This is a genomic window from Plebeiibacterium sediminum (assembly GCF_026013605.1).
GTDB classification, from domain to species: domain Bacteria; phylum Bacteroidota; class Bacteroidia; order Bacteroidales; family Marinilabiliaceae; genus Saccharicrinis; species Saccharicrinis sediminus.
The window spans coordinates 1-114,355 of record NZ_JAPDPJ010000010.1 but is presented as its reverse complement, the minus strand read 5'-3'; the positions used below and the strand labels follow the sequence as shown (position 1 = coordinate 114,355).

Below are 114,355 nucleotides of genomic sequence, written 5' to 3'. Positions count from 1 at the left end.
GGGGATTGATTTTCAAAAAAGATAAAAATCTGTCCCAATGCGTGATTTTTAAATTATGACTAACTAATTTAGAAAACGTTTAGGACAGCTCTGAGATTATTTAAAAGCTCAAGTAAACAGTCTCCTAAAAAACCGTCAAATTCTATTGGAGAAGTTCGCAAATACGCCTTTTGTTCCTTATGGTAGCTTAGCCAATAACAAAAAAGATGAAGAATTTCTGAACAAGCTTAATAAAGAAATTGAAAGCAGTTTGTTAGATCCTGAATATTCTATAGAAAACCTGGCAAACGCTTTATCAATGAGCAGATCTAATTTACAACGTAAAATTAAAGGAATTTCAGGGATGACACCCAATGATTATTTGAGAGTTTGTAAGCTTAAGAAAGCTGCGAAATTAATTATTGAAGGAGAATATAGAATTAATGAGATATGCTTTTTAGTTGGATTTAACAATCCCTCATATTTCGCTAAATGCTTCCATAAACAATTTGGTAAATTACCTAGCGAGTTCACAAAGGACAATGCATAAAAAAAGGAGCATCATTATGATGCTCCTTATATTATAAACTAATTACTATGAGTAATTAGGCTTTTTTCACTTTTTTATAACCATAAACAGCGCTAGCACCTAATTCTTCTTCAATACGAAGAAGTTGGTTATATTTAGCCATACGGTCAGAACGGCTTAATGAACCTGTTTTGATTTGTCCACTGTTAGTAGCTACAGCAATATCAGCAATTGTAGCATCTTCAGTTTCACCTGAACGGTGAGAAGTTACTGAAGTATAACCAGCTCTGTGAGCCATTTCAATTGCATTTAAAGTTTCTGTTAAAGTACCAATTTGGTTTACTTTAATAAGGATAGAGTTAGCAGCTCCTAATTCAATACCTTTTTTCAAGTAATCAACATTAGTTACAAATAGGTCATCACCTACTAACTGGCATTTGTCACCAATTTTAGCATTTAATGCAACCCATCCGTCCCAGTCGTTCTCATCCATACCATCTTCGATAGAATCGATAGGATACTTAGCAACAAGATCAGCTAAATAAGCAGCTTGCTCTTCAGAATTTCTTTTAACACCGTTTGGCTCAAAAATGCTGTAATCATATACACCTTCTTTGTAGAATTCAGAAGAAGCACAGTCCATAGCGATAGAAACATCACCACCGTCTTCTGCACGACCTGGCTTATATCCAGCGTTTTTGATAGCTGTTAAAATACAATCAATAGCCTCTTCAGTACCACCTAACATTGGAGCGAAACCACCTTCGTCACCAACAGCAGTAGAAAGACCTTTTCCTTTTAATACCTTAGCTAATGCATGGAATACTTCAGCACCCATACGTAAACCTTCTCTAAAAGTAGGAGCTCCAATAGGACGAATCATGAACTCTTGGAAAGCAATAGTAGCATCTGAGTGAGAACCACCATTGATAATATTCATCATTGGAACAGGTAAAGTACAAGCATTAGTTCCACCGATATAACGGTATAATGGCATTTCAAGGTACTCAGCAGCAGCTTTTGCTGTAGCTAATGATACACCTAAAATAGCGTTAGCACCTAACTTACTCTTAGTTTTAGTACCATCCATTTCAAGCATTTTAGTATCAACACCAACTTGATCTAATACGCTAAAACCAACTAATTCAGGAGCAATAACATCGTTAACATTAGCAACGGCTTTTTGTACACCTTTTCCTAAATAACGACTTTTATCACCATCTCTTAGCTCTAGTGCTTCGTGCTCACCAGTAGATGCTCCAGAAGGTACAGCAGCACGACCTACAACACCACATTCTAAAGTTACCTCTACTTCAACAGTAGGATTTCCACGTGAGTCAAGAATCTCACGAGCATGAACATTTGAAATTTGTCCCATAATTTGACTTATTTAAAAATTGAGTTTACAATTCTGAAAAAAAAAGGATAACGGCACGAGGCAATTATCCTTTTATGTTTTAAGATAGCATATAATAACTATTTATATAACTACTCTTTAGATTCACTTTCAGTTGAATTTTCTGTTGATTCTACATCTGCAGCAGCAGATTCAGTTGTAGCAGTAGCTTTTTTACGTCTTGTACGACGTGATTTCTTATCTGCTTGAGGCTTGCTAGCCGACAACATGTTTTCATTATAATCAACTAATTCGATATAACACATTTCTGCGTTATCACCTAAACGATTACCAAGCTTTAAAATACGAGTATAACCACCTGGTCTTTCTCCTACTTTTCCAGCAACTTCTCTGAATAGTTCAGATACAGCAAATTTGTTATTTAGGTATCCAAAAACAATTCTTCTTTGTTGTGTAGAATCATCTTTAGATTTAGTAATAAGAGGCTCAACGTACATGCGCAATGCTTTGGCTTTGGCTACTGTAGTTTTAATTCTTTTGTGAAGAATTAAAGACGCAGCCATATTCGATAACATAGCTTTACGGTGAGAGCTCTTTCTTCCTAAATGATTGAACTTTTTTCTATGTCTCATCGCAATTATTCCTTGTCTAATTTATACTTAGTAATATCCATACCAAAATTTAAGTTCATCACTTGTAAAAGGTCATCAAGCTCTGTTAATGATTTCTTACCAAAGTTACGGAACTTCAATAGATCGTTACGATTAAATTGAACTAGCTCACCTAATGTTTCCACATCAGCAGCTTTTAAACAATTTAATGCTCTAACTGAAAGATCCATGTCAACCAATTTAGTTTTTAACAACTGGCGCATGTGAAGAACTTCTTCATCGAATTCTTCATTTCCAAATTTCTCATCTGAATCTAATGTAATTCTCTCATCTGAGAACAACATAAAGTGATAGATAAGAATTTTAGCAGCTTCTTTTAAAGCATCTTTTGGATGAATAGAACCGTCTGTTTCTATTTCAATAATTAATTTCTCGTAGTCAGTTTTTTGCTCTACACGATAGTTTTCTATCGAATATTTTACATTTCTGACTGGAGTATATATAGAGTCAATCGCAATAACACCGAACTCAGATTCTGCTGAATGATTTTCTTCAGAAGGAACATAACCCCTACCTTTATTAATGGTTAATTCCATTTTAAGGTTAACATCAGGGTTCATTAAACAAATACGTTGATCAGGATTTAAAACTTCAAAGCCAGTCATGAAGTTATTCAATTCTCCAGCTTTTAATTCTTCCTTACCCGACACGTTGATAGTAACTTTCTCACTATCTACCTCTTCTACAATTTGTTTAAATCTAATTTGCTTAAGATTAAGAATTATGTCGGTTGTATCGTTAATTACTCCTGGAATAGTTGAAAACTCATGATCTACTCCTTCAATCTTAACAGATGTAATTGCGAAACCTTCTAATGAGGATAACAAAATTCTTCTTAAGGCATTTCCAACTGTAATACCATATCCTGGTTCTAACGGACGAAATTCGAAGCGACCGAATTGATTGTCCGCTTCAAGCATGATTACTTTATCAGGTTTTTGGAATGCTAATATTGCCATAAGAATATATTATTTAGAATACAATTCAACAATTAATTGTTCTTTAATATTTTCAGGAATATCTTCTCTTGATGGTACATTTAAAAATTTACCAGTTTTTGTGTCACCATCCCACTCTAACCAAGAAAAGTTATGCACTGAAGATGCTGCCAAAGAATCAGTAATTGTTTCCAGAGATTTAGATTTCTCACGAACACCAATAATTTGATCAGCTTTTACTGAATATGATGGAATATTTACAACTTGTCCATCAACAGTAATATGCTTATGAGATACAAGCTGACGTGCTGCTGCTCTTGAAGGAGCAATTCCCATACGATATACTACGTTATCTAAACGGCACTCTAACAAGCCAAGTAATACTTCACCAGTAATACCTTTAGCACGTGATGCTTTTTTAAACAAGTTACTAAATTGCTTTTCTAATACACCGTATGTGTATTTAGCTTTTTGTTTTTCTTTCAATTGAAGACCATATTCTGAAGTCTTCTTTCTACGGTTGTTACCGTGTTGTCCTGGAGGATAGTTTTTTCTTTCGAAACTTTTATCCGAACCATAAATTGCCTCACCGAATTTACGGGCAATTTTCGTTTTAGGTCCAATGTATCTAGCCATTCTTCTAAATTTTTGTTTTTAAATTTTTGTTTTTAAATTATGAATATGAAGGCCGCGAGATTATAGAGAGGAGGTTCTATTATAATCATTCATAATTCAAAATCCAAAGACTCAATTTATGGTTAATAACTAGTAAATAATTATACTCTTCGTCTTTTTGGAGGACGACATCCATTGTGTGGCATAGGAGTAATATCTACAATCTCTGTAACCTCAATACCAGCAGCGTGGATTGAACGAATTGCAGATTCACGACCATTACCTGGTCCTTTCACATACACCTTTACTTTTCTTAAACCAAGATCAAAAGCTACTTTACCACAGTCTGTAGCTGCCATTTGAGCTGCATAAGGAGTATTCTTTTTAGAACCTCTAAAACCCATTTTACCAGCACTAGACCAAGAAATAACCTGACCATTTTTATTTGTTAAAGAAACAATAATGTTATTGAAAGATGAGTGAATATGAGCTTCTCCTTGAGCCTCAACTTTAACGACTCTTTTCTTTTGACTCGCTGTCTTCTTTGCCATATCTCAATTATTATTTAGTTGCTTTTTTCTTGTTAGCAACAGTTTTTTTCTTCCCTTTACGTGTACGTGCATTGTTTTTAGTCTTCTGACCACGTAATGGTAAACCGATACGATGACGAATTCCTCTATAACAACCGATATCCATCAAACGTTTAATATTCAACTGAACTTCTGATCGAAGTTCACCTTCGATTTTATATTGTTCAGAGATAATTTCACGAATCTTTGCTATTTGTTCGTCTGTCCAATCGCTAACTTTGATGTTAACATCAATCCCTGCCTCGCCAAGGATTTTTTGAGCTACACTACGCCCAATTCCGTAAATATAAGTTAATGAAACCTCACCTCTCTTATTGGTAGGGATATCAACTCCAGCAATTCTAGCCATAATTATTTATTCTTTATCCTTGACGTTGTTTAAACTTGGGATTCTTCTTGTTAATCACGTATAAGCGCCCTTTGCGTTTTACAATTTTGCAATCAGCACTTCTCTTCTTAACAGATGCTCTAACCTTCATTGTATTATAGAATTAATTTTTGTATCTATAAGAAATTCTTCCTTTAGTAAGATCATATGGAGACATCTCCACTTTAACCTTATCTCCAGGTAAAATTTTAATATAGTGCATTCTCATTTTACCTGAGATATGCGCTGTAATCACATGCCCATTTTCAAGCTCTACTCTAAACATAGCATTTGATAGGGCTTCTATTATCGTTCCGTCTTGTTCTATTGAGGCTTGTTTAGCCATAACTAATTACCTTTTTAATTTTCAGACTGCAAAGTTAATACTTCTTCTACAAATTTAAAACTAGAAAGTATATCTGCTGCATTTTTTTGTACTGCTATAGTATGTTCAAAATGAGCGGAAACCTTTTTATCCATGGTTCTGATAGTCCATCCGTCGTTTTCCTGTACAATATTTCTTTTTCCTAAATTAATCATTGGCTCTATGGCAATGACCATTCCTGGTTTTAATAATGTACCATTCCCTCTTCTACCATAATTAGGTACTTCAGGCGACTCGTGCATATTTCTTCCTACACCATGTCCTACCATTTCTCTTACAACAGTATATCCTCTTTCTTCACAATATTGTTGAACAGCGTTGCCAATATCGCCAATTCTGTTTCCCGCAATTGCTTTTTCAATACCCTTGTATAAAGATTCCTTAGTTGCTTTAAGTAATGCTTTGATTTCAGGATTAACGTTACCTACTTCAAAAGTATAGGCTGAATCACCATAAAACTCATTCATTAAAACACCACAATCCACAGAAACAACGTCACCGTCTTCTAATGGAGTGGAATTAGGAATACCATGTACTACTTGATCATTTACAGAAGTACATAGAGTATTAGGAAACCCCTGATATCCTAAGAAACCAGGGATTCCGCCATTATCTCTAATAAATTCTTCGGCAAGTTTATCTAATTGTAAAGTTGTTACACCTGGCTTTATTGCTTTAGCAATCTCACCTAGTGTTTTACCTACAAGCATATTACTTGCTCGAAGTAATTCTATCTCTTCGTCTGTTTTAAGATATATCATTATCGAACGACTCTCTTTTAATAAACAGCAGGACCGCCTCCAGTTCTACCTTTGATTCTTCCGGATTTCATCAATCCATCATAATGTCTCATCAACAAGTGGCTCTCAATTTGTTGTAAGGTATCTAAAACAACACCCACCAAAATCAATAAAGATGTACCACCATAGAACTGAGCAAACATTCTATCTACTCCTGCCATAGAAGCAAAAGCTGGTAGAATTGCTACAATAGCTAAAAATACCGATCCTGGTAATGTAATTTTTGACATTACAGAATCTAAAAACTCTATAGTTTTTTTACCCGGTTTAACACCTGGGATAAATCCACCATTACGTTTCATATCTTCAGCCATCTGAGTTGGATTTATTGTAATTGCTGTATAAAAATATGTGAATGCAATAATTAAAAATGCGAATACTGCATTATAACCCCAACCGGTATAATCTGAAAACATAGCAGTAAACCAGTTGTTCGCGCTATCACCTCCTACATATCCAGCTAATGTTAATGGTACAAACATAATTGCCTGAGCAAAGATGATTGGCATTACACCTGCAGCGTTTACTTTTAAAGGTATGTATTGACGAACACCACCATATTGTTTGTTACCCACAATACGCTTCGCATATTGAACAGGAATACGGCGGGTTCCTTGTACTAACAAAATTGTACCTGCAAATACAAAAAATAGAACCACGATCTCAATCAACAACATCACTAAACCACCACCTTCTTCAAAACGAGATACAAATTCAGCTACCACAGCAAAAGGAAGACGTGCAATGATACCAATCATAATAATTAATGAAATACCATTACCTATTCCTTTCTCAGTAATTCTTTCTCCTAACCACATTACAAACATTGTTCCCGCAGTAAGTATCATTATTGATGTAATTTTAAACATCAATCCTGGTGAAGAAATTGCTACTTCTGGTAAGTTAGCTAAATATGCCGGTGATTGAAACAATAAGATTATAACAGTTAGATATCTGGTTATTTGGTTAATCTTACGTCTACCACTTTCTCCTTCACGTTGTAACCTTTGAAAATAAGGAACAGCGATACCTAAAAGTTGAATTACGATAGATGCAGATATGTAAGGCATAATACCTAAACCAAATACGGATGCATTAGAAAATGCACCTCCGGAAAACATATCTAATAATCCCATAACTCCTTGTGAAGTTTGGGCTTTAAGTTCTGTTAATTGAGTAGGATTAATCCCAGGCAATACAATAAATGAACCTAAACGGTATACTAATACCAATCCAATAGTTGTAATGATGCGGGACTTTAAATCCTCAATCTTAAAAATGTTGCGAATTGTTTCGATCAGTTTCATTGATTTACAGTTTAACAACGGTACCTTGAGCAGCTTCAATAGCGCTCACCGCTGATTTAGAAAAGGCATGAGCTTTCACTTCAATTTTGGCAGTAATATTTCCATTACCAAGTATTTTAACCCGGTCATTCTTATTAATGAAACCAGCTTCTTGAAGTGTTTCAATATCAATTACAGTAAGGTTCTTCTTTTCAGCTAACTCCTGTAGATTTGCAATATTAATTGCTTTATATTCTACACGGTTGATGTTTTTAAAACCGAATTTAGGAACACGTCTCTGTAATGGCATTTGACCACCTTCGAAACCAATTTTCTTAGAATAACCAGATCTGGACTTGGCACCTTTATGACCACGAGTAGATGTACCACCACGGCCTGAACCCTGTCCACGACCAATTCTCTTTCTTGTTTTGGTCGAACCTTCAGCAGGTTTTAAATTACTTAAGTCCATATCTAAGTTTTCTTAAATCGTTATAAATTATTTTTCTATGCTAACAAGGTGTCTCACCTTTTCAACCATACCAAGAATTTGAGGGGTTGCCTCAAATTCATTAGTTGCATTTATTTTTGTTAGACCAAGAGCCGCCAAAGTTTTCTTTTGACGTGCAGTTGAGCCAATTTTGCTCTTTACTTGTGTTACTTTTATCTTAGCCATTTTTGTTCTTCTTAACCGTTAAATACTTTGTCTAACGTAACACCTCTATGCTTAGCCACAGTTTGAGCGTCTCTTAATTCCTTAAGTGCATTAATAGTAGCTTTTACAAGGTTGTGAGGGTTTGATGAACCTTTTGATTTAGCCAAAACGTCAGTTACACCAACACTTTCAAGTACAGCGCGCATCGCACCACCGGCTTTAACTCCGGTACCGTGAGAAGCAGGCTTCATGAAAACACTTGCACCACCAAACTTGCAATATTGCTCGTGAGGAATTGTTCCATTAAGAACTGGTACTTTAACAAGGTTTTTCTTTGCAGCTTCTACACCTTTTGCAATTGCGGTTGTTACTTCGTTAGCTTTACCTAACCCCCAACCTACGATGCCATTTTCGTTACCAACTACAACAATAGCAGAAAAACTAAAAGTTCTACCACCTTTGGTTACCTTAGTTACACGATTAATGGCAACTAACCTATCCTTTAATTCAAGGTCGTTATTACTTCTTACTTTTTGATTATCTCCTGCCATAGTTATTAAAATTTAAGACCTGCTTCACGAGCAGAGTCAGCTAATTGTTTAACTCTTCCATGGTATAAAAATCCATTACGATCGAATACCACAGATTCTATTCCGGCACCTTTTGCTTTTTCAGCAATTAATTTACCTACTGATGCAGCTTGCTCAGTTTTAGTTCCCTTTTGTGAGGCAACTTCTTTTTCAAGAGATGAGGCTGATAGAAGCGTTTTTCCGTTAATATCATCGATAATTTGAACAGAAATTTGTTTGTTGCTTCTGAAAACCGACATTCTTGGCCTCTCAGCAGTACCCGAAATCTTACCTCGGATACTTCTTTTTATTCTAAGTCTTCTTTCTACTTTAGAAAAAGCCATAATTTTAATTTTTAATCAGATTAAACTTTTGCAGATTTACCAGCTTTACGTCTGATTTGCTCTCCAACAAACTTCACACCTTTACCTTTGTATGGCTCAGGCTTACGAAGTGAACGGATTTTTGCACAAACTTGTCCAAGCAATTGCTTATCTGCAGACTCTAATGTAATAATCGGATTACTCTTTCTGTCGGTTACAGCTTCAACTTTAATCTCGGCTGGCAACTCCATATGTATTGGGTGAGAGTAACCTAAAGCTAACTCAAGAAGTTGTCCTTGGTTTGTAGCTCTATAACCTACACCAACCAATTCTAATTTCTTCACAAAGCCTTGTGAAACTCCTTCAACCATATTATTAATTAGCGAACGATATAAACCGTGCTGAGAGCGGTGTTCTTTAGAATCAGATGGTCTGTTAACCAATACTTGATCTTCATTCACCTCTACTTCTAATTCAGGATTAACTTGCTGAGCAAGTTCTCCTTTAGGGCCTTTTACGGTAACAAGGTTTTCTTTAACTGTTACTGTAACTCCGGCTGGTATTGAGATGGGCTGTTTTCCTATCCTTGACATAATACTTTCTCCTTTATTAACTTACGTAACATAAAACCTCACCACCTATTTGAGCTTGTCTAGCTTCTTTATCGGTCATAACACCTTTAGAAGTAGATAGGATGGCAACTCCCAATCCATTTAAAACTCTAGGCATATCCTTATAACCAGCATACTGACGTAGACCTGGTGTACTCACTCGCTTTAATTGTTTGATTGCTGATTTTTTAGACTCAGCATCATACTTAAGAGCGATTTTAATAATTCCTTGCTTGTTGTCATCAACAAATTTGAAATTAAGAATATAACCCTTGTCATAAAGAACTCGGGTCATTTCTTTTTTCAGATTTGATGCAGGAATTTCAACAACTTTGTGTTTTGCCATAATGGCATTTCTGATTCTTGTCAGAAAATCTGCTATTGGATCTGTCATTTTAAAAAAAGTTTAAATTAATCCCGCAAACGGGACAATATTTATACTTGAAACCTAATTTTCTACCAGCTGGCTTTTTTTACTCCAGGGATTAAACCTGAAGAAGCCATTTCACGAAACTGAATCCTAGAAAGACCAAATTGTCTCATGTATCCTTTAGGACGACCTGTAATTTTGCAACGATTGTGCAAACGTACAGGGGAAGCATTTTTAGGTAATTTCTGTAATCCTTCGTAATCACCTGCTTCTTTCAGCGCCGCTCTTTTTGCAGCATATTTGGCAACAAGCTTGGCTCTTTTTACTTCACGAGCCTTCATTGATTCCTTGGCCATATTTACTCTTTTTATTATTTTTTAAATGGTAAACCAAATGCTTTTAATAAAGCAAATGCTTCTTCATCGGTATTTCCAGAGGTCACAAAGGTAATATTCATACCCAAAATTTTACTAACATTGTCAATATTTATTTCAGGAAAAATAATTTGCTCCTCAATACCTAAGGTATAGTTACCACGTCCATCAAGCTTACTGTTGATTCCTTTGAAGTCGCGAATCCTTGGCAAAGACACACGAATCAATCTTTCCAGGAACTCATACATGTTGTCTTTTCTTAAAGTTACTCTAACACCGATAGGCATTTTTTTACGTAACTTAAAGTTAGAAACATCTTTCTTAGAAAGACAAGGAACAGCTTTTTGACCGGTAATAGCGGTAAGCTCATTAATTGCAATATCAACCATTTTTTTATCAGCAACTGCTTGACCAATACCTTGGTTGATAACAATCTTCTCTAATTTTGGAACTTGCATTACTGATTTGTATTCAAATTCCTTCATCAATGTAGGAACAACTTGTTCTCTGTACATTGTTTTTAAACTAGGTGTATAGCTCATTACTTGATCTCCTCCCCTGATTTTTTAGCGAACCTTACTAACTTTCCGTCTTTACCGGCACGTCTACCGATACGAGTAGCTTCACCAGTTGAAGGATCCTTAAGGTTTAAGTTAGAGATGTGGATCGGAGCCTCTTGCTTCACAATACCTCCCTGAGGATTGTCAGCATTTGGCTTAGCATGTTTTGATACCATGTTAATTCCTTCCACGATAGCTCTATTCTTACCTACAAGAACTTCAAGAACTTTACCTTCTTGTCCTTTATATTCTCCGGCATTTACAATTACTGTATCGCCTTTTTTAATATGTAATTTACCCATTGCTATCTCTTATTAAAATTTATAGCACCTCAGGAGCCAATGATACGATTTTCATATAACCGTCACGTAATTCTCTGGCTACTGGGCCGAAGATACGAGTACCACGCATTTCGCCTGCTTGATTTAAAAGCACACATGCGTTTTCATCAAAACGGATATAAGAACCATCGGCTCTTCTGATCTCTTTTTTTGTACGAACAACTACTGCCTTTGTAACAGTACCTTTCTTCATGTCTGTAGAAGGGATGGCACTCTTAACAGTTACAACGATACGATCACCAATTGTGGCGTATCTTTTTTTAGTACCCCCAAGCACTCTAATACAAAGTACTTCTTTGGCACCACTATTATCGGCAACAGCCAATCTGGATTCTTGTTGTATCATGATTACTTAGCTCTTTCGATAATTTCTACAAATCTCCAACGTTTCGTTTTGCTTAACGGACGAGTTTCCATAATTTTTACGGTATCGCCTTCGTTGCAGGTGTTATTCTCGTCATGTGCGTGAAACTTCTTAGTTTTTTTCACGAACTTTCCGTAGATAGGGTGCTTTTCACGGATTTCTACTGCTACTACAATAGACTTATCCATTTTATCGCTAGCCACAACACCGATACGTTCTTTTCTTAAATTTCTTTTTTCCATCACTAAACTATTTTTCGGTTAACTGCTTTTGACGCAAAATAGTTTGCAATCTCGCAATATTTCTACGTAAGCCTCTTATCTGCAATGGATTTTCCAATGGAGATATGCTATGATTGAGTTCTAAACGGATAAGTTCAGCTCTTTCGGTCTCGATTCTTTCGATGATCTCGCTGATCGCCATTTCTTTAATTTCCGAAGTCTTCATTCCTTACTCAAATTATTTAGATTCAACATAGTCTCGTCTTACAACGAATTTAGTAGTAACAGGCAATTTTTGAGCCGCTAAACGCAATGCTTCTTTTGCTGTTTCGAATGGTACTCCATCACATTCAATAATGATTCTACCTGGAGTAACTGGAGCCACAAATCCTTCAGGGCTACCTTTACCTTTACCCATACGTACCTCTGCAGGCTTCTTGGTAATTGGCTTATCAGGAAACACTCTAATCCAAATTTGTCCTTGACGTTGCATATAACGTGTTACAGCAATACGAGCCGCCTCAATCTGACGTCCTGTAAGCCATTTTGTTTGCAACGACTTTATTCCAAAAGATCCGAATGCAAGTTGCGCGCCACGTTGAGCCTCGCCCTTCATTCTCCCTTTCTGAATTCTTCTGTATTTAATTTTCTTTGGTTGTAACATCTTTCTAACTCATTTACATTAGCTGATGACTACTTTCTTCTCTTCTTAAAGTTCCCACCTTTACGTTGTGGTTTATCTTGCGTAGCAAAATTTGGTGAAAGATCTGGTTTACCATAAATCTCTCCTTTACAAATCCAAACTTTAATACCTAACAAACCTGTTTTGGTAAGAGCTTCAGCTTGAGCGTAATCAATATTTGCACGGAATGTGTGTAGAGGAGTTCTTCCTTCTTTATACATTTCCGCTCTGGCCATTTCTGCACCGTTTAAACGACCTGAAATTTGAATTTTGATACCTTCTGCTCCCATTCTCATGGTAGAAGCAATAGCCATCTTAACTGCACGACGGAAAGCAATACGTCCTTCTAATTGACGTGCAATGTTGTTAGCTACTATAATAGCATCTAATTCTGGTCTCTTAACTTCAAAAATGTTGATTTGAACCTCTTTATCAGTGATTTTCTTCAACTCTTCTTTTAGTTTGTCAACCTCTTGGCCACCTTTACCAATAATGATTCCCGGACGAGCTGTGTGAACAGTAATCGTTATCAGTTTTAGTGTACGTTCAATAACAATTCTCGAAATACTAGCTTTAGCTAAACGAGCGTTTAGATATTTACGGATTTTAGTATCTTCTAAGATTTTATCTCCGTAATTTTTTCCGCCAAACCAATTAGAATCCCATCCTCTGATGATTCCTAATCTGTTACTTATTGGATTTACTTTTTGTCCCATTTAACTAACTTTTAATTTCTTGTTGGTTATCAACGTTGCTATCAATATAAATGGTTACATGGTTCGATCTTTTTCTGATACGGTGAGCACGCCCTTGTGGAGCTGGTCTCAACCTTTTTAAAATTCTCGCTGAATCTACATTGATTGATTTTACATACAGATTAGCATCTTCCATGCGTACCCCTTCATTCTTCTCCTTCCAGTTTGCAATTGCAGAAAGAAGTAATTTCTCTACCCTACGAGAAGCTTCCTTAGAAGAAAACTTCAACATATCTAAGGCTAAATTAACTTCTTTACCTCTGATCATATCTGCAACCAGGCGCATTTTACGTGGAGAAGTAGGCACATTACGAAGTGAAGCAAAACTTACTTGCTTTTTTGCTTCCTTAGTTTTTTCTGCTCTGAGTCTTTTTCTTGCACCCATTTTTTAAATCTCTTTAATAATTTAAATTACAGTTAGGTTAACGTTTCTTATTACCACCGTGACCTCTATAGGTACGTGTTGGTGAAAACTCTCCTAACTTGTGACCTACCATATTTTCGGTCACATAAACAGGAATAAATTTATTTCCGTTGTGCACTGCGATAGTATGTCCAACAAAATCTGGAGATATCATCGATGCTCTTGCCCAAGTTTTAATTACAGATTTTTTACCTGAATCGTTCATGTCGAAAATCTTCTTTTCAAGTTTGTAATCTATAAATGGGCCTTTTTTTAATGATCTGCTCATAAGTTCTTCTGATTAACGTTATTTTTTACGCTTTTCAATAATGTACTTACTAGAAGCTTTCTTCTTATCACGAGTTTTGAAGCCTTTAGCTAATACACCTGTACGTGATCTTGGATGACCTCCAGACTGTCTTCCTTCACCACCACCCATTGGGTGATCGACTGGGTTCATGGCAACACCACGAACTCGTGGACGACGTCCTAACCAACGTGAACGACCAGCTTTTCCTGATCTTTCTAACGCGTGGTCTGAATTACCTACCGCACCAATAGTAGCGCGACAAGTTGTAAGGATCATTCTAGTTTCACCTGACGGTAACTTAATAACGGCATACTTACCTTCACGAGCAGCCAATTGAGCAAATGTTCCGGCACTACGAGCCATAATTCCACCCTGTCCTGGGCGCAACTCAATGTTGTGAATGATCGTTCCTAATGGGATCTCTTTAAGGGTTAATGTATTACCAAGATCTGGGCTTACGCCTGTTCCTGATTCAACAGTTTGACCGACTTCTAATCCGTTAGGAGCGAGAATGTAACGTTTTTCGCCATCAGCATACACTAATAATGCGATACGTGCACTACGGTTTGGGTCATATTGAATTGACTCAACAGTAGCAGCAACACCGTCTTTATTTCTCTTGAAATCGATTACCCTGTAACGTCTCTTATGTCCGCCACCAATGTAGCGCATGGTCATCTTACCTGTGTTGTTACGACCTCCGCTTTTTTTGATAGGCTCCAGTAAGGACTTCTCTGGTGTACTTGAGGTAATCGTATCAAATGCACCAATAATTTTGTGTCTCTGCCCCGGTGTTGTGGGCTTTAGCTTTCTTACTGCCATTTTAATTAAATATTGCTATAAAAATCAATCTTATCTCCTTCTACCAAAGTAACAATTGCCTTTTTGTAAGCAGCAGTTTTACCTACCTGCACACCACTTTTTGTATAACGGCTTTTTACTTTACCGGCATAATTCATGGTGTTTACTCTTTCAACAGTTACGTTGTACATTTCCTCAACCGCTTTCTTAATTTGTATCTTGTTAGCGTTTTTGTTAACTACAAATCCAAAGCAATTTAGTTTTTCACCTTGCTCGTTGAGTTTTTCAGTAACTATTGGCTTAATTAATATTTGCATTTTAAAATCTCCTTAAGCTTTAAATTAAAGATTACCTAATCCTTCAACTGAACTTTCAACTAGAACTAACGCTCCGGCTTTCATAATACTATAAGTATTCAATTCAGCTAATGTTACAACTTCCGATTTAGGAATATTTCTTGAAGCCAAGTAAACATTCTTATCAGCATCTTTTAATACTACTAATGAACGTTTTCCTTCAACTTGAAGACTCTTACGGATTTGCGCAAACTCTTTTGTTTTTGGAGCTTCCATGTTGAAATCTTCAACAACGATAATGCTACCAGTTCTTGCTTTATAAGATAAAGCAGACTTACGAGCAAGCTCTTTTAATTTGCGGTTTAATTTAAATCCATAATTACGAGGACGAGGACCAAAAACGCGACCACCACCACGGAATACAGGCGACTTAATGCTACCTGCACGAGCAGTACCGGTTCCTTTTTGCTTCTTGATCTTACGTGTACTACCTGCGATCTCAGCTCTTTCTTTTGATTTATGGGTTCCTTGACGTTGATTTGCAAGGAACTGTTTTACATCAAGATAAATAGCATGATCGTTAGGCTCAATACCGAAAACTGAATCTGCTAATTCAACAGTTTTTCCGGTCTCTTCTCCTGTTATGCTTAATACTTTTAGTTCCATTACATTTCAACAATTACATATGAACCTTTTGCTCCTGGAACAGACCCTTTCACAATGATAAGGTTGTTTTCAGGAATCACTTTTAATACTCTAAGGCTTTCAACCATCACTCTGTTTCCACCGGTTCTTCCAGCCATTCTCATCCCTTTAAATACGCGAGCAGGGTAAGAAGCAGCACCTACAGAACCTGGAGCTCTTAAACGGTTGTGCTGTCCGTGAGTTGAACCACCAACACCGCCAAATCCGTGACGTTTTACTACACCTTGAAATCCTTTACCTTTAGAGATACCTGTAACGTCAACGAAAATATCTTCAGAAAAGATATCAACAGTTACTTCATCTCCTAAGTTAAATTCTTGTTCGAATCCTTTGAATTCAACAACACTTCTTTTTGGAGCTACACCAGCTTTTTTAAAGTGGCCTAACTCAGGCTTAGATGTGTTTTTTTCTTTCTTGTCTTCGAACGCCAGCTGTACAGCCTCATATCCGTCAGTTTCCACAGTTTTAACCTGTGTAACCACACATGGGCCAGCTTCGATAACAGTGCATGGAATGTTTTTTCCATCGGCACTGAAAACGGAAGTCATTCCGATTTTTTTTCCAATAATACCTGGCATTGTTACAAAAATTAAATATTAAATAATCGATTCATACAGCCTGAAGTTTCGGCCAACAGGCTGCATGAACTTATTTTCTTTTGTCTCACACTTTGATTTCAACTTCAACTCCACTTGGTAACTCAAGCTTCATTAAAGCATCGATTGTTTTAGCTGTAGAGCTATAGATATCGATTAAACGCTTATATGAAGATAGTTGAAATTGCTCTCTCGACTTTTTGTTTACGAATGTTGAACGTAACACTGTAAATACTCTTTTGTGAGTAGGAAGAGGAATAGGACCGCTAACTACAGCACCAGTCGTTTTTACTGTCTTAACGATTTTCTCAGCTGATTTATCAACTAAGTTGTGATCGTAAGATTTTAATTTGATTCTTATCTTTTGACTCATCTTGAGATCTTATTATAATAATTCTACTTTTCCTTCAGCTTCTTTCACTACTTCAATTGCAATGGCTTTAGAAACTTCTTCGAAGTGTGAGAACACCATTGATGAAGTTGCACGACCAGATGAAATAGTACGTAAAACTGTTACATAACCGAACATCTCGGCAAGAGGCACTTTAGCTTTTACAACACGAGCACCAGCTTTAGACTCCATTCCTTCTACCTGACCACGACGCTTGTTAAAGTCACCAATGATATCTCCCATGTATTCTTCAGGAGTAACAACTTCAACTTTCATGATTGGTTCAAGAAGAACAGGACGAGCTTTCATTGCTGCATTTTTAAATGCCTGACGACCTGCGATCTCAAATGACAACTGGTCAGAATCCACAGGGTGGAAAGATCCATCTTTAAGTACTACTCTAAGACTGTCAACAACGAAACCAGCTAATACACCGTTTGACATTGCATCAGTAAAACCTTTCTCAACTGAAGGAATATATTCTTTAGGAACGTTACCTCCTTTTACTTCGTTGATGAACTCAAGTCCTTCTTTACCGTCTTCTCTAGGTCCAACAGTAACAACAACATCAGCAAATTTACCACGACCACCAGACTGCTTTTTGAATACCTCACGGTGCTCAACTGTTTGTTTGATAGCTTCTTTGTAAGTTACCTGAGGACGTCCTTGGTTACACTCAACTTTAAATTCACGTTTTAAACGGTCGATAATAATCTCAAGGTGAAGCTCACCCATACCGCTAATTACTGTTTGACCACTATCTTCGTCAGTTTGAACACGGAATGTTGGATCTTCTTCAGCTAATTTAGCTAAAGCCACACCCATTTTGTCCATATCCTTTTGAGATTTTGGCTCAACAGCAATACCGATTACTGGTTCTGGGAAATCCATTGACTCTAATGTAATAGGATTTTTCTCATCACATAGAGTATCACCAGTACGAATATCTTTAAAACCTACTCCAGCACAAATATCACCAGCTTCGATAACATCCTGAGGAATCTGCTTGTTAGATTTCATTTGGTATAAACGAGAGATACGCTCTTTTTTACCTGTACGAGTATTTAATGCATATGAACCTGCATCAATTTTACCAGAATAAACACGCATAAATGCTAAACGACCTACGAATGGGTCAGTAGCAATTTTAAATGCTAATGCAGCAAGTGGTGCATTTGCATCATGTGGTCTTGATTCTGCCTCACCAGTATCCGGATTAGTACCTGTAATTTCAGGAATATCACTAGGTGAAGGTAAAAATGCAATAACAGAATCCAATAAACGTTGAACACCTTTATTTTTGAAGGCAGAACCACACATCATTGGAGTAATTGTTTGATTAATGGTTGCAGTACGAATAACAGCAATCATTTCCTCTTTTGTGATAGATTCTGGATCTTCAAAATAACGCTCCATTAATTCCTCATCACACTCAGCTACTGCTTCAACTAATTTATCTCTCCACTCTTGGGCTTCAGCTTTTAACTCTTCACGGATTTCTCTTAATTCATAACGAGAACCCATTTGAGCATCATCAAACCAAACAACCTCTTTATTTTCGATTAGGTCAATAACACCTTCAAAATTATCTTCAGCTCCAATAGGAATCTGAATAGGCATTGGATTTGCACCTAACATTTCTCTTACCTGACGTACTACTTCATAGAAGTTAGCACCTGAACGGTCCATTTTGTTTACGAAACCAATACGAGGCACACCATATTTATCAGCTTGTCTCCATACAGTTTCTGATTGTGGTTCAACACCACTAACAGCACAGAATAAGGCAACAGTACCATCTAACACCCTTAAAGAACGCTCTACCTCTACAGTAAAGTCAACGTGTCCTGGGGTATCGATAATGTTAATCTTATACGATTCATTGTTATAGTTCCAGTTGGTGGTTACAGCTGCAGAAGTAATAGTAATACCTCTCTCCTGCTCTTGCTCCATCCAGTCCATGGTTGCAGCACCATCGTGTACCTCACCAATTTTATGAGTAATACCAGTATAAAACAGAATACGCTCTGTAGTAGTGGTTTTACCCGCATCGATATGCGCCATGATACCGATATTTCTGGTGTATTTTAAATTTCCCATTTTATTTATTCCTTAAAGATTAGATGATTAGAATCTAAAGTGAGCGAATGCTCTGTTAGCCTCTGCCATCCTGTGCATATCTTCTTTTTTCTTGAAGGCTCCACCTTCATTGTTATAAGCCGCAACAATTTCAGCAGATAGTTTTTCTGCCATTGATTTACCACTTCTTTTACGAGCAAAAAGAATTAAGTTTTTCATAGCTATCGAAGCTTTTCTAGATGGACGAATTTCCATTGGAACCTGGAAAGTAGCACCACCAACTCTTCTACTTTTTACCTCTACAGAAGGAGTAATATTTTCTAAACCTTTTTTCCACATCTCTAATGCTGACTTTCCTTCTTTTTCAGCTTTATCAGCCATGCGGTCTAATGCATCGTAAAAAATACCGTATGCAGTAGATTTTTTACCGTCAATCATTAGATTGTTAATGAACTGTGTCACCAAAGTATCGTTGAACTTTGGATCTGGAAGCAATATTCGCTTCTTTGGTTTACCTTTTCTCATCTTTTCCTTGTTTATTAGTTTTTTATTGGCTGTAAAATTTGTGTCTTCAAAAGTCTTATCAACTTTTTACTCAACCGTTACTATTCAACTACCAATAAACAAAACAATCATTCAATTCTTACTTTTTCTTACCTGCAACTGGTGCAGCACCTGGCTTCGGACGTTTTGCACCATATTTAGAACGACGTTGAGTACGTCCTTCAACTCCTGATGCATCTAAAGCTCCACGTACAAGGTGATAACGAACACCTGGAAGATCTTTTACCCTTCCACCGCGAACAAGAACAATAGAGTGCTCCTGAAGGTTATGTCCTTCTCCTGGAATGTAGGCATTCACCTCTTTTCCATTAGTTAATCGAACCCTTGCAACCTTTCTCATGGCCGAGTTCGGTTTCTTTGGTGTAGTAGTGTACACCCTCACACAAACACCTCTACGCTGAGGACAAGCATCTAGCGCTCTAGATTTACTTTTCTCAACTAACTGGGTGCGTCCTTTACGAACTAACTGTTGAATCGTTGGCATATAACTAAAATTGTTTAAATAAAATTCTTTATAAAATGCTTATAACACGCCTCTTTCCAAATATTAAACACCCTGATTTTCAGCGCATTTTAATATATTTAGACAAAAAAGCGATGCAAAAGTACTAATTTTCAATGAATAAACACCAATTCTTTAGGTATTTTTTTTAGAAAAAGATTGTTAAAGAAATATAATCTAAAAACAATTGACTGAATGAGATATGAGGATTTGAAGAAAAAAAATTGAAAATGTTCCAAAACATCTGTTCTTTCAAATTCATTACACACAAAAACTTCATTCTTTGGGTGTTATTCATTTTTACTATATTTGCGCCGATTTATGCTCAACTTTCTTTATTTGAGCATCATAATCAATTAAAAACCTGTATTGATTTATATGTATTATCTCCCCTTGTTTCCAAGGATTCCAAGGGCTAAGCAGACCGACATATAATATTATACTAATTTTATAAAAAAATGAAAGCATTTGTTTTTCCTGGGCAAGGTGCCCAATTTGTAGGTATGGGAAAAGACCTGTACGAAAATTCAACAGAAGCGAAAGAACTTTTTGAAAAGGCAAACGAAATTTTAGGTTTTAGAATCACAGACTTAATGTTTGAAGGTACTGATGAAGATTTAAAACAAACTAAAGTTACTCAGCCTGCTATATTTTTACATTCTGTATTATTAGCAAAATCAATGGGTGATGATTTTAAACCAGAAATGGTAGCTGGCCACTCATTAGGTGAATTCAGTGCATTAGTTGCTGCAGGAGCTATGTCATTTGAAGATGGCTTAAAATTAGTTTCGCAACGTGCATTAGCAATGCAAAAAGCATGTGAGGCAGAACCATCAACTATGGCTGCTATTGTTGGCATGGAAGATGCAATTGTTGAAGAAGTTTGCGAAAGCATTGATGAAGTAGTTGTTGCTGCTAACTATAACTGTCCTGGACAATTGGTAATTTCAGGTTCATTTGCAGGTATCGATAAAGCTTGCGAAATCTTAACTGAAAAAGGAGCAAAAAGAGCATTAAAACTTCCTGTAGGAGGAGCATTCCACTCTCCACTTATGGAACCTGCTCGCACAGAACTTGCTGCTGCTATTGAAGCAACAGAATTCAACACTCCTGCTTGTCCGGTTTATCAAAATGTAAGCGCTACTCCATTTACTGATCCTGCACAAATTAAAGAAAACTTAGTAGCACAATTAACTGCTCCGGTAAAATGGACTCAGACAGTTCAAAACATGATTGCTGATGGAGCTACTTTATTTACCGAAGTTGGTCCTGGTAAAGTATTACAAGGATTGGTTAAAAAAGTTGATCGTAAGATGGAAGTTGCTGGAGTAAGCAGCTTATAATCTTTCAAAATATTTTTTAGTGAAAACCGAAAGTCTAAAGCTTTCGGTTTTTTTATGCTATTCGGTTTCTAGGATAGCTCCTTCCATCAAAGTATATTATATTTACACTTCCATATTTTTTAAAGGTAATTACTCTCATGCAAATTGATATCAATTGCGATTTAGGCGAAGGTATTGGTAACGACGAAGCCATCATGCCATTTATAAGCTCAGCAAATATAGCCTGTGGTTTTCATGCAGGTAATGATATCATCATGGAAAAGACCATTCAGCTGGCGCTGCAACATGAGGTTGCTATTGGTGCACATCCGGGTTATAATGACAAACCGAACTTTGGAAGAAAAAATATAAGCCTGTCGTACAAGGAAGTTAAAGACCTTACCAAAGAACAGATCAACATTCTCAACCAAAAAGTTTTACAGGCAGGCGCTACTTTACACCACGTAAAACCACATGGTGCATTATACAATCAGGCCTCACGCAATATTGACATCGCAAAAGCAATTGCCGAAGCAATAGCTTCCGTTAACAAAGATCTTATTTATGTTGGCCTGGCTAATTCAAAAATGGAAATGGCTGCAAAAGAATTTAATCTGAAATTCAGAGCTGAAGCCTTTACTGACAGAGCATATACAAACCTGGGGTTATTAGTTCCCAGAAAGGAACCTGGTGCTGTTATAACAAATGTAGAATATAGCAAAGAAAGAGCCCTGAAAATAGCCCAGCACAAAACGATTCAAACAATTGATCAAAAAGAAATCATCATCAACGCTCAATCACTTTGCATCCATGGCGATAATCCTCATGCTATTGCTGTAGCAAAAAATATATACGAATACCTCATTCAAAATAATATTAAGATTACTGCTCATGTTTAATATTTATCCATCGGGAGATTCAGCATTCTTATTAAAGTTTGGGAATGAAATATCGGAAGACATTCATTTACGTATTCGTGCATATTTAATACTTCTCTCAAAAAAAAGAATTAAAGGAATAACCGAGGTTGTCCCTTCATATTGTGATATACTTGTTCATTATAATCCGCTAATTATAAACTATCCCAAATTAATCAGTAAACTCAAAAAAGTATATCTGCAAACAGGTGATCTGAAACTTCCTGAACCCAAAACAGTACGCATACCTGTAGTATATGGAGGAGAATACGGACCAGACATAAATGAAGTTAGCAAACACACTGGACGGGACATGGAAGAAATAATTAACTTACACACTAATAATAAATACCTCGTATATATGCTTGGATTCACTCCGGGTTTTTGCTACCTGGGAGGAATGAATACAAAACTGGCTACTCCGAGAAAAGACAAACCATCTGAAAAAATTGCTCCCGGATCGGTTGGTATTGCAGGCTCACAAACGGGCATATATCCAATTGAAAGTCCGGGAGGATGGCAAATCATCGGAAGAACACCGCTTCATCTTTTTGATCCCTCTTCAGATAATCCCTTTTTAATTGAAGCGGGTAACTATATAGAATTTTATCCTATCACTGAAAATGAATTCAACAGCTACCTTTAAAATTATAAATCCTGGATTATACACCACGATTCAGGACCTGGGACGTTTTGGTTACCAACAATATGGTATGCCAGTTTCCGGAGCTATGGATACGTATTCTCTCAGACTTGCCAATAAATTAGCAGGCAACGATGCTCATGCAGCTTGCATGGAAACTACCTTTCTACCACCTCATTTCGAAATCATCAGCGATACCATTATGGCAATAACCGGAGGCCAAACTGAACTAACCATTAATAATATATCAAAACCGATCCATTGCAATCATCATCTTAAAGCAGGAGCCATGATACAAATGGGTCCTGTTACTAAAGGAAGTCGTGTTTATATTGCATTTGCAGGGGGTATAGATGTTCCTGTTATCATGAATAGTCGCTCAACATATGCCAGAGCTAATGTTGGTGGATTTAATGGACGTAAACTTTTAGCTGGAGATGAAGTTTTCACACTAAAAAAGAGCATAAAATTCAAACATCGCTCTATTCCAAATGAACTATTACTTGATTATAATCCGGAACAGGAGATAAGGGTTATTGGAGGTAGTGAAATGAATAGATTCAGTTTCGAGGGAATAAAAACTTTTCTGACCTCATCATATACCATTTCAAATAAAAGTGACAGGATGGGGTATCGACTTGATGGACCTGAAATTAAACACAAACAGGGAGCTGATATTATTTCATCAGGCATATGTAACGGTGCCATTCAGGTTCCGGGAGATGGCAAACCCATCGTTATGCTTGCAGACAGACAAACAGTTGGTGGATACACTAAGATTGCCAATGTAATTACTGCAGACCTTCCCTTATTTGGACAATTAAAACCATCGGATGAAATTTATTTTACACATGTAAAACTCGACTACGCACATAAAATCTTAAAAGAACGAGAAAAATTATTCAGGCACTTATAACATAAAAGCCGCAACTTAACAGCCACGGCTTTTAACCTCCCATTCTATACTAAAAGATTATACTTGCAAAAACACTACTAAAACAAAACTACATCTATCCATCTTTGAATACATTATATTCAATCACACAATTAAAATCTCAGTTATTGCAGTAAATAATCTCAAGCATCACTACTAAGTAAAAATTATTTGAGTATGCTCACCTCCACACATAGCATAAAACTCGCCCACAGTAAGCACTGCACTAACATCCTCATACAAATCTTCCTTTGTCAATTTAAACATATCCATGGCCAATTTACAGGCATAAATCTCTCCACCTCCAGCTGTAATCATCTCTAAAAATTCGTCAACAGGAGGAATATCCAACTCATCCATTTGTTTCCTCATCATTGACGACACGCCACCTTCAACGCCAGGTATAGCGCCTAACCATGTAGGAAATGCAAGTCCTCCGGGCATTCGCATGGCAGGATTTCCAACTGTGGCTGTATGTAATTTATTCATATACTTTTTTGTTATTGCATCCAGGCCAAAAAAAGTAAAAAACAGTTTAGCCTCGATCCCTTCCATCACAGCACCATTAGCCAAAACTAACGTTGCATATACATCTTCAATTGCTCCCTTAGCACATATAATGCATACTTTCTTTAAAGGTTGTTCTTCTTTCACCATCATCTCAATTCTTTACGTTAGCTCAAAACTTACACACAACTTGCTGGTTTAGGAATACCTGCAATTTTAGATGAATACTTTAGCGGTCCTCCCGGAAACAGCTGATACAAGCCTTTAATATCAACAATACCAGACTTTCCAACTTTACGAATAGTCAATACTTCTCCCTCCTTAAATTTTTCACGTAGATAGTCCAGTACTTCAAAGTGTTTATCCGATAACTCTATCCCTATTTCCTCTGCAAGAGCAGAAGCAACATCTTTATCCCATTGAGAAGGATCTGTCATATATCCCTCATCATTAACATCAATAGTTTTATTAGCAATTACCTTTTGTCCCATAACTTAAAAACTTTATCTATTAATAACCATTAACCAACTCATTGCTTTATTTCTTTATCCTTTGATAAGCGCTTCATAAAAGTGACTGCCACACCCATCATCTTTTTCATTTCGGGTTTATTCATTTCCCTCATTAATTTAAACAGGGAATATTCCGGAACTTTTTTCTGATCCATAGTTTGATAGATATCCAAGGCATTTTGAATAGACAACATCATATCCGGCTGCGTCATTTTGCGCATGGTATCCACTATAAGAACAATATGATCAGCTAACCTCGTCACATCCTCTTTGGAGTAATGAGATATTAAATTATCAATGACCTTACCCATTTCTGCAAAAAATTCGAAATAACCCTTCTTCTCAAATTCATGAAGTTTTTTCGTCATATCAATAATCGACTCTCCCACCAGCGGACCAGCATCCCTGGCAAAATCAACCGTACTTTCAAATACAGATAACATTACTGTTATATCATTAATATTATTCAGGAGTTTTAATCCCAGAAATTTTAACTGATCTATATCCAGTTCCACCTGCTGATTTTCAAGCTCAACAACTGCGGTATCATACAAATCCTTACCAACAATCTGTAGGTCAGCAAATAAATCTTCCACGCTTTCTGCTTTTCTATTTTGCTGATTCAGAGATTCAAGAACCAAATCCATCTTACGATTAAGTTCATTTATTTGTGATTGCATATTTTGATCATCCATAACCCGGCCATTTAAAAAGTAACTCTTTTTTTACCAGCCATAGTCATCTCTGCCTCCACAGGAAGCTCTTTCCCTTTCAACAACAAATGCCAGTAAATCCATCGAAACATGATTTTACCATAGTGGTTGATTTTGGTGTTTTTCAACAAACCAAACGGACCGATTCCAGGCAAAGGAAAAGTTCCCGGAAGTGGTTCTGTATCATAATTAAAATCAATTAAAGCACCTTTACCATAGCCGGTTTCGATATAACAGTTAGCATGACCATCGAAGTGAGCCGTTAACGGACGACCTTCTATTGCATTCATTAAATTGTCAAACAATATTTCTGATGCAAAATGAGCCACTGATCCGGCTTTAGATGTTGGCAGATTGGCCGCATCTCCTATCACAAAGATCTCTTCATGATCTCTTTGCTGCAACGTATGCTTATTGGTAAATACAAAATTCAAATCATCACCAAGCCCACTTCTTTCCACCATTTTATCACCCATATTTACTGGTACAATAGTTAATGTATCAAATGGCACTTCCCGCTCATCGTATGAAACCAGTGCTTTCTTCTCATTATCTATCCTTTCGATATAAAAGTCGGCAACAACATTTATATTTTTTTCAACAAGCAACTCCGACAACATCTTAGTAGCTATAGGCTTGGTAAATACTCCTGCCATTGGTGTAACAATAGTGATATCTACCTTATCCCTAATTCCTTTTTTGGTAAAAAACTCTTCTGCCAGAAACACAAATTCAAGAGGAGCTACCGGACATTTATACGGAATTTCAGTAATAGCCATTACCAACTTACCTCCCTGCCAGCTTTTAAAATGCTTCTGTAAAGCCAATGCACCTTCAATGGTATAAAAATCAAAAATATCCTTATACCAAAGCTGTTCCTTAAGTCCCGGAGTTTCTTCAGGGCATGTTTTTGTTCCTGTTGCGATAATCAGGAAATCGTAAAACAACACTTTTCCACCCTCCAGCAGCACCTTTTTATTATCCGCATCCACCTTATCAATTCCGGTATACAGAACATTTACACCCACAGGAAAAAAACTGCTCTTTGGCTTTTTAACATCTCTTTCATGGTAAATTCCAAATGGTATAAATAAAAACCCAGGCTGATAATAATGCGTACGAAATTGGTCCACAATAGTAATATCCCACTCATCTCTTTCAAGTGCGTTTCGCAATTTATTTGCCATCATGGTTCCTGCTGTACCTCCACCTAGTATTACTATCTTCTTCATGTGTTTATCATTTATCGTTAACACTTTTAATATTCTTCGCTAAGTCCTCCTCAACCAATAACGCCATCTCTTTTAATTCTGTAATATTTTGTGTATTTTGATATATCACATATGAAAGTTAACTAACTCAGTTTAATTGTATAATACATCAACAGGTAATAAATATCAGTTTATGATATATATCAATTCATCGTTATAAATAATACTTAAATCGTACCTTATGAATCAGGAATGCAGTTGCGATAAATGCGAACTTAAAGAGCTATTTTTTCATAATGTAACTTCAAAAGAAATCATGAGTCTTTGTGGAAGTCGTGTTGAAAAAAATTACGACAAGGGCGACTGCATCATTGAACAAGGAACTACAATTAATGAATTTATTTATTTAAAGAGCGGACTGGTAAAGCTATATGTAACCAACACAGATGGCAAAGAGCAAATACTATCCTTTGCAAAACCCTTTGATTTCGTGAGCCTTCTAAGTGTATTCTCTCAAAACACCTACAGCTATTCAGTAATGGCCATTGACGAATCAACAACTTGCAATATTTCCATACACGATGTAAAAAAACTATTACAAAACAATGGACCGTTTGCAATGGGAATACTTGAAAAAATGAGTAAAGTAAGTGATGCTGTTATCAACGAATCATTACAAATCAGAAAACGCAATCTACGTGGTAGAATAGCCTATGTTCTATTGCATTTTAGAAACGATATATACAATAGCGATTACTATGAGTTACCTGTTAGCCGAAAAGAAATAGCAGAATACATTGGTATGACGACAGAAAATGTTATTCGTGCGCTAACGGAGTTTAGAAAAGATGGTATCATTAAAATATTTGGTAAAGCCATTGAAATTGTATCTTACAAAAAGTTAGTGCAGATATCTGAACACGGCTAACGCCCATTTTATGAGGCCCATTATAGAAAAACAGCCATTTTACTGATCTAAAACATATTTTTGTGCCCCCACTTTCATTAAATTGCACAAAATTTAATACTATGTTTAGCAAAGATATATACATCAACAGAAGACAACGTTTAAAAGATAAAATGAATAAAGGCATCGCCCTGATTTTAGGAAATATTGATGCCGCCATGAATTATCCGGATAATACTTATCACTTTAGACAAGACAGTACTTTTCTTTATTTTTTTGGATTAGACTACCAGGGATTAGCTGCAGTAATTGATTTTGAAAGCGGAGAAGAAATACTATTTGGAAACGATTTTGATATTGATGATATTATATGGATGGGCCCACAGCCCAAATTAAAAGATAATGCACTTAAAGTTGGAGTTACTCAAACTCATCCTTTATCAAAATTAAAAGAAATCGTTAGTAAAGCTCACCAACAAGGAAGAAAGGTTCATTTTACACCTCCTTACAGAGGCGAAAACATACTTAAGATAGGAGATCTTCTTAACGTGAATCCGCTAAAGGTAAAAGAGATGCATTCAATAGAATTCATCAAAGCCTGCGTTAGTTTACGATCAATTAAAGAGCCTGGCGAAATTGAAGAAATGGAGCGTCATATGGCTGTTGCATACCAAATGCATACTACAGCTATGAAAATGGCTCATCCGGGAGTGACTGAACAACAAATTACTGGTATTTTAGAAGGCGTATCTATGTCTGGTGGCGGACCAATTTCGTTCCCAATCATCTGTTCTGTAAGAGGGGAAACTTTACACAACCATGTTCATCCCAACACATTAAAATCAGGTGATTTATTGTTGGTAGATGCAGGTAGTGAATCTCCATTACATTACGCTACTGACCATACCAGAACATCTCCTGTTGGAGGTAAATTTACCAGCAAGCAAAAAGATATTTACCAAATAGTTGTTGATACAAACAACGCAGCATTAGCCGCAACTAAACCAGGAATTACTTATAAAGAAGTTCACTTAATTGCAGCTAAAACCATGACCGAAGGGTTGAAGTCATTAGGCTTAATGAAAGGTGATGTTGATGAAGCTGTAGCACAAGGCGCCCATGCTTTATTTATGCCTCATGGTTTAGGTCACATGATTGGACTCGATGTTCATGATATGGAAGATTACGACCAAAGATTAGTAGGTTTTGATGAAGAGATTCAGCCAAGTACTCAATTTGGATTGGCAGCGCTAAGATTAGGAAGAAGACTTCAACCTAATTTTGTTGTTACCAATGAGCCTGGAATGTATTTTATTCCTGACCTTATTGATCAATTTAAATCAGAAAAGAAATTCACTGATTTCATTAACTACGAAATGGTGGAAACTTACAAAGGTTTTGGTGGAATCAGAATAGAAGATGATGTATTAATTACAGAAACCGGAAGCCGTGTTTTAGGAGAGAGAATTCCTATCAATCCGGAAGATGTTGAAGCTATGGTTCAATCAGGAAAATAACATCTTTACAATAATACAGTTGATATTTTATACAAAAGCGTCCCTTTTATTTATAAGTAAAAGGGACGCTTTTTTTGTATTACTATAAAGATACAAGCTACAAAATCGCATCTGCAATACGTCTAGCAGAATAAAGTACAAATTCTGCGAAGATATATGGAATAAAACAGCACTTGTTCAGCAAAGCGTCAAGCTTCGCTGTTCAAAACAGACCTCCATCCTATTTTAATGCAAATTTTGGCCAGAGGCCTGGGATAAACGACATAGCAAGACGCTATGCCGAACAAAGTATGATTTGTTATAACACTATAAAGTCACGAGCTACAAAAATGCACCTGCAAAACAAGATCTGAATGTCGTTGCTTTAAATAAAAAAGAGATTGCCTCGTTTTGAGACAACCTCTTTTATTGATCCGGAAGTATTTTAATACTAAGCACTGCTTAATTATCATTATGGTGCAATAACAGAGCCTACGTAAATACTATTACTAACTCTCATACTGTCATCATTGGCTATAAAAGCAAGGTAACAATGTACTTCAGTACCCGAAGGTGCATTAGGCAAGCCAATATCACCTGAACCATCCTTACGTTTAAATTTTCGCATGGTATATTTAGGTTCACAGCCATCAGCAATGCTTACCAATAATACGTTATTTTCCAATAACTGAGCGAGTAATTTATCTTCGCTTTGATCATCTTCGCTATTGCTATCAACAGACCATTTAATCAGAGCTCTGTTATCTACAAGCGCTACGGAATAATCAGCAGGTAATTCTAATGATCCCTTTGCCAGGCGCAACCTGTTATAATTTACTTTAAACATAGGATAATCACCTGTAAGCGTATAGTTTAAAAATTCAGACATGGCTTCGTTTCTGGCTGTTTTACACCTGTCGTGCATTCGGTAACCCACTTCTATAACAGGCTGTAACCTTTGCAAAAATTTTGCTGCATACATAAACCTGGCCCTGTGAATAATTTGCTTTTCACTTGCTTTCTTATTATTTGAAGCAGGTTTCGATTTCATATATGAAATACCTTTCCATGTTGATCCTATCACATTTCCTACTTTGCCGCTGAATCCACCTAAGATTCCTTTATCAATTTTTCCCATGACTTTTAATTTTAGTGGTTCTTTTTAATATTGATCGGATATGAAAAAGAACCGAGTTAAACATTGATCGGCCGATATTGTATGAACTAAAGTAGAATATGAATTCCTTTAAAAAAATAACGGTAATTTTACCGTTACTTTTTTCCTTTGTAACACATTGATTATACGTACATTATATTTTTACCCTTTCACAAGAATTGTTGATTTTGTACTCAAAAAGGGTAATTATTCCAATTTTTGTCGTTTTTGAGGAAAAATATTCCCGTTTTTGCCATTTTTTGCCAAAAATTGTGCACGTTTTGGCCTTTTTAACACTTTTTTTGTGCACGGCAACGCAAGTTTATCGCAAATCAAGGCCATTTTATCGCAAATTTATCGCAACGGCATCGCAAAGGGGACTAGACAGCTACGCAACGGCTTCGCAAATGATCGCAACCGCGACGCAACCTGTACACAACCGCTACACCATAGATTTTGCGATGATTGCACGATAAAGTGATGATGAGCGAACAGAAAACAGGAAACTTGTTTAGTAGATGGGTTATAGCAGGGTTACAATTGAGTAGTTGTGGATTAAATGAACATATATTTTAAATTGTCGACACTTATTTATTATCTTTAATCATATTTTTAATTAGATAAAAACCTTATCATATGAGTTCTGCAGGACATGTTTTGGATATGATTGCCCGAATGAAAAATAACCGGGCTCTTAAAGAACAAAATCTAAGTAAATACCAAAAAATTGAAAATGCTTATCAAAAGCATAAAAACATTCACCGTGCTTTCTACGATAAAAACAAGCTCTCAGAAAAAGAAATACAGATACTAAAAAACGACATAAAGCAAAGAATGGTAACAGACCAGAGAAATCGATTGATAAAAACGGTTCTTTTAATTTCAGTTATTTCAATAGTAACTACTATTGGCTTCTATATATTTTTAAAGGACTGGTAATGTAAAATAAAAAGTTGATCCTTCTCCAAATATACTTTCCACCCAAATATTACCCCCTAACATTTTAACATAGGCCTTACAAATAGACAAACCCAAACCAGCTCCTTCAACCTTAGTTTTTGCCGTATTTGTACTTCGTACAAATCGATCAAATATTTTTTGTCGCATACAATCTTCCACTCCCAGACCTGTATCTTTAACATAACAAACCACAGCTCCTTCCTCGCATCGATATCCAATCGTAATAATTCCTTTATCACTATACTTAATGGCATTTTTTACCAGATTGCTCAGTATGGCATACACTTTTTCAAGATCTGACCTCACAATCGTACTACCTTCATCTTGTGGCAGTTCAACTACTAATTCCAGATCTCTACAGGCCACTTCTTCTTTAAAAAAGTCATATATATACCAGAATGCTTTTGTTAAATCTACATCAGACAGTCTGACTTCGACCTGCCCTGACTCAATTTTAGAAATATCAATTAAATCATTGATAATATTCAACATTCTAAAACCACTCTTTTCAATCAGGTCAATATAATTACCTCTTTTATCACCATCCAGTTCAGGATCCTTTAATATCTCTGCAAAGCCAAGTATACCATTCATTGGAGTACGAATTTCGTGACTCATATTGGCTAAAAAGGCCGATTTAAGTCTATCACTCTCTTCTGCCCGCTCCTTAGCTTCAATTAATTCCAATTCAACTTTTTTTCGCTGAGAAATAACCTGCGATATTCCCAGCAGTAGTACAGGCTCCCCTAGCGCATTTCTCTCAGTCACCTTACCCTGTCCACATACCCATGTCCATTCACCCCGCTTTGATAAGACACGAAATTCTGCATAGTATTCTGTATTTTCTCCTGAAAAATGTGAATGCACTGCTTCCATCACTTTATCTATATCCTCTTTATGAATAAACTTTGTTGTATCCGGAATCGTTTTAGGCAATTCATCATCTGAATAACCTAAATAATAGTACAAATGGGGAGTAGTAATCACTTGTCCTGTTTCAAAATTGTTCTGAAAAACAGAAGCATGATTTACTTCGAGGGAGAGCTGCTGAAATTTTTCCAGTTCTATTAGTGATTCCTCATGTGCCTTAATCTCATTTTGCTCCTCAATAATCAACATCAACTTACCCAGGTGAGAAAGCACCGATACCAGTTTTGTTTGTTGATCTAAATCAAAACCGGGAGTGTATTGTAAGACGATAAAGCCATATTGATTTAACGAAAGAATAATATAAGATTGTTCCTTATAATTAAAGGATTTTACAGCATCAAATCCACATTGAATAGTCTTTGTAGCTGATTTTACAACTTCAGAATGAAACAGGTTTATCTCCTCATCAGGAAACAGATATACTTCCTGAAATGAATTCGTTGTATGTATTCTTTTTAATACAAAAGCATAATTACTATGTAACAACTTACTTAAAACCTGAACTATTTTACGTAGAATCCCTTCTACACTATCTTCTTCTCCCGCACAAATTACCAAGTTCAAAAGATCTTCATCACATATTGCTTTTTCTCCCATAACAAGCAAACAAATAAATCATTGAAAACTAGCCAAATATAATAATTATATCATATTCACCAACTGCTATGTAGAGAAGATTTTAGATTTTTGACGTATATATTCGATTTTTCACACATTACTTAAACGTATCGTAACCTGTAATATCAAAAAATAAACGCAATGAATCCTATTTACGTACAATAAGTGTTCAATTGAAGAAACACTAGTTTTTTCTTTTAAACAGGTCCTTCATTCTATTCAACAATCCTTTGCTTTTCTCCTTTCTTTGTTCTTTCATACGCTCTTCATATCGCGCTCTATCTTCAGGAGAAAGTTTTAACCCTGTAGTATCAGGTTTTGATCGCCTTCCGAAACGGAATAGATCAAAGATATTTCGATCCGGATCTGTAATTGAAAAATCAGCACAATCCACCATAGCAAGCATATCATTATCTAAGTCTTTAAATGGTACTCTGGTATACTTTGAATATTTCGGATCCCGTTCCACTTTTTGCATAAATAAGCCATAAATGGGCAGTGCCATATGCGCACCTTGACCAAGAGCAGTGGTTCTGAAATGAACTACCGGACTTTCTGCTCCAACCCACGCTCCTGCCAGTAACCTTGGGGTAAAACCAATAAACCATCCGTCAGCATTATCCTGAGTGGTCCCTGTTTTACCAGCAATCTGACTTTTCAATCCATAAACTGTCCTTAAGCCTCTTCCCGTACCATTTTGTACCACTCCCTGCAGCATGTAATTCATCAGTTCTGCTGTTTCTTCATCCAAAACCCTTACATCCTCCTCTTCCTGCTCGCGTTCATACAATACCTTTCCATGGCTATCTTCAATTCTAACGATTCCATAAGGTTCTTTTTTAACACCATAATTGGCATAACAGGAATATACGGTTAACATTTCCTGTAATGAAATAGTACCAGTACCTAAACTTATGGATGGCACAGCAGGCAATTTAGACTCCACTCCCATATCCTCAGCCAGACTCAGTACCTTATCAACACCTGTTTTAACCATTATTTCAGCTGTAATGGTATTTACAGAATTGGTTAAACCTCCTTTTAATGAATAGTAACCTTCATGATCACCATCAGCATTAGCCGGTGACCAATCCTGATAATCTTCGTAAACTCTTCTTTCATTTGATATATAATCACACGGACTCATTCCATCCATTAAAGCTGCAGTATATACGATTGGCTTAAATGTTGAACCAACCTGTCTGCGCGAAGTAACATGATCATATTGAAAAAACTTATGATTTACCCCACCGACCCAGGCTAATACCTTACCGTTTTGTGGATCCATCACCATAAAACCAGTATTCAAAATCTTTAAATAATGCTTGATTGAATCCAGGGGTGACAGGTTCACTTCTTTTTCATTGGGGTAAGCAAAGATGGTCATTTTACTTAACTTCTTCATCTCTGCCAAAATTTCATCCTCTGACTTACCTTGTGCTTTTAAGGTTTTATATCTATGTGAGGAGTGAAGTGCGTTATCAAAAACTGATGGGTGATTTTTCCACGGGTCACGATTCTTCCAATGGTACTTAAATTCTTTCTGAAGCGCTGCCATATGTTTTTGCACCGCCTCATCTGCATAATTTTGAAGCGTTGGATCTATGGTGGTATAAATTTTTAGTCCATCCTTATAAATATCATAATGATCGCCATATTCATCCTCTAGTATTTGTTGAACCTGAATACGCACCATCTCTCTAAAATATGGAGCAATACCTGTATTATGGTCTATTTTATGATAGTTTAATTCTAAATCAGCATTGGTATATTTTGACAAATCCTTATCAGATAAAAAACCAAACTCATTCATTCTGGTTAAAACCAGATTCCTTCTTTTCTTTGATCTTTCAGGATTTAAACGAGGATTGTATGCCGTATTTGCTGCCAACATACCAACTAAAACAGCAGCCTCATTAGGTTTTAAAGCTGATGAATGTTTACTAAAGAAGCGCATTGATGCAGCTTCTATACCATAAACATCTTCGCCAAATGGTACCGTATTTAAATACAGATTTAATATCTGATCCTTAGTGTAAACCTTTTCTAACCGGGAGGCAATAAAAACTTCTCGCGATTTATTAACCAACATCGACAACGGACCATACTTTTTTCGGGGATACAGGTTTTTTGCCAATTGCTGACTAATTGTACTTCCTCCTCCCTGTGTTTTATCGCGCAGTAATATTGTTCTGAAAAGTACCCTTCCTAAACTAATTACATCAAAACCCTTATGCGTAAAAAAACGTTTATCTTCAGTTGCCACCAAAGCATTAATAGCATGCTTGGAAATCACCTTATTTTCAATACTCATACGGTTTTGGTGATAATACTTTCCCATTAAAGTACCATCTTCAGTATAAACTTCTGAAGCAACATCATTGTCTACTTTAGCCAATTCATCGTAGGAAGGTAAACGACCAAATACGCCTAGATATACAAACAGTAAAAACAAAAATATTACAGCTATGAATCCCAATAATCCCTTAATGGAAAGCGCTATTAATTTTTTATATGATTTTTTGTTTTTAGGAGAAACCTGCTTTTTGTGTTTTTTGTGTGTTGATTGTTTTTTTACAGCCATTTAGGTGTTATTTGAGTTTTCTTTTTATCCAGCATATTATCATATAATACCTAGAAACCATCCACTCCTATTTCGTTATAAAATTGCTTAAGATAATTGAGCATAAACTGGTGGCGATCATTTGCCAAAGCTTTGCCTGTTTCTGTTTCCATTTTATCTTTCAACAATAATAACTTCTCATAAAAATGGTTGATGGTTGGACTTTCACTATTTCTGTATTCCTCGGTTGAATTGTATTTTTTAGGAGGAATTGATTGATTGAATATTTCCCTGTTTTTATTGCCCCCATAATGAAAAGTACGAGCAATGCCAATTGCACCAATAGCATCTAAGCGATCTGCATCGCAAACTACTTTCTGTTCAGGAGTCAAATCACTTTTTTTATCAAATTCTTTGCCAAAAGAAACCACACTGATAATAGTTTGAATCCGATCAATATCAATCGGACTCATTCCAATACCTTGCAGGAATTGCATCAATTCTTTTTCTGCCTGATCTTTATCAAACAATTTTTCGTCAGTAATATCATGAAGCAACACGCCGGCTTCTACAAAAAACTCGTCTGCTTTTTCTTTCTTATTAATTTCTTTGGCATTATGCAATACCCTATTTATATGGCTAACATCATGACCTGCATCAACAGATTCCATTTTATGATTTACATAATCTGAAATCTGTCTTAAAAAATCGGAGTATTGCTGATTCATTTTTTAAACAATGTCTTTGTTAAATCTTTTCCCAAAGCTTGCTTATGTAACATGATGGCCACTGTATTCATTCTCATATAGGATTCTGACATGTATAAATATCCGCCAAAATCATTCCTGTCTGTACCCCAACTATTTTTGGTTTTAAAATACAAGGTACCATTCTGATCTTTCACAATTCCTACAATATGCATTAGGTGGTCGTCTGTTGCCTGCCATGAAGTAAAAGCATTTTGGCGTGCCTCCTGAGTTACATACACTTCTTCTTGTGGTTCAAAGCCTTTAGTTTTATCAACAGGAATTAAAGCAACCCCTTTACCATGTGAGAAAAACTCTTCAGACACATCACCATCCCATACAATAGTATAACCATCCTGAATGGCTTTTTTCATTACCTCAATCAACTGATCAATAGGTAAATTGTAATACTCATCATGCGACCAGTTATCAGGAACTTCCAAATCAAATGGTTCATAAAAAGGATGATGAGTATAAGAAGTTAATTCGATATAATTATTTTTATCAATACCCAGTCCCGCTGCAAATTCCTGTGGTGAATAAGTTCGTTTATTAAAAACCGTTTGCTTTGGAATATCGCCCAGATAGTTTGAAATAATAGACTGAATATTGGTAAACCAAACTTCTGAAGGGTGTGTATCACTTGGTTTCATGTAGTTATCAAGCAATCCTTTCATGGCAGATTCAAACTCGGTATGATTATGCATTAAAGCGGTATCAGGTCTTCCCGGAAAATCACTCTCCGGAACAAAACCATGCTTTGCAATTACATTAAGCACATCATGAGCTTGCCCTCCCTGACTAAAGTTTCCCAATCCATGAAGCATCACATACTGCTTTGCTTTTTCCTGATATGCATAATTTACTATATACATTTCAGACAGATCAAACTCCGGACCTCCCATGCGGATGATTTCGCTTTCAATAAAAGAAATTGTACTAAAGGCCCAACAAGTGCCGGAATGTCCTTGATTCTTTACAGCAGTGTTTTTATTATCAAATACAGTTTCAAACTCAAATTTATCCTGAGCTTTACTTTCTGCATATAAAAGAAATAGACTTACAATTAACAATAGTGATTTTCTGATTTTCATTCTCAAACTTTTTATGTTCAAACTCCCGAAAATAACAAAACTTATGCAAAAATTATCTTTATATAAAAAAATAAAGCCGTTGAGAGATTCCCAACGGCCTTAATCATTAATATCTAATTAGACTATATTATTACTTATATTCTTGCCAGCACTTAATTTTGATATCCTCTTTACCCATTTTACAAAAGGCTTGAATAAATGCACTTGCTAAACGAGCATTAGTAATCAATGGAATATTAAAGTCAATGGCACTACGGCGAATTTTATATCCGTTTTTCAACTCATTTGTACTTAAGTTTTTCGGGATATTAACCACCAAATCAATTTGTTTTTCACGAATCATTTCCAATGAATTTGGATGTTGATCCGGTTCACTTGGCCAATAAATATGAGTAGTTTCAACTCCGTTTTCAGCAAAGAATTTATGAGTTCCACCTGTTGCAAAAATGTTATAACCATTATCTTTTAACAGCTTAGCAGCTTTCAACAATTCCATTTTTGAACGTAATGGACCTGAAGAAATCAAAATATTCTTTTGTGGAATTGAATAACCTACAGAAAGCATTGAATTCAGGATAGCTTCGTCAAAGTTATCACCGATACATCCAACCTCACCTGTTGATGACATATCAACACCTAACACGGGGTCAGCTTTTGCTAAACGAGCAAAAGAGAACTGAGGTGCTTTGATTCCAACACAATCCAAATCAAATAAGTTTTTATTTGGCTTTTCAACATCCATTCCTAACATTACTTGTGTTGCAAGGTCAATTAAATTAACCTTAAGAATTTTAGAAACAAATGGGAAACTACGAGATGCTCTTAAGTTACACTCTATAACTTTAAGCTCGTTATTTTTACCCAACAACTGCATATTAAAAGGTCCTGAGATATTAAGCGCTTTAGCTATTTCTCTGGCAATCTTTTTAACACGACGCATTGTTTCGATATACAATTTTTGAGGAGGGAATACAATAGTTGCATCACCTGAGTGAACACCTGCAAACTCTACGTGCTCTGAAATTGCATAAGCTACCAACTCACCATTTTTAGCAACGGCATCCACTTCAATCTCTTTAGCTTCCTCAATAAATTCAGAAACTACAACCGGATATTCTTTTGAAACGTTAGCAGCTAATGTTAAGAAGTGCTCTAACTCATCCTTGTTACTTACCACATTCATGGCTGCACCCGAAAGCACATAACTTGGACGAACTAAAACTGGGAAACCAACCTCATCAACGAAAGTAAAGATATCTTCTATTGAAGTTAACTCACTCCATCTTGGCTGGTCAATATTTAAGCGGTCTAACATTGCAGAGAATTTCTGACGGTTTTCTGCATTGTCAATATTTTCAGGCGAAGTTCCTAAAATTGGTACATTCTGACCATTTAATTTCATAGCCAGGTTATTAGGAATCTGTCCACCTACAGAAACGATCACTCCTTTTGGTGTTTCAAGATCAATAACATCAAGTACACGCTCAAAAGTAAGTTCATCAAAATATAAACGATCACAAACATCATAATCTGTACTCACCGTTTCAGGGTTGTAGTTGATCATGATAGAACGATATTTTTGATCTCTGATCGTATTCAGCGCATTAACACTACACCAGTCAAACTCCACTGAGCTACCAATACGATAAGCACCACTACCCAATACAATTACAGATTTACCATCATCTACATAATCAATATCATGCTCGGTTCCACTGTATGTTAAGTATAAGTAATTGATTTGAGCAGGAAACTCTCCGGCCATGGTATCAATTTGCTTAACAACAGGCAATATGTTACGTTTTTTACGCTCAGCTCTTACTTTTAACAAGTCATCACTAATCACTTCACTTGTGCTCTTAAATACACAACGAGCCACCTGGAAGTCAGAGAAACCAGAACGTTTAGCTTGTCTTAACAAATCACTAGGAAGTTCTTCCAGATTAGAAAACTTCTTAAGTTCTGTTTCTATATCACTAATATTCTTTAGCTTTTCAAGGAACCAATGGTCAATTTTACTTAACTCATGAATTTCCTCTACTGTCATTCCATTTTCAAAAGCTTCGGCAATGGCATAAATACGTTGATCAGTAGGTTCAGCTAATTCTGTTTTAACATCAATTCCTTTTAATGGTTGGTTTGCTACAAAACCATGCATTCCCTGACCAATCATACGAAGACCTTTTTGAATAGCCTCTTCAAAAGTACGACCGATAGACATGATTTCACCAACAGATTTCATACTTGAACCAATCTGCTTGCTAACACCATTAAATTTATTTAAATCCCAACGAGGAATTTTACATACTACATAATCCAATGCTGGTTCAAAGAAAGTAGAAGTTACTTTAGTTACCGAGTTTTTCAACTCATGCAATCCATAACCTAAACCTAATTTAGCTGCCACAAAAGCCAACGGATAACCAGTTGCTTTAGAAGCAAGGGCACTGGAACGAGATAAACGGGCATTTACCTCAATTACACGATAATCCTCTGATTTAGGATCTAACGCATATTGAACATTACACTCACCAACAACACCAATATGACGAATAATTTTAATGGCTAGCTCACGTAATTTATGATATTCAGAGTTTGAAAGTGTTTGAGAAGGTGCTACTACAATACTTTCTCCTGTATGAATTCCCAGTGGGTCAAAGTTTTCCATATTACAAACTGTAATACAGTTATTATACTTATCACGAACCACCTCATACTCTACTTCTTTCCATCCTTTTAATGATTCTTCAACCAAAATCTGGTTTGAATAAGAGAACGCGTTTTCTGCACGAGCAATTAACTCTTCTTCATTATAACAGAATCCACTTCCCATTCCACCTAATGTGTAAGCAGCTCTTACAATAATAGGGAATCCAATTTTCTTTGATGCTTTCACAGCCTCTTCAACTGAAGTTACAGCAAGACTGATTGGTGTTTTAACATCAATTTCTTTAAGCTTATTAGCAAAAATTTCCCTGTCTTCAGTATTAATAATTGCCTGAACAGGTGTACCTAATACTTGAAGGTTATATTTATCAAGCACTCCGGTTTCAAAAAGTTTAGTACCACAGTTTAATGCAGTCTGACCACCGAAAGCCAGCAGAATACCATCAGGCTTTTCTTTTTTAATTACCTCCTCGACAAAATAAGGTGTTACAGGCAAAAAATAAATTTTATCAGCAATTTTATCTGATGTCTGTACAGTAGCAATATTAGGATTTACTAAAACAGTCTCAATGCCTTCTTCCTTTAAAGCTTTAAGAGCCTGTGACCCTGAATAGTCAAACTCACCTGCTTCTCCGATCTTTAGCGCACCTGATCCAAGTATTACTACTTTTTTAATGTCTTTATTCATGTTATACTGGCTTATTATGAAATTGATGTAATGTATTCTTATACAAAAAAAAATCAGAAAAAATCTTCAATCTGATTCTATATGTCTTACTTTATCTATGCGTTTACTCTTTAACAATCGCCATCCTTTCTAAGACTCAACAACTCTAATCTTTGGATATAAGTATGTTTTGTCCTTTCTCAGGATTCATTTCGGCTGCAAAAATACAAATATTTTACAAATTTCTTTTGATTATTTTAAAAAAGTGAATATTTTTGCATTGTAATTGAATATTTATACAATGAAGATCAAAGCGCAGCGACTAGCTACCATAAAAAGCATCATTAGCTCACAGAATGTAAGCAGCCAGGAAGAGTTACTTATCTTGCTTGAAAAAGAAGGATTTATGACTACCCAGGCTACACTATCCCGTGACCTTAAATATTTAAAGGTAGCTAAAGTTCCACACACTGATCTTGGGTATGTATATGAATTACCCCAAGGGTTAGCTAAGATCAATGAAGAAGTTCATGATGACTTTCCTGTTTCAGGAATCGATTCCATAGACTTTACAGGAAATCTGGCAGTAATTAAAACAAGACCCGGCTTTGCTAATAGTATTGCTTCTGTAATCGACAGTCATGATCCCTACGAGATTTTAGGTACCATAGCCGGAGATGACACTATTTTATTAATTAACAGAGAAGGGATATCAAAAGGACATATCATTGAAGTTTTATCACTATTTATCCCCGGTTTAAAGGATAAATTATTGTAGTTGATTTTTGAGGCGTTAATTAAAAATGATTAAAGATTTTTACATCGATGTAGCAAATGAGGAGCACCTCGAGTATGTGGATATCATACTTACTACTATTGCAGACGCTGCAAAAGTGAGAGGTACAGGGATTGCAAAACGTAGTCCTGGCTATATTATTCAAAAAATAAACGAAAGAAAAGCTATTATTGCTTTGCACGGCAAAACATTTGCCGGCTTTTGTTACATAGAATCCTGGGGGCACAATCGTTTTGTGGCTAATTCAGGATTGATCGTTGCCGATGCCTTTAGGGGACAAGGTCTGGCTAAAGCGATTAAATCAAAAGCCTTTGAATTATCAAGAAAACGATTTCCTGATGCGAAGCTTTTTGGTTTAACAACCGGACTGGCAGTTATGAAGATCAACTCGGAGCTTGGTTATAAGCCCGTAACATTTTCAGAACTGACGGACGACGAAATGTTTTGGAAAGGCTGTCAGAGCTGTGTAAACTATGATATTCTGGTTAGAACAAACCGACGACATTGTTTATGTACAGGTATGCTTTATGATCCCACAAAGGATAATAAGAAACAGGACGAAAAGAGCTTAAAAGTATATAGCAGATGGCTTAAATTTAAGCAATTTGTATTTTTAAGACCTAACAAGAATAAAGGAGAAAACAAGCACTCCTATTTCAAACGTCTGCAAGCAAAATTAATCTCGTAAAAATGATAGAGCTCAGCTCTAACAATAAATAAAAGAAAATGGAAAAAGTTGTTTTAGCCTTTAGTGGCGGGTTAGATACTTCATTTTGTGTGAAGTACCTTAAACATGAAAAAGGATTAGATATTTACTCTGCAATTGCTAACACTGGTGGTTTTTCTGATCAGGAATTAAAAACCATTGAAGAAGGTGCATACAACCTTGGTGTAACGAAGCATGCAACGCTTGATGTAACTGACGTTTACTATCGCAACTGTATCCGATACATGATTTTTGGTAACATCCTAAAAAACAACACTTATCCTCTATCTGTAAGTTCTGAAAGAATTTTTCAGGCCTACGCTATCGTAGATTATGCAAGAAAAATAGGAGCTAAATATATTGCTCACGGAAGTACAGGTGCAGGAAATGACCAGGTAAGATTCGATTTAACCTTTCAAATCATAGCTCCGGAAATTGAGATTATCACTCCAATTCGTGATTTAACGCTTTCCAGAGAAGCTGAAATTGAGTACTTAAAGAAACATGGCGTTGAGAAAGACTGGAAGAAAATGGAATATTCCATTAACAAAGGTCTTTGGGGAACAAGTGTAGGTGGAAAAGAAACACTTACTTCAAACAAAAATTTACCTGAAGAAGCTTATCCTAGTCAACTTACAGAAACAGAACCATCAGAGTTAACAATTGAATTTAACAAAGGTGAAATTGCATCTGTAAATGGAGAAACATTTGCCACTCCTATTGATGCCATCAGAAAAATTGAAGCAATTGGTTCTTCATATGCTATTGGAAGAGATACTCATATTGGAGATACAATAATTGGTATTAAAGGTAGAGTTGGTTTTGAAGCTGCAGCTCCAATGCTAATTATTAAAGCGCACCACCTACTTGAAAAGCATACGCTTACCAAGTGGCAAATGTATTGGAAAGAACAATTAAGCAACTGGTACGGAATGTTATTGCACGAAGCTCAATACGTAGAGCCTGTGATGAGAGACATTGAGAAATTCCTTGATAACACACAGACTAACGTAACTGGTAAAGTAATTTTAAAACTATTCCCATACCGTTTTGAATTAGTTGGAATTGAATCGGATAACGACTTAATGAATTCAGGATTCGGTGATTATGGTGAAGTTAATAAAGGCTGGAGCGGTGATGATGTGAAAGGATTCACTAACATCTTAGGTAACCAATTAAAAATATTTAATAAGGTTAACGAAGGTCAGTTAGATATTAAATAAAATAAACCAAAAATTCACAGGCGATAGTAAACTTAAAATATTATCGCCTGAAAATAATATAATAAAATGATTAAAGTTGGTATTGTAGGTGGAGCTGGATATACAGCCGGGGAGCTATTAAGAATTTTGATTTTTCATCCGGAAGTTGAAATTACATGTATTCAAAGTACTAGTAATGCAGGAAATCCAATCAGTGCTGTTCACGCAGATTTAATTGGAGAGTCAGATCTTGTGTTTGCAGAAAATTTAGATACTGATGTTGTGGATGTTATTTTCCTATGCATGGGACATGGAAAATCAAAAGAATTTTTAAGTGAAAATGTAATCCCTGATCACATCAAAATTATCGACCTTAGTCATGATTACAGATTAAAAGCAGATGGAAACGACTTTGTATATGGGCTTCCTGAATTAAACAGAGAAGATATTAAGTCAGCCTCAAAAATTGCAAACCCCGGATGTTTTGCTACAGCCATACAGTTAGCATTACTTCCGATAGCAGCTTCAGGAAAACTAAACGAGGTTCACGTAAATGCAATTACTGGTTCTACCGGGGCAGGACAAAAACCAACTGCAACATCACATTTTAGCTGGAGAAACAACAATTTATCTGTTTACAAAGCATTCTCACATCAACATTTGGGAGAAATTAAACAGTCACTCTGCCAGCTACAAAATGATTTTACCAACGAGGTTAATTTTATTCCGGTAAGAGGAAATTTTGCCCGTGGTATTATGGCTACAGCATACACTGAATCTGACATGACGGTAGAGGATGCTGTTCAGCTCTATAAAGATTATTATAAAGACCACCCTTTTGTTATTGTTTCGGATGAGAATCCAAACTTAAAGCAGGTGGTTAATACCAATAAAGGAATCGTATTTGTTGAGAAGTATGATGGAAAGTTGTTTGTAATCAGTATGATCGACAACTTGGTAAAAGGTGCTTCAGGTCAAGCTGTTCAAAATATGAACTTAATGTTTGGCCTTGAAGAAACAACTGGTCTTCGCCTTAAACCGGTAGCTTTTTAAGTAAGCAAAAACATAACCAATAGTTAGCTTATAAGCCAACCACCTTAAGGAGAATTTTATTGATGGTTTAAATTAGGTGTTAACTTACAAAGGAAGACCAGTTAACACTCCTGTAGAGAAGCCAAGACTTTACAGGAGTGTTTATTTTTAACATTAACTGAATATAGAAATGAAACTATTTGACGTATATCCACTTTTTGATATTGAGCCCGTTAAAGCAGAAGGATGCTACATATGGGATAAAGAGGGTAATAAATACCTTGATCTGTACGGCGGCCATGCTGTAATTTCAATCGGACACTCTCATCCTCATTACATCAAACGCATTTCTGATCAGTTAAACAACATTGGCTTTTACTCCAATTCTGTTCAAAATCAGATGCAAAAAGAGCTTGCTCAAAAGCTTGGCGAAATGTCAGGTTTGGAAGATTACGATCTATTTCTTTGCAACTCAGGTGCTGAAGCCAATGAAAATGCATTAAAACTCGCTTCCTTTACAACAGGAAAAACAAGAGTTATCTCATTCAAAAAAGGCTTTCACGGCAGAACTTCTGCTGCTGTTGCCATAACTGACAATCCTAAAATTGTAGCACCAATTAACAGCAAGCACGAGTCCTCAATTCTTGAATTAAACAATCTTGATGCAGTAGAAACTGAACTAAAAAAAGATGATGTTTGCGCTGTGATCATTGAAGGTATTCAGGGAATTGGCGGTATCATTGTTCCTGATGCTTCTTTTCTGGAAGGACTTGGAGAATTGTGTAAAAAATACAAAGCCATATTAATTCTTGACGAAATTCAATCCGGCTATGGACGTTCAGGAAAATTCTTTGCATTCCAGTATAGCAATGTAAAACCTGACATTGTTACAACAGCCAAAGGAATGGGTAATGGTTTTCCAATAGGAGGTGTACTTATATCCAATGAATTTAAACCATGGTTTGGCATGTTAGGTACTACTTTCGGAGGAAATTATCTTGCCTGCGCAGCTGCTCTGGCAGTATTGGAAGTCATGGAAAAAGAAAGCCTGGTTGAAAATTCAAGAGTTGTTGGTAATAACATTATTAAAAAATTAAACCAAAACATTAAAAATTGTGAAATTAGAGGATTAGGCCTTATGATTGGTATAGAATTTGATACACCAATAGCCGACTTGAGAAAGAAACTTCTATTCGAAGATAAGATTTTCACAGGGGTATCAGGCGCAAATACCATAAGGATTCTACCTCCGTTAAGCTTAAATGTTGAGCAATCAGATTTTTTCATTCAAAAATTATCTGAATCACTATAAAACAAAGTGCCTGATACGTATTATATTTATACAACAAAACAGGCAAATTATGATTAAATCATTCTGGAATGAAGAGTGGAAAGAAATAAGGTTTGAAGAAGGCGCACTGCAGAAGAAATATGCAATTTCAAATTACGGCAGAGTAATCAGTTATTTAACTGTTCCCAAAGAAGGAACCTTGATAAAAGGAGGTAAACTTCGTGGTTATTCAACATTGCCGGTACGGCCACACGGAAAATCGAAAACTTTTTACGTTCATAAACTAGTTGCTCAATACTTTATTGAAAACGACAGATCTGATGCAACCTTTGTTATTCATTTAGATCATAACAAAAATAACAATTACGTTGAGAACCTTAAGTGGTGTACTAAAGATGAAGTTTTTGAACACCAAAAAGATAATCCAATCGTAATTGAGGCCCGCAAAAAGCAAAAAGGACGAAGAAAGGATGAAGGGCACAAACTCACTTCAACGGAAGTTATTAGATTAAAAAAGAAAATATTTGACCCCAAACGCAAATCGCGACTTAAAATCATTGCTAAACAGTTTGGCATTAGCGAAATGCAACTATACAGAATTAAATCTGGTGAAAATTGGGGACACATCAAAGTTGAAATAGATGGCGTAGAATATTAGCACGAAATGACATTGGTACATTTAGTGCAATACTAAATGCCCCATATAAATTCGTGTTATGAAAAACAAGAAAATTACCATTATCGGTGGCGGAAACTTAGGCCAGGCGATAGCAAAAGGCATTGTAAACTCAAACGTAATAGATCCTTCTAACCTTACCGTTACACGTAGAAGGGTAGAATTTATAAAAGACTTAACAAAGTCAGGTATTCACATTACATCTGACAACAAAGCAGCATCCACTGGTGCTGATATTATTTTCCTGGGAGTAAAACCTTATCAGGTTGAAGATATTGTTACTGAAATAAAAGATTGTGTTACCGAAAACACAATAATTATTTCTTTAGCAACAGGTGTTGACTCTCTTACTATTGAAAAATACTTTGATAAAAAGTTACCGATCTTCAGAGCAATGCCTAATACGGCTATTGCAATAGGTCAATCAATGACCTGTATTTCTGCTCACAATGCAGGTGAAGATCAAAGCCAGGTTGTTCTTACTCTTTTTGAACAAGTTGGTGAAGCACTTATCATTCCTGAAGAATTAATGGCTGCTGCAACAGTTCTGGCAGCATGCGGTATTGCTTTTGCACTAAGATTTGTTCGTGCTGCAACTCAAGGCGGTATTGAAATTGGATTTGGTGCAGACCTGGCTTTAAAAATTGCATCTCAGACTGTAAAGGGAGCTGCAGATCTTTTAATCAATTCAGGAACACATCCGGAACATGAAATTGACAAAGTTACTACACCAAGAGGTGTAACCATTTCCGGATTAAACGAAATGGAACACCAAGGATTTAGCTCTTCTCTTATTAAAGGACTTATAACCTCCTTTAATAAAATTGAAAACGGTAAATAAGATCTCCTGTGTTTAAAACAATTACAATAAAAATAGGATCAAACGTATTGACTGATGAAAATGGGATGCTGCACAAGGAAAGAGTATCTCATCTGGTTGATCAGATTGCTGCATTACATGAAAAAAACAAGAAAATAATTCTTGTTTCATCAGGTGCAGTTGCTGCTGGTAGGTCTATGGTTAAAATCAACAAAAAAACCGATACCGTATCATCTCGTCAGTTACTTTCTTCTGTTGGACAAGTAAAGCTTTTGAATACCTATTCGGCTTTATTTGAAAAACATAACATTCAGTGTGCTCAGGTTTTGGTTACAAAACAAGATTTTCGTTCCCGTGAGCATTACCTGAATATGAAAAACTGTATTTCAACATTGATCCAAAACGGAATCGTTCCAATTATTAATGAAAATGATGCAGTATCAGTAACTGCGTTAATGTTTACAGATAATGACGAGCTTGCTGGTTTATTATCATCAATGATGAACAGTGAAGCTTTGTTTATATTGAGTAACGTGAATGGAATATACGATGGAGATCCCAGAACCAGCAATGCCAAAGTAATCAGAACAGTTGATAGTACTAATGCTGATCTTTCTGAATATATCTCTACAACTCGTTCTAATTTTGGTAGAGGAGGAATGTTAACCAAATGTCATATTGCACAAAAAACAGCAGCTTCAGGAACATCTGTTCACATCGCCAATGGAACTATTCCTAATATATTAATTGATTTAAATAATCATCCTCAAGAAGTTGAGCATACCAGGTTTTTACCAGGAGAAAAATATCCTGCCATAAAAAAATGGATTGCTTATTCAGAGTCCTTTACCAATGCGGAAGTAATTATTAACAAAGGAGCTTTTGACGCACTGAATTCATCAAAAGCAACAAGTTTATTACTTGCCGGGGTTATTAAATTTAATGGTAACTTTAAAAAAGGAGATTTACTTAAAATTGTTTCTGAAGACGGAATTGAAGTGGGCATTGGTAAAGCCAAGTACGACAAAGCAAAGGCAACAGAACATATGAAGGATCCTAAATATCAGGCACTCATACATTACGATTATTTATATTTATTTTAATATTGATCGAAACATAAATAACAACCTTAATCATCTAAAAAATGCAATGTTTAGCACAATTTCAAAAAGTTAAAGACGCTTCTCGTGAATTAACGAGAGTAACAGAACAGCGCATCATAAATATGCTCAATAAACTTGCAGATGAAGCGGAGAACAACATTCCTCAGTTACTGGAAGCAAATCAAAAGGATCTGGACAGAATGAGTCCTGAGGATCCTAAATTTGACAGGCTAAAATTAACGAAAGAAAGAATTAAAGGTATTGCCGCAGACATCAGAAATGTTGCTAAACTCCCCTTCCCTATTGGTGAAATTCTTGAAGAAAAAGAACTTGACAACGGATTACAACTACAAAAGGTAAGAGTACCACTTGGTGTTATAGGGGTTATATATGAGGCTCGACCTAATGTAACATTCGACGTTTTTTCATTGTGCATGCAATCAGGAAACGCTTGTGTTTTAAAAGGAGGAAGTGATGCTGAATTTTCAAACAAGGCAATTGTTGAACTCATTCACAAGGTATTAAAGGATGAAAACTTAAATCCTGAGTTACTTCAGTTACTTCCACCTGACAGATCGGCAGCCACAGAACTAATGAATGCAATTGGTTACGTTGACATTCTTATTCCCAGAGGATCACAAAACCTTATCAATTCTGTTAGAGAAAATGCCAATATTCCTGTAATTGAAACGGGAGCAGGAATTGTGCATACATATGTAGATCGCTCTGCTGATATTAGTAAAGCTGCAAATGTAGTTGTTAATGCTAAAACACGCAGAGTGAGCGTTTGTAATGCATTGGATTGCATGATTATTCACAAGGATAAATTGCTGGATCTTTCAGAAATCATGAAAGGTATGATTCCTTTTGACGTGGAAGTTTATGCCGATGAAGCATCATACAGCCAATTAAAAGATCAGTATCCCGAAAACCTTTTATTTAAGGCAACTTCTGAGTCATTTGGAACAGAATTTCTGTCTCATAAAATGTCGATAAAAACAGTAAATGACCTTGATGAAGCATTGGATCATATTTACAAGTACAGTTCAAAACACAGCGAAGCTATAATAGCTGAAGATGCTAAAGTTATTGAAAGGTTCTACAATGAAGTTGATGCTGCTGCAGTTTACGCTAATACTTCAACAGCATTTACCGATGGAGCACAATTTGGATTGGGAGCTGAGATTGGAATTAGTACTCAAAAATTACATGCTCGTGGCCCAATGGCCTTAAAGGAGCTAACCAGCTACAAATGGCTTATAAAAGGTGATGGTCATACAAGACCCGCTTAATTTTTACATAAAGAGGTATAATAACCAGTTAGTAGATTAAACAACTTTTAGTTATATACCCAAACCAACCAATAATTAAAAATTGAAACGAGCCTTGAAAATTCATAATTCAGGCTAGTTCCATGAGACCATAAAAATCAAATTACATATGAAAAGATTTTTAAAAGTAACCGACATAGGAGATTTAAAACAAGCTTTAAAAGATGCTTTTGAAGTGAAAAAAAATCCTTATGCTTTTAGCGAATTAGGAAAAAACAAAACCATCATTCTTGTTTTCTTTAACAGTAGTTTAAGAACCAGATTAAGCTCTCAAAAGGCTGCAATGAATCTGGGAATGAACGTAATGGTTTTAGATATTAACAAAGACGGCTGGAAACTTGAAACAGAAATGGGTGTTGTAATGGATAGCGACAAACCAGAACATATTAAAGAAGCAGTTCCTGTAATTGGTCAATATTGCGACTTAATTGGAGTTCGTTCTTTTGCTACTTTTGAGAATAAAGAAGACGACTATTCTGAAAAAGTACTAAACCAGTTCATCCAATATTCCGGAGTTCCGGTTATTAGTTTAGAGTCTGCAACCCGTCACCCGCTACAATCTTTTGCCGATTTAATTACAATTGAAGAATTCAAACAAAAAGAACGTCCAAAAGTTGTTTTAACCTGGGCTCCTCACCCAAGAGCACTGCCTCAAGCTGTAGCAAACTCTTTTGCAGAATGGATGAAGGAAGCTGATGTTGAGTTTGTAATTACACACCCTAAAGGGTATGAATTAGCTGATGAATTTACTGAAGGTGTAACTGTAGAATATGATCAAAAGAAAGCATTTGAAGGTGCTGACTTTATTTATGCAAAAAACTGGTCTTCATACACAGATTACGGACAGGTTACATGTCAGGATATGAGCTGGACTGTTGACGAAGAAAAAATGGCACTTACAAATAATGCCAAATTCATGCACTGTCTGCCAGTTCGCAGAAATATGATTGTGACAGATGGCGTCATTGAAAGCGAAAACTCACTAGTAGTTCAAGAAGCAGCAAACAGAGTTGTGTCAGCACAAACTGTAATAAAAAAAATGCTTGAAAACCTATAATAACAATTAACAAACAAAAGATAAACCTGCTATAACATGCAAGAAATAACCGTAGTAAAAGTTGGAGGAAAAGTTGTTGAAACACCAGAATCATTACAATCACTTTTAAATGATTTTGTGGCATTACCCGGATTAAAAATTTTGGTTCACGGAGGAGGGAGATCTGCTACAAAAATAGCGTCTCAACTTGGTGTTGAAACAAAAATGGTTGATGGGAGACGAATCACCGACTTGGAAACGCTAAAGGTTGTTACCATGGTATATGCAGGACTGGTTAATAAAAATATTGTAGCATCATTGCAAGCACTAGGAGCAAATTCCGTTGGGCTTACAGGAGCTGATTTAAATTTAATCAGAGCTGTAAAAAGACCCGTTAAAGAAATTGATTACGGTTATGTTGGCGATGTTGAATCTGTTCAGGTAAATGAACTGATGGATTTAATTAACAAAAATGTAATTCCTGTAGTGGCACCTCTTACGCACGATGGTAAAGGAAATATGCTGAATACAAATGCAGATACAATGGCTTCGTCATTAGCTTGTGCTTTAGCGGAACACTACAAAGTAAACTTAGTGTATTGCTTCGAGAAAAAAGGTGTATTAAGTAATCCTGATGACGACGATGCTGTGATACCGGTTTTAACTCACAAATTATTTAAAGAACATCAACAATCAGGTGTAATTGCTGAAGGTATGATACCTAAGCTGGATAATGGTTTTAATGCAATTAAAGCAGGTGTGGCAAAGGTAAATATCACCAACACAGAAGGCTTAAAAGGAGGATTGAATACAGGAACTTTATTAAAAGACGAATAAATGAATAATATTCAATCTTATACTAACGATGCTGTTACTCTGTTAAAAACATTGATTTCTATTGAATCCTTCAGTAGAAGTGAAGAAAAAGCTGCTGATGTGATGGAATCTTTTTTACTAGAAAAGGGATTTCAAACCAACAGAAAAGGTAATAACATATGGATTAAAAGTACAAATTGGGACATTGAAAAACCCGTTATTCTATTAAACTCGCATATTGATACAGTAAAACCTTCAAGTAAATGGACTTATGATCCATTTTTACCAACAGAAGAAGGAGATGTTCTTTACGGTTTAGGAAGTAATGACGCTGGAGGTCCATTAGTATCTTTGATGTCAACATTTTTTCTTCTTTCTGAAAAAGAACAGCCTTTCAATTTTATTTTCGCAGCAACTGCTGAAGAAGAAGTATCCGGAGTTAATGGCGTGGCATCAATTCTGGAAGAACTTGGACCAATAGATTTGGGGATAGTAGGAGAACCTACTCAAATGCATATGGCCATTGCTGAAAAAGGATTATTGGTATTAGATTGTGAGGCTAAGGGTAAAGCCGGGCATGCAGCAAGAGATGAAGGCGACAATGCTATTTATAAAGCACTTAAGGATATTGAATGGTTCAGAACTTTCAAATTCCCTAAAGTGTCAGAATTATTTGGTCCTGTTAAAATGACAGTTTCGCAAATAAATGCAGGCGTACAACATAATGTAGTACCCGATACTTGTAAGTTTGTAGTTGATGTAAGAGTCAATGAGTATTACAGTAACGTTGAAGCGGCAAAAATTATAAGCGAAAATGTAGATTGTGAGGCCATACCTCGAAGCACAAGGCTTAACAGTTCGCGAATTTCAATGGATCATCCTGTTGTGCAAAGAGGTATTAAACTTGGCAGAGAATACTATGGTTCTCCAACAACGTCAGACCAGGCTTTGATGAATTTTACCACATTGAAAATTGGACCAGGAGATTCGGCTCGCTCTCACACAGCTGATGAATTTATAAAAATTAGTGAGATTAAAGAAGGAATTAAACTCTACTATCAATTAATCAATGATTTAGAGTTAAGATAACAATTAGTTAAAAAGTGTGACAAATGTCATATTTTTCACAACTTAATTTGAATTTATAAGTTTATTAATTTATATTTGCCTCAATTATAAGGAAGACAGTTAACGCAGTTTACAATTTAAAAGACTTCTTTTTATTTAAGGTAATTTCATCATTGAGAAAGGTACGTCAAAATGCGACTATAATTTCTCCTTGAAAAATATGTACAATGAAACTTTGGGATAAAGGCATAAAAGTAAACGATAAAATCGAAAGCTTTACAGTAGGGAAGGATCGTGAAATGGATTTATACTTAGCTCCATTTGATGTGCTTGGAACTATGGCTCATATTACCATGCTTGAAAGTGTTGGATTACTTGAGAAAGAAGAACTGCAAAAACTACTTGCTGAATTAACAAACATCTACAAAGAAACTTTATCTGGAGATTTTGTTATTGAAGACGGTATAGAAGATGTGCATTCTCAGGTTGAAATGATGCTTACTCAGAGATTGGGTGATATCGGCAAGAAAGTACACAGTGGACGATCCAGAAACGATCAGGTTTTATTAGATCTTAAACTGTTTATTCGATCAAAAATACAAGAAGTAGTTAATGGAGTTGTTGAGTTTTTTGAGGCTCTTCAAACCCAAAGCGAAAAATATAAAGATTATTTAATACCAGGATATACGCACCTGCAGGTAGCCATGCCATCGTCGTTTGGCTTATGGTTTGGTGCTTATGCAGAAAGCTTAACTGATGATATGTTTATGCTTAATGCAGCCTGGAGAATTTCAAATCAGAATCCTCTTGGTGCAGCTGCTGGGTACGGAAGTAGTTTTCCTTTGAACCGCCAGCTTACAACAGACCTTTTAGGCTTCGACAATATGAATTACAATGTTGTTTATGCTCAAATGGGAAGAGGAAAAACTGAAAGAAATGTTGCAACAGCATTAAGTTCGGTTGCTCAAACAGTTGGTAAATTTGCTATGGATGCCTGTTTATATATGAGTCAGAATTTTGGCTTTTTAACACTACCTGGTGAATTAACAACAGGATCGAGCATTATGCCACACAAAAAGAATCCGGATGTTTTTGAATTGATAAGAGCCAAATGCAACCAAATTCAATCACTTCCTGGAACAATAGCCTTGATAACAGGTAATTTACCATCAGGTTATTTTCGTGATTTGCAACTTATTAAGGAAAACTTTTTACCCGCATTTGATGATTTAATCAGCTGTTTGGATTTAGCCACATTTGCGGTTAATAACATCACCATAAAAAAAGACATCCTTAGTAACGAAATTTATAAGTATGCATTTAGTGTTGAAGAAGTAAACAAACTTGTTTTACAAGGAGTTCCATTCCGTGACGCATACAAGCAAATAGGAGGATTGATTGAAGATGGGAAATTTGAACCTGAATTGGATGTAAATCATACCCATGAAGGAACGATAGGAAATTTGTGTAATGATGCTGTCAAAAACAAAATGAACAACCTGCTCAAATCATTTAATTTTGAGAAGGTTGCAGATGCAATTCAATCACTAAGTAAAAATTAATATAAGAAAAGAGAATATGGTATTATTGGAAAACTTGGCTAAACTAGCTGTTCAATCCTGTGAAATTGAAAAAGAACTTTTTGACCAGTATGGTGTCAAAAGGGGACTGCGTAATGCAGATTTTTCCGGGGTATTGGTTGGTTTAACCCATATTGGTAATGTTGTTGGTTACGATAACATCGACGGAAAACTTGTCCCTAGAGAGGGAGAACTTTACTATCGAGGTTACGAACTAAAAGATCTTGCCAAAGGTTTTCTATCTACCGGTCGTCATGGTTTCGAAGAAACTGCATATCTGTTGTTAACAGGTCAGCTTCCAAGCCAACAGGAATTATCTGACTTCACAACATATCTTGCTGATCAAAGTGAGTTACCTCCATTCTTCTCTAAAAACATGATTTTATCATTAAGAGGAAGAGATGTAATGAATATGTTAGCCAGATCTGTATTAGGATTATATGCAGAAGATGAAGATGCAGAAGATTTTAGCCACGTTAACCTCATGAAACAAGCAATTAGTCTTATTGCTAAATTTCCTGTTATTGTTGCCTATGCCTATTACGGAATGCGTCATTCATTTCAACGTAAATCATTAGTTATTCGTCACCCTCAAAAGCACCTTAGTCTTGCTGAAAACTTTTTATACATGTTAAAAGGCAAAAACTATACAAAGCTTGAGGCCGATTTATTAGATTTATCATTAGTAATTCATGCTGAACACGGTGGTGGTAACAACTCAACATTTACAACCAGAGTTGTTAGTTCTGCTCAAACAGACACCTATTCAGCAATAGCTTCTGCATTAGGCTCATTAAAAGGAGGATTGCATGGGGGTGCCAACCTTAAAGTTATTGACATGATGAAAAACATCAAGGAAAATGTTAAGGATTGGACCGACAAAAAAGAAGTCTCTGAATATCTATCGAAATTATTAAGAAAAGAAGCATTTGATCATACCGGTAAGATATATGGTATTGGTCATGCAATCTATACGCTGTCTGATCCAAGAGCAGTATTGCTTAAGGAAAAAGCCAGAGAACTGGCCGAAGAAAAAGGTAGAATGGATGAATTTAATCTTTATACATTAATTGAAGAGCTAGCTCCGGAAGTTTTTTATAACTTTAAGGGTGAAAACGCAAAAGTTATTTGCGCCAACGTTGACTTTTATTCAGGATTTGTATACGAATGTATTAAAATCCCTAAAGAAATTTATACTCCGATATTTGCAGTTGCCCGTATTGCTGGCTGGGCAGCGCATCGCATAGAGGAGGTTACATTCTCAAGCCGTAGAATTATTCGTCCGGCTTACAAGTGTGTAATTGATCGATCTACTTATCTTCCTTTGGAATCTAGATAAGTGTTTTTGTTGATTGGGTAATGAAAAGGCTGTCTGTGGGGGAAACATCAGACAGCCTTTTATATTTTATTTTATTTAAAACACATAACCTAATTGAAATAGTAAATAATCGGCATCTATACCATGCACTTTTAAATCAGCACCAATTACCCAATTCTGCTTTAATAAATATCTTAGATAATAATTTTGAAAAAGCAATGTTGGAGCATCGTTTCGCTTTAATATATAAATTCCTAATTGCTGTCCGAAGCGGATATCCCCGATAAAGAATTCATTTCCAATAACAGGTCCTATTCCCAATCTTTCATTTATTACTTCTGCATCTTGAATATGTTGATATTCGACTAATCCTCCCAACACGATAGCCGTATTTCTTGATATTTGAAAACTTCTATTGAGTATTATATTAAAGATATGAACAGCTCCTATCGCCAGCGTATCTCTTTTCTGTGAATAACCCAAAAGTATAACAGTTCTTTTTTCCTTCTCCTTATTAGCCTTGATAGTATTAACCGGGTTGACATTATATTTTTGAAGAATATATTCTACTCCCAAACCATACGCAATATAATTTACTCCAAGATTTGGCTGCTTCACCCCTCCGTTTGAAACATGTCTGAATGAACCAGAGGCACGTATTGCAAACTGTTTATTAATAAAGTAATAAGCATTTAAACTCCCTTGCATTGGAAAAACAAACTTTGTACTATATGCCTTATTAAAAGGATTATCTGTTTTATGATAAGGATTACTGACATAACCAACACCAGCTCCTGTTTTTAATGAAACCCGCAATTTTCCTCTGGCTTTAATGAGTGGCTCAATAAACATTACGGAATTAACAGTATAACCTAAATCTTTATGATTAAAATTTGCATAACTAATCTGCATTCCCCACTTTGAGTAAATCCCATATCGCTCTTTAATTTGACTTGCCAACAACCATTTACCTACATCGATATCAAATCCATACGGATTAACGCCATTAAAATATTGCAGCTTTTCAGTATGAACCTGAAAATCACCATCTATTCTATTAAAAGAAACATACCATGGAGTATCAGTATATAACTGTCCAACAAGTTGAAAATGAATAAACACCCCAACAAGTACAAAGAATATTTTATGTTTAAAAGTGATTCTTAACATTCAAAATATCTACTAATGTTACACTCAATTATTAAAGTTAGCACATACACTATAGAATAGCCATTAAATAGCTAAGAACTTGAAATGATAATAATCTATAAATTACATAAAAACATCAATATAAATCAACCCAAACAGAGCTCTATCTAAGTCTCATTATCACACTAATTATCTGACCATTACAGCTACACACTTTACTTCACACCCTCATTTTTATGCATATTTATTCACAACGTGAAAATTTATTTAATATTTATTCATTTGAAGTGTAAATTTATTCGTCAGGATTACAAATATTTACTAACTTTGCGCCCGAATTAATAAGTGGACATTTTTAAAATATTAATTTTTGATCCACATTAAATAATGGATTATCTTGATATTATGCCTGAAGTAAAAGGAATTAAGTTGGTACTCGAAGATGGAACTATCTTTGAAGGAAAGTCGTTTGGATATCATAAATCTGTTGCAGGAGAGGTTGTTTTCAATACTGCCATGACAGGTTATCCAGAAAGTTTAACTGACCCATCATATAAAGGTCAGATACTAGTTTCAACCTATCCATTGATTGGAAACTATGGAGTTCCTAAAGACGATAAAGACGAAAATGGAATTCCTCTATTCTATGAATCAGATCAGATTCATATTTCAGGATTAATAATTTCAGACTACTCTTTTGAATACAGCCACTGGAATGCGAAAAATTCATTAAGAGAATGGTTGATTCAAAATGAAGTTCCGGGTATTTTTGATATCGATACAAGAGCCTTAACTAAAGTTCTAAGAGAAAAAGGTTCAATGTTAGGTAAAATCCTAATCGATGATGAAGATATTGAACAATACGATCCAAATACTGATAATCTTGTTGCTCAAGTTAGTACTAAAGAAAAAAAGGTTTTTGGTAACGGAAAACATAAAGTTGTTTTAGTTGATACAGGTGCTAAATACAATATTTTACGTTGTCTTTTAAAAAGAGATACTACAGTAACTGTTGTACCTTGGGATTACGATTTTACTCAGGAAGATTATGACGGAATCATGTTATCAAATGGTCCGGGTAATCCGGAAGTTTGTGCGACTACTGTTGAAAACATTAAAAAAGCCATTGAAATAGGAAAACCAATTTTTGGAATCTGTTTAGGAAACCAATTATTAGGAATTGCATCAGGTGGAAGTACATATAAACTTAAATATGGACACAGAGCACATAACCACCCGGTAATTAAGGTTGGCACAAATAATTGCCACATTACATCACAGAACCATGGTTTTGCTCTGGATAATGAGTCGTTAAAAAATGATTGGGCTCCTTTATTTGTTAATGTAAATGACAATAGTAACGAAGGAATTTACCATAAAACAAAACCATTTTTCTCAACACAATTTCACCCTGAAGCATCAAGTGGACCAACTGATACTGAATTCCTGTTTGATGATTTCATCCAACTAATTGAAAATTACAAAAAGTAATTATATCATATAAAGCTCTGGTTTTTCCAGAGCTTTTTTTATTTCATATCGCTTTCATTTTACTAACTTTATATGTGTATAACCAAAACCATGTAAAAATGAAAGCTTCTATTTTTCTTGCCATTACAATACTGACTTTAGTTTCTTGCCAAACAAAACAAGTTAGCTCCGAAAAAACAACCTCTCTTCCTAAAATTGAAGAGTCAGAATCAGATTCTTTACAATACGATTTGATCATCTTCGATATTAAATTTGATAGTTTTTTAGCTATGCAACCTTCCATGGAGTTTTATTCTCAGGAGTATTATGAAAATTGGAATTATCAATATGTAACTGAATGGAGTATCCGACATGATAACCCGATCAGATACGGAGACTTTTATCAAACCAGAATTGATTACGAACAATCAATAGATTATGGCATGGAATTAAACTATAAACTCTATTATTACTTCCTGTTTATAGAAAAAGAATACGGTATTACATTGATTCGACGAGCAAAAACAGCAATGTAATAGTAATTTTTACTTCACTAAATTCAACCTGATTATTACCTAGAAATAGTATAGTTTTCAATAATATTTATGTTAAACCTGAGTTAATACAATTATTGTCTTATTTTTGAGTGTAAATTTTTAACATTACTATACTAACATGAACTTACTTGAAGCTTCCGGGGTGGTTAAAAAATATGCCAATCACCTTGCTCTTGACCATGTAGACATCAACATTCCTGAGAACCAAATTACAGGCTTATTAGGTCCTAATGGTGCAGGAAAAACTACATTCATCAGAATTATTAACCACATCACCATGCCTGATGAAGGGTCCATTCTTTTTAAGGGCAGGCCCATTAAATCATCTGACATATATAATATCGGCTATCTTCCGGAAGAGAGAGGTTTGTATAAAAAAATGAAGGTAGGTGAACAAGCCATTTACCTGGCTCGTTTAAAAGGTCTGTCGAAACAAGATGCTTATCACAAATTAAAATATTGGTTCGAGAAATTTGAAATTGGAGCATGGTGGAATAAAAAGGTGGAAGAGCTATCTAAAGGAATGCAACAGAAGGTTCAGTTTATTGTTACTGTACTTCATGAACCTGAATTGTTAATATTTGATGAACCATTTAGTGGATTTGACCCTATTAATGCAAACCTGTTAAAAGAAGAGATCCTAAATCTCAAAGAAAAAGGTGCAACAATTATATTTTCAACTCATAATATGAGTTCTGTTGAGGCAGTATGTGATAATATATGCCTGGTAAATAAAGCAAAAGCCATCCTTAAAGGAAATATTGATGACCTTAAACAACAATATAAAAACAATGAAGTAGCCATTGAATTTGATGGAGATATAAACTTGTTTAAAGAAAAACTCAATGGTTCATATGACATTCAGGACTTAGGTGTTAAAAACAGAAATCATTATGCTACTATCCTTTTAAAGGAAGATAAAAGCATCAATAAACTGATTTCATTATTACTTCAGGATTTTAAAATATCAGGAATAAATGAAATTTTACCTGCGATGGATGAAGTTTTCATTAAAGCAGTTGAGTTATCTAACAAGAATCAATAAAACCAATCTAAGCAAACATCATGAATAAAATATTACTCATCATAAACAGAGAATATCTAAGCCGGGTTCGAAAAAAGAGCTTTATCATAATGACATTATTAAGTCCTCTTTTATTTGCCGGCATAATATCTCTTGTCACTTATCTTAATACTCAGGAAAATACTGACGATAAAGTTATTGCAATTGAGGACTATTCAGGCTTATACAGTACAACCTTTAAAAGCACAGAACATATTAAATATGAATACATAAATTCAGGAGATTCTCTTGAAAAACAGCAGTTACTTAAAGAAGGTTTTGACGCTTTGGTGGTTATCAATGAGGATCTATTACAAAACAAATCAGCCATCCAATTGTATTCAGAATCTCAAGTAACTATAAACATCATAGACAATATTAAACATCAAATAAATAGTTATTTAAGAGATAAAAAATTAGCTAGTTTTCAGATAGAAGATCTCAATGAAAAAATAAAGGAGATCAACAATGTAAATGTTAATCTGCAAACAATTCGTTTTAATGAAGCTGGAGAAGAGAAACAAAGTAGTGCCGCGATTTCAATAATCATTGGCATAGCAGCAGCATTCCTTCTGTATATGTTTTTACTATTATACGGCACTCAGGTAATGAGAGGTGTTATTGAAGAAAAAACCAATCGTATTGTTGAGGTTATGATTTCCTCAGTTAAACCTTTTCAATTGATGATGGGTAAGATTATTGGTATCGGTTTGGTAGCGATTACTCAATTTACTTTGTGGATTGTATTATCCTTAATTGCGGTATTTATTTTACAAAGTTTTATTTTCCCATCACCAGAGCAGGTTTCACAGGGAATTGAAATCTCTCAGAGCATGCAATCAGCCCCTGATGCTGCTGATACCGCCGCTCAATTTAATAATATTATAGGATTAATTACAGACACCAACATATTTGGGATTATTGGTTTATTTGTATTCTATTTTATAGGAGGTTATCTGGTATATGCAACTTTGTTTGCAGCAGTAGGTTCAGCCGTAGACAATGAAACAGATACACAGCAATTTGTAACACCAATCATTCTTCCATTAATATTATCCATTTATGTTGCCATGGCGGCATTCAATAATCCACACGGAAGCGTAGCTTTTTGGTTTTCAATCATTCCTTTCACATCCCCGGTTGTAATGATGTCGCGTATTCCATTTGATGTTCCTACCTGGGAAATCATATTATCAATGGGAATTTTAACCTTATCATTTATTGTACTTACCTGGTTTGCAGGAAAAGTTTATCGTACCGGGATTTTAATGTATGGTAAAAAGTCAAGTTACAAAGAAGTATGGAAATGGTTTATTCAATCAGGTAAATAAGAAATTTAAAATATATGCAGATAGCAATTATTGATTTAGGAACCAACACCTTCAATTTACTTATTGCAGAAGTAAATGCAAATAACAATTATACCATTCTTTCTGAAACCAAATATCCGGCCAAAATTGGTAAAGGAGGGATCAATAATAACACAATTACACCCGAGGCTTTTGAAAGAGGATTCAAAGCATTAGAAACACATTTAGAAACGATTGCACAATTTAATGTGGATCAAATAAAATGCTTTGCAACCTCAGCTATTCGTTCTGCATCTAATGGCAAGACTTTTGTAAGTCAGGTAAAAGAAAAATTTAATCTGGATATAAACGTAATTCAAGGTGATAAAGAAGCAGAACTAATTTATGATGGGGTTAAACAGGTTGTTCCTATTGGTGCAGAGAATGTTCTGATTATGGATATTGGAGGTGGAAGTACTGAATTTATAATTGCTAATAAAAATGAAGTTGTTTGGAAACACAGCTTTAATATCGGAGCAGCAAGAATGCTGGATTTAATTCAACCTTCGCAACCTATTAAAACAGATGAGATTTCAAAACTTGAAACTTATATAAGCTCTGAATTAGAACTACTTTTTACTGAAATTAAAAAGCATAAAGTTGATCGTCTGGTTGGATCTTCAGGTTCATTTGATACTATTGCAGCTATGATTGCAGTTGAAGAACATCCACACTTAGACATGTCCAAAACAACCAGCTATAAAATTGAGATGGACCTATTTGAAAAGCTTCACCAAAAGTATCTTTCCAGTACTCTTGAAGAACGTTTGCAAATGAAAAAAATGGAATCTCATCGGGCTGAAATGATTGTTCTTGCTTCTATTTTCATCAAATTCACCATTGAAAAGTTAAATATCAAGGAAGTTTTTCAATGTAATTACGCTTTAAAAGAAGGCGCTATTTATCAGATTTTGAACAAAAAGATTTAAGCATGGCAAAAATATTAGTAATTGATGATCAAAAGAGCATAAGAAACACATTAAAGGATATTCTTGAATACGAAAATCATGAAGTTTTATTGGCTGAAAACGGAGAAGAAGGAGTAGAACTGTTTGACAAGAATAAATTTGATTTAGTATTATGTGATATCAAAATGCCCAATATGGACGGTATGGAAGTACTGGACGTAATTGTTGAAAAAAATGCAGATATTCCTGTTATCATGATTTCTGGTCACGGAAACATCGACACAGCTGTTGAAGCCATAAAAAAAGGAGCATATGATTTCATAGAGAAACCGCTTGATTTAAATCGATTACTGGTTACTGTTAAAAATGCACAGGAACGTAAAGACCTGGTTGTTGAAACTAAAGTTTTAAAAAGAAAGGTCAGCAAAACCTATGAAATGGTGGGCGAATCAGAACCTATTAATCATGTAAAAGAAATGATTGATAAAGTTGCTCCAACTGATGCCCGGGTATTGATTACAGGACAAAATGGAACAGGTAAAGAGTTGGTTGCCCGGTGGCTTCATGAAAAAAGCAACAGAGCCTCACAACCTTTTGTTGAAGTAAACTGTGCAGCCATCCCATCCGAATTAATTGAAAGCGAATTATTTGGTCATGAAAAAGGCGCTTTTACTTCTGCTCATAAACAACGCAAAGGTAAATTTGAACAAGCCAATGGAGGAACGATATTTCTTGATGAAATTGGCGACATGAGCCTAAATGCCCAGGCAAAAGTTTTACGTGCGCTACAGGAAAATGTAATCAGCAGAGTTGGCAGTGATAAAGACATTAAGATTAATGTAAGGGTTTTAGCAGCAACCAATAAAAACCTGAAAGAAGAGATTAAAGAAAATAACTTTAGAGAAGATTTATATCACCGTTTAAGTGTTATATTGATACATGTTCCCTCGTTAAATGACAGAAAGGAAGATATTCCTTTATTAACAGAGCATTTTAACACTGAAATATGCAGAGACTTGGGCATCGCAAGTAAAACCATTGATGAGACAGCGATTGAGGAACTTCAAAAAATTAACTGGACCGGAAATATCCGTGAGTTTAGAAATGTTATTGAACGACTGATTATTCTTTGTCCTGAAAACATTACATCTTCTGATGTAAAGATGTATGCAAATCCTCAGGAATAGATAAGCTATACTATTTTTGCAAAATATAAATACCACTCGTAAAAGATTAGCCTAATGCGTACAGAAAAAGATTTTATAGGTTCCGTTGAAATCCCCAAAGAAGCTCTTTACGGTATTCATTCGGTTCGTGCAAAAAATAATTTTCCTGACAACACATCGTTTTTTATTGAGTGGTATAAAGCAATTGGTATAGTAAAGCAAGCTTGTTACGAAACTTATACAAAATTCAAGCAAGCGGCCTCTTCTAAATACGCTGATAAAAACATATCATTTATTAATGATGATATTCTAGAGGTAATGAACGAGGCTGCAATTGAAGTTAGCCAGGGAAAGCACTTTGATCATTTTATTGTACCTGCAATACAAGGTGGTGCAGGTACAAGTATCAATCTTAATATCAATGAAATAATTACCAACGTTTCGCTTGTAAAATTAAATGAGCAACCGGGTAATTATAATATGGTAGATCCATTTGAACATGCTAATGTTTTTCAATCTACAAATGACGTTATCCCAACAGCATTAAAAGTCGCAGTAATTTCTCTTTTTAAAGAGTTGGATGAACTGATTAATGAAGTTTTACAATCATTAGAGGCTGTTGAAGCAAAAACAAGAAATCATTTAAGACAGGCATATACGCAAATGCAGTCTGCCGTTCCATCTTCGTACGACAAACTTTTCAGCTCATATAACAATGCACTTTCCAGAGATTGGTGGAGGGTAAGTAAATGTTTTGAAAGAATTAAAGAAGTAAACTTAGGCGGTGGAGCTATTGGAACTGGAATTTCTATCCCGTCCTATTTTATTATGGAGGTTGTGAATCAGTTGCAAAGATTAACCGGGCTTCCAATTACCCGTTCCGAAAACTTATCGGATACAACAGCAAACCTGGATACCTTTGTCGAGGTACATGCAACGCTAAAGTCACATGCAGTAAATTTAGAAAAAATGGTTTCTGATTTACGATTAATGAGTTCAGATTTATTTATCAACAGAGAACTGTTTATACCTAAAAAGCAAGTTGGAAGTTCAATCATGCCAGGAAAAGTAAATCCGGTTATTCCTGAATTTGTGATATCTGCAGCACATAAAATCTATGCAAACGACCAACTCATTTCTTCATTATGTGCTCAGGGCTGTCTTGAACTAAATGCATATTTACCAACTATTGGACATGCATTAATTGACAGTATAAAATTGCTTATTAATTGTAATAAAACCATTAAAGATAACCTTTTAGCAGATATTACGTTTAAGAAAAAGAATGATGAAGAAACCATATTCAAAAATCCGTCAATAACTACAGCACTTTCTCCATATATTGGATACCACAAGGCTTCAGAATTGACCAGATTAATGAATACAAAAAGTTGTAATATTATTGAGGCAAACAAGGAATTAAAACTAATAGACGAAGAAAAATTAAAATCCCTCCTAAAACCAGAGCAGCTATTACGCTTAGGTTATCGCTTAAAAGATGTCTCTGAAGATTAATTAAATTTTTATTATGAAATAAAAACTTCTTTCTTATTTTTATAACCAATATTTTAATAATCAATGCAAAAAGAGGTACAATTCAAATACAATATCATTTCTCAAGGGCTTGCCCAAGGCGAACTGACTATTCGTAATCATACCGTACCTTTTGAAATTACTAACATCAGTAATCCATTATTCGACCTCCTTAAAGGAATGGTTAGTTTAATTAATGAACCATCTCATCTTTGGGATGAACAAAACATCTGCTGGATTGACTGGTATAACGATTCCAGTGGCTACAAATGGGTATTAAGTACCCTTGATGGTAAAAGCCTACATATCAGACTCGACTATCTGGAGGATATCTTTAATGAGGCAGATGCCAATACTGTTATCAATTCAGTTTGTAACTTTCATCATTTCTACCAGGAAGTTGTTCAGGAATTGGATCGACTTATTAAGAATATGGGCTTATTAAATTATGAACAACTCTGGCAAAAAGATGCCTTCCCTCTAACCTACTTTTTAATATTAAAAAAACACTTAATAGAGCTGGGCAAATGGGAAGCCCACCTTCCTGAGACAACTAATTTCAGCGATGAGTTAGATATCTTACAATCATAGATCTACAAATAATCTATTGACGATTCATCTATTGTTACAAATGGAGCCACAGCTCTTTGATAAATACCTAAAACATAAGCAATAGCCATTCCATAATTAGTAACTGGAATTCCTGCATCAATAGCTGGTTTTAATCTGTTTATCAACTGTTTTCTTGAAATAACACACCCTCCGCATTGAATAACAAGTGAATAATTCCCGATCGGTTGAGGTAAATTATCAAATCCGGAAACCACATCAAAATGATGCTGCTTGCCTGTAAAATTTGAAATCCATCGTGGAATTTTAGATCTTCCAATATCATTACATGAAACATGATGCGTACAGGATTCTAACAATAAAACATGATCGCCATCCTTTAGGTTTGATATTTCCGGCGTACCATTTAAGTAATTGGCAAAATCGCCTTTAAAACGAGCCAACATAATACTAAAACTTGTAAGTGGAATATCTTTGGGAATAGAAGCATCTGCTTTTAGAAAAACCTGACTATCTGTAATCGCTAAAGCTGGTTTTATTTTTGTTTTATGCAAAAACGCGTCAACTTCTCTTTCTTTTAAAACGATACAAACCGCATCATTATCTATCACATCTCTAATTGCCTGAACCTGTGGCAAAATTAATCTTCCCTCGGGAGCTTCAATATCAATAGGCGTAATTAACAGAACTATATCACCATGTTTTACAATATCTCCAAGTAATGAAGGATTAGTATAAGCTGATTCCGGAATACTTTTTTTAATTGAATGTACAATTGTAGAAACATCCTCATCTTTATTAAAAGGTATAAATGCACTTTCTCCTACATCCTGAATCAAATCCATAAAATCTTTACCCGGAACAGATAAATCACTTTTACTATAGATAATGATAAACGGAACGTCATGATCTTTAAAACTATTAATGATGGCTTGCTCCTTTTCATCAAAAACCTGGTTACTGACTAAAAGAATAGCTAGATCAACCAGTTTAACAGACTTTTCAGTTTTCTCAATTCTTTTTTGTCCTAACTCACCTTTGTCGTCATAACCAGCTGTATCAATTAACACAACAGGACCAAAGCCTGTAATTTCAAATGATTTTTTAACCGGATCTGTAGTTGTACCTGCCACATCCGAAACTATAGCAACTTCCTGACCCGCCAATAAATTAATTAGCGTGCTTTTCCCATAATTTCTCCTTCCAAATATTCCAATATGTGGTTGTCTGTCCTTAGCCATTTTTTATTGCAAAATAAACAAATTAGTAATAGAAAAAGATGTTTCTGTCAGATCAAAGAATCTAAAATGTATACTTACATTATTATTTTATGTATATTGTATAGTCTAAATCACACAAAGGGAAGGCTAATGATATGTTATGAGGAGTTGCTTCTTGCACTAAATAGATTAGATACCATTGTTGTTGTTACAGATGCCAAAGGAAATATCAGATATGTTAATGAGGCATTTGAGGATAAGTATGGCTACTCCAAAGAAGAAGCAATAGGACAAAATCCTCGTATACTTAAATCAGATTACCACGACCCCTCCTTCTATAAAAACCTATGGGACACCGTATTAAGCGGAATAACCTGGGAAGGAATATTTCTAAACAAAACGAAATCAGGAAAACTTATTTGGGAAAGAGCTAAAATTTCTCCTATTATGGTAGATGAGGAAATTGACGGTTTCATTGCTACCAAGGAAGATATTACTTATAAAAAAGAACTGGAGGAGCAGTTTCATAAGGAAAAGTTTCTTTTGGATGAGTTGTTTGACAATGCTCCTGTTGGAGCCATGCTGTTTAAGCCGATATATAATGATGGGGAGTTTCAGGACTTAATGACTATAAAAGCTAATCCTATTGCTGCTAATGTATTTAATAAGTTGGGTATAACAGGGCTTACAATGCGAAATTTTCTGGAAGAGTATGAGCAGATCTATTCTAAGGTAGATGATCTTATTAACTCAAAACAGATATTTGAATTAAAATGTCCTAGTTTAGACAAACATCTAAATTTAAAAACATTCCCTCTGGGCGAAGGTCGTTTTTGTATGTATATACATGATATTACCAAATACAAGAACACCATTTCTGCACTAAAAGAAAGTGAGCAAAGATATCACTCTTTAGTTGAGGATTCTCCTGCCCTGATCAGAAGATTTAACAAGGACGGTGCAGTTAGTTATATCAATAGCTACTATGCAGATTATTACAACAAAACACCAGATAAGCTACTCGGAAAAAATATTTTTAAACTTTTTAATGTTGAAGACAGGAATGTTTTTAAAGAAAACCTGCAAAAGCTAACTCCAGAAAATCCCATCGTTGAATATCAACAAAAGATTACCTTACCAAAAGATGAAATACGTTGGCAAAAATGGATAGACAGGGCACTTTTTGATTCTTCAGGAAATATAGTTGAATACCAATCTGTAGGTATGGACTTTACCAGATTAAAGAATATCGAAATTCAACTTGAAGAACAAAAAAACAAGCTTAATGCCATATTTGATAACGGATTAATTGGGATTACAGTACTAAATAGTAGTGGTGATATATTAATGGCTAACTCTAAGTTTACTGAATTAATTCATTATAAGGAGGACATAACCAATTTAAATTATTTTGACTATGTAGCTAAGGAACAAATAGAGCAGTCAAGAGAGAACTTTAAAAGATTATTTGAAGGGAAAATTAAAAAGATCAATGTTCAGCGAGAAATTCACAGAAAAGATGGTTCCATATTTATAGCTGACATCTTTACTGCACCTATTAGTGTAAAAAAAGGTAAGGTTATTGAAGTTGTAGGATTGGTAATTGATATTACTGAAAGATACAGAATTGAACAGGAATTAAAAGCAAGTGAAAAGAAACTTAAGAAACTAAACAACACTAAAGACAAACTCTTTTCGGTTATTGCACACGATATAAGAAATCCATTTAATGCAATTTTAGGCTTTAGTACTATTCTTGATAACAACTTAAATAGTCTCTCTACTAATGAGATAAAAGAGTTTATCTCAAGAATTGTGGAAGCCAGTGAAGAAACTTATAAATTACTCGAAGACCTATTAACCTGGGCTAAATCACAATTAGGTCAATTAAAGGCTAAACCATGCGAGGTTTCAACTGAGAATGTGATTCACGAATGTTTAGGTTCGTTAAAATCATTAACCCGGAATAAAAATATAAAAATCAATATTTCTGATACAACTACTCAATGTGCATACGTAGACAAAGAAATGATCAAATTTGTAATACGTAACTTATTACACAACGCTATTAAATTCTCTCACCCAAACACAACTATTGAGTATTCCACAAAAGAAATCCCCAATGATAAAATTGCCATATCAATTAGAGATCATGGTGTTGGAATCAAAAAAGAAAAGTTGGAAATTTTGTTTAACCTGGAAGAATTTCTTACAACCAATGGTACATCTCACGAGAAAGGAACCGGTTTAGGATTATCCTTATCAAAAGAAATGATTGAGTTAAATAATGGAGAAATTAACGTTTCAAGCGAAGTAGGAAAAGGTTCTGAGTTTGTAATTACATTACCCAAATGCGAAGAAAAAAGAGATAAGAGTAAAAACTCTTATCTCATATAAAATTACTTGTGTCTTTTCATTAGTTCTTTTGCAAGATCTTCAATTCTATAACCCTTATGTGTTAACAACACAATTAAGTGATATAACAAATCTGCTCCTTCGTACAAAAAGTTTTCGTCATCATTAGCCATTGCACCAATAATAGTTTCCACAGCTTCTTCACCAACTTTTTGAGTAATTTTTCTTGATCCTTTTTGAAATAAAGAAGTTGTATATGAACCTTCCGGCATTTCTTCTTTACGCTTATCAATAAAGTCCTGTAAAAAAGATAAAAACATTACAGGATTCTTTTCATTTTTCTCATCCCAGCAAGTATCTGTTCCTTTGTGGCATACAGGTCCAACTGGATTTACTTTAATTAATAGAGTATCATCATCACAATCAACAGAGATAGATACAACATTCAAGAAGTTACCTGATTCCTCTCCTTTAGTCCAAAGTCTATTTTTAGTACGACTAAAAAATGTTACTTTCCCTTCTTTTTCAGTTTTTTCAAAAGCTTCCTGGTTCATAAAACCAAGCATTAATACTTTGCTTGTTTCAGCATCTTGAATAATTGCCGGCACCAAACCGTTTCCTAACTTATCAAAATTTATATTCATTTGAATATTTCTATATTATTGTAATAATTTTATTCTGCAAAAATAGTGCTTTTATTAAAAGACACAAAGATCTGTAAGATTGGTAATTACTGAAAATCAAAAAAGTCAGCTAACTACTGACTTTTGTTTAATGATCTCATCAAACTATAACCTTACGTTAATTCCTTCATTAAATAAATAATTTTTTAAATCAGGGATAGCTATTTCTTTATAGTGAAAAATACTTGCTGCCAAACCTGCATCGGCTTTACCTTGGGTAAATACATCTTTAAAGTGCTCCATGTTACCGGCACCACCACTGGCAATAATTGGAATTGAAAGTTCTGACGACATCTTAGCCAAAGCTTCATTGGCAAAACCTTGCTTTACACCATCATGGTCCATCGAGGTAAATAATATTTCACCAGCTCCACGTTCTTCAGCTTCTTTAGCCCATGGAAATAACCTTTTTTCTGTTGGAATTCTTCCTCCATTAACTGTTACAATCCATTCATCTCCATCAAAATGCTTTGCATCAATGGCAACAACAACAAACTGGCTACCAAAGTTTTGGGCCATATCATTAATTAGCTGAGGATTTTTAACAGCTGAAGAATTAATACTTATTTTATCAGCACCTGCATTTAACAACGCTTCTGCATCTTTTAATTCACTAATACCTCCACCTACTGTAAATGGAATATTTATATGCTGAGCAATTCTTCGCACTAAATCAACAAAGGTTTTACGACCTTCATGACTTGCAGTAATATCAAGAAAAACCAATTCATCAGCACCCTGTTGTGCATATAAAGCACCTAATTCAACAGGATCACCAACTTCCTTGATGCCAACAAACTTGACACCTTTAACTGTCATTCCATTTTTAATATCTAAACAGGGAATTATTCTTTTTGCCAGCATACTTATGCGTATTTTTCAAGTTGTTTTAAATCAATTTTACCTTCGTATATTGCCTTTCCGGTAATAACAGCAGGAACATTTGCCTCTACTAAACGATCAATATCTTCCATACTGCTCAATCCACCACTTGCCACAAGATACAGATCAGGAAACTCCTGTAACATCTTTTTATACAGTTCTACTGATGGCCCCTGAAGCATTCCATCCTTACTGATATCTGTACATATTACTTTTGTTATTCCTTTATCTTTATATCCTTTAACAAATGGTAGTAAATCTAAATCAGAGGTTTCAATCCAGCCTCCAACAGCAATTTTCTCGTCTTTAACATCTGCACCAAGAATGATCTTTTCGGCTCCGTATTTCTCAATCCATCCTGTAAAAACTTCAGGATTTTTTACAGCAATACTTCCTCCGGTAATCATCTGAGCTCCACTTTCAAAAGCTATTCTTAAATCTTCATTGGATTTTAATCCTCCTCCAAAGTCAATCACTAAATCTGTTTTGGTAGCAATTGTTTCCAACACTTTATAATTAACAATACTTCCGGCTTTAGCTCCATCCAAATCTACCAGATGCAATCGCTTGATACCATGATCTTCAAACATTTGAGCTACCTCAAGAGGGTTTTCGTTATAAACTTTCTTCTGATTATAATCCCCTTGACTTAATCTAACACACTTACCTTCAATAATATCAATTGCAGGTATAATATCAATCAACGCCATTTTAAAGTTTTATAAAGTTTTCTAATATTTTAGAACCTACATCACCACTCTTTTCAGGATGAAACTGGGTAGCATAAAAATTATCTTTATGTAATGCAGAGCTAAAAGGATGTATATAATGAGTTGTAGCTGCAGTTTCGCCACCTAATGCCACATAATAACTGTGTACAAAATAAACAAAGGTATTTTCCAGACTAATATCAAATAAGTCACTGTTCACATTTGTAATGGCATTCCATCCCATGTGAGGAACTTTTATTAAATCAGGATTTGGTTCCGGGAGCACAAACTTTTGTACTTTCTCCTTAAAAATACCCAAACACTCCACACCACCTTCTTCTGAGTAGCTGCACATTAACTGCATACCTAAACAAATACCTAAAACCGGTTGAGTAAGACTTACAATCAATTCATCCAACTTATGCTCTTTTAAATACTTCATAGTTGAACTTGCTTCTCCTACACCTGGGAAAATAACTTTATCAGCACTTCTTATCTCTTCCGGATCTGCTGTAATAATATGCTCCACTCCCAAGCGTTCTAATGCAAAACTTACAGAGCGAATATTTCCAGCATTATATTTTATTATTGCTACTTTCATCTGATTAAATTTATTTTCAACGGCCAGATGGAATTCGCCAAATTGAACATTCCACTATGCGAAAAAGCCTTTCTCATGGCTCGTTTTATCTTTTTAAAATTTATTAATCAAGGATTTCCCTGAACTATTGATGATTCTTTTTGAATCTTTCTATCCTACATGTTTTCTTTAAAATCTGCGATATTTCGCTAAATAAACATGTAAAAACAGAAAAAGCCCACACAAGATAGAGTTTTTATTGTTCAAAACTTTACCAAATGAGCTTTTTATATCACCAATTCATTTATGACCCTACGAATCGTATGATCTTATTCTGATAATAATTCTTCAATTTTTACCTTCATGGCATCAAATTCTTCTCTGGTAAACAAACGAGTCATATATTTAATTTTACCATCTTTGCCAATAATCACATTTCTGGTAACACCAGCTTCTTTCAAAGCAAATAATCCAAAAATATCAGCACCGGGATCCAAAGCCAATGGATATGTAATTTGAGTTCGTTCTCTGAACATATTTAATTTTTCAATAGGTTCATCTCTATCCACACCTAATAATACAAACTCATCCCCTTTATGTTTAGTGTATATCTCAGACTCAATAAATGGCATTTCTTTCATACACACACCACACCAACTTGCAGTAAACTGTAACATAACTACTTTCCCTTTGTAATCAGATAACTTAAAAGTTTCTCCATTATCAAGAGTAGCAGTAAAATCCGGTGCCACATCACCTACTTTTACAATGTATCCTCTATCATCTTCCTTCTTCTCTGAATTACATGCAACAAGAGTAAAAGTCCATAGAAAAAGTAAAAATAATGTTTGCTTCATTCTATTTAATTAAATATGATTGTTCGGTTTTTATAAACTAATGTTTTGTGTTCAATATGAGCTTTAACTGCTCTTGACAACACAATTTTCTCAATATCCTTACCCTTTTGAATCAGGGTTTTTATTGAGTCATGATGAGTAATTCTATTGATATCCTGCTCAATGATTGGACCTGCATCCAAATCAGATGTTACATAATGGCTCGTTGCCCCAATGATCTTAACCCCTCTTTTATGAGCGGCATGGTATGGCTTTGCCCCGGCAAACGCAGGTAAAAATGAATGGTGAATATTAATCACGTTTTCAGGATAATGATTGATAAAATCCTGTGATAAAACCTGCATATATCTGGCTAATACAACAAAATCAACATCATGCTCTTTAAGGATTTCCAACTCCAGCTTTTCCTGTTCAGCTTTAGTTTCTGCAGTAATTGGAACATGCACAAACTTAATTCCAAATTGCTTAGCTACAGGCTCCAATGTAGTGTGATTACCTATAATAACAGGAATTTCAACTCTAAACTCACCACTCTGATACCTTGCCAACAAATCGTATAAACAATGTGAAGCCCTGGAAACGAAAATGGCCATTCGAGGAATCTCATCCGTGAAATTTAAGGTCCATTTCATATTATAAGGTTCTCCCAAAAACTTTTGAAAGGTAGATGCGATTTCTTCTCTTGGAAGATTAAACTCTGTTAAATCCCAGGAAACCCGCATTGAAAAAAGGTTATCTCCATGATCAACGTGCTGATCTACTGAAATAATATTTCCATGATGAAGATTAATAAAATCCGTAACTCTCGCTACAATTCCACTTCGGTCAGGACAATGTATTTTTAGTATAGCTGTATTTCCGTTATTTTCCATTTAAAAAAATTTTAAGCGCGTAAAATTAACCATTATAAGTCACATGAAAAATAAAAAACTGACAAATATCATAAAACTATCCTTTAACAGTTTGAATGAACGTCCTAATTTCTCCATGTAAATCTTTAGCCTGACCAATTAATTTTACAAAGGCACTACCTATAATAGCTCCGTCTGCATACTTACAGGTTTCCATATAGGAATCATGATCCCCGATCCCAAATCCGATTAATGCCGGATTTTGAAGATTCAATTTGTTTACTCGCTCAAAATATGCCAACTGGGCTTCAGATAATCCTTTTTTAGCACCAGTAACTGCAGCTGAAGAAACCATGTAAATAAATCCATTGGTTTTTTCATCAATTAACTTAATTCGCTCTTCTGGTGTTTGAGGTGTAATAAGGAAAATATTGCTTACCCCATTTTCATCAAAAGTATCTTTATAATTATCCAGATATTCCTGAAAAGGAAGATCCGGCAAAATAACGCCATCAACACCTACTTCCTTACATTTTTTTGCAAAGTCCTCAATACCATACTTATGAACAGTATTAATATAGCCCATCAGAATAATGGGAATGTTTACTTTGGAGCGAACATCTTTTAACTGCTCAAAAAGAACCTTTAAGCTCATTCCGTTTTTTAAAGCAGTTTCGCCACTGTGCTGAATGGTTGGACCATCGGCCAAAGGATCAGAAAAAGGAATACCTAACTCAACCAAATCAGCTCCTGAAGCTTCCAGTGTTTCAAGAATAGGCACAGTATCCTCAAGGTTAGGATAACCTGCAGTATAATAAATAGATAATATATCTTTCTTTTCCTTAAAAAGTTGTTTTATGCGGTTCATATTAAATAAGTTGAAAGTTGAAAGTAATAACAGAACAGGGAGAAAGGATAATGAAAAAGAAATTTACAGTTTGCTGATATCATACGAGAAAGTGACAGGTAACCTTTTTCACTTAATATTCCATTGTTTTATTGTCCTAAAACATTTTAAACATACTACAAATTCCTTTTGCCTTGTGACCTTCTTCCTTCTCCTTTTTTAAAGATTAAATCGATCCATATATGTACTCATATCCTTGTCGCCACGACCAGAAACTGTTAATACAACAGTGTTATCTTTAGTAAACTTAAGCTTTTTAAGCGCCACCAAAGCATGAGCTGATTCGAGGGCAGGAATAATTCCTTCTAATCTTGTTAGTTCAAGCGCACAATCTAAAGCTTCCTGATCAGTTGCATCTAAAAATATAGCACGGTTTGTATCACGCAAATGCGCATGTTGCGGACCAATTCCCGGATAATCTAATCCTGCTGAAATGGAATATGGCTCAATAATCTGACCATCCTCATCCTGAATTAAATAAGTTTTGCTACCATGAATAATACCTATATCACCCAATGCAATAGTTGCGGCCGTTTCACCTGAATCAACACCTAAACCAGAAGCTTCCACTGCAACTAGTTTTACCGATTCATCATCTAAGAAATGATAAAAAGTACCAGAGGCATTACTTCCTCCTCCAACACAGGCAATAACATAATCAGGCAACTCATTTCCAGTTTTTTCTTTTAACTGATCTTTAATTTCCTTACTGATAATACTCTGAAAACGAGCTACCATATCCGGATAAGGGTGTGGACCTACTACTGATCCAATAATATAAAAGGTGTCTTCCGGATTACAAATCCAGTCCCTTAATGCTTCATTTGTAGCATCTTTTAATGTTTGATTTCCTGATTCAGCAGCCACTACTTCAGCTCCCAACATTTTCATTCGTGCCACATTAGGTGCCTGGCGCTCGATATCTAGTGCACCCATATACACCACACACTTCATGCCCATTAATGCACAAGCTGTAGCTGTAGCTACTCCATGCTGTCCGGCTCCAGTCTCTGCTATAATTCTGTTTTTGCCCATCTTTTTAGCCAACAGAATTTGTCCAAGACTATTGTTTATTTTATGAGCTCCGGTATGATTTAAATCTTCACGCTTTAAATAAATGTTGGTACCATATACCTCACTTAACCTTTTTGCATAATACAAAGGAGAAGGTCGACCGACATAATCCTTTAATAAAGCCACATATTCTTTCTGGAATTCTTCTGAATTGATAATATCCAGATATACTTTTTTCAGATTATCAACATTCGGCTGTAACATTTCTGGTACCCAGGCTCCGCCAAAGCGTCCGTACATACCTTTATCATCTACATTATATTTTGCGCTCATTGCTTATAATTTTTCAATTCCTTAATAAAACTATCAACCTTTTCAACATCCTTTAATGCAGGTTCTATTTCAAACCGACTATTAATGTCAACTGCATAAATATTCAGATGCTTTAAATTCATCACATCAGCAACATCATCCTGAGTGATACCCCCACTTAAAAAAATAGGTTTATTGTTGCTGTAATTATTTAAAACCGACCAATCAAATTTATGACCACTACCTCCAAAACCTTTTGTTTTTGTATCAAAAAGGTAATAGTCACAAACTTCAGTATATGGCATTAAAACAGAAAAGTCAAACTCTTCATCCACCTGAAAGGCTTTGATCACTTCCACTCCCATTTGCTTAACCATTAAACACAATTCAAATGATTCACTACCATGAAGCTGAACCGCATTTAACTCATATCGAGTAACAGCATCGGCAATTTCCTGCTCTGATGCATTTACAAAAACACCGGTCTTTTTTATGGTATCCGGCAAATGATGGATGATTTCAGGAGAATAGTCTTCTCCAATATACCTTGGAGATTTTCTATAAAAAATAAATCCCATGTAATCAGGTTGCAACGCAGCAATAGCATCAATATTACTTCGCTCACGCATACCACAAACTTTTATTTTTGGAGGGATTAACATAGATACAATATACTACTTTATGGCATTAGAAAATTCAATACATGCTTGTCCGGGATTTTTGGTTCGCATAAAATTCTCACCAATCAAAAATCCTTTAAAACCATTCTCTCTAAGTAGAAAAATATCTTCAGGAGTATAAATTCCACTCTCTGAGATCTTCACCACATCATTAGGCATAGCTGCAGCTAAATCGATACTTTGCTGAAGACTTACTTCAAATGTTTTTAAATTACGGTTATTAACACCAACCACATCCACCAAAGGATTTACAATATCCAACTCCTCTTTACTATGTACTTCCATTAAAATATCCAAACCCAAATCTTTGGCTAGTTTAGATAACTCATTGGCCTCATCATACGTCAGAATTGCAGCAATCAATAATATTGCACTGGCTCCAATTGCTTTTGCCTCATATACCTGATAAGAGGAAATCATAAAGTCTTTTCGTAAAATAGGCACTGTTGTAACTTTTCGTGCAGCAACAAGATCACTTTTGTTTCCTCCAAAAAATTCAGAATCTGTTAAAACGGAAATACCACTTACTCCGGCTTTTTCATACAAGGGTACTACATCTTCTACGGTAGACATGCTATTAATAATACCCTTTGAAGGTGATTTTCTTTTATATTCGGATATAATACCATTATGATTTCCATCAGAAAGATATTGTTTTAAGGAAGGAACTTCTTTATTAAAAGCACTATAACCTTTCAACTTATCCAAAGTTACAAACTCTTGTTGCTGTTCAACTTCGATCTTTTTCTTAGCAACTATTTTATCTAGTATATTCATTATTTCAAGTTCAAAATACAATGAGGGTACAACTAATAGATTATTGGATCTTAGATTTATTTATGTCATTTCTAATATCTGGTATTCACACTATTCCTTTACAAAGTTATTTAATATCAATTAATGTTTTAAATACCTGTTTTGCTTTTCCTCCCAGTAAAGAAGCTTTAGCCATTTCAATACATTCTTCAATAGATTTACTTCTATCGATACATTGAATAGCATAAGCTGCATTTACAATGATGGCGGAGTTTTGTGCATCAGTTCCATCCCCATTTATAATATCAGTAAATATTTTAGCTGCTTCAGGTACGGTATCTCCACCAAATATATCCTCTTGCTTAATTTTTTTAAACCCTAATTGCTCTGGAGACACCAATTGTTCTCCTTTATTTGTTATCACCTTAAATTCTGATGTCATTGATATTTCATCATATCCATCCAAACTATGAATTAAAGAGTAATTTTTATCTGTATCCTGATATAAATACTGATACAATCGCAACACCTCTAAGCTATAAACCCCTAACATCTGATTTTTAGGAAAAGACGGATTTACCAAAGGACCTAGCATATTGAAAAAGGTTTTCAGTCCCAATTCTCGTCTGAAAGGAGCCACTGATTTCATAGCAGGATGAAACAAAGGCGCATGCAAGAAACAGATTCCGGCTTCATCCACTTGCTTTTTTAACCTACTCTCATCATTGGTAAACTGGTATCCCAGATGCTCCATCACATTTGAAGCACCACAAGATGAAGAAACACCGTAATTTCCATGTTTGGTAACTTTATAACCAGCTCCGGCAACTACAAACGATGATAATGTAGAGATATTAAAAGTATTTTTCTCATCGCCTCCGGTTCCAACAATATCGATCGCATTAAACTCCGATAAATCAATTCTTACACATAAATCCAAAAAAGCATCTCTGAATCCGGATAATTCTTCAACGCTAACCGGACGCATCATATAAACGGATAAAAAAGCGACTACATGAGAGGCATTATACTTTTCCTGAGCAATATCTGTTAAAATTTCTTTAGCTTCTGTTCGGGTTAACCTTTTATGTTCCAATAAGGTTCTTAAAGTTTCTTTAATCATAATTAATTGAATAAAAGATGAAAGACAATCAGTTCATTTTTGTGGATATTAGTCTTCTTTCAACCAATTCTCCATCATTTTTTTACCATTTTCTGTTAATATAGATTCCGGATGAAACTGTACTCCTCTTACATCAAAATCATTATGATGAATCCCCATAATCTTCCCTTCCTCATCGCGGGATGTTACTGTAAAACAATCAGGTAAATCCTCATCATTAACCACCCATGAATGATATCTACCTACATTGATATTTTTAGGAATATCCTTAAATAAAATTTCAGTATCGGTAGTTATTGTAATTGGAGTAGCTACTCCATGATATACTTTTGACAAGTTTGAAATTGAACCTCCAAAGGCTTCTGCTATGGCCTGATGCCCAAGACAAACTCCCAATATACTTTTGCTTGATCCGTATTTTTGAATCAGCGGAATAAGGATTCCTGCATCTTTTGGTATTCCTGGTCCCGGAGACAATAAAATCTTATCATACTTTTCAACGTCTTCAATAGGGATCTGGTCATTTCTATAAACATCAACTTTATATCCTACAATTTCTTCAATGTAATGAACCAGGTTATATGTAAACGAATCGTAATTATCAAAAACTAATATCTTTTTCATGTGTTTATTTTTTCTTCTGATTGCCACATGGAACTCGCCGAAAAAACAATCATTCTCCTGTGTGAAAAAAACTTTCTCATGGCTCGTTTCATGTGTCTAAAATTTGTTTTCTTTTGCCACATCGAACTTGCCTAAATAGTCATTCTCTCGTGTGAGAAGTTTTTATCATGGCTCGTTTCATGATGAATCCTTTTATCTTTTAAAACTCTGTTGCCAGTTCAACAGCTTTTTTCAAAGCTCCCAGCTTATTATTCACTTCGGCTAATTCACTCTCTGGTACTGACTCAGAAACGACTCCTGCACCAGCCTGGTAAAACAAAGTATTGTTTTTACACAAAAATGAACGTATCATAATAGCCTGATTAAATGAACCATCTAAACCTAACATCCCAATACATCCACCATAATAACCTCTGTTCTGGTTTTCGTATTTATCTATCAACTCCATAGCCATAAACTTAGGTGCTCCGGATAGTGTACCTGCAGGAAATGTATCTGCCATAACCCTGCAGGTATTAGAACTCTCTAATAACTGACCTCGAACATCAGAAACAAGGTGAAGTACATGTGAATAATACTGCACCTCTTTATAAGTTTTTACTTTTACATGATCGCAGTTTCTACTTAAATCATTACGAGCCAAATCAACCAACATCACATGCTCTGCATTTTCTTTCGGATCGCTGCTTAACTTCTTAGCTAATTCTCTGTCTTTTTTATCATCACCTGTTCTTTTAAAAGTTCCGGCAATTGGGTTTATTGTAGCCTCTCCATTTTCAATCACCAATTGAGATTCCGGTGAAGATCCTAAAATTTTATAACTGCCATAATCAAAGAAGAACAGGTATGGTGAAGGATTGATATTTCGAAGTGCCCGGTAAACATTAAATTCATCTCCCGAATACTTACGCTTAAACTGACGGGATAAAACAATTTGGAAAACATCTCCTTTATAACAGTGATCCTTTCCTTTTTTCACCATCTCCATATACTCTTCATCCGTAACATTTGAAACCTCTTCACTATCAGGATGGAAATTAAAAGCAGGAACTGTTCTATTATGTAGTAAATCTAAAATTTCATCAATAATACTCTCATCACCATCAGGTAGATTTTCAATTAAATTGAGCTGATTTGTAAAGTGATTAAATGCCAGAATATACTTGTAATAGGTATAACGCATCTCAGGAATTTCATATTCCTCATCAACCTTATTGTTAAATTTAATCGACTCAAAATGTTGTACTGCATCATACGATGAATAGCCAAATAAACCATTTACATTAACCAGAGGATCTGATTCTACAACATCAAACAAGTTTATGAAACGATCCAACTGAGATGGAATATCTTTCTCCGATGGCTTTTCTCCTTTAATTAATTCACCTCCTGGATAGGTTATTTCAACATTGCCTTTGTTTACTTTAAACTCGGATAAAGGCTGAAAACATATAAATGATTGAGAATTATTATTTCCATGATAATCAGAACTTTCCAACAATATAGTATTTGGATATAAATCTCTTATTTTAAGATAAATACTAACCGGTGTAATTATATCAGCAATATTAGCAGGTACTTTTTTTGCTGAACTTTTTATTTTAATTGTATCCATGCTGTATGGTGTATTTGAGTACGTTAGATTTTGAAGTAAAAAAAAATGGCTTACCGAGGTTTTCGGCAAGCCATTTTCATAAAATATTTTATAATAGCGTAGCGTTTAACCTCTCCTAGTTAAGAAAAAGCCAATGCCACCACCAAGTATTTTTCATTAATTTTGTCATTTTGCTTATGAATTATTAGCAGTTGCAAATTTTAATATAATTTTTGACATATCAAAATTTAATTTGCTTACAAATTCATATTCCCGTGTCAAAATTAAGCTGAAATACCATAGAAGATCTCACCTATCAGGTGATCGTAGTAAGAACCAAATTCCGATTTTATCCATTTACGCAACACCTCCAACTCTTCAACACTTAACCAGGTAAATGATTTAATCAATTCCTTTCTAAATAAATGAGGATTTTTTGCCACCCCTAACAACACTTTCATTTGATGCTCTAACATGATAATGAGTTTTGGTTTTTGGTATAAATTTGCTGGTACAAAAGTGAATATTATTCTTTAAGTATTGTACTTCTGAACATTAATTATGTGTTAAAATCTCACCCATGAGTACGCCATACACATCCAGTTATATTTCAATACATTACAAAGATTAACCCACTCTTTTATATACGCCCAATATGATATTTAAGTTACTAAATTATTTCCGTTTTTCCACATGATTTTTACAGTACTCATCTTAGCTTTGACAGACTAAAAAAAATCATTGACGTACGTACTAAAAGATGATTTTATTGTATCTTAAGGCAAAATTTTTCAGGTTATAAAAAAGTAATATTTCAACAATTATGCCTTATCCAATATATCAAGTTGACGCATTTAGTTCCGATTTATTTAAAGGAAATCCTGCGGCGGTAGTTTTATTAAATCAATGGTTACCGGATGAAACATTGCAAAAAATTGCAATGGAAAACAATTTAACCGAAACTGCCTTTATTTGTCCTCAAAACGCGGAATTACATATCAGGTGGTTTACACCAACAACTGAGGTGGAGTTATGTGGCCATGCTACCTTAGCAAGCGCTCATGTATTATTCAATCACGAAGAAATTGAAGGGGATGAAGTAACATTCTACTCAAAAAGTGGATTACTAAGAGTTACTAAAAATGATGATCAGCTCGTTTTAGATTTTCCTATTGATGATATATACAGGGTTAGCGAGTTACCTGCTATGATGAAAGCCAGAAGCAGAGACAAAATACAGGAAATATACAGAGGAAAAACGGACTATATGTTTATCTTGTCAAATCAGGCTGACATTGAGGACTTTGTGCCTTCAATGGACATTATTTCAGAACTTGATTCTCGCGGTGTTATCATTACAGCCCCGGGTAAAGATGTTGATTTTGTTTCCAGATATTTTGCTCCTAAATGTGGAATTCCGGAAGATCCTGTAACTGGCTCTGCGCATACCACTTTAGCTCCATACTGGAGTAAAAGACTAGGCAAAACAAGTATGACTGCAAGACAACTCAGTAAGCGCCGAGGTGATCTGGTTTGCGAGATCAGAGGATCCAGAGTTCTTATTGGCGGAACCTGTAAAACCTACTTAAAAGGACAACTACTTTAAATCGTAATATTCTATTCAATAGTTACGAATACGATTAGTTTTAAAATACAAAATCCGTTTTTAGTATTCATATAGCGTACTAAAAACGGATTATTTATTCTATCATAAAATCCTGACTATTGCTCCCCTAAATTCAACTTCAACGTTTTAGGATCAAACCTTTTTTGATCTGGATTTACATATAAAGCATCATGTAATTCCAACAGCATTTCTTTCAATGGAATGGAGTCAGAAACCTTTGAAAAATCTATCTTACTTATATTTTCAGCGGTGGCATACACTCCAGGAACCCAATCATTTGGCGTTTTCAATTCTTTATACCGGTACTTAGCAAAATCCAACATATCGTAACACTTCCACAACTTACGCCAACGTAATAACCATTCGATATTTAGCTCGCCAGAATGATCCCTCAGCTCTGTTCCCTTATATTTTGCATAAGGATCGTCATTTTCCATATCATCTAAGACCTGCTTTGTTTTTTGATCTTGTTCAAGTGTCTCTTGGGTAAAATCAAAAATGCCCTTCATCTCATTAAAATGTGCCTCCTCAGTCATACCAAACGACAAAGTATGAATCCCCGGTGTATTTAAACAAAAACGGGCATTCCATTGTATTGGTGTACTATGCGGAATAGCATTCTTAACTTTTTGAGGGGCTTTGTATAATTGTCCGCCTTTATCATTGGGAGAAATGATGAAAACCCCTAAATCTTTTTCTTTAGCCAAATCAACTGCACGCTGATTCGTTTGATTGAAATAATAATAATGCAGGTTTACAAATTCAAAATAATCGGTTAAAATAGCATCTTCAATAACATCCACACTTGCATGAGTACTAAAACCTACGTGTTTTATAATACCCTCTTCTTTCATTTTTAAGAGTTCTTCAACTGCGCCATTTGATTTGCAGGCATTATTAAAAATCTCACGACTATTTAAACCGTGCCAGCCATAAAAATCAAAGTAATCGGTTTTTAAGTTTTTTAGTTGTTGTTCAACCAATCTACGCATGTCATCAGCAGAGTACTCTCTTCCTTTTGTCATGAGATAATAAGAAGACCTGTCAAGTTTAAGTTCATCATGAAGTGTTTTACCAAAGGCATGCTCACTTTTCATATAACCATAGGCTGTTTCAAAATGGTTGATGCCATTTTTTAGAGCTAAATCCACCATTTGAGTACAATGATCCTGTGTTTCCTTATCAACAACATTTCGTGGCTCATTCCAGGCTTGCTTAAATCGCATCCCGCCCAGGGTAATTACACTAATCTCTTTTTCAGTTTTTCCAAATCTTCTATACTCCATGCGCTTTCTCTAAAAAAATAAAAGCCAAAAGTAAAAAAACTAATGGCTTTACAAACGGCGTTTAAAATTAAACACCCAATATCTATTTTTGTTTAATCAAATTATCTAATACTCTTAACACCAGCTTTTTCAGGAGGAGTTAAGTCGAACAATAATCCAAGTTTGATTCCTACACTTGAAAGCGTTACCTTATCGCTATAATACATACTTCCATTATAAACAGAAGGATCCTCCATAAAAACCGCATCGCTTTTCACATCAACAACACTTCCAAATCCTGTTTGATAATACAAGGTAGCTGTTAAATTCAGTCTTTTTGCAAGGTAATATTCTGCTCCAAGCTGAAAGGTCCATCCAAAGGTTGCTTTTAAATCATAGTCGGGCATATCACTGGATAAAGTTCTATTAGAAAATCCATATTCCGGTATATCATCTATGGTCACATTCCATTCTGGATAATATCCTGAAGTAGCAAGATTTCCTGATACAAACTCACTTTTTAAACCTCCTGGCAGGATAAAAACAGGACCTGTTGTTCCTGATATTAAAATATCAGGACTTACCCATCGCTGGTATTTAAAAAGAATAGGAATTTCAATGGTAGTCATCCTGTACTTTTCACTTACGCCATTAAAATCAGCACTTAAAAAATAGCTATCTCCATCCATATCAACTCTTGATGTTCCGGATTGGTAATTGTAGTTTATTGTAGCATCTGCACCATAAGTCATCATGGCAAAACCAGCTCCCACAAACATATCTTCATTTAATTCATAAAAAGCATTTGCTCCCAATGTAATTCCGGATGTACCATCCACTGTTGCTATATCAGACTTAAAGTTGAGTTTCTGAATTCCAAAACCAAGTGATGGTTGAATTCTGATTTGAGCATGAATGGAAGACGCAGCCACCATTAACAGTAATAAAACGAATATATTATAGATTTTCACGTTTAGTTCTTTTATTGTTTAGTAATTAATGGAGCTGTTATTATTTTACAATAATCTTTTTAACAGTTTGTACCTCTCCTTCAGTTTTGATGATATAAATTCCTGGTTCAGTTAACTGCAATTGGTTAACCGAATTTACATTTGACATTTTTTTAATTAAAGCTCCTGTAACAGAATATATACTCATGGTAGAATTATTCAACGAACTTTCATCTACACGATCAAACTCCACAGTAAATGTAGCTCCCTTTAATGCAGGTGACGGATAAACATCCATAGTAACTGCATTTACTCCACCAGTCCATGAATCACTATCAAATCTTCCATCCAGTTTACAATAATATTCTCCAGACAATCCATTTGCATCGTAATAATATTGCTTTGTAGCTCCTGAAATTGCACTACCGTTTTTGTACCATTGATATGATGTAAACACCTCTTTAGTATTATTAACCAAAAGCATGCTGGTTCCCTTTTGAATTACCGCAACCGCAATGGTAAGGTCTACAGAAACATCAGATGCTGCTATATAATTTGTTCCTCCTGCATCACTTGCAGTTATCGTAACAGCTCCAAACGAATGAACCGTAAGTACATTTCCACTCACACTTAAAATATTTGGATCTGAACTCGAATAAGCTATTGTTAAGCCAGAAGTAGATGTTGCATCCAGTGTTATCTGATCCGTTTCATTTAAATAATAACTTGTTGGTGTTAAACTAAAGTCAATTACATTAGCTGCCTTATTGATTGTAAATACTGCAGGTGTAAAACTAATGTTATAATTAGTTGAAATAGCCAGACTTCCCTGAGTAATATTATAAGTTCCGGCATTGTCTCCAGCTTCGCGCTCAAGGTTTCCCGTAAAATTATCTGAACCTACCAAAGAACCGGAAGTTACCACATAAGTTAGTTCCGGATCTGCGTCACCATAATCTATACTTATATTATCTGCTACAATTATAATTTCAACTGGTGTAATATCCGCAGTCAATGCAGGTATGGTTAATGTATAATTAGATTGATCGAGACCAGAAAGTGATACTCCTGAAATATTGATTTCTTTAGCCGTCCCTACATTAGCATCAGAAAATGTAGCTAATATTGAGCCAGTGTTTAAATTAACATCATCGCTACCTACTGCACCATTTAATGTGGCAGATCCGCTTAAGGTGGCGCTTGCCGAACCATCATACTGCTTATCTTCTGCCGACAAACCGGAAACAGATAACTCTTTGGCTGTGATATCTGCCAGATCAGTATCAGGTTGAGATAAGGAATAGTTTACAGCATCTGCTCCCATAATGAAATATCCACTAAAAGTAACTGTTTTATCAACACCTACCATTTTAGAATCAAAACTTGCAGAAACTGATGTTTCATTTAATGTGACGTTATCATTTTGAATCACTCCATTTACCACTGCAGTTCCTTGAATAGTAGCAATAGATGTACCATCATAAACTTTATCTGCAGCAGACACTCCTTCTACTACAACAGCTAAAGGTGATATGGTTGCTTTTGAATCTGCAGGTTGTGATAATGCATAATTTCCTGCATCTGCTCCTGTAAGTTTAAAGCCTGCAAAAGCAACAGGTTTATCAACTCCCACCACTTTTGAATCAAACAAGCCAACTCCTGAACTTGCATCCACACTAACATCATCTCCCACAATAGCACCTAATACTTCAGGAGTTCCTGAATAGGTTGCATCCACTGTTCCATCATAATCACGATCATTAGCTGTAAGTGGTGAAACCGACACAGGCTTTGGTGTTATTGTAGCCAAAGCACCACTTAATGAAAGCGTATAGTTTCCTGCATCAACTCCGGAAAGGGTATATCCTGAAAAATTCACGTTTTTATCAACCCCTGCATTTTCATCTTCAAAGGCTGCATAAATTCCAGTGGCATTTAGTGTTACATCATCTGTACCTACAATTCCTTCTAAAGTTGCCGTTCCTGAAAATGTTACATCTGTATTACCATCATAAACTTTGTCGTCTGCCGACAGGCCTGACATTGTTAACTCTTTGGCAGTAATAGTAACATCAATACTATCATATATGGGTGCAAAAGTTACAATATCTTCAGGGGTAAACACAACCCTGTATTTTTTAGCGTCTCCATTTTCGTACTGGGGAACAGTTGAAGCATCTGTAAAAGAATATACTCCGGGAATATCTGAATTACTTCTAAGATCTAAGGCACTTCCATCTTCCAACAATATCTCTCCCAAAGTCAATCCATATTCCATGGTAATTGGAGCTGGTAAAGTAAGTTCAACAAAGGCAGGCTCAAAAGCTCCAATATCAATCTTATAATTAAACAATCTATATTCATTTATAAAATCAGTGAACTTATCTAAATTTTTAGTCTTAGCACCATCTCCATCCAAATCAACTCCTACAAAAGCCTCATAAAAACCATTATTATCACCCCTTTCCATTAAATCTGAACTGAAAGTTATATTCCAATCAGCAACAGCTAATTCGCTTTCGTTAGCTGCATCTCCATTTGTATTACCAACAAAGGTTGTGGGACTCATGAAATGCGGATATAAAACTCCTGCTTCAGCCCCCTGGTTACTTGGCGAAATTAATACAGCATTAGTACCTGTTACATTGCTATCGAAGGCACAATTAAAAGCCTCACCTCCTGTAGATAAACGCAAATTAGGTGAAGTACCGGAACTTGTATTACCCCAAAATACAGTGTTATAAAAGGTTGACTCTGTATCTCCATAAGCTCCTCCGCCTATCGCATTAGTCCCTGTTGTTTTATTATTTGACACAACACAATTGGTGAAATAACTTGTGAAACCATAAGCTCCACCACCGGTAGATGATGTTTCATTATTATAGAGTAAAGTGTTTATATAAGTGGAAGAAATTCCATAAACTCCTCCTCCAAATCCCTCAACACCTTCAGCATTATTATCAGCTATAGTACAATCAATAACATGAGAGTTACTATTGTACATTCCACCTCCATATCCTTTAAAATTACTTTCAGGATTTGCGCTATTACCAATTACATAACATGAATCTATCACAGATGTAGTAGAATAAACACCTCCACCAAATGTACCACCTGAAGATACCAACGCATCCAATCCACAATTCTTCACCAGAGAACACTCCATATTAGAGGTATTCAAATAAACACCTCCACCATAAATACTTCTTCCGGTAATTGTACATCCATCCACATAACAACCTTCCACATCAGCATTATGTGCAACCAAACCACCACCATAGCTATCAAATACTGAGTTACTTTCACAATTCTGGATCATACAACCAATTAGTTTACCACCACTTATAATTACTCCGGAGGCATAGGTAAAGGTTCCGATACCAGTAACTGTTGACTGAACATCTGAATAGCCATCTTCAAAAGTAAACCCATCTACCAATGTATTAACATCTGCTCCATCAGGAACAATTAGAATATGTTGGGTATTATTGGTTTTATCGCCATCATTCTGAATTTCTCCGGATATAACGGTTGGACTTGAGTACTCCCATGAGTCAATAATTCCATTACCATTCAAATCAAGCATTGGTCTATCGTCAATTGTTACTTCATCAGCAGTAAAACCTCCATAGAGTTTTACACCTGATTTAAGTGTAATAGACAGGGCTCTGTTAACATCTTCAACTAAACCAGGAGCCAAAGGATCGGCATAATAAACTCCTTCCTTTACCCAGATAGCATCACCGGAAACGGCGGCATCTATAGCTGCTTGAATATGCGTATAGGCTGTAGCCCAGGAACTACCATCAGTTCCATCACCATCGGTAGCCACATAAATAGTTTTTGAATAAGCATTGCCATAAGACAACAGCAAGAGGAAAAACAAAATACTTTTAAAAAGATTTACAATTTTCATTATTAGGTCTAATATAATTTACGGACTTCAATACATCCGTGTTTATAATTATTTTGGGCTTGCGAATTAACGCTTAAATTAATACGTAAATATTTACAAACTGTTACATTTAAACCATAAATAATTAGATACTTGAATACGAAATTTATTCAGGCTATTTATCTATAAATCTACTGGAATTTTCACCTCCACCTAAAAAACATTTTTCATTTCGTTTAAACCATACAAAACGATTTTTAGCAATCGTATCATATACAAAATCAGACCATAACACAGGTAAAAAGCCTCCAAACTTAACGATCCTATATGGCATCTTTAAATAAGAAGCGATCTCAAAAACTGCAGCACTCTTCATAAAAACCTGATCATCTTTAATCAACACAACTGTATTCATTGTATCTGCACTCAGGTTATATTTTAATAAAATATTTTTTGAACATGACGAATGTAGCGGTGCAAAAATCAAGTCGCTATTCTTTTCATAAGCCAGAATAAAACTCACAACGCTACTACATAAGGAGCAATATCCATCAAATAACACCAATGGTCTGCGTGTATTCATACCTTTAATATCTGTTTAATCTATATTGAGATATAAGCTATCTTTTACCAAGCCCATGTCAACATAAAACAATGCCTGGTTTAATAAGTTCGTAACACTTTTATCATACCAACATCTGTCATATATATTCATGATCATTTTAGTAACTTTAAACTTAAAATTTACATAGAATGAGCCACACAGATTTTGAATTAAGTCAGATATACAAACGAAAAAAGAGTGACCAGGATATATTTGCTGAACTGATGGAGTTCAAGGTTAAGGAGGTTTTACTCATTGCAAATTACTACGATGCATATTCAATTGTAAGAGAAGGCCGTTTTTTTGATCGCATTTACGGAGAATTCTTACAACTCAATTTATACACTGCTCCCCGAATCACATCTGCTTCCAATATTGAAGAAGCAATGGAATTGATGGGGAAAAGGCATTTTGATATGGTTATATTAATGGCTGGGTTGGATAAAAAAACACCCATTAAATACAGTAAAACCATAAAAAAACTAAATCCTACTATGCCCTTGCTTGTTATGGTAAATAACAACAGCGATCTTAAATTCTTTGATGATTCAGGTCCTAATGTTGAATACATTGACCGGGTTTTTGTTTGGAATGGAGACTCAAAGGTATTTCTGGCCATGATTAAGCATGTGGAAGATACCAGAAATGCAGCCAATGACACCAAAATTGGTGAGGTAAGAATTATACTGTTAGTTGAAGATTCTCAAAAATACTATACCAGATACCTGCCCATGCTCTATTCAATCATTATGAAGCAAACTCAGGTGCTTCTTGCTGAAGAAGGCCATGAGCAACTTCATAAAGTAATGAAAATGAGAGCCCGACCTAAAATACTTCTGGCGAGTAATTACGAGGATGCTGTTAATATCATTAATCAGTTTAAAGAGTATTTGATTTGCGTTATTTCTGATATGAAATACCTGCGCAACGGTGAAGTAGATGAAAATGCAGGCGTGGAGTTAATTAAGTACGTGCAGTCCGTAATGAGCATTCCTACTCTGATTCAATCATCCGACCCTGATAATGCAGATAAGGCGAGAAGTGTTGGAGCTGATTTTATTGATAAGAACTCAGAAACACTATCACAAGACATTTCAGATTTCATCCACCTGAAACTAGGCTTTGGCGATTTTATCTTTAAGAATTCAAGAGGAAGAAAAATTGCCACAGCACACAATCTTAAAGAGTTTTACAACTGCATCAAAGAGGTTGAGGCAGAGTCACTTTTATACCATGCCAAAAGAAACGGTATCAGCACCTGGCTTATGGCCAGAGGCGAAATTAACATGGCAAAAAAGCTTCGTCCTTATGATATTCAGGATTTTGACAGTAGTAATGAACTCCGAAATGCAATACTTGATATTTTTGAAGAGGTAAAACTGGAGAGTATCAAAGGTAAAGTAGTGCGGTTTGACAGTGCACTTATTAATAGTAACCGATATATTACCCGAATTGGTGAAGGTAGCTTTGGTGGCAAAGGAAGAGGTCTTGCTTTTTTAAGTCATTTTGTTGAGAATGTAGATTTTGAGAAAATACTACCAAATATAAACATACGCATACCAACAACCGCCATTGTTGGTGCAGATGAATTTACTAACTTTATTCAGCGCAACGATTTATACAACAAAATATACCTCGAAAAGCAGTTTGATAAAGCGACGGACCTGTTTTTAGATGCTTCATTTTCAGAGAAACTAAAAAATAAACTTCATAAATATATTGAAGTCATAAATGAACCTCTGGCCGTAAGGTCTTCCGGTTTGTTTGAAGATTCTCTGCTACAACCATTTGCCGGGGTATATTGCACTTATATGCTCCCCAACAATGATCCTGATGAAGAGGTTCGGTTTGAGCAATTATGCACTGCTGTAAAAATGGTTTATGCCTCGATGTATTCAAATTCAGCCAGAGCATACTTTGATGCCGTAAACTATAAAATTGAGGAGGAAAAAATGGCAGTGATCATTCAAAAAATGGTGGGCGACAAAGCACACAACCGTTTTTATCCTCATATAAGTGGTATTGCCCAAAGTTATAACTACTATCCTTTTTCATACATGAAACCGGAAGATGGCTTTGCTGTTATTGGAATTGGATTAGGTAAATATGTTGTGGGCGGCGAAAAAGCATGGCGCTTTTGTCCTAAGTATCCTAACCTGGAACTAAATGCTATTCAGGACCAAATCAAAGATTCCCAGACTCATTTCTATGCGCTAAACCTAAAAAGTAAAAAATTTGATATCAAAAATTATAATGAGGATACCTTTATTCAAAAATTATCTATTAAGGAAGCTGAAGAGGATGGCAATTTAAAATATTGTGCCTCAGTATATGATTATAGCTATGATAGAATAGTTAATAATCTAAACAAAAAAGGTCCGAGAATACTGAACTTTTCAAACATCTTAAAATACGAATACCTACCACTATCCAAAAGTCTTGAACTCTTACTAAAATACTTTAAACAGGCCATGGGTGCGCCAGTTGAAATAGAGTTTGCGGTGGATTTAAATCCAGATAAAAATGATTTACCAACCTTATATTTACTCCAGATTAAACCCTTAATACGAATTGAGAAACACACCAAAATTAATTTTGAGGAAGTTGATCAATCAAAGATTCTATTATCATCAGAAAAAGGAATGGGTAATGGCAAATTGGACTATATCAAAGATGTGATTTTTATGAAATCAGAAATGTTTAGCCGAACAAAAACAGATGAAATGGCCAAAGAGATTGCAGCCCTGAACAAAAAGATGGAACAAGAAGGTAAAGAATATTTGCTGATTGGTCCGGGCCGCTGGGGAACAAGAGACAAGTTTACTGGAATACCTGTACTCTGGTCGCAAATATCGCACGCTAAGGTTATTGTTGAAATGGGACTGGAAGATTTTCCTCTGGATGCATCTTTAGGCTCTCACTTCTTTCACAATGTAACCTCCATGAATGTTGGTTACTTTTCTGTTCACCATGTTAAAAAACAAGAGTTTGTGGCCTTTGATATTCTGCAAAAACAAAAGATAGTAAATGAAACCCATTACTTTACTCATGTTGAGTTTGAAAACCCATTAAACATACTAATGGATGGCAAACACCAAAAAGCTATCGTGGAATGGAAGTGAAATATAACTTAAGCTGATATTCGAATTATTATTCTCTTAACATGCATTATAGTACTAAGAGGCTTGTATTTACTATGGTATAGCTTTGGATAGAGGTTGGTTCATAAAAATATTAAGGTCATATAACAGTTATATAAAAGCCATACCAAACTCATTGATCAATGAGTTTGGTATGGCTTTTATATGTCGAACATATGTCGGTAATATGATTTTGTACCATCGTCATTACCTAATTGACCCAAAGCAAGTGCATTGTTGAACCCCAAATGAGTGATTTTCATTTTTTAGATTAGCCACTCTCGTAGTAAAACATTTGGCATACCATCCCGATATGTTGCTATATAACTAGCACTTAAATAAATGAATACATTAAAATATAGACTTAGTAATAAGCTTTATTTTTTCATTGAGCAAAGTTATGAACAACCTAAGGTAAATTGTTAATAACGAAGTGAGACACTTCAATGAACTGTTAGTAATGCCCAATTCCAGAATAATAACTCTTGTAGTAAAACGTTGGGCACAGCGGCTCGATATACAGTTTGATTATAAGCATTTAGCTAATTAAACCATTAAAATACGCTCTAGAATTTGCTTTATTCTTTTTTGATCAATCTAAACGGCCAGAGGCCTTATGATATGCGACATAGCCAGAGGCATACGCCGATCGGAGCTATTCTTTACTACAGAACGCGATTAAATCGCTCATTAGCTTAATTTAAAGGTCAATCGGATCATATAAGGAAATTGATTTTTGTTCTCCTTTCTTATCAAATTTCAACTCTTTATATAAAAAACCATTGTCGAAATAAAACTTCCATACACCAATACGTTTATCATCCTTATACTTTCCTATTGACTTAATCTTTCCATTAGAATGAAATGCTTTAAACTTGCCATCTCTGACTCCATTTTGGTATTTTGTAATGTATATATTAGCAATCGTATCTGTTGTTATCCATAATCCTTGTTTTGCTCCATCATTTTTCAAATAGTTTATTTTATGGCTATAAATTCTACATGATGATGATGTAAATACTAGAAATATTAATAACACATAATATTTTTGAACCTTTATTTTCATCTTCTTTGTGACTTGATAACTTATTTATATTTCCTTGTGAATCAATGGCTATCTTGTATATTTTCTCAACCCATAGACTGAGTACATACATCGAAACAATAAGCTTCAATGAACCTATACCCCAAACTGAATTAATTGATTTACTGGATTCGATTGACGAGGGTAAAGAACCTAAAGCTATTGTCGTGTAGAAGTAAAATTTCCTTTTGATCCTGCAGATATAATCAACCCAATCCTTAATCCATCCCACTGAGGTTTGCAACCAAGATTCTCTTCATAACCATCACTATCCTGGCCCTTTAATTCACCACCTCCAAACTGATATAAATACCCTAGTTCCATACCTAAACTTAAATTTTTAAAGGACAGAAAATTAAGTCTAACCTTGGGTTCTATATAAAAATTAACAGCGTTAAACGACTCTTTATCTTCATATGATGAATAGGCGTAAACATCCACCGTCTGATCTAACTTTAATTTTGAGCGAAGTACACCTGTTAAAAGCATTATATCTACTGTCATATTATTTCCACGAGCATATAAACGTCGCCCACCAATAATTCCATATTTTACCGATGATATTTTCATATCATAATGATAATATCCAGTATTATCAGAAGCAACAATTCGGGAACCCGTTGAAGCTTTTCCAACTCCAACTCCAAGCCAATAACTCTTTAACTTATAGTTTAACTCAAAATTATAGGTAAAATATGAAGGCATTTGAGAGGTTATCTTTGTATTATAGCTGGAGTTTAAATGAATCATAGTATTTAATTCCCGTAGCTCATGCATATCATACCATCCATAGCCAACACTACCTGTTACAAAAAAATTTAAAGAATCCTTATCTAATTGAGCGCTAAGATTAACCTGGGCTAGTAGAATTAAAGATAAATAAACGGCAAACTTCTTAAACATCAATTATTCGTATATATAGTAAAACAACCCTGAATTATCATAAAATGTATTTCCATACAACTTACTATCCTTATAAGCAAAATCAAACTCCTTCATAATTTCGCCTGTCATTATATTTCTAACAATAGAACGTTCTCCCTCTATTGTTAACAATTGATTGAACTCAGTATCCAAAGAGAGCACTTTTTCTCCTGAAATTGAATAACTGTTTTTAACAGAAAAATCTTTAATATTTCTTATTGTTACTCGCCCGGATTCAACACAAACAACATAATCAGGATACATTTTATGGAATTCAAATTTTTCAAACAGAATCCTGTAAGGAGATTTATACAACTGCTTATATACTCCATTTTTAATACTTCCTATGCGATCATAATCACCTCTATAGATAATATAATTCCCATCCATAGAAAGAAAAACATCATCACGACCATACGGATTATAATTGCCCACAATTTTACGCTGTTGCATATCATAAATCACATCTCCATATTCTCCTGTTCTTAAAAATATCAGATCTTTATAAATCGCATCAAAAGTATAGCACCTAATCAAATCTTCATCTCTATCTTTTAGTATATGATGATATCCATAACCTTGCTCGTCTTTTATGTATAAATGATATTTATTACTCTCTCCAGAAGCCAAAACAAATCGATCCCCTTCCGGAGAAAATTTTAAAATAATATATTCCTTGGGCTGGTATTCTGCTCCTGAAGCATATGAAATATCTACCATTTCCTCATCAAGAGGAGAATAAACCAACATTTGATTTGAGTCCCTAAGTAAAAAAAGATTAGATTGAAGCGGAACTATTCCATTGTATTGAAAAATTTCATGAGTTGTACGACTTCCCATTTTCAAATAAGTTTCACGTCGAAACTTTTCTTTAATTTCCCGATCCAAAAGATCATTATCCTTAGGAAATAGAGTCATCGTTACTTTATTGATAGCTCCATATTTATCGCCTGTTACTTTTATTATGGTATCATTAATCCCAGCAATACCTTTAAAATTAACATTACCTTTATTATCATAACACCGGATAGAAATTTCCTTTAGTGCATCATACTTTGTAAAGGGATGCCAATAAATAAACTGAGCATTATGATTATTCCCACATAATTTTAGTTCCGGTAGTTCATTTTCCTTATCTATTGAAAACAGCTCGTTTTTGGTACCATCACCTAACACTACAAAAACTTTATACACAGCCCTTTCTCCAACATAAGATTCATCTACAATTAAATTCTCTTCTGAAGTGAAAGTATCCATCAAAATTTCGCCACAATATTTTTCTACGATATAATGATTAAACTTATGGTTATACTCACTCCATTCTAAATGTAATTTATGATCCTCAACTGAAAATGAATAGGGCTTATGATGATTTTTGTGAGCTACAATAATCCACTTATATTCTTCAATACTGGTTTCTCTGTTTCTTACATCAGCAATACTACCAGATCCAGAAACTCCTGTAACTTTAGCAATTAATTTATTATTTCCTTCCTCTAGGAATTCCATTGGGATCTCCAATGTATCTTCACAAGTATACCAACTATCATTAGAAGAATATCTTTCATAAATTGTTATATTGTCTCCCCATCCTTCTTCATGAGGGTGAAATATTTCCTCGTCATTTAAGAAAAATTGTACCTCATCTATCGCATACTTGTGAGAAGTAAACCTATAGTAAATATTAACATCATTCCATGCAGATATATATTTTTCACTTAATAACGGAGACTCGAGAAGTAGTTTTAAATTAAATGCATCCAGATCAATTTGTTCAAAATTATCTCCTTCCGGCTCGTATTCACATGAAGACAAATGAGATAATAGGATAGCAAATAAAAGAATAAGCTTTATTAGGTTTGATTTTTTCATTAATATTAAATTTGTTCAAAAATATAACAAATAAGAATATTTTAGACTATAATCGTAAAATATTCTACTTTAAACAAATCCAACAAAACTGTTCGTTTAAATATGCTGATGACCCACTGGCAGCACTGGTTCATATTTTGTAAACCAGATGCTCACGCTGTATGATGTTCGGCATTACGTTCTGCCAGGTTAGTTTAAGATAAGTCAACAACTGCATTATTCCACTGAATTAAAACCCAGTAACACCTCTTTATTCTTTTCATGAAAAAAGTTACTAACAGTCAGAGGCCGATAACAGACATGGAAGCGAGACGCTTCGATGAATTAGGCTGGCAGCAATATAAGAGCTCAAACAAACAGCAATAAAAAAGCCGCCAATAAAAATATCAGCGGCTTGACTTATTATAATCTAGTATTTATTTAATATACTGCTTCAGCAATTTTTCTTACGCTTTGCGTGGCCATCATAGTATAAAAATGAATAATGGGCACACCATTCTTTTTTAAGTCTAATGCTTGTTGTGTACACCATTCAACTCCAACCTGCTTTACCTCATCATTATTTTTACATCGGCGTAATTCTTTGGCAAAATCCTCTGGTATTTCACAGCTAAAAATCTTTGGCAACACAGTAAGCTGACTTGCTGCAGTTACCGGTTTAATACCCGGAATAATTGGAACCGTGATTCCTGCAGCTCTACATTTATCAACAAAATCATAATATTTCTGATTGTCGAAAAACATCTGAGTCATTACATACTCTGCTCCGGCATCCACTTTAGCTTTTAAATATGACATATCTGATTCCATATTCGGTGCCTCCTCATGCTTCTCAGGATAACCAGCCACACCATATGAAAAAGGAGTCTCAAATGGTTCCACACTTGTACCATCTAAAAACACACCTTTGTTCAAATCGTTTACCTGCTCAGCAAGCTCAATGGCATACTGGTTACATTTTTCCTCACGAATAGGATATTTGTCTTTATGAGCATCATCACCCCTTAAAATCAAAATATCATGTATTCCTAAAAAGTTCAGATCAATTAAGGCATACTCTGTTTCACTACGGGTAAATCCTCTTGAAATAATATGAGGAATTACTTTAATGCCATACTTATTCTGTATTGAGGCTGCTACAGCAACTGTTCCCGGGCGTTTACGAATTACCCTTTTCTCAATAAAACCTTTTGAGTTGGTTTCAAATGCATACTCTTCTCTATGAGAAGTGATATTGATAAACTGAGGATTAAACTCTTTTAATATATCTATGGTATGAAAAACCTTATCAATATTATTACCCTTTAAAGGGGGTAATAATTCAAAGGAAAATTTCGTTTCTTTATCTTTTAAAACTAACTCTGCAGCTGTCATCTACTCTATCTCTTTCTAAAAACGATTTCTATTTATAAGCCAGGTTTACCGGAATCCATTTTTCAACTTCTTCAACAGTTATTCCCTTGCGTTTTGCTAAATCTTCAACCTGGTCTTTACCGATTTTACCAACTCCAAAATACATGGCTTTAGGATGACCAAAATACAATCCACTTACGGATGCATTTGGATACATACTAAAATGCTCTGTTAAGGTAATTCCTGTATTTTTCTCCACATCCATCATCTCAAACAACTGACGTTTTTCGCTATGATCAGGACATGCTGGATAGCCCAACGCAGGACGAATACCTCTATAACGTTCACGAATAAAATTATCTGTATTAAATTCTTCATCAGGAGCATATCCCCAAAATTCTCTACGAACTCTAAAGTGCAGCAATTCGGCAAATGCCTCTGCCAAACGATCAGCCAGTGCTTTCAACAAGATAGAAGAATAATCATCATGATCATCTTCAAAGGCTTTGATCCATTTTTCAATCCCGATGCCTGCAGTAACTGCAAATCCGCCAATATAATCATTTACACCACTTTCGACAGGTGCAACAAAATCAGCCAGTGAATGGAATGCTTCTTTACCTTGCTTATCCTGTTGCTCTCTGATCTGATGGAATCTTGTTTTTTCTACACTTCTGGTTTCATCAGTATAAACAATAACATCATCACCTTCAGCATTAGCAGGGAAAATTCCAAACACAGCTTTAGCAGTTACCATTTTATCCTGCTCTATATTTGTTAACATAGCCTGAGAATCGCGCCAAAGCTTTAAAGCTTCCTGTGCTTTTTCCCTGGCCTGCTCTGTTTTGTATTTTTCAAGCCATTGTGCCTCTTCTTCTGCTGTGGCAACTGATTCTATTCCGTCGTAATTACCAGTTAAGTTCCATGCCTGGAAAAAGAAGGTCCAGTCAATAAATTTACGGATATCAGCAATAGAATAATCATCAAAAACTTTTACGCCCTGAAAAACCGGTGTATAAACATCACCACTATTCCAATCAATCTTAAACTTACTTTCTCTGGCTTGCTCAATTGGTTTTAATACGATGGCTTTTTTATTTGCATTTCTTTCGCGAAGCTCTGCATATTCAGCTTTTACTTTTTTTGCAAATTCCTCTTTACCGGTTTGAGATAACAATGCACTTACCACCTGAGCACTTTTAGAGGCATCTTTTACATGAACAACAGGATGATCATACTCCGGTTCAATTTTAACAGCCGTATGTACTTTTGATGTTGTTGCACCACCTACCATTAAAGGAATATCGAAACCTGTACGTTTCATTTCTTTGGCAACATTCACCATCTCTTCCAATGAAGGCGTAATCAATCCACTTAATCCTATAATATCAACCTTTTGAGCAATGGCTTCCTTAAGAATTTTTTCAGTTGGCACCATCACACCAAGATCTATTACTTCGTAATTATTACATCCCAGGATTACGCCCACAATATTTTTACCTATATCATGAACATCACCTTTTACAGTGGCCATTAATATTTTACCATTAGTTTTGGCTCCTCCTGTGGCAGACTTTTCTTCTTCAATAATTGGTTGCAGAATGGCTACTGCTTTTTTCATTACCCTTGCAGTTTTCACCACCTGAGGCAAGAACATTTTACCGCTACCAAACAAATCACCAACTACATTCATACCATCCATCAAAGGTTTCTCAATGATTTCAAGTGCTGTTGGATATTTTTCCAACGCTTCAGCAATATCAACATCCAGGTGATCACTAATACCTTTTACCAAACAATGTGTTAAACGCTCCTCTAGTGTACCCTCGCGCCATGCAGCCTGTTGCGCTTCACCCACCTCTTGCTGGGTATTTTTTATGGTTTCAGCATAATCCACCAGGCGATCTGTTGCATCCGGACGCTTGTTAAATACTACGTCTTCTACATATTCCAACAATTCTTTTGGTATATCATCATACACCTGCAGCATAGCAGGATTAACAATACCCATATCCAATCCTTCTTTGATGGCATAATAAAGGAATACAGAGTGAATGGCTTCACGCACTACATTATTTCCTCTGAAAGAGAAAGATAAATTACTGATTCCACCACTAATATGCGCATAAGGAAGATTTTCTTTAATCCACTTACATGCTTTGATAAAATCTACTGCATAATTGTTATGCTCCTCAATACCGGTTGCTATAGCCAGCACATTCGGATCGAATATAATATCCTGAGGTGGGAAGTTTACTTTTTCTGTTAACAGTTTATAAGCTCTCCCGCAAATCTCTTTTCTTCTTTCAAAATTATCAGCCTGACCTTTTTCATCAAAAGCCATAACCACAACAGCTGCACCATATTTTTTGATGATACGTGCATGTTCTAAAAAGACTTCTTCGCCTTCTTTTAAACTAATACTGTTAACAACTGATTTACCCTGTAAACATTTCAATCCAGCCTCAATTACCTCAAATTTTGAGGAATCAACCATCACCGGAACTTTAGAAACATCAGGATCAGACATCAACATATTTAAGAAGGTCACCATCTCTTCCTTTGCCTCCAACATAGCATCATCCATGTTTACATCAACAATCTGGGCTCCGTTTTCAACCTGGTGACGCGCGATATCAACAGCTTCTTCATATTTTTTCTCCTTAATTAAACGAAGAAATTTTCGTGAACCTGCAACATTACAACGTTCACCAATATTAACAAAGTTGGTATCCTCACGCATTTGAAGCGACTCCAAACCACTCAAGTGAGTTATGGTTGATACGGCCGCTTTTTTATGCGCATTATATTTATCAGCTATTTTAGCCATAGCTGCAATATGAGCAGGAGTCGTTCCACAACATCCTCCTATGATATTTACTTTACCATCAGCTAACCACTGTCCTACTAAATCAGACATCTGATCAGGTGTTTGATCATATTCACCAAACTGGTTTGGTAAACCAGCATTAGGGTGTGTACTAATATAGAAAGGTGCTTTTTGTGAAAGTTCAGTTACATATGGCTCAAGTTCGGCGGCTCCTAACGAACAGTTTAACCCGATACTTAAAATATCCATATGAGAAACAGAATCAATAAAAGCCTGTAATGTTTGGCCCGACAATGTTCTACCACTGGCATCTGTAATGGTACCCGACACCATGATAGGCAACTTTTTACCCATTGCATCAAAAACCTCATCAATAGCCATTAAAGCTGCTTTAGCATTAAGAGTATCAAAAACGGTTTCTATCATTAACAAATCCGATCCACCTTTAATTAGTGCTTCAATCTGTTCTTTGTAGGCTTCTTTAACCTGATCAAAAGTAGCAGCTCTATATCCTGGATTATTTACATCAGGTGATAATGACAATGCTTTATTTAACGGTCCGATTGAACCACAAACAAATCTTGGCTTTTCAGGAGTTTTTAAAGTATATTCATCAGCAACCTCACGAGCTATCTTTGCCGACTGATAATTAATATCCCATACAGCAGCCTGCATATCGTAATCAGCCTGCGAAATAGATGTGGCATTAAACGTGTTGGTTTCTATAATATCTGAACCTGCCTCAAGATATTTAGTATGAATTTCTTTAATAATTTCAGGTTGAGTAATTGATAAGATATCATTATTACCTTTAATCGGCATGTGATAATCCTTAAATCTTTCGCCCCTATAATCTTCTTCTTCCAATTTATAGGTTTGAATTAAACTACCCATTGCTCCATCTAAAAGCAATATTCTCTCTTCAATTGCCTTATATAACTTTTTTGTTCTATCCATATGCGTTTACCAGCTTATCATACTAACTAAATTACTCCAGAATTGTTTGAAGTGAAACCTGCTGTATGACAAATGTCATTTAATCTGTAAAAAAGGACTGCAAAAATAACAAATATTACTGATTTAATTGAGTTTATAAAAGCTAAAGTTATCACAAACCACTTCTTAATTACTCCTTTGTCATTTTTTTTATATTTGTGACAAATTTATATCACATGTCGCAAAATTATTTTGAACAATTATTTGAGTCTTTCAACAATAAAAACATACTGATCATAGGAGATGTAATGATTGATTCATACCTATGGGGTGATGTCAACCGAATTTCTCCGGAAGCTCCCGTACCTATTTTATCAGGTATAGGAAGAGAGAACCGCCTGGGTGGAGCTGCCAATGTTGCTTTAAACATTCAGTCTCTTGGTGCCAATCCCATATTATGTTCTGTAATTGGTGACGATGTGATGAGTCATGATTTCTTTAAACTTTTAAAGAAACAAGAACTTACAGCTGACGGCATTGTAAAGTGCTCTAACAGAATGACGACTGTAAAAACCCGTGTAATTAGTCAGCATCAACACTTATTGAGGGTTGATGAAGAAATTTGCACACCAATACCTGAAGACACTGAAGAAAAAATGATGGTTAAGCTTCAAATGCTTATCAATACCAACAGAATAGATGCCATTATTTTTGAGGATTACGACAAAGGAGTCATCACACCATCTGTCATTCAAAAAGTAGTTGCTATATCAAAAGAAAAAGGTATACCAACTTTGGTTGATCCTAAGAAAAGAAATTTCAACGACTACAAAGGCGTTACCTTCTTTAAACCAAACTTTAAGGAATTCAACGAGGGCTGTAAACTTGAGCTAAAAAAGGGCCAGCACGAAGAATTAATCACAGCAGGTAAAAAGTTCCAGAAAGAACAAGAAATAAACATATTAATGATTACACTATCGGAACATGGTGTATTTATCAATCACAACGCAGATGGTGCATCCATAGTTCCTGCCGAAATCAGAAATATATCAGATGTGTCAGGAGCTGGAGATACAGTTATAAGCGTGAGTGCATTATGCCTAATAGAAAACATTGAACCTCATCTGATCGCCAGAATTGCAAATATGGCAGGAGGTCTTGTATGCGAGGAATCAGGTGTAGTTCCTGTTAAAAAGGAATTGCTTTTAAAAGAGTGTATTCAAAAAATTAAAGACTAGCAGTTTCTTGATATTTTTTACACTTTCTTTATAAGTTGTTGAAACTTTTATGTTAGTATTAATGTATGAAGTTTTAATTAAAAGTTTAACTTTGACAGTCGTTTTATGACTCATTTTTTGCATCTTTAACAGATATATAAGCACTATAAAAGATCAGAAAATCAAGATTTTGTAGAAAATATTTATTGCAAAATATATTTAATTACCACAATATGGGAAAAATAATTGCATTAGCGAATCAAAAAGGAGGAGTTGGAAAAACTACTACAGCAATAAACCTGGCAGCCAGTTTAGCCGTTTTGGAATATAAAGTTTTGGTAGTAGATGCCGACCCACAAGCCAATGCTACATCTGGTTTAGGTTTTGATTTAAAAGAAATTGACGCCAGTATATATGAATGTATTGTAGATGGAATAGAACCATCTTCTGCATTACTTAAATCCGAAATTGAAGGACTAGACGTATTACCTTCGCATATTGATTTGGTTGGTGCTGAAATTGAGATGTTGAATCGCTCAAACAGAGAAAATGTATTAAAAGATGTATTAGGAAAGATCAGAGACCAATACGACTTTATTTTAATTGACTGTTCTCCATCATTAGGTTTAATTACAGTTAACTCTCTTACTGCTGCTGATTCAGTAATAATTCCTGTTCAATGTGAATATTTCGCTCTTGAAGGATTAGGTAAATTATTAAATACCATAAAAATCATCCAAAGCAGATTAAATACAACGCTTGCAATTGAAGGTTTCCTATTAACCATGTATGATTCTCGTTTAAGATTATCGAATCAGGTGGTTGAGGAAGTTCAACGTCACTTCCAGGATATGGTTTTTGAAACTTTAATTACCAGAAACATTAAGTTAAGTGAGGCGCCAAGTTATGGTAAGGCTGTTGTAGAATATGATGCAACATCAAAAGGAGCCATAAACTATTTAAATCTGGCCCGAGAGTTGTTACAAAAGAACAACATGACAAAAATAGATAACAAAGACAAAATTGTTAAGTAATACCATATTGGCTTAACATTAATTATTGAATAATACAATATTAGAATATGATGCAGATAACTTTAGGTTATCTGCCAATTTAATTTACGAATGGCAAAAAAGAATGCATTAGGGAGAGGACTGGGTGCTCTTATTGACAACGCTGACGAGGTAACAAAAGGAAGACCTCTTTCAGGTATGGATGAAATTGAAGTAAGCAGAATTGTTGCAAATCCATGGCAGCCCCGTACCCGTTTTGATGAAGAAAAATTAGAAGAACTAGCAGCTTCTATTAAGGAGATTGGTGTCATTCAGCCGCTAACCGTAAGAAAAAGTGGAAACCAGTACCAGCTTATTGCCGGTGAGCGTCGATTCAGAGCTTCAAAATTAGTTGGCCTGGAAAAAGTTCCTGCTTATGTTCGAACTGCTGATGACGAAACCATGCTTGAAATGGCATTGGTTGAAAACATTCAGCGTGAAGATTTAGACCCTATTGAAATTGCCATAAGTTACCAACGATTAATGGATGAGTGCAAGCTTACCCAGGAAAGCATGTCGGAAAGAGTAGGTAAAAAAAGAGCAACAGTAACCAATTACCTTCGCTTATTAAAATTACCTGCAGAAATTCAACTTGGATTGCGCGACAAGAAGCTTGGAATGGGACATGCCAGAGCTATCATTGGTATTGAAGACGAACAACTACAACTTAAAATCTACGACGAAATCATTGAATATGATTACTCAGTAAGAAAAGTAGAAGAAGTGGTTCGTGAATTAAACAGTGAAAAACCCGCAAAAAAACCTAATAAAAAGAAAATCGAATTGCCTGAGGAGTATCAACAACTTAGCAATCAGATATCATCGGTATTTGAAACAAAAATTCAGTTTAGCAGAGGAGAAAAAGGAGACGGTAAAATTGTGATCCCATTTAACTCTGACGAAGATCTGGAGCGTATCATCAGTATCCTTGATAAAGCAAACGCAAAGTAAAATACTTCAAAATAAATGAGATAATCACTTAGATAAAATTATTTTGAATTTACTATTCGTGAACAATAAGAAACTATGGAGCAGTTTGTTTGTGTTTTTTATGGCTGTTTGTTTACAACAAAACCTAAAAGCACAAACAATTTCAGATTCTATTAGTGTTAAAAACGAGGCTAAAGCAAAGCCAATCGTTATCAAGCCTCATTCTCCACATAAAGCAAGTCTTTATTCGGCAGTACTTCCCGGACTTGGTCAGGCATACAATAAAAAATACTGGAAAATTCCGATTCTATATGCAGGATTTGCAGGTATTATTTATGCCATTGACTTTAACTCAAGCAACTATAGCAAATACCGAAATGCATACAGAGACTACATCATTCAGGATCCAAATAACACCAGTTATTTAAAGATTATTGAAAAGACCTCCATTACACCTGAAGATATTGCTGCAGGTGGAAGATATGCAGAGTGGTTTGAAAATACCCTCGAAAATGGTAAAGATTATTACGAAAGATGGCGTAACTTAAGTTATGTAGGATTTGCTTTAGTATATATAATCAACATTATTGATGCATCTGTAGATGCACATTTTAAAACATTTGACGTAAGTGATGATTTAAGTATGAGGGTGGAACCTGTTGTTCAAACCAGATATGGAAACAACAGTATAGGATTACAATTAAAACTTGTGTTTTAGAAAAATTAGAAAGATGTTAAGATTAAAATTTATAGCCGCAGCTCTTTTTGTATCGGCTCTAAACATATATAGCCAAACAGAGCTTGTTAGCGATTCTTTAGTAGTTACTAATGACTCTATTCAAAATGACTCCGTAAAACTTGACAACAATGTTGAGCAAGGTTTCTTTACTGAAAATTTAGATACGGTTAAGTCTGACAACACCAAAGAAGAGAGTGCTTCAAATACCATTGAATTTCCAAAAATTATTACAGACTCTTTATATATTCAGAGACTTCAAAGCATTGAATCTCCGATGGAATTTCCGTTCAACAGTAAGGTAAAGGCTTATATTGAACTATACACTCAAAGAAGAAGAGAACAAGTGCAAATCATGCTTGGTTTAGCTGAGTATTATTTCCCTATGTTTGAAGAAACGCTTGATGCAGCAGACCTTCCATTGGAGTTAAAATACCTTCCAATCATTGAATCGGCATTAAATCCAAGAGCCTTTTCTCGTGCTGGCGCCTCGGGCTTATGGCAGTTCATGTATGGAACAGGAAAAATGTACGGTCTTCAAGTTAATTCATATATCGATGACAGAAGAGATCCACAGAAATCAACACAGGCAGCGGTTAAATATCTAAAGGATTTATATGCTAAATACAATGACTGGTACCTGGTTATTGCAGCATACAACTGTGGCCCCGGAAATGTTGACAAGGCAATCTATCGTTCTGGTGGTAAAAGAGATTTTTGGCAAATCTATTATCGCCTGCCTCGTGAAACCAGAGGATATGTACCGGCCTTTATTGCGGCAGCCTATACCATGACTTATTCAGAAGAACATTTAATAAAACCACAACCTTCTGATATTGCTATGGCAACAGATACCATTATGATATCTGACTTACTACATTTTAATCAGGTATCAAAAGTTACTGGTATACCCGTTGAAAAACTGCGCGAGTTAAATCCTCAATACAGAAGAGATGTTGTTCCTGCACAGAAAAAGGCTTTAGCATTAAGAATTCCATCTACCTCACTGGAATCATTTATAACTCTTGAGGATTCCATTTTTAAATGTGACAGAGATAAATATTTTGCTTCAAACCGTCTTGTTGTTAATCCGTCTAATAATTACAACGCACCTTCGGTTCCTAAAAACAAAGCTAAAGTATATTACACGGTTAAATCCGGCGATGCAGTTGGTTTAATTGCAGACTGGTATGATGTGTACACTTCTGATTTAAGATATTGGAACAACATCCATAGAAACATTATCCGTGTTGGACAAAAGTTAGTGATCTATGTTCCTAAGGATAAAGTTGATCATTATTCCAGAATTAATTCTTTGAGTTATTCTGAAAAACAAGCTATGAATGGAAGAACCGTTCAAACAGCTTCAACTCCAAAGAAATCGACCACAACAACAGAAAGCACTGATTACGTTTATTATACCGTACGACAAGGTGATAATCTTTGGTCCATTGCAAAAAAGTATCCGGGAGTTACCAACAGTGATATTATGAAACTTAATAGTTTAACAAGCTCATCTAAAATTAATCCTGGTCAACGATTAAAGATCCGACCTAAGAGCTAGATGATTATTAAGCAACAATTATAGTATGATAAAGCCTCCAAAAATATTTCTGTATTACCTTGTAATCATCGGTATTTTTGTAGGCTTTAGTTTTCTTATCCCTAAGGAAGGTTTGCAAATCGGAACAATTCCTTATCGTATAAAATGGATTTCTGTTCATCATATTTTAGGTATTAAAGCAGACTCTGTTGCTACAAAAAAGATCATTCAGGAACTTCCAACTGACACAACACTTTCAATAGCTCTTGATACTTCAATTATAGCAGACAGCATCAAGAGCAATTTAACGCAGAAGATTGATAGTCTTGCATTAGAACCTGATACCGTAATTACACCGTCAATTGAATATGGTGAAGAATTTAAACCTTTACTTTATCAATTTTACAGTAATATAACCAATGCTGCAGATTCAGGCAAAATATTAAGAATCCTGCACATGGGAGATTCTCAGATTGAAGGGGATCGCATTACACGCTATTTAAGAGAATCATTTCAAGAGCAGTTTAAAGGCTCTGGTCCAGGGCTGATTCCGGTTTTTGATCCTCAGAAACACTTCCCTTCTGTTTGGATTAGCAACAACGGAAAATGGAGTGAACACACCGTATATCAATATCCTAGAACAATAAAAAACAACCAATACGGAATCATAGGCCGGGTTGCAAAAATTGATTCATCAGGGATCTCTTCGCTAAAAATAAGTCAATCGCATCTGGCACTCCCAAAAGCCAGTCGCTTTTACAAAGCAAGGTTATACCTAAAAGAAATTAAAACACCATTATTGGTTACTGCATTTTGGGAAGGCGATCAAATTAGTAAGGATTCTTTATTAGAGGATGAAGGTCTTACAGAAATCAACTGGACCTTCAAACAAGATCCTCAACGATTTTCATTGAACTTCATGTCCGATGAAAGCCCTATTTTTCTGGGCCTAAGTCTGGATAGTTTGTCAGGTATTGCCGTTGATAATATTTCTATGAGAGGACAATCCACTCCTCGTCTGGACAAAACCAACAAAGCATTGTATAAATCAATGGCCAGCTATATGAATATTGGATTGGTTATACTTCAATATGGTACAAACATGGTTCCTACGATTACCAGTAATTATGAATTCTATAGCAGAACTTTGTATAAACAACTCCAGATTTTAAAAGAAACCATGCCTAACGTTCCTGTTTTAGTTGTGGGAGTTGGGGATGTTGCTACACAAACAGATGGTCAGGTAAAATCCTACACTCATATTACTAAGATTAAGGAAGCACAAAAAGAAGCTGCATTTAAAGCAGGTTTTGCTTTTTTTGACCTATATGAAGCCATGGGAGGAGAAGGTTCAATGTTGAAATGGGTCAATAATGATCCCCGAATGGCCATGCTCGACTACACTCACTTTAATAAAGCAGGTGGAAAAAAAGTTGCGGACTGGCTTTACACAGCTATTTTGCATGATTATAATAAATGGAAGAAAAGCACTACTTTTAAACCTGATAATCCACACAACGATTAACATTGGAACAGCTACTGCATTTAATAAAATATAATCCTAATAGTGATTTTGTTTTCACTCACTATCTGTTTTGGATTTTTTTTGGCGTGGTTCTGTTGGGGAATGCCATTCTTTATAAAAAAAGCATTCTTCGCAACAGTTTTCTATTTATTGCCAGTCTCTTTTTTTATTATAAAGCAGGAGGTTATTACTTCTCGCTCCTCATCTTTTCAACAATTGTTGATTACTCTATTGGATTAGGGATTGGGAAAAGCAATAAAAAATATATGAAAAGGCTCCTTTTAATCACAAGCCTTATCATTAATTTAGGACTATTATCTTATTTCAAATACAGTTATTTTTTTGCTGATGTAATAGCTAAGGTATCAGGCCAGGATGTAAATGTAATAAACTATCTGGCCCTTATTACAAATGCAGCATTTGGCACTCACTTTAGTATCGATAAAATTATTTTACCTGTTGGGATATCCTTTTTTACATTTCAAACCATTTCATATTCAATTGATGTTTACAGAGATCGAATAAAACCTGTAAAAAATATTATTGACTTTGGTTTTTATGTTTCTTTCTTCCCTCAACTGGTGGCTGGACCGATTGTAAGAGCATGGGAATTTATTCCTCAGTTACATAAAAAATATTGCCTATCTGAAAAATGGTTCTGGAGTGCAACCTGGCTTATAATTGGAGGCCTGTTTAAAAAAATTGTGATTTCAGATTATCTCTCCATTAATTTTGTTGATCGTATTTTTGATGCGCCAATGATGTATAGTGGAGTTGAATTGCTTTTTGGAGCTTATGCCTATGCTATGCAGATCTATTGTGACTTTTCTGGTTATACAGATATCGCAATAGGAGTTGCATTGATATTAGGCTTTCGCCTTCCTGAAAACTTTAACCGGCCATATATGGCCACTTCAGTTACTTCATTCTGGAGAAGGTGGCATATATCCCTATCATCATGGTTAAGAGATTATTTATACATTCCGTTAGGAGGTAACAGAAGAGGTAAGTTTCGCCAGGGAATCAATCTTTTCGTTACAATGCTATTAGGCGGTTTGTGGCATGGTGCTGGCTGGCTCTTTATTCTGTGGGGTGGATTACATGGTTTAGCGTTATTAATTGAAAAATACACCATTTCATCATTAAAACATTTTAAACTTAAGATACCCAAGTTCATTGGTTTCCTATTGACCTTTCATTTTATTGTTTTTACCTGGATCATTTTCAGATCTCCGGATATAGACACATTCATACTTTTTATACGAAGAATAAAAGAGGCATTTTTTATTTATCAGAATCAAGAAATGCTAAATTCCTATTTAAATGTATTAGGAATTCTTACCTTTGGGTATGTCATTCATTGGATTCCCATTGAACTTAAAAGAATGATTAAAATAAATTTGATAAAGACACATTTGTTGATTAAATTGTTCTTGTTAATAACCTTTTGTATAATCATTTATCAGTTTAGTTTGTTTGACGCAAAACCATTTATCTATTTTAGATTTTAAATGGATTTTGCAGGTTGTTATGCGAAGAAATTAATATATGCAAAAGGTACTTATTTATATTACTCTTATACTGTCACTTGTTCCTGTTTTAGCAACAGGTCAACATCACTATTTCAGACAATATTCACTGGAAGAAGGTTTACCTCAATCAGAAGTAAATGATATTGCCGAAGATCAGTTTGGTTATTTATGGCTTGGGACCAACGGAGGAGGTTTATGTAAATTTAATGGCACTGATTTTGAAATTTTCACAAAACAAGATGGTCTTTTAGAAAACCTGATCATTGGTTTGCATAGCGATAACAACTACAACCTTTGGATTGCAAGTCCACGAGGCATTACAAAATATGATGGCAAATCCTATCATCACATTATTGAGTCTGACACGGCATTGTATCAGGATCGTGTTCAGTTTTTGGAAACCATCGACGGTTCAATATGGGCATTAGCCAGAGAAGTTTCAGGTCAAAGAAAACTGATTCAAATCAAAGACAATAACACCGCAGATTTCATAAGCCTATACCCTGAAGTTTTTAATAATAACAGGATATTTTTTGTTTGTAAAGAGAATGCACATTCGTTATATGTTTCTACTGAAAAGGGACTTTTTTCAGCAAATCCAGATGGCATAACAAAGGTAAATTCAATAGGAGAAACTGATCTTTCTGATAAAATGATCATTCCTATTTTGCAGGATAAGTACCGAAACACCTGGGCTATAGAGGTAGCCCAAAGTGGAGGTATGCAATTAAAGCAATTTAAATTGAATGGAGATGTTGAAGCCGTTAACTGGCCCAATGATGTTCCATTACAACGAATCTTTAGAGTTTTTGAAGATCGTCAGGGAGGAGTCTGGATTTCTATTGCATCACAAGGTATTGTAAAATTTACAGACCATAACTTTCGATTGTACAACAAACAAAATGGTCTTAATGCCAAATTAATTACCAGCTTCTGCGAAGACAGGGAAGGTAATATATGGTTAGGATCAAGTGGTTCCGGAATTTTAAAATACGGTGGTGACAAATTTATTTCGTTTAATAAAGAAAGTGGATTAAGTGGTGATATTGTAAGATCCTTATTCGAAGATAGCAAAGGAAACTTCTACTTTGGAGATGATGGTAATATGATATCAAAATATGATGGTAATAAAATTACTTTTCTTTCTGCAAAAACTGAAAATGTAATGGGCCAGGCTCGCAGAATGCTTGAACTATCAAATGGACATATTTTAATTGGTACTACAGGAGGCTTATTCGAATATGACGGTAATGTTATTAAAGATGCTCCCTTAAAATATGGCATTGCAGCTCAAGCCCCGGTAGTTGATATCACTAGAGATAAGGAATCTATATGGTTTGCAATTTATGGTGGGGGTTTACTTAAATATACCAATGGTAACAAAAAGTGGTATACTCCAAACAACTCTGAATTAAAATCAAGTTTTATTACTGACCTTTTTATCGACTCCAAAAACAGGATGTGGATTTCCACAACCAAAGGTATTTTCTTACTTGAAGATGAAAAATTTACCCATTATTCCGATAAGAATGAATTGAATGCATCATGGATTCTGCAGGCTGCTGAAGATAAAATTGGCAACATATGGTTTGCTACTTTTACCGGGGGTTTAAGTCAGTTTGATGGTGTTAATTTTAACGTGTATAACACTACCAATGGAATAACATCAGATAATATTTATTCTGTCATTTCAGATGCAGAAGGTAACATTTGGGCCGGAACTCAGAATGGAGTAGACAAAATTTCAATAGGAGCAGATGGTAGCATAACATCCATAAACAACTACGATAAAGATGATGGTTTTATTGGTATTGAAAACAACGGAGGCTGTAATCTATTAGATAGTGAAGGAAGAATATGGTTTGGAACCATTAAAGGTGCCATGCGATACAATCCGGAAGAAGAAAAAACCAATTATTTAGAGCCTCCGGTATACATAAGAAAGATTCTCTTGAACTTTAAAAATCCAGATTGGAAAAATACTTCTGACTCATATTCATTAGATTCAATTACTCCATGGTTCTTAATACCGGAAGGTTTAAAGCTAAAACACAACAATAACCATATTGGATTTATTTTTGATGGACTTTGCTATACAGTACCTGAAAAAACTAAGTTTAAATGGAAATTAGAACCGATTGAAGAAGAATGGTCTCCAGAAAATCATTCAACTGAAGCTTTTTATCCATCATTAGCTCCGGGAAAATACACTTTTAAGGTAATTGCATGCAACAATGATGGTGTTTGGAATGAGGAAGGTGCTACTTATAGTTTTGAAATCATACCAGCCTGGTATCAATACAAAGCATTTAAAGCACTTATTTTTTTACTTTTCCTAGGTTTAATTTTCTTTATTGCACGCCAAATTATTCAAAAGGAGAAATCAATAAAGCAAGAATTAGAATCGAGACTGGCTATTAAAAAAGTTGAGATACAAAAACAGCAGTCAGAAATTAAAAACAGAAATAAAGAACTAAAAGAGCAAAAAGCACAGCTTCAATTACAGGCAGCTTCACTTCAGGCATCAAATACAAATTTAGAACGACTTACAAAAATTGGTCAGTTAATTACTGCCAATTTGTCTGTTGAGAAAATCTCTGAATTACTATATCAGTCAGTTTCCAAAGTAATGAGTACTGATATTTACACTGTTGGTATATTTAATCAGGAGACTAAATCAATAGATTTTGTTTACTCAATACTAAATAATGAAAGGCAACCATTCACCAGATATTTACTAGAAGATAAAGAAAGACTGGCGATATACTCCTTTACAAACAATACCGAAATTTTAATGAATAACTTTTATGAAGATTATAAAAAGTATATTCAGGAAATACGACCGGTTCCTAACGGAGCAGAATCAGAGTCTGTAATTTACATTCCTTTACGCACATCAAAAACTGTGATTGGAGTCATTTCTGTTCAAAGTTTAAAAAAGAATGCCTATACGCCATATCACCTAAATTTCATGCAAAACATTGCTAACTATGCATCTATAGCAATTGGCAATGCATTAAAATATCAAGATCTTGTTAAAGAGCAGCAAGACCTTAAAGTTGAACACAGTCATATTTTAGATGAGAAGAACCAATTAACATCTGAAATGCAATATCTTGAAGATGCAAACTATGAAAAAACCAGATTACTGAGTTTATTTGCCAACGAAATACAAGAACCACTGAATAAATCAATTGGCAAAATATCTGAATTTGTAGCAAAGAACAAAGAGTGCTCTGCTGATCAAATTAGTTTTATAAATGAGATACAGCGATCCCTTAAAAAGCAAAATGAAGTAATCACAAAAGTATTAGAGGTTCACAACATTGAAAAGCATTCATACGAATATATTCCTACAAAATTTGAGGTAAAGCAAACCATCATTAGTGCGTTGACAATTCTTGAAAAAGAAGCATCTGAAAGAAATATTAAGCTTATTATTAGTGGAAAAGAACAAGAGATCTATTTAGATTTAAACCTCTTTATCAGAATCATCGAGAATCTGATTTCCAATGCCATAAAATTCTCTCCGGATCATAAAACGGTAACAGTTATTATCAGTGAACTGAATCATAACCTCAGAATTGAGGTACACGATCAAGGGCCTGGATTAACTAAAGAGGAACAAAGTAAGATTTTTGAAAAATACAGTCATTTTAAAAAAGGAAATGAACAAGAAATAAGCTCTTCGGGTTTAGGATTATACATCGTTCATAAATATGTAAACTTTATGAATGGTACCATAAAATGCGAAAGTACATTGGGATTGGGTGCTGCATTCATTATTGAGTTTCCCATGACATAACTACTTTCATTGTACTGTGGCAAAGTTTTTGATTATCATTTATCTATATTTAAAATTGATTTAGTATGGGCTTATTAATTATTTTTTTAGGATTTTTCCTTTTGAGCTGGATCGTGAGCTCAACCTTAAAATCAAAATTTAAGGCATATTCAAAGGTTCCTTTAAATTATGGAATGTCTGGACGTGATGTGGCTGAAAAGATGTTGCGAGATCACGGTATACACGATGTAAAAATTATATCGGTTCCCGGACAATTAACCGATCATTATAATCCAAGTAATAAAACTGTAAATCTTAGTCCGGAAGTATACCATGGACAGAGTGTTGCATCAGCAGCTGTAGCTGCACATGAATGCGGTCATGCCGTTCAACATGCTGTTGGTTATGCTCCTTTGGAAATGCGTTCAGCTTTAGTGCCAATTCAGAACGTTAGCGCCAGAGTTTTGAACATCATTTTTATGGTGATGATTTTTGGTGGATTTATATTACCAAATATTTTACCTTATACTTTAGGTTTACAAATTGTGATTGCCTGTTATGCCATTTTTACACTGTTTGCATTTATTACTTTACCAGTAGAAATTAATGCAACACAAAGAGCTTTAGCATGGCTCAACAACAGCGGAGTTGCTACAGGAAGTATTCACAGTAAAGCTACTGATGCTTTAAAATGGGCTGCGTATACTTATGTGGTTGCAGCACTATCATCATTAGTAACATTAATGTATTATGTAATGATGTATCTTGGATCAAGAGATTAATTTGAAAGAAAGCAATAATTATAACCTCTTTTCTTAATTGGGAAGAGGTTTTTTATTTTTCAGATTTGATTTTATGGCATAAAAAAAGCCTCCTATGATATTAGTATCAAATAGGAAGCTATCTTAAATCTACAAATAGATTCTTAGTCTCCGTGTATTCCTTACCCTTAGATAAGTACCTGGTTATTGGATGCATAACTTAATTTACCTTGATTAATCAACGAAATTACATAACTTAATCCCTTAGTTTGGGAAATTCTTAGTTCCTTAAAGATCTCACCCATATAAACTGGTTGTTCCTCGTTAACAAAAGAGATAATTTTCTCTTCAATTCCGATCTTTCCTGTGTCTTTCTCTTTACTCATTTTAATACTTTTTAAAAGGTTTATAAATATTTCATTAGCTCTGTCTTGACTTAATGATTTAAAACTACTTTTATAAAGGGTATGTTCAAAATTCTGTGTCAGAGTTTGTTTATATGTTCATTTCTTTTTTGAAATCAATATCAAAAGCTTTGAAGGCCAAGTAAAGATT

112 protein-coding genes are annotated in these 114,355 nt (G+C 35.1%); 42 read left to right on the top strand and 70 right to left on the bottom strand.

The features are described 5' to 3' along the window. The first annotated feature begins 145 nt into the window (after window positions 1-145). On the top strand, window positions 146-529 hold the full coding sequence (locus OM075_RS06845) for a helix-turn-helix domain-containing protein (protein WP_301189746.1): 384 nt from the start codon (window positions 146-148) through the stop codon (window positions 527-529). A 55-nt stretch (window positions 530-584) separates the two neighbouring features. Here OM075_RS06845 and eno read toward each other — a convergent pair whose 3' ends face one another. The 34 genes from eno to rpsL form a co-directional block, all read right to left on the bottom strand. Beyond that, the gene (eno, locus tag OM075_RS06840; protein ID WP_301189745.1) at window positions 585-1,886 is read right to left on the bottom strand and encodes a phosphopyruvate hydratase; all 1,302 of its coding nucleotides are present in this window, start codon (window positions 1,884-1,886) and stop codon (window positions 585-587) included. Between the two features lie 110 nt (window positions 1,887-1,996). Further along, window positions 1,997-2,497, bottom strand: a complete 501-nt coding sequence (gene rplQ / locus OM075_RS06835) for a 50S ribosomal protein L17 (RefSeq protein WP_435873467.1) — start codon at window positions 2,495-2,497, stop codon at window positions 1,997-1,999. A gap of 5 nt (window positions 2,498-2,502) precedes the next feature. After that, window positions 2,503-3,495, bottom strand: a complete 993-nt coding sequence (locus OM075_RS06830; RefSeq protein ID WP_301189744.1) for a DNA-directed RNA polymerase subunit alpha — start codon at window positions 3,493-3,495, stop codon at window positions 2,503-2,505. Between the two features lie 9 nt (window positions 3,496-3,504). After that, entirely contained in the window at window positions 3,505-4,110 is a 606-nt protein-coding gene (gene rpsD, locus OM075_RS06825; RefSeq protein ID WP_301189743.1) for a 30S ribosomal protein S4, read from the bottom strand. A gap of 140 nt (window positions 4,111-4,250) precedes the next feature. Beyond that, complete coding sequence (rpsK, locus tag OM075_RS06820; RefSeq protein WP_301189742.1) at window positions 4,251-4,640, bottom strand: 30S ribosomal protein S11; 390 nt, start codon at window positions 4,638-4,640, stop codon at window positions 4,251-4,253. 10 nt (window positions 4,641-4,650) lie between these two features. Further along, on the bottom strand, window positions 4,651-5,028 hold the full coding sequence (gene rpsM / locus OM075_RS06815; RefSeq protein WP_301189741.1) for a 30S ribosomal protein S13: 378 nt from the start codon (window positions 5,026-5,028) through the stop codon (window positions 4,651-4,653). Window positions 5,029-5,041: 13 nt separating this feature from the next. Continuing rightward, window positions 5,042-5,158: a type B 50S ribosomal protein L36 gene (gene ykgO, locus OM075_RS06810; protein ID WP_071792536.1), complete on the bottom strand. Its 117-nt coding sequence runs from the start codon at window positions 5,156-5,158 to the stop codon at window positions 5,042-5,044. Window positions 5,159-5,170: 12 nt separating this feature from the next. Then, entirely contained in the window at window positions 5,171-5,392 is a 222-nt protein-coding gene (gene infA, locus OM075_RS06805) for a translation initiation factor IF-1 (RefSeq protein WP_138528501.1), read from the bottom strand. A 14-nt stretch (window positions 5,393-5,406) separates the two neighbouring features. After that, on the bottom strand, window positions 5,407-6,192 hold the full coding sequence (gene map / locus OM075_RS06800) for a type I methionyl aminopeptidase (RefSeq protein ID WP_301189740.1): 786 nt from the start codon (window positions 6,190-6,192) through the stop codon (window positions 5,407-5,409). Between the two features lie 17 nt (window positions 6,193-6,209). Then, window positions 6,210-7,538 (bottom strand): preprotein translocase subunit SecY, encoded by a 1,329-nt coding sequence (gene secY, locus OM075_RS06795; RefSeq protein ID WP_301189739.1) that lies wholly within the window; start codon window positions 7,536-7,538, stop codon window positions 6,210-6,212. Window positions 7,539-7,542: 4 nt separating this feature from the next. Beyond that, window positions 7,543-7,989, bottom strand: coding sequence for a 50S ribosomal protein L15 (gene rplO / locus OM075_RS06790; protein ID WP_301189738.1), 447 nt, complete (start codon window positions 7,987-7,989; stop codon window positions 7,543-7,545). Between the two features lie 27 nt (window positions 7,990-8,016). Beyond that, window positions 8,017-8,193, bottom strand: a complete 177-nt coding sequence (rpmD, locus tag OM075_RS06785; RefSeq protein WP_301189737.1) for a 50S ribosomal protein L30 — start codon at window positions 8,191-8,193, stop codon at window positions 8,017-8,019. Window positions 8,194-8,204: 11 nt separating this feature from the next. Next, window positions 8,205-8,723, bottom strand: coding sequence for a 30S ribosomal protein S5 (rpsE, locus tag OM075_RS06780; RefSeq protein WP_301189736.1), 519 nt, complete (start codon window positions 8,721-8,723; stop codon window positions 8,205-8,207). A gap of 5 nt (window positions 8,724-8,728) precedes the next feature. After that, window positions 8,729-9,085, bottom strand: a complete 357-nt coding sequence (gene rplR / locus OM075_RS06775) for a 50S ribosomal protein L18 (RefSeq protein WP_301189735.1) — start codon at window positions 9,083-9,085, stop codon at window positions 8,729-8,731. 20 nt (window positions 9,086-9,105) lie between these two features. Beyond that, window positions 9,106-9,657 (bottom strand): 50S ribosomal protein L6, encoded by a 552-nt coding sequence (rplF, locus tag OM075_RS06770; RefSeq protein ID WP_301189734.1) that lies wholly within the window; start codon window positions 9,655-9,657, stop codon window positions 9,106-9,108. Between the two features lie 16 nt (window positions 9,658-9,673). Next, window positions 9,674-10,069, bottom strand: a complete 396-nt coding sequence (rpsH, locus tag OM075_RS06765) for a 30S ribosomal protein S8 (protein ID WP_301189733.1) — start codon at window positions 10,067-10,069, stop codon at window positions 9,674-9,676. A gap of 62 nt (window positions 10,070-10,131) precedes the next feature. Then, window positions 10,132-10,401 carry a 30S ribosomal protein S14 gene (rpsN, locus tag OM075_RS06760; protein ID WP_301189732.1) on the bottom strand — a complete coding sequence of 90 codons (270 nt, stop codon included), beginning with the start codon at window positions 10,399-10,401 and terminating at the stop codon, window positions 10,132-10,134. Between the two features lie 14 nt (window positions 10,402-10,415). Continuing rightward, complete coding sequence (rplE, locus tag OM075_RS06755) at window positions 10,416-10,961, bottom strand: 50S ribosomal protein L5 (protein ID WP_301189731.1); 546 nt, start codon at window positions 10,959-10,961, stop codon at window positions 10,416-10,418. Further along, window positions 10,961-11,281 carry a 50S ribosomal protein L24 gene (rplX, locus tag OM075_RS06750; RefSeq protein ID WP_301189730.1) on the bottom strand — a complete coding sequence of 107 codons (321 nt, stop codon included), beginning with the start codon at window positions 11,279-11,281 and terminating at the stop codon, window positions 10,961-10,963. Before rplX ends, rplE begins: the two co-directional genes overlap by 1 nt. Window positions 11,282-11,300: 19 nt before the next feature. Then, complete coding sequence (rplN, locus tag OM075_RS06745; RefSeq protein ID WP_301189729.1) at window positions 11,301-11,666, bottom strand: 50S ribosomal protein L14; 366 nt, start codon at window positions 11,664-11,666, stop codon at window positions 11,301-11,303. A gap of 2 nt (window positions 11,667-11,668) precedes the next feature. After that, on the bottom strand, window positions 11,669-11,926 hold the full coding sequence (gene rpsQ / locus OM075_RS06740) for a 30S ribosomal protein S17 (protein WP_301189728.1): 258 nt from the start codon (window positions 11,924-11,926) through the stop codon (window positions 11,669-11,671). A gap of 7 nt (window positions 11,927-11,933) precedes the next feature. Further along, window positions 11,934-12,131, bottom strand: coding sequence for a 50S ribosomal protein L29 (rpmC, locus tag OM075_RS06735; RefSeq protein ID WP_301189727.1), 198 nt, complete (start codon window positions 12,129-12,131; stop codon window positions 11,934-11,936). A 12-nt stretch (window positions 12,132-12,143) separates the two neighbouring features. After that, window positions 12,144-12,569 carry a 50S ribosomal protein L16 gene (rplP, locus tag OM075_RS06730; RefSeq protein WP_301189726.1) on the bottom strand — a complete coding sequence of 142 codons (426 nt, stop codon included), beginning with the start codon at window positions 12,567-12,569 and terminating at the stop codon, window positions 12,144-12,146. A 29-nt stretch (window positions 12,570-12,598) separates the two neighbouring features. Then, entirely contained in the window at window positions 12,599-13,303 is a 705-nt protein-coding gene (gene rpsC / locus OM075_RS06725) for a 30S ribosomal protein S3 (protein ID WP_301189725.1), read from the bottom strand. Window positions 13,304-13,307: 4 nt separating this feature from the next. Next, a complete protein-coding gene (gene rplV / locus OM075_RS06720; protein WP_301189724.1) occupies window positions 13,308-13,727 on the bottom strand; it encodes a 50S ribosomal protein L22 in 420 nt (139 codons plus the stop codon). Between the two features lie 37 nt (window positions 13,728-13,764). Then, window positions 13,765-14,034, bottom strand: coding sequence for a 30S ribosomal protein S19 (gene rpsS, locus OM075_RS06715; protein ID WP_301189723.1), 270 nt, complete (start codon window positions 14,032-14,034; stop codon window positions 13,765-13,767). Between the two features lie 18 nt (window positions 14,035-14,052). Next, a complete protein-coding gene (rplB, locus tag OM075_RS06710) occupies window positions 14,053-14,877 on the bottom strand; it encodes a 50S ribosomal protein L2 (RefSeq protein WP_301189722.1) in 825 nt (274 codons plus the stop codon). A gap of 5 nt (window positions 14,878-14,882) precedes the next feature. Next, window positions 14,883-15,173: a 50S ribosomal protein L23 gene (gene rplW, locus OM075_RS06705; protein WP_301189721.1), complete on the bottom strand. Its 291-nt coding sequence runs from the start codon at window positions 15,171-15,173 to the stop codon at window positions 14,883-14,885. Between the two features lie 24 nt (window positions 15,174-15,197). Further along, a complete protein-coding gene (gene rplD, locus OM075_RS06700; protein ID WP_301189720.1) occupies window positions 15,198-15,818 on the bottom strand; it encodes a 50S ribosomal protein L4 in 621 nt (206 codons plus the stop codon). Next, entirely contained in the window at window positions 15,818-16,435 is a 618-nt protein-coding gene (gene rplC / locus OM075_RS06695; protein WP_301189719.1) for a 50S ribosomal protein L3, read from the bottom strand. The genes rplD and rplC overlap by 1 nt, the downstream gene beginning before the upstream one ends. Window positions 16,436-16,520: 85 nt before the next feature. Continuing rightward, window positions 16,521-16,826: a 30S ribosomal protein S10 gene (gene rpsJ / locus OM075_RS06690; RefSeq protein ID WP_027472457.1), complete on the bottom strand. Its 306-nt coding sequence runs from the start codon at window positions 16,824-16,826 to the stop codon at window positions 16,521-16,523. A 12-nt stretch (window positions 16,827-16,838) separates the two neighbouring features. Next, the gene (gene fusA, locus OM075_RS06685) at window positions 16,839-18,944 is read right to left on the bottom strand and encodes an elongation factor G (RefSeq protein WP_301189718.1); all 2,106 of its coding nucleotides are present in this window, start codon (window positions 18,942-18,944) and stop codon (window positions 16,839-16,841) included. Between the two features lie 27 nt (window positions 18,945-18,971). After that, window positions 18,972-19,448 carry a 30S ribosomal protein S7 gene (gene rpsG / locus OM075_RS06680; protein ID WP_301189717.1) on the bottom strand — a complete coding sequence of 159 codons (477 nt, stop codon included), beginning with the start codon at window positions 19,446-19,448 and terminating at the stop codon, window positions 18,972-18,974. 118 nt (window positions 19,449-19,566) lie between these two features. Then, the gene (gene rpsL, locus OM075_RS06675) at window positions 19,567-19,971 is read right to left on the bottom strand and encodes a 30S ribosomal protein S12 (RefSeq protein ID WP_301189716.1); all 405 of its coding nucleotides are present in this window, start codon (window positions 19,969-19,971) and stop codon (window positions 19,567-19,569) included. Between the two features lie 476 nt (window positions 19,972-20,447). Here rpsL and fabD point away from each other — a divergent pair, with 476 nt between their 5' ends. From fabD to OM075_RS06655, 4 genes are all read left to right on the top strand, one after another. Then, complete coding sequence (gene fabD, locus OM075_RS06670) at window positions 20,448-21,332, top strand: ACP S-malonyltransferase (protein WP_301189715.1); 885 nt, start codon at window positions 20,448-20,450, stop codon at window positions 21,330-21,332. Window positions 21,333-21,469: 137 nt separating this feature from the next. Continuing rightward, a complete protein-coding gene (locus tag OM075_RS06665; RefSeq protein ID WP_301189714.1) occupies window positions 21,470-22,210 on the top strand; it encodes a 5-oxoprolinase subunit PxpA in 741 nt (246 codons plus the stop codon). Further along, window positions 22,203-22,874, top strand: coding sequence for a 5-oxoprolinase subunit PxpB (gene pxpB, locus OM075_RS06660; RefSeq protein WP_301189713.1), 672 nt, complete (start codon window positions 22,203-22,205; stop codon window positions 22,872-22,874). Before OM075_RS06665 ends, pxpB begins: the two co-directional genes overlap by 8 nt. After that, window positions 22,852-23,787, top strand: coding sequence for a 5-oxoprolinase subunit C family protein (locus OM075_RS06655; RefSeq protein ID WP_301189712.1), 936 nt, complete (start codon window positions 22,852-22,854; stop codon window positions 23,785-23,787). Before pxpB ends, OM075_RS06655 begins: the two co-directional genes overlap by 23 nt. A 174-nt stretch (window positions 23,788-23,961) precedes the next feature. Here OM075_RS06655 and OM075_RS06650 read toward each other — a convergent pair whose 3' ends face one another. Genes OM075_RS06650 through sqr form a run of 4 tightly spaced genes read right to left on the bottom strand, consistent with a single transcriptional unit; the run spans window position 23,962 to window position 26,769 of the window. Further along, window positions 23,962-24,465, bottom strand: a complete 504-nt coding sequence (locus tag OM075_RS06650) for a DsrE/DsrF/DrsH-like family protein (RefSeq protein ID WP_301189711.1) — start codon at window positions 24,463-24,465, stop codon at window positions 23,962-23,964. 26 nt (window positions 24,466-24,491) lie between these two features. After that, window positions 24,492-24,803, bottom strand: a complete 312-nt coding sequence (locus OM075_RS06645) for a TusE/DsrC/DsvC family sulfur relay protein (RefSeq protein WP_301189710.1) — start codon at window positions 24,801-24,803, stop codon at window positions 24,492-24,494. Between the two features lie 38 nt (window positions 24,804-24,841). Continuing rightward, window positions 24,842-25,519, bottom strand: coding sequence for a helical membrane plugin domain-containing protein (locus tag OM075_RS06640; RefSeq protein ID WP_301189709.1), 678 nt, complete (start codon window positions 25,517-25,519; stop codon window positions 24,842-24,844). Window positions 25,520-25,530: 11 nt separating this feature from the next. Further along, complete coding sequence (gene sqr, locus OM075_RS06635) at window positions 25,531-26,769, bottom strand: type III sulfide quinone reductase, selenoprotein subtype (protein ID WP_301189708.1); 1,239 nt, start codon at window positions 26,767-26,769, stop codon at window positions 25,531-25,533. A 220-nt stretch (window positions 26,770-26,989) separates the two neighbouring features. On the opposite strand from sqr, the gene OM075_RS06630 reads away from it, so the two are divergent. Beyond that, complete coding sequence (locus OM075_RS06630) at window positions 26,990-27,676, top strand: Crp/Fnr family transcriptional regulator (protein ID WP_301189707.1); 687 nt, start codon at window positions 26,990-26,992, stop codon at window positions 27,674-27,676. Window positions 27,677-27,777: 101 nt separating this feature from the next. After that, window positions 27,778-29,172 (top strand): aminopeptidase P family protein, encoded by a 1,395-nt coding sequence (locus OM075_RS06625; protein ID WP_301189706.1) that lies wholly within the window; start codon window positions 27,778-27,780, stop codon window positions 29,170-29,172. A 451-nt stretch (window positions 29,173-29,623) separates the two neighbouring features. Here the strand turns inward: OM075_RS06625 and OM075_RS06620 are convergent, their stop codons facing one another. Further along, on the bottom strand, window positions 29,624-30,289 hold the full coding sequence (locus OM075_RS06620) for a DUF6266 family protein (protein WP_301189705.1): 666 nt from the start codon (window positions 30,287-30,289) through the stop codon (window positions 29,624-29,626). Between the two features lie 654 nt (window positions 30,290-30,943). Between OM075_RS06620 and OM075_RS06615 the strand changes: the two genes are divergently transcribed. After that, window positions 30,944-31,246, top strand: a complete 303-nt coding sequence (locus tag OM075_RS06615) for a hypothetical protein (RefSeq protein ID WP_301189704.1) — start codon at window positions 30,944-30,946, stop codon at window positions 31,244-31,246. Here the strand turns inward: OM075_RS06615 and OM075_RS06610 are convergent. The 5 genes from OM075_RS06610 to carB form a co-directional block, all read right to left on the bottom strand. Further along, complete coding sequence (locus OM075_RS06610) at window positions 31,232-32,794, bottom strand: PAS domain-containing sensor histidine kinase (RefSeq protein WP_301189703.1); 1,563 nt, start codon at window positions 32,792-32,794, stop codon at window positions 31,232-31,234. The genes OM075_RS06615 and OM075_RS06610 overlap by 15 nt on opposite strands. Window positions 32,795-32,999: 205 nt before the next feature. Continuing rightward, window positions 33,000-35,399: a penicillin-binding protein 1A gene (locus OM075_RS06605; protein WP_301189702.1), complete on the bottom strand. Its 2,400-nt coding sequence runs from the start codon at window positions 35,397-35,399 to the stop codon at window positions 33,000-33,002. A 50-nt stretch (window positions 35,400-35,449) separates the two neighbouring features. Then, on the bottom strand, window positions 35,450-36,106 hold the full coding sequence (locus OM075_RS06600; protein ID WP_301189701.1) for an HD domain-containing protein: 657 nt from the start codon (window positions 36,104-36,106) through the stop codon (window positions 35,450-35,452). Then, window positions 36,103-37,218 carry a C1 family peptidase gene (locus OM075_RS06595; RefSeq protein ID WP_301189700.1) on the bottom strand — a complete coding sequence of 372 codons (1,116 nt, stop codon included), beginning with the start codon at window positions 37,216-37,218 and terminating at the stop codon, window positions 36,103-36,105. The genes OM075_RS06600 and OM075_RS06595 overlap by 4 nt, the downstream gene beginning before the upstream one ends. A 130-nt stretch (window positions 37,219-37,348) precedes the next feature. Further along, window positions 37,349-40,573, bottom strand: coding sequence for a carbamoyl-phosphate synthase (glutamine-hydrolyzing) large subunit (gene carB, locus OM075_RS06590; RefSeq protein WP_301189699.1), 3,225 nt, complete (start codon window positions 40,571-40,573; stop codon window positions 37,349-37,351). A 280-nt stretch (window positions 40,574-40,853) separates the two neighbouring features. Between carB and OM075_RS06585 the strand changes: the two genes are divergently transcribed. The 14 genes from OM075_RS06585 (at window position 40,854) to OM075_RS06520 (ending at window position 55,348) form a co-directional block, all read left to right on the top strand. Continuing rightward, on the top strand, window positions 40,854-41,330 hold the full coding sequence (locus OM075_RS06585; protein WP_301189698.1) for an arginine repressor: 477 nt from the start codon (window positions 40,854-40,856) through the stop codon (window positions 41,328-41,330). A gap of 25 nt (window positions 41,331-41,355) precedes the next feature. Next, the gene (locus OM075_RS06580) at window positions 41,356-42,036 is read left to right on the top strand and encodes a GNAT family N-acetyltransferase (protein WP_301189697.1); all 681 of its coding nucleotides are present in this window, start codon (window positions 41,356-41,358) and stop codon (window positions 42,034-42,036) included. Between the two features lie 38 nt (window positions 42,037-42,074). Then, the gene (locus OM075_RS06575; RefSeq protein WP_301189696.1) at window positions 42,075-43,277 is read left to right on the top strand and encodes an argininosuccinate synthase; all 1,203 of its coding nucleotides are present in this window, start codon (window positions 42,075-42,077) and stop codon (window positions 43,275-43,277) included. Window positions 43,278-43,343: 66 nt separating this feature from the next. Continuing rightward, window positions 43,344-44,309: an N-acetyl-gamma-glutamyl-phosphate reductase gene (argC, locus tag OM075_RS06570; protein ID WP_301189695.1), complete on the top strand. Its 966-nt coding sequence runs from the start codon at window positions 43,344-43,346 to the stop codon at window positions 44,307-44,309. A 169-nt stretch (window positions 44,310-44,478) separates the two neighbouring features. Next, window positions 44,479-45,600: an aspartate aminotransferase family protein gene (locus tag OM075_RS06565; RefSeq protein WP_301189694.1), complete on the top strand. Its 1,122-nt coding sequence runs from the start codon at window positions 44,479-44,481 to the stop codon at window positions 45,598-45,600. A gap of 49 nt (window positions 45,601-45,649) precedes the next feature. Then, window positions 45,650-46,237, top strand: coding sequence for an NUMOD4 domain-containing protein (locus OM075_RS06560; protein WP_301189693.1), 588 nt, complete (start codon window positions 45,650-45,652; stop codon window positions 46,235-46,237). Between the two features lie 58 nt (window positions 46,238-46,295). After that, window positions 46,296-47,096, top strand: coding sequence for a pyrroline-5-carboxylate reductase (gene proC / locus OM075_RS06555; RefSeq protein ID WP_301189692.1), 801 nt, complete (start codon window positions 46,296-46,298; stop codon window positions 47,094-47,096). An 8-nt stretch (window positions 47,097-47,104) separates the two neighbouring features. Next, window positions 47,105-48,178, top strand: a complete 1,074-nt coding sequence (gene proB / locus OM075_RS06550; protein ID WP_301189691.1) for a glutamate 5-kinase — start codon at window positions 47,105-47,107, stop codon at window positions 48,176-48,178. Between the two features lie 41 nt (window positions 48,179-48,219). After that, a complete protein-coding gene (locus OM075_RS06545; RefSeq protein WP_301189690.1) occupies window positions 48,220-49,470 on the top strand; it encodes a glutamate-5-semialdehyde dehydrogenase in 1,251 nt (416 codons plus the stop codon). A 148-nt stretch (window positions 49,471-49,618) separates the two neighbouring features. Further along, the gene (locus OM075_RS06540; protein WP_301189689.1) at window positions 49,619-50,566 is read left to right on the top strand and encodes an N-acetylornithine carbamoyltransferase; all 948 of its coding nucleotides are present in this window, start codon (window positions 49,619-49,621) and stop codon (window positions 50,564-50,566) included. A 36-nt stretch (window positions 50,567-50,602) separates the two neighbouring features. Further along, a complete protein-coding gene (gene argB, locus OM075_RS06535) occupies window positions 50,603-51,382 on the top strand; it encodes an acetylglutamate kinase (protein WP_301189688.1) in 780 nt (259 codons plus the stop codon). After that, window positions 51,383-52,450 (top strand): M20 family metallo-hydrolase, encoded by a 1,068-nt coding sequence (locus OM075_RS06530; protein WP_301189687.1) that lies wholly within the window; start codon window positions 51,383-51,385, stop codon window positions 52,448-52,450. Window positions 52,451-52,656: 206 nt separating this feature from the next. Next, window positions 52,657-53,991: an argininosuccinate lyase gene (gene argH, locus OM075_RS06525; protein WP_301189686.1), complete on the top strand. Its 1,335-nt coding sequence runs from the start codon at window positions 52,657-52,659 to the stop codon at window positions 53,989-53,991. A gap of 16 nt (window positions 53,992-54,007) precedes the next feature. Then, window positions 54,008-55,348, top strand: a complete 1,341-nt coding sequence (locus OM075_RS06520) for a citrate synthase (protein ID WP_301189685.1) — start codon at window positions 54,008-54,010, stop codon at window positions 55,346-55,348. Window positions 55,349-55,423: 75 nt separating this feature from the next. Here the strand turns inward: OM075_RS06520 and OM075_RS06515 are convergent, their stop codons facing one another. Then, window positions 55,424-56,497 carry an acyloxyacyl hydrolase gene (locus OM075_RS06515; RefSeq protein WP_301189684.1) on the bottom strand — a complete coding sequence of 358 codons (1,074 nt, stop codon included), beginning with the start codon at window positions 56,495-56,497 and terminating at the stop codon, window positions 55,424-55,426. Between the two features lie 366 nt (window positions 56,498-56,863). Here OM075_RS06515 and carA point away from each other — a divergent pair, with 366 nt between their 5' ends. The 8 genes from carA (at window position 56,864) to OM075_RS06475 (ending at window position 65,113) form a co-directional block, all read left to right on the top strand. Beyond that, window positions 56,864-57,967: a glutamine-hydrolyzing carbamoyl-phosphate synthase small subunit gene (gene carA, locus OM075_RS06510; RefSeq protein ID WP_301189683.1), complete on the top strand. Its 1,104-nt coding sequence runs from the start codon at window positions 56,864-56,866 to the stop codon at window positions 57,965-57,967. Between the two features lie 98 nt (window positions 57,968-58,065). Beyond that, entirely contained in the window at window positions 58,066-58,482 is a 417-nt protein-coding gene (locus tag OM075_RS06505; protein ID WP_301189682.1) for a DUF6146 family protein, read from the top strand. A gap of 139 nt (window positions 58,483-58,621) precedes the next feature. After that, window positions 58,622-59,548 carry an ABC transporter ATP-binding protein gene (locus tag OM075_RS06500; RefSeq protein WP_301189681.1) on the top strand — a complete coding sequence of 309 codons (927 nt, stop codon included), beginning with the start codon at window positions 58,622-58,624 and terminating at the stop codon, window positions 59,546-59,548. Window positions 59,549-59,568: 20 nt separating this feature from the next. Next, a complete protein-coding gene (locus OM075_RS06495; RefSeq protein WP_301189680.1) occupies window positions 59,569-60,897 on the top strand; it encodes an ABC transporter permease in 1,329 nt (442 codons plus the stop codon). A gap of 14 nt (window positions 60,898-60,911) precedes the next feature. Continuing rightward, window positions 60,912-61,844 (top strand): Ppx/GppA phosphatase family protein, encoded by a 933-nt coding sequence (locus tag OM075_RS06490; protein ID WP_301189679.1) that lies wholly within the window; start codon window positions 60,912-60,914, stop codon window positions 61,842-61,844. A 2-nt stretch (window positions 61,845-61,846) separates the two neighbouring features. Then, a complete protein-coding gene (locus tag OM075_RS06485) occupies window positions 61,847-63,010 on the top strand; it encodes a sigma-54-dependent transcriptional regulator (protein WP_301189678.1) in 1,164 nt (387 codons plus the stop codon). A 54-nt stretch (window positions 63,011-63,064) separates the two neighbouring features. Beyond that, window positions 63,065-64,504 carry a lyase family protein gene (locus OM075_RS06480; protein WP_301189677.1) on the top strand — a complete coding sequence of 480 codons (1,440 nt, stop codon included), beginning with the start codon at window positions 63,065-63,067 and terminating at the stop codon, window positions 64,502-64,504. A gap of 63 nt (window positions 64,505-64,567) precedes the next feature. Beyond that, window positions 64,568-65,113, top strand: coding sequence for a hypothetical protein (locus OM075_RS06475; RefSeq protein WP_301189676.1), 546 nt, complete (start codon window positions 64,568-64,570; stop codon window positions 65,111-65,113). Between the two features lie 2 nt (window positions 65,114-65,115). Here the strand turns inward: OM075_RS06475 and hydF are convergent, their stop codons facing one another. Continuing rightward, on the bottom strand, window positions 65,116-66,333 hold the full coding sequence (hydF, locus tag OM075_RS06470) for a [FeFe] hydrogenase H-cluster maturation GTPase HydF (protein ID WP_301189675.1): 1,218 nt from the start codon (window positions 66,331-66,333) through the stop codon (window positions 65,116-65,118). 129 nt (window positions 66,334-66,462) lie between these two features. Between hydF and OM075_RS06465 the strand changes: the two genes are divergently transcribed. Beyond that, window positions 66,463-68,709 (top strand): PAS domain-containing sensor histidine kinase, encoded by a 2,247-nt coding sequence (locus OM075_RS06465; protein WP_301189674.1) that lies wholly within the window; start codon window positions 66,463-66,465, stop codon window positions 68,707-68,709. A 2-nt stretch (window positions 68,710-68,711) separates the two neighbouring features. On the opposite strand, the gene hisIE is transcribed toward OM075_RS06465, so the two are convergent. The 14 genes from hisIE to OM075_RS06395 form a co-directional block, all read right to left on the bottom strand. Continuing rightward, window positions 68,712-69,311, bottom strand: coding sequence for a bifunctional phosphoribosyl-AMP cyclohydrolase/phosphoribosyl-ATP diphosphatase HisIE (gene hisIE, locus OM075_RS06460; protein ID WP_301189673.1), 600 nt, complete (start codon window positions 69,309-69,311; stop codon window positions 68,712-68,714). Between the two features lie 144 nt (window positions 69,312-69,455). Then, window positions 69,456-70,214, bottom strand: coding sequence for an imidazole glycerol phosphate synthase subunit HisF (hisF, locus tag OM075_RS06455; protein WP_301189672.1), 759 nt, complete (start codon window positions 70,212-70,214; stop codon window positions 69,456-69,458). Window positions 70,215-70,216: 2 nt separating this feature from the next. Then, window positions 70,217-70,942, bottom strand: coding sequence for a 1-(5-phosphoribosyl)-5-[(5-phosphoribosylamino)methylideneamino]imidazole-4-carboxamide isomerase (gene hisA / locus OM075_RS06450; RefSeq protein WP_301189671.1), 726 nt, complete (start codon window positions 70,940-70,942; stop codon window positions 70,217-70,219). A 1-nt stretch (window position 70,943) separates the two neighbouring features. After that, window positions 70,944-71,543 (bottom strand): imidazole glycerol phosphate synthase subunit HisH, encoded by a 600-nt coding sequence (gene hisH / locus OM075_RS06445; protein WP_301189670.1) that lies wholly within the window; start codon window positions 71,541-71,543, stop codon window positions 70,944-70,946. 308 nt (window positions 71,544-71,851) lie between these two features. Continuing rightward, on the bottom strand, window positions 71,852-72,379 hold the full coding sequence (locus OM075_RS06440; RefSeq protein ID WP_301189669.1) for a peroxiredoxin family protein: 528 nt from the start codon (window positions 72,377-72,379) through the stop codon (window positions 71,852-71,854). Window positions 72,380-72,384: 5 nt separating this feature from the next. After that, window positions 72,385-73,251, bottom strand: coding sequence for a formyltetrahydrofolate deformylase (gene purU / locus OM075_RS06435; protein WP_301189668.1), 867 nt, complete (start codon window positions 73,249-73,251; stop codon window positions 72,385-72,387). Window positions 73,252-73,327: 76 nt separating this feature from the next. Then, window positions 73,328-74,098, bottom strand: a complete 771-nt coding sequence (gene trpA, locus OM075_RS06430) for a tryptophan synthase subunit alpha (RefSeq protein WP_301189667.1) — start codon at window positions 74,096-74,098, stop codon at window positions 73,328-73,330. Window positions 74,099-74,296: 198 nt separating this feature from the next. Further along, entirely contained in the window at window positions 74,297-75,484 is a 1,188-nt protein-coding gene (gene trpB, locus OM075_RS06425; RefSeq protein ID WP_301189666.1) for a tryptophan synthase subunit beta, read from the bottom strand. Next, entirely contained in the window at window positions 75,481-76,092 is a 612-nt protein-coding gene (locus OM075_RS06420) for a phosphoribosylanthranilate isomerase (protein WP_301189665.1), read from the bottom strand. The genes trpB and OM075_RS06420 overlap by 4 nt, the downstream gene beginning before the upstream one ends. Before the next feature lie 45 nt (window positions 76,093-76,137). After that, the gene (trpC, locus tag OM075_RS06415; RefSeq protein ID WP_301189664.1) at window positions 76,138-76,920 is read right to left on the bottom strand and encodes an indole-3-glycerol phosphate synthase TrpC; all 783 of its coding nucleotides are present in this window, start codon (window positions 76,918-76,920) and stop codon (window positions 76,138-76,140) included. Window positions 76,921-77,026: 106 nt separating this feature from the next. Then, on the bottom strand, window positions 77,027-78,022 hold the full coding sequence (trpD, locus tag OM075_RS06410; RefSeq protein ID WP_301189663.1) for an anthranilate phosphoribosyltransferase: 996 nt from the start codon (window positions 78,020-78,022) through the stop codon (window positions 77,027-77,029). A 48-nt stretch (window positions 78,023-78,070) separates the two neighbouring features. Further along, a complete protein-coding gene (locus OM075_RS06405; RefSeq protein ID WP_301189662.1) occupies window positions 78,071-78,646 on the bottom strand; it encodes an anthranilate synthase component II in 576 nt (191 codons plus the stop codon). Between the two features lie 199 nt (window positions 78,647-78,845). Next, the gene (locus OM075_RS06400) at window positions 78,846-80,261 is read right to left on the bottom strand and encodes an anthranilate synthase component I family protein (RefSeq protein WP_301189661.1); all 1,416 of its coding nucleotides are present in this window, start codon (window positions 80,259-80,261) and stop codon (window positions 78,846-78,848) included. 263 nt (window positions 80,262-80,524) lie between these two features. After that, window positions 80,525-80,716, bottom strand: coding sequence for a hypothetical protein (locus tag OM075_RS06395; RefSeq protein WP_301189660.1), 192 nt, complete (start codon window positions 80,714-80,716; stop codon window positions 80,525-80,527). Between the two features lie 347 nt (window positions 80,717-81,063). On the opposite strand from OM075_RS06395, the gene OM075_RS06390 reads away from it, so the two are divergent. Then, the gene (locus tag OM075_RS06390) at window positions 81,064-81,846 is read left to right on the top strand and encodes a PhzF family phenazine biosynthesis protein (RefSeq protein WP_301189659.1); all 783 of its coding nucleotides are present in this window, start codon (window positions 81,064-81,066) and stop codon (window positions 81,844-81,846) included. 116 nt (window positions 81,847-81,962) lie between these two features. Here OM075_RS06390 and OM075_RS06385 read toward each other — a convergent pair whose 3' ends face one another. From OM075_RS06385 to OM075_RS06370, 4 genes are all read right to left on the bottom strand, one after another. Then, window positions 81,963-83,153, bottom strand: a complete 1,191-nt coding sequence (locus OM075_RS06385; RefSeq protein ID WP_301189658.1) for an aldo/keto reductase — start codon at window positions 83,151-83,153, stop codon at window positions 81,963-81,965. A 101-nt stretch (window positions 83,154-83,254) separates the two neighbouring features. Further along, complete coding sequence (locus tag OM075_RS06380; protein WP_301189657.1) at window positions 83,255-84,103, bottom strand: outer membrane beta-barrel protein; 849 nt, start codon at window positions 84,101-84,103, stop codon at window positions 83,255-83,257. A gap of 40 nt (window positions 84,104-84,143) precedes the next feature. Beyond that, window positions 84,144-87,998 carry a YDG domain-containing protein gene (locus OM075_RS06375; RefSeq protein ID WP_301189656.1) on the bottom strand — a complete coding sequence of 1,285 codons (3,855 nt, stop codon included), beginning with the start codon at window positions 87,996-87,998 and terminating at the stop codon, window positions 84,144-84,146. A 154-nt stretch (window positions 87,999-88,152) separates the two neighbouring features. Continuing rightward, window positions 88,153-88,560: a thiol-disulfide oxidoreductase DCC family protein gene (locus OM075_RS06370; RefSeq protein WP_301189655.1), complete on the bottom strand. Its 408-nt coding sequence runs from the start codon at window positions 88,558-88,560 to the stop codon at window positions 88,153-88,155. 170 nt (window positions 88,561-88,730) lie between these two features. On the opposite strand from OM075_RS06370, the gene OM075_RS06365 reads away from it, so the two are divergent. Beyond that, complete coding sequence (locus OM075_RS06365; protein WP_301189654.1) at window positions 88,731-91,703, top strand: PEP/pyruvate-binding domain-containing protein; 2,973 nt, start codon at window positions 88,731-88,733, stop codon at window positions 91,701-91,703. Window positions 91,704-92,421: 718 nt separating this feature from the next. Here the strand turns inward: OM075_RS06365 and OM075_RS06360 are convergent. The 5 genes from OM075_RS06360 to metH form a co-directional block, all read right to left on the bottom strand. Beyond that, window positions 92,422-92,787 carry a toxin-antitoxin system YwqK family antitoxin gene (locus tag OM075_RS06360; protein ID WP_301189653.1) on the bottom strand — a complete coding sequence of 122 codons (366 nt, stop codon included), beginning with the start codon at window positions 92,785-92,787 and terminating at the stop codon, window positions 92,422-92,424. 177 nt (window positions 92,788-92,964) lie between these two features. Continuing rightward, window positions 92,965-93,708 carry a hypothetical protein gene (locus tag OM075_RS06355; protein ID WP_301189652.1) on the bottom strand — a complete coding sequence of 248 codons (744 nt, stop codon included), beginning with the start codon at window positions 93,706-93,708 and terminating at the stop codon, window positions 92,965-92,967. A 3-nt stretch (window positions 93,709-93,711) separates the two neighbouring features. Beyond that, window positions 93,712-95,601, bottom strand: a complete 1,890-nt coding sequence (locus tag OM075_RS06350; RefSeq protein WP_301189651.1) for a hypothetical protein — start codon at window positions 95,599-95,601, stop codon at window positions 93,712-93,714. A 420-nt stretch (window positions 95,602-96,021) separates the two neighbouring features. Then, window positions 96,022-96,975 carry a methylenetetrahydrofolate reductase [NAD(P)H] gene (gene metF / locus OM075_RS06345; RefSeq protein WP_301189650.1) on the bottom strand — a complete coding sequence of 318 codons (954 nt, stop codon included), beginning with the start codon at window positions 96,973-96,975 and terminating at the stop codon, window positions 96,022-96,024. A 28-nt stretch (window positions 96,976-97,003) separates the two neighbouring features. Then, a complete protein-coding gene (gene metH / locus OM075_RS06340) occupies window positions 97,004-100,741 on the bottom strand; it encodes a methionine synthase (protein WP_301189649.1) in 3,738 nt (1,245 codons plus the stop codon). 215 nt (window positions 100,742-100,956) lie between these two features. Between metH and OM075_RS06335 the strand changes: the two genes are divergently transcribed. The 9 genes from OM075_RS06335 (at window position 100,957) to OM075_RS06295 (ending at window position 113,821) form a co-directional block, all read left to right on the top strand. Further along, entirely contained in the window at window positions 100,957-101,958 is a 1,002-nt protein-coding gene (locus OM075_RS06335) for a bifunctional heptose 7-phosphate kinase/heptose 1-phosphate adenyltransferase (protein ID WP_301189648.1), read from the top strand. Window positions 101,959-102,170: 212 nt separating this feature from the next. Then, on the top strand, window positions 102,171-102,971 hold the full coding sequence (locus OM075_RS06330; protein ID WP_301189647.1) for a ParA family protein: 801 nt from the start codon (window positions 102,171-102,173) through the stop codon (window positions 102,969-102,971). 90 nt (window positions 102,972-103,061) lie between these two features. Beyond that, complete coding sequence (locus OM075_RS06325; protein ID WP_301189646.1) at window positions 103,062-103,940, top strand: ParB/RepB/Spo0J family partition protein; 879 nt, start codon at window positions 103,062-103,064, stop codon at window positions 103,938-103,940. 58 nt (window positions 103,941-103,998) lie between these two features. Beyond that, window positions 103,999-104,637, top strand: coding sequence for a DUF5683 domain-containing protein (locus OM075_RS06320; protein WP_301189645.1), 639 nt, complete (start codon window positions 103,999-104,001; stop codon window positions 104,635-104,637). Window positions 104,638-104,650: 13 nt separating this feature from the next. Beyond that, the gene (locus tag OM075_RS06315) at window positions 104,651-106,219 is read left to right on the top strand and encodes a lytic transglycosylase domain-containing protein (RefSeq protein ID WP_301189644.1); all 1,569 of its coding nucleotides are present in this window, start codon (window positions 104,651-104,653) and stop codon (window positions 106,217-106,219) included. Window positions 106,220-106,244: 25 nt separating this feature from the next. After that, window positions 106,245-107,723, top strand: a complete 1,479-nt coding sequence (locus OM075_RS06310; protein WP_301189643.1) for an SGNH/GDSL hydrolase family protein — start codon at window positions 106,245-106,247, stop codon at window positions 107,721-107,723. A 266-nt stretch (window positions 107,724-107,989) separates the two neighbouring features. Beyond that, window positions 107,990-109,234, top strand: coding sequence for an MBOAT family O-acyltransferase (locus OM075_RS06305; protein WP_363321544.1), 1,245 nt, complete (start codon window positions 107,990-107,992; stop codon window positions 109,232-109,234). Between the two features lie 37 nt (window positions 109,235-109,271). Next, window positions 109,272-113,060, top strand: coding sequence for a sensor histidine kinase (locus OM075_RS06300; RefSeq protein ID WP_301189641.1), 3,789 nt, complete (start codon window positions 109,272-109,274; stop codon window positions 113,058-113,060). Window positions 113,061-113,125: 65 nt separating this feature from the next. Beyond that, window positions 113,126-113,821 (top strand): zinc metallopeptidase, encoded by a 696-nt coding sequence (locus tag OM075_RS06295; RefSeq protein ID WP_301189640.1) that lies wholly within the window; start codon window positions 113,126-113,128, stop codon window positions 113,819-113,821. 167 nt (window positions 113,822-113,988) lie between these two features. Here the strand turns inward: OM075_RS06295 and OM075_RS06290 are convergent, their stop codons facing one another. After that, window positions 113,989-114,186: a hypothetical protein gene (locus OM075_RS06290; protein WP_301189639.1), complete on the bottom strand. Its 198-nt coding sequence runs from the start codon at window positions 114,184-114,186 to the stop codon at window positions 113,989-113,991. Between the last annotated feature and the right edge of the window lie 169 nt (window positions 114,187-114,355).

What these genes read in the sequence shown, in the direction of transcription:
- eno (WP_301189745.1), bottom strand. Translation starts at nt 1,886, where the DNA reads ATGGGACAAATTTCAAATGTTCATGCTCGTGAGATTCTTGACTCACGT.
- rplQ (WP_435873467.1), bottom strand. Translation starts at nt 2,497, where the DNA reads ATGAGACATAGAAAAAAGTTCAATCATTTAGGAAGAAAGAGCTCTCAC.
- OM075_RS06830 (WP_301189744.1), bottom strand. Translation starts at nt 3,495, where the DNA reads ATGGCAATATTAGCATTCCAAAAACCTGATAAAGTAATCATGCTTGAA.
- rpsD (WP_301189743.1), bottom strand. Translation starts at nt 4,110, where the DNA reads ATGGCTAGATACATTGGACCTAAAACGAAAATTGCCCGTAAATTCGGT.
- rpsK (WP_301189742.1), bottom strand. Translation starts at nt 4,640, where the DNA reads ATGGCAAAGAAGACAGCGAGTCAAAAGAAAAGAGTCGTTAAAGTTGAG.
- rpsM (WP_301189741.1), bottom strand. Translation starts at nt 5,028, where the DNA reads ATGGCTAGAATTGCTGGAGTTGATATCCCTACCAATAAGAGAGGTGAG.
- ykgO (WP_071792536.1), bottom strand. Translation starts at nt 5,158, where the DNA reads ATGAAGGTTAGAGCATCTGTTAAGAAGAGAAGTGCTGATTGCAAAATT.
- infA (WP_138528501.1), bottom strand. Translation starts at nt 5,392, where the DNA reads ATGGCTAAACAAGCCTCAATAGAACAAGACGGAACGATAATAGAAGCC.
- map (WP_301189740.1), bottom strand. Translation starts at nt 6,192, where the DNA reads ATGATATATCTTAAAACAGACGAAGAGATAGAATTACTTCGAGCAAGT.
- secY (WP_301189739.1), bottom strand. Translation starts at nt 7,538, where the DNA reads ATGAAACTGATCGAAACAATTCGCAACATTTTTAAGATTGAGGATTTA.
- rplO (WP_301189738.1), bottom strand. Translation starts at nt 7,989, where the DNA reads ATGGACTTAAGTAATTTAAAACCTGCTGAAGGTTCGACCAAAACAAGA.
- rpmD (WP_301189737.1), bottom strand. Translation starts at nt 8,193, where the DNA reads ATGGCTAAGATAAAAGTAACACAAGTAAAGAGCAAAATTGGCTCAACT.
- rpsE (WP_301189736.1), bottom strand. Translation starts at nt 8,723, where the DNA reads ATGGCAGGAGATAATCAAAAAGTAAGAAGTAATAACGACCTTGAATTA.
- rplR (WP_301189735.1), bottom strand. Translation starts at nt 9,085, where the DNA reads ATGGCTTTTTCTAAAGTAGAAAGAAGACTTAGAATAAAAAGAAGTATC.
- rplF (WP_301189734.1), bottom strand. Translation starts at nt 9,657, where the DNA reads ATGTCAAGGATAGGAAAACAGCCCATCTCAATACCAGCCGGAGTTACA.
- rpsH (WP_301189733.1), bottom strand. Translation starts at nt 10,069, where the DNA reads ATGACAGATCCAATAGCAGATTTTCTGACAAGAATCAGAAATGCCATT.
- rpsN (WP_301189732.1), bottom strand. Translation starts at nt 10,401, where the DNA reads ATGGCCAAGGAATCAATGAAGGCTCGTGAAGTAAAAAGAGCCAAGCTT.
- rplE (WP_301189731.1), bottom strand. Translation starts at nt 10,961, where the DNA reads ATGAGCTATACACCTAGTTTAAAAACAATGTACAGAGAACAAGTTGTT.
- rplX (WP_301189730.1), bottom strand. Translation starts at nt 11,281, where the DNA reads ATGGGTAAATTACATATTAAAAAAGGCGATACAGTAATTGTAAATGCC.
- rplN (WP_301189729.1), bottom strand. Translation starts at nt 11,666, where the DNA reads ATGATACAACAAGAATCCAGATTGGCTGTTGCCGATAATAGTGGTGCC.
- rpsQ (WP_301189728.1), bottom strand. Translation starts at nt 11,926, where the DNA reads ATGGAAAAAAGAAATTTAAGAAAAGAACGTATCGGTGTTGTGGCTAGC.
- rpmC (WP_301189727.1), bottom strand. Translation starts at nt 12,131, where the DNA reads ATGAAGACTTCGGAAATTAAAGAAATGGCGATCAGCGAGATCATCGAA.
- rplP (WP_301189726.1), bottom strand. Translation starts at nt 12,569, where the DNA reads ATGTTACAACCAAAGAAAATTAAATACAGAAGAATTCAGAAAGGGAGA.
- rpsC (WP_301189725.1), bottom strand. Translation starts at nt 13,303, where the DNA reads ATGGGACAAAAAGTAAATCCAATAAGTAACAGATTAGGAATCATCAGA.
- rplV (WP_301189724.1), bottom strand. Translation starts at nt 13,727, where the DNA reads ATGGGTGCAAGAAAAAGACTCAGAGCAGAAAAAACTAAGGAAGCAAAA.
- rpsS (WP_301189723.1), bottom strand. Translation starts at nt 14,034, where the DNA reads ATGAGCAGATCATTAAAAAAAGGCCCATTTATAGATTACAAACTTGAA.
- rplB (WP_301189722.1), bottom strand. Translation starts at nt 14,877, where the DNA reads ATGGCAGTAAGAAAGCTAAAGCCCACAACACCGGGGCAGAGACACAAA.
- rplW (WP_301189721.1), bottom strand. Translation starts at nt 15,173, where the DNA reads ATGCAAATATTAATTAAGCCAATAGTTACTGAAAAACTCAACGAGCAA.
- rplD (WP_301189720.1), bottom strand. Translation starts at nt 15,818, where the DNA reads ATGGAACTAAAAGTATTAAGCATAACAGGAGAAGAGACCGGAAAAACT.
- rplC (WP_301189719.1), bottom strand. Translation starts at nt 16,435, where the DNA reads ATGCCAGGTATTATTGGAAAAAAAATCGGAATGACTTCCGTTTTCAGT.
- rpsJ (WP_027472457.1), bottom strand. Translation starts at nt 16,826, where the DNA reads ATGAGTCAAAAGATAAGAATCAAATTAAAATCTTACGATCACAACTTA.
- fusA (WP_301189718.1), bottom strand. Translation starts at nt 18,944, where the DNA reads ATGGGAAATTTAAAATACACCAGAAATATCGGTATCATGGCGCATATC.
- rpsG (WP_301189717.1), bottom strand. Translation starts at nt 19,448, where the DNA reads ATGAGAAAAGGTAAACCAAAGAAGCGAATATTGCTTCCAGATCCAAAG.
- rpsL (WP_301189716.1), bottom strand. Translation starts at nt 19,971, where the DNA reads ATGCCAACGATTCAACAGTTAGTTCGTAAAGGACGCACCCAGTTAGTT.
- fabD (WP_301189715.1), top strand. Translation starts at nt 20,448, where the DNA reads ATGAAAGCATTTGTTTTTCCTGGGCAAGGTGCCCAATTTGTAGGTATG.
- OM075_RS06665 (WP_301189714.1), top strand. Translation starts at nt 21,470, where the DNA reads ATGCAAATTGATATCAATTGCGATTTAGGCGAAGGTATTGGTAACGAC.
- pxpB (WP_301189713.1), top strand. Translation starts at nt 22,203, where the DNA reads ATGTTTAATATTTATCCATCGGGAGATTCAGCATTCTTATTAAAGTTT.
- OM075_RS06655 (WP_301189712.1), top strand. Translation starts at nt 22,852, where the DNA reads ATGAATTCAACAGCTACCTTTAAAATTATAAATCCTGGATTATACACC.
- OM075_RS06650 (WP_301189711.1), bottom strand. Translation starts at nt 24,465, where the DNA reads ATGATGGTGAAAGAAGAACAACCTTTAAAGAAAGTATGCATTATATGT.
- OM075_RS06645 (WP_301189710.1), bottom strand. Translation starts at nt 24,803, where the DNA reads ATGGGACAAAAGGTAATTGCTAATAAAACTATTGATGTTAATGATGAG.
- OM075_RS06640 (WP_301189709.1), bottom strand. Translation starts at nt 25,519, where the DNA reads ATGGATGATCAAAATATGCAATCACAAATAAATGAACTTAATCGTAAG.
- sqr (WP_301189708.1), bottom strand. Translation starts at nt 26,769, where the DNA reads ATGAAGAAGATAGTAATACTAGGTGGAGGTACAGCAGGAACCATGATG.
- OM075_RS06630 (WP_301189707.1), top strand. Translation starts at nt 26,990, where the DNA reads ATGAATCAGGAATGCAGTTGCGATAAATGCGAACTTAAAGAGCTATTT.
- OM075_RS06625 (WP_301189706.1), top strand. Translation starts at nt 27,778, where the DNA reads ATGTTTAGCAAAGATATATACATCAACAGAAGACAACGTTTAAAAGAT.
- OM075_RS06620 (WP_301189705.1), bottom strand. Translation starts at nt 30,289, where the DNA reads ATGGGAAAAATTGATAAAGGAATCTTAGGTGGATTCAGCGGCAAAGTA.
- OM075_RS06615 (WP_301189704.1), top strand. Translation starts at nt 30,944, where the DNA reads ATGAGTTCTGCAGGACATGTTTTGGATATGATTGCCCGAATGAAAAAT.
- OM075_RS06610 (WP_301189703.1), bottom strand. Translation starts at nt 32,794, where the DNA reads ATGGGAGAAAAAGCAATATGTGATGAAGATCTTTTGAACTTGGTAATT.
- OM075_RS06605 (WP_301189702.1), bottom strand. Translation starts at nt 35,399, where the DNA reads ATGGCTGTAAAAAAACAATCAACACACAAAAAACACAAAAAGCAGGTT.
- OM075_RS06600 (WP_301189701.1), bottom strand. Translation starts at nt 36,106, where the DNA reads ATGAATCAGCAATACTCCGATTTTTTAAGACAGATTTCAGATTATGTA.
- OM075_RS06595 (WP_301189700.1), bottom strand. Translation starts at nt 37,218, where the DNA reads ATGAAAATCAGAAAATCACTATTGTTAATTGTAAGTCTATTTCTTTTA.
- carB (WP_301189699.1), bottom strand. Translation starts at nt 40,573, where the DNA reads ATGAATAAAGACATTAAAAAAGTAGTAATACTTGGATCAGGTGCGCTA.
- OM075_RS06585 (WP_301189698.1), top strand. Translation starts at nt 40,854, where the DNA reads ATGAAGATCAAAGCGCAGCGACTAGCTACCATAAAAAGCATCATTAGC.
- OM075_RS06580 (WP_301189697.1), top strand. Translation starts at nt 41,356, where the DNA reads ATGATTAAAGATTTTTACATCGATGTAGCAAATGAGGAGCACCTCGAG.
- OM075_RS06575 (WP_301189696.1), top strand. Translation starts at nt 42,075, where the DNA reads ATGGAAAAAGTTGTTTTAGCCTTTAGTGGCGGGTTAGATACTTCATTT.
- argC (WP_301189695.1), top strand. Translation starts at nt 43,344, where the DNA reads ATGATTAAAGTTGGTATTGTAGGTGGAGCTGGATATACAGCCGGGGAG.
- OM075_RS06565 (WP_301189694.1), top strand. Translation starts at nt 44,479, where the DNA reads ATGAAACTATTTGACGTATATCCACTTTTTGATATTGAGCCCGTTAAA.
- OM075_RS06560 (WP_301189693.1), top strand. Translation starts at nt 45,650, where the DNA reads ATGATTAAATCATTCTGGAATGAAGAGTGGAAAGAAATAAGGTTTGAA.
- proC (WP_301189692.1), top strand. Translation starts at nt 46,296, where the DNA reads ATGAAAAACAAGAAAATTACCATTATCGGTGGCGGAAACTTAGGCCAG.
- OM075_RS06545 (WP_301189690.1), top strand. Translation starts at nt 48,220, where the DNA reads ATGCAATGTTTAGCACAATTTCAAAAAGTTAAAGACGCTTCTCGTGAA.
- OM075_RS06540 (WP_301189689.1), top strand. Translation starts at nt 49,619, where the DNA reads ATGAAAAGATTTTTAAAAGTAACCGACATAGGAGATTTAAAACAAGCT.
- argB (WP_301189688.1), top strand. Translation starts at nt 50,603, where the DNA reads ATGCAAGAAATAACCGTAGTAAAAGTTGGAGGAAAAGTTGTTGAAACA.
- OM075_RS06530 (WP_301189687.1), top strand. Translation starts at nt 51,383, where the DNA reads ATGAATAATATTCAATCTTATACTAACGATGCTGTTACTCTGTTAAAA.
- argH (WP_301189686.1), top strand. Translation starts at nt 52,657, where the DNA reads ATGAAACTTTGGGATAAAGGCATAAAAGTAAACGATAAAATCGAAAGC.
- OM075_RS06520 (WP_301189685.1), top strand. Translation starts at nt 54,008, where the DNA reads ATGGTATTATTGGAAAACTTGGCTAAACTAGCTGTTCAATCCTGTGAA.
- OM075_RS06515 (WP_301189684.1), bottom strand. Translation starts at nt 56,497, where the DNA reads ATGTTAAGAATCACTTTTAAACATAAAATATTCTTTGTACTTGTTGGG.
- carA (WP_301189683.1), top strand. Translation starts at nt 56,864, where the DNA reads ATGGATTATCTTGATATTATGCCTGAAGTAAAAGGAATTAAGTTGGTA.
- OM075_RS06505 (WP_301189682.1), top strand. Translation starts at nt 58,066, where the DNA reads ATGAAAGCTTCTATTTTTCTTGCCATTACAATACTGACTTTAGTTTCT.
- OM075_RS06500 (WP_301189681.1), top strand. Translation starts at nt 58,622, where the DNA reads ATGAACTTACTTGAAGCTTCCGGGGTGGTTAAAAAATATGCCAATCAC.
- OM075_RS06495 (WP_301189680.1), top strand. Translation starts at nt 59,569, where the DNA reads ATGAATAAAATATTACTCATCATAAACAGAGAATATCTAAGCCGGGTT.
- OM075_RS06490 (WP_301189679.1), top strand. Translation starts at nt 60,912, where the DNA reads ATGCAGATAGCAATTATTGATTTAGGAACCAACACCTTCAATTTACTT.
- OM075_RS06485 (WP_301189678.1), top strand. Translation starts at nt 61,847, where the DNA reads ATGGCAAAAATATTAGTAATTGATGATCAAAAGAGCATAAGAAACACA.
- OM075_RS06480 (WP_301189677.1), top strand. Translation starts at nt 63,065, where the DNA reads ATGCGTACAGAAAAAGATTTTATAGGTTCCGTTGAAATCCCCAAAGAA.
- OM075_RS06475 (WP_301189676.1), top strand. Translation starts at nt 64,568, where the DNA reads ATGCAAAAAGAGGTACAATTCAAATACAATATCATTTCTCAAGGGCTT.
- hydF (WP_301189675.1), bottom strand. Translation starts at nt 66,333, where the DNA reads ATGGCTAAGGACAGACAACCACATATTGGAATATTTGGAAGGAGAAAT.
- OM075_RS06465 (WP_301189674.1), top strand. Translation starts at nt 66,463, where the DNA reads ATGATATGTTATGAGGAGTTGCTTCTTGCACTAAATAGATTAGATACC.
- hisIE (WP_301189673.1), bottom strand. Translation starts at nt 69,311, where the DNA reads ATGAATATAAATTTTGATAAGTTAGGAAACGGTTTGGTGCCGGCAATT.
- hisF (WP_301189672.1), bottom strand. Translation starts at nt 70,214, where the DNA reads ATGCTGGCAAAAAGAATAATTCCCTGTTTAGATATTAAAAATGGAATG.
- hisA (WP_301189671.1), bottom strand. Translation starts at nt 70,942, where the DNA reads ATGGCGTTGATTGATATTATACCTGCAATTGATATTATTGAAGGTAAG.
- hisH (WP_301189670.1), bottom strand. Translation starts at nt 71,543, where the DNA reads ATGAAAGTAGCAATAATAAAATATAATGCTGGAAATATTCGCTCTGTA.
- OM075_RS06440 (WP_301189669.1), bottom strand. Translation starts at nt 72,379, where the DNA reads ATGAAGCAAACATTATTTTTACTTTTTCTATGGACTTTTACTCTTGTT.
- purU (WP_301189668.1), bottom strand. Translation starts at nt 73,251, where the DNA reads ATGGAAAATAACGGAAATACAGCTATACTAAAAATACATTGTCCTGAC.
- trpA (WP_301189667.1), bottom strand. Translation starts at nt 74,098, where the DNA reads ATGAACCGCATAAAACAACTTTTTAAGGAAAAGAAAGATATATTATCT.
- trpB (WP_301189666.1), bottom strand. Translation starts at nt 75,484, where the DNA reads ATGAGCGCAAAATATAATGTAGATGATAAAGGTATGTACGGACGCTTT.
- OM075_RS06420 (WP_301189665.1), bottom strand. Translation starts at nt 76,092, where the DNA reads ATGCGTGAGCGAAGTAATATTGATGCTATTGCTGCGTTGCAACCTGAT.
- trpC (WP_301189664.1), bottom strand. Translation starts at nt 76,920, where the DNA reads ATGAATATACTAGATAAAATAGTTGCTAAGAAAAAGATCGAAGTTGAA.
- trpD (WP_301189663.1), bottom strand. Translation starts at nt 78,022, where the DNA reads ATGATTAAAGAAACTTTAAGAACCTTATTGGAACATAAAAGGTTAACC.
- OM075_RS06405 (WP_301189662.1), bottom strand. Translation starts at nt 78,646, where the DNA reads ATGAAAAAGATATTAGTTTTTGATAATTACGATTCGTTTACATATAAC.
- OM075_RS06400 (WP_301189661.1), bottom strand. Translation starts at nt 80,261, where the DNA reads ATGGATACAATTAAAATAAAAAGTTCAGCAAAAAAAGTACCTGCTAAT.
- OM075_RS06395 (WP_301189660.1), bottom strand. Translation starts at nt 80,716, where the DNA reads ATGTTAGAGCATCAAATGAAAGTGTTGTTAGGGGTGGCAAAAAATCCT.
- OM075_RS06390 (WP_301189659.1), top strand. Translation starts at nt 81,064, where the DNA reads ATGCCTTATCCAATATATCAAGTTGACGCATTTAGTTCCGATTTATTT.
- OM075_RS06385 (WP_301189658.1), bottom strand. Translation starts at nt 83,153, where the DNA reads ATGGAGTATAGAAGATTTGGAAAAACTGAAAAAGAGATTAGTGTAATT.
- OM075_RS06375 (WP_301189656.1), bottom strand. Translation starts at nt 87,998, where the DNA reads ATGAAAATTGTAAATCTTTTTAAAAGTATTTTGTTTTTCCTCTTGCTG.
- OM075_RS06370 (WP_301189655.1), bottom strand. Translation starts at nt 88,560, where the DNA reads ATGAATACACGCAGACCATTGGTGTTATTTGATGGATATTGCTCCTTA.
- OM075_RS06365 (WP_301189654.1), top strand. Translation starts at nt 88,731, where the DNA reads ATGAGCCACACAGATTTTGAATTAAGTCAGATATACAAACGAAAAAAG.
- OM075_RS06360 (WP_301189653.1), bottom strand. Translation starts at nt 92,787, where the DNA reads ATGAAAATAAAGGTTCAAAAATATTATGTGTTATTAATATTTCTAGTA.
- OM075_RS06355 (WP_301189652.1), bottom strand. Translation starts at nt 93,708, where the DNA reads ATGTTTAAGAAGTTTGCCGTTTATTTATCTTTAATTCTACTAGCCCAG.
- OM075_RS06350 (WP_301189651.1), bottom strand. Translation starts at nt 95,601, where the DNA reads ATGAAAAAATCAAACCTAATAAAGCTTATTCTTTTATTTGCTATCCTA.
- metF (WP_301189650.1), bottom strand. Translation starts at nt 96,975, where the DNA reads ATGACAGCTGCAGAGTTAGTTTTAAAAGATAAAGAAACGAAATTTTCC.
- metH (WP_301189649.1), bottom strand. Translation starts at nt 100,741, where the DNA reads ATGGATAGAACAAAAAAGTTATATAAGGCAATTGAAGAGAGAATATTG.
- OM075_RS06335 (WP_301189648.1), top strand. Translation starts at nt 100,957, where the DNA reads ATGTCGCAAAATTATTTTGAACAATTATTTGAGTCTTTCAACAATAAA.
- OM075_RS06330 (WP_301189647.1), top strand. Translation starts at nt 102,171, where the DNA reads ATGGGAAAAATAATTGCATTAGCGAATCAAAAAGGAGGAGTTGGAAAA.
- OM075_RS06325 (WP_301189646.1), top strand. Translation starts at nt 103,062, where the DNA reads ATGGCAAAAAAGAATGCATTAGGGAGAGGACTGGGTGCTCTTATTGAC.
- OM075_RS06315 (WP_301189644.1), top strand. Translation starts at nt 104,651, where the DNA reads ATGTTAAGATTAAAATTTATAGCCGCAGCTCTTTTTGTATCGGCTCTA.
- OM075_RS06310 (WP_301189643.1), top strand. Translation starts at nt 106,245, where the DNA reads ATGATAAAGCCTCCAAAAATATTTCTGTATTACCTTGTAATCATCGGT.
- OM075_RS06305 (WP_363321544.1), top strand. Translation starts at nt 107,990, where the DNA reads ATGAAAAGGCTCCTTTTAATCACAAGCCTTATCATTAATTTAGGACTA.
- OM075_RS06300 (WP_301189641.1), top strand. Translation starts at nt 109,272, where the DNA reads ATGCAAAAGGTACTTATTTATATTACTCTTATACTGTCACTTGTTCCT.
- OM075_RS06295 (WP_301189640.1), top strand. Translation starts at nt 113,126, where the DNA reads ATGGGCTTATTAATTATTTTTTTAGGATTTTTCCTTTTGAGCTGGATC.
- OM075_RS06290 (WP_301189639.1), bottom strand. Translation starts at nt 114,186, where the DNA reads ATGAGTAAAGAGAAAGACACAGGAAAGATCGGAATTGAAGAGAAAATT.